Below are 111,611 nucleotides of genomic sequence, written 5' to 3' on the forward strand. Positions count from 1 at the left end.
GTCACGCTCAACGACGCCATTCCTTTCGGCGGCTTGCTCGGCATCGTGGGCGCCATTGCGGGTGCTGCCTTCGTCGCCGCCATCATCGGTTACTTCCTGTTCTTCGGCGGCATACGCGGCAGCTACTTCACCATTGTCACGCTCGCCATGGGCGTCATCTGCCAGCAGGCCGCGGTCTCGTGGAGTTCGGTCACCGGTGGCGACAGCGGCCTGATCGGCATTCCGCCGATCGAATTCGATGTTGGTGGCCGGAATGTCGACCTCAGCCAGGACCTGCCGAGCTATATCTTCGTCTCGGCTGTCGTCGCCGTGGTCGTGCTGGCGCTGTGGTCGATCAGCCGTGGCCGCTGGGGCACGGTGCTGACCGCCATTCAGGACAATGAGGTCCGGGCGGCGGCACTCGGCCATAATGCGCCGTTACGGCTGCTCGTCACCTTCATCCTTTCGGCAGCCATCGCCGGGCTTGCCGGCGCGCTCTATGTCTGCATGGCCGGGCTGGTTGCCCCCGATCTGTCCGGACTGCTTCTGTCGACGGAGGTCATTGTCTGGGTGGCGGTCGGCGGGCGCGGCACGCTGCTTGGCCCAGTGCTGGGCGCAATCTTCATCCAGCGCGCGCAGCAGACGATCAGCAGCTTCAATCCGAGCCTATGGCCGCTGCTGCTGGGCTGCGTCTTCGTCATCATCGTCTTTGTCCTGCCGGACGGCATCCTGTCGATCTATGCGCGGCTGAGGAGCCTGTTCAAAGGCAGGAGGCAGGCCTGATGAGCGACGTCCTGCTCCAGGCCGAAAATGTCGGCATCCGCTTCGGAGGGCTGCAGGCCCTCGAAGGATTGAACCTGACGGTCCGCGACAAGGAGCTCTGCTGCATCATCGGGCCGAACGGCGCCGGCAAGAGCACGTTCCTCAACGTTCTGACCGGCACGCTGCGCCCGACCAGCGGCAGCGTCCATTTCCTCGGCCGAGACATTGCCGGCCTGCCGCTGCATCGCATCGCCCGGCTCGGCATTGCCCGCAAGTTCCAGATCCCGTCCGTCTTCCCGAGCCTCTCGGTTGAGGACAACCTCAAGGTCGCACGATGGGGTGCCCCCTCCCCGGCCCGGACAATCGGTGAATTGATGGAACTGGTCGCGCTGACCAATCGTGCCGCCACATTAGCCGGCGAACTGGCGCACGGCCAGAAGCAATGGCTGGAGATCGGTATGGCGCTGGCCATCGAGCCACGGCTGCTTTTGCTCGACGAGCCAACCGCCGGCATGACGCCGCAGGAGACGCTGGCGACGGCCGAAATGCTGCTGCGGCTGAAGGGCGAGTTCTCGATTGTCGCGGTCGAGCATGACATACGCTTCGTGCGGGCGCTGAATTGCGAGACGCTCGTGCTGCACCAGGGGCGCCTGCTTCGCAGCGGTCCCTTCCGCGACATCGAGGCCGACGAGATGGTCAGCGACGTCTACCTAGGGAGGCGCTGAGCATGCTGCGGACACTTGCCGTTTCGGCCGGCTACGGCCCGCTCCCAGTGCTGAACGGCATCGACCTCGGCGTCGCGGCGGGCGAAGTGGTCGGCCTGCTCGGCCGCAACGGTGCTGGCAAGACAACGCTGCTGCGCGTCATCGCTGGCGGCCTGAAGGCGAGCGGCGGCGCGGTGGTTCTCGGCGACCAGGATCTCACCAACGCGCCGGCCTTCCGCCGCGCACGCGTGGGCATCGCCCATGTGCCGCAGGGCCGAGGCATCTTCAATCAGCTGACCGTGCGACAGAATCTGGAAGTCGGCACGCGCGCCGCCAAGGATCGTGGCGACGGCGACATTCCAGCCGATATTTTTGGCTATTTTCCCATCCTTCGCGAGCGCGAGGCGCAGATCGCCGGTACGCTCTCGGGGGGCCAGCAGCAGATGCTGGCGATAGGCCGCGCGCTGTGCGGCCTGCCGTCGGTGCTGCTGCTCGACGAGCCTTCGGAAGGCATCCAGCCGAACGTCGTGCAATCGATTGCCGAGCTGGTGCCGCGCATCGCGCGTGAGCGTAGCATCGCCATCGTTCTGGTCGAGCAGAATCTCGATCTCGTTCTCAAGGCGGCGGATCGCTGCCTGGTGATGGAGAAGGGCAGGATCGTGCATGAGGGCACGCCGGAAGCATTCGCCGACGAGACCCTACTGAAGGACCTGTTGGCCCTATAGGGGCGCCTGAAGCGCCTGGGAGCTTGTTGACTTGTAAGGCGTGCATGGGGCGCGCCTGGACTGGAAGGGAACACAACAATGATAAACAGAAGAACTGTTCTGAAATCCGGCGGCGCCGCGGCCGCCTTCGCAATGGTCGGCGCGCCTGGAATCCTGCGCGCTGCAGATACGGTCAAGGTCGGGCTATCGATCCCGATCACAGGGCTGCAGGCGATCCTGGGCGAGACGCTGCTCAATTGCTACAAGCTCGCCGCCGCCGAGCTCAACGCCGCCAATGGCATTGGCGGGCGCCAGGTCGAGCTCTTCATCGAGGACAACCAGACCACGACCAAGGGGTCCATCGACAAGGCCCGCAAGCTCCTCAACGAGGACAAGGTCGACGTGATCATGGGAACGATCATTTCGCCCGAGCGCAGCGCCACGCTTTCCGTCACCTCGAAGGCCAAGAAGCTGTTCTTCTACCCGACCAATTTCGAGGGCGGCGAATGCAATCGCTACTTCGTCGCCACCGGACCTATCCCGATGCAGCAGGTAGACCCGATGATGCCGTGGGTGGCCGAAAACCTCGGCAAGACCATCTACATCATGGCGTCCGACTATGCCTGGCCGCAGAAGATGACCGAGGCGATCACAGCGGCCTATGAAATGGCCGGCGGCAAGATCGTCGGCGCCGACTTTTATCCGTTCGGCACCACGGATTTCGGCCCGGCCTTCCAGAAGATCAAGTCGTTGAAGCCTGATGTCGTGTGGTCGATGGTGGTCGGCAACGACGCCGTCACGCAGCTCAAGCAGTATCGCAGCTTCGACATCAAACAGCCTCTGATCGCACCGCTCGACGAGGTCTTCAACAAGGACGCGCTGCCGCCTGGCGTCGCCGCCGGCACCTACGCGCCGCAGCCCTACTGGATGGCGCTCGACAACCCGGTCAACAAGAAGTTCATCGCGAACTTCCGCGAGAAATTCGGCCAGGAGAAGATGGTCAATGGCATCGGCGAGGCCGGCTATAACGGCCTGCATCTCTACGCGCTGGCGGCCGAGAAGGCCGGCTCGCTGAAGGATGACGATGTACTCAAGGCGCTGCCTACGATCGAGTTCGATGCGCCACAAGGCAAGATCCGGGTCGATGCCAGCAACAACCACACGCTCTGCCATTCCTATGTCGGCAAGGCGGCGGCGGACGGCATCGGCTACGAGATCGTCAAGGATTTCGGAACGATCGCGCCGGTAACGCCTTACTGCAAGCTGTAGGCATCAACCGATCCTGACGGCGGCTTTGCCGCTGCCGTCAGGGTGCCTTTGGCGCGGGCAAGCGCTCGCGCAATTCGTCGACAAGCACCCTGGTGTTTTCGGAATAGTCCATGGGCACGACGACGAGATGCACGCCGCCGCCGGCGAAGGCCTGTTCCAGCGCCGGCAGCAGGTCGGCAACTTCGCCAACCCTGGTCCCCTTGGCGCCATAGGCTTCGGCGTATTTGACGAAGTCGGGATTGCCAAAGGTCATGCCGAAATCCGGGAATTCGTCGACAGCCTGCTTCCAGCGGATCATGCCATAGGCATGGTCTTCCAGCAGCAGGATGACGAGGTTGAGCTTGAGCCGGACAGCAGTCTCCAGTTCCTGGCTGTTCATCATGAAGCCACCGTCGCCGCAAATGGCCATGACGCGACGCTGGGGATAGAGCAGTGCCGCCATCATCGCCGACGGCAGGCCGGCGCCCATGGTCGCCAGCGCATTGTCGAGCAGCAGCGTGTTGGCCATGCGCGTGCGGTAGTTGCGCGCGAACCAGATCTTGTACATGCCGTTGTCCAGCGCGAGGATCCCGTCCGCCGGCATCACGGCGCGCACGTCATGCACGATGCGTTGCGGCGTGAAACGGTCTTCGGTGGCGCGCGCGGCGATGTGGCTCAAAATGCCTTCGCGCAGCGGCAGCAGGGCCTGCGCGTTGGGAATCTTGCCCTCAATGCGGTCCGCCAGCAGCGCCAGCGATGGGCCGAGGTCGCCGACGATCTCGGCTTGCGGGAAATAGACCTGCTCGACATCAGCCGTCTGGTAGCCGACATGTATAACCCTCGGCCCCTTCGCCCCCATGATGAAGGGCGGCTTCTCGACCGTGTCGTGGCCAATGGTGATGATCAGATCGGCCTGTTCGATGGCCTCGTGCACGTAGTCGCGTTCCGAAAGGGCCGCCGTTCCCATGTAGAGTTCGGTACCGCCGGGCACCGTGCCCTTGCCCATCTGCGTGGTGAAATAGGGAATTTGCGTGCGCAGCACGAACTGGGCGACATCGGGAGTGACGCGCGGGCGCGACGCCGCGGCCCCGAACATCAGCAGCGGACGCTTGGCCTCGATGATCATGCGGGCGGCGCGATCGAGCGCGCCAGCGCTGGCCAGGGGCAATTCGACCGGATGCGTCGGGACCAGGGCGATCGGCTCGCATTCCGCCGCCGCTATGTCTTCCGGCAGTTCGAGATGCACGGGGCCGGGGCGCTCTTCCTGGGCGACGCGGAAGGCCTCGCGCACCAGCGACGGGATCATCCTGGGCGAGACGATCTGGCGTGACAGCTTGGTCAGCGGCTTCATCGCCGCGACAATGTCGACGATCTGGAAGCGCGCCTGCCGGGACGACAGGATGCCCTTCTGGCCGGTGATCATGATCATCGGCATCGCGCCAAGCAGCGCATAGGCAGAGCCGGTCGTCAGATTGAGGGCGCCGGGGCCAAGCGTTGTGATGCACACACCCGGCTTGCCGGTGAGCCTGCCATAGGTGGCGGCCATGAAGGCCGCCGCCTGCTCGTGGCGCGTCAGGATCAGCTGGATCGACGAGCGGCGGATGGATTCGACGATGTCGAGATTTTCTTCGCCCGGAATGCCGAAAATTCGTTCGACCCCTTCATTTTCGAGGGCCGCCACGAACAGATCCGAACCCTTGGTCATGAACCGTCTCTCCTGCGATGCGCGCATTCCATAAGCCACCTTCATATGGCACCCGAACGCCACGCCTCAAAGAGCGCAAGTCGTCAGTTGGCGATCACGCCATCATTTTCGGTAAGGCGGCCGCCAATGCGTCGACGGCCAGCCTGACCTTGAGCGACAGATGCGGCGTCCGCAGCCAGAGCGCATGACAATCGTAGGGATATCGTGGCTGGTCCGGCAACAACTCGACCAGCGTGCCGGCCTGAATGCGCTCACGAGCCAGCCAGTAAGGCAACCACGCCAGCCCCATGCCGTCGACGGCGGCATCGGCGATAGCATCGAGATCGTCGAGCCGCAGCCGGCCGTTTGGGATAAGCTCGAGCGCAGTCTGCGCCTCGCGCGGAAATAGCCACGGCTGAACGATCATGCCGGGCCGGCGGTAGACAATCGCCTGGTGATCGGCGAGGTCGTCGATCCGCCGCGGCTCGCCATGAATTTCCAGATAGGAAGGCGCGGCACAGACGACCATGTCCTGGCGTGCAACGCGACGGGCGATCACACCGGCCTTGTCGTCCAGACCGCCGGTTCGGATGGCGAGGTCAAAACCGTCCTCGGCGAGATCGGCGAAACGGTCGCTGAGCGACAGGTCGAGTTCCAGCATCGGATATTGCCCTGCCAGCTTCAGCAGCACGGGGGTGACGCAGTGGCGCCCGAAATGCGCCGGCATGGTGACGCGCAGTTTTCCGCGCGGTTCCGAGAGCTGGTCGGCGGCGAGCGCATCGGCCGCTTCGGCCTCGGCCAGTACTAGGCGGCACCGCTCATAATAGGCGCGGCCGAAATCGGTCAGGCTCTGGCGGCGCGTGGTCCGGTTGATGAGACGCATGCCAAGCCGCTCCTCGAGAAACCGGACATGCTTGCCGACCATCGGTGCGGATAGATCGAGCGCAGTGGCCGCTGCCGCGAACGAGCCGAGATCGACCGCCCTGACGAACACGGCCATGCTCTCGAGCCTATCCATATTCGAAACTCCGGATTTCTACTGCATAATCCGAACAGCCGTTTATCGCACAAAGCTTTCGCGTCATAGCTCATTAGGTGTCAGATAATTTGGAGTGAACCGAATGGCCCGTATCATTCGCTTCCACCAGCATGGTGGTCCCGAGGTCCTGCGCATCGAGGAGGTCGACCTACTCCCACCGGGCCCGGGCGAGGTTCAAATCCGCGTCAAGGCGCTCGGCCTCAACCGCGCCGAGGCGCTGCTGCGCGCGGGCAGCTATATCGAGACGCCTGGGCTCCCCTCCGGGCTCGGGCTGGAAGCGGCGGGCGTCATCGAGGCAATTGGCGAAGGCGTGACGAGGCTGGCGGCTGGGGACGCCGTCAGTGTCATCCCGCCGCAATCGATGGTTCGCTGGCCGGCTTACGGTGAGCTTGTCACCTTTCCCGCGGGGCTCATCATCAAGCATCCGGCGTCCCTCGACTGGCAAACCGCGGCGGCGGTCTGGATGCCGTACCTCACCGCCTACGGCGCCCTGATCGACATCGCTAGGCTGCGCCCCGGAGAAGGCGTCGTCATCACGGCGGCTTCGAGCAGCGTCGGGCTTGCGGCGATCCAGATCGCCAACAGCGTTCGTGCGATAGCGATCGCGGTGACGCGGACATCGGTGAAGAAGCAGGCTCTGCTCGACGCCGGCGCAGCACATGTCGTGGTCCTTGAGGAAGAGGAACTTGCGGAAAGACTGAGCCAGATCGCCGGACCGCAAGGCGTGCGCGTGGTGCTGGACGCGATCGGCGGGCCGATCTTCGAGCCGTTGACGGCGGCGATGTCGCGAGGCGGCATTCTGATCGAATATGGCGGCCTCAGCAGCGAGCCGACCCCTTTCCCCTTACCTGCGATACTGGGCAAGACGCTGACATTGCGCGGCTATCTCGTGCACGAGATCACCGGCAACCCGGAGAAGTTGGAGGCGGCCAAGGCATTCATCCTCGAAGGCCTGGCGGACGGCACGCTCAGGCCGATCATCGACAGGATCTTTCCCTTCGACCTGATCGTCGAGGCGCATCGCTATCTCGAATCGAACGAGCAGTTCGGCAAGATCGTGGTGACGGTTTAAGCAGCAAATCGCTCTCGCCGGCAACATTGCCCCTTGAAGGCTTCGCCCCGCATTCCTAACTCCCGTGTGCGGGCCGGGCCCCTCTGACTGTCGCTTTGGCGACCGTGATGTCGGACCGCTTCAACGGGCCCGTTTCCATTCCTTTCGGTTAAGCGGGCTCATTCCTTTCTGGTTAGGAGCCCCACATGACATCTTCCCTCCTTGGCATGGTTTGCCCCTCCTGCCGCGTCGCCCTCGTGATGAGCGAACGCCAGGGGATCGAGATCGACTACTGTCCGCAGTGCCGCGGCGTCTGGCTTGATCGTGGCGAACTCGACAAGATCATCGAACGGTCCGGCAGGGACACATCGCCCGCGCCGCAGCCACAGCCGGCAGCGTTCTCCCCGCCGCCCCGTGGCCGGGACCGCGATGACGACTATTCCCGCTCGCATGGCCACCGCTATCCGAAGCGGAAGAAATCATTTTTCGAAGAGCTGTTCGATTGACCATATGAGGCCGGTCTTTCCAAGGCCGGCCCTTTGCCGAAAACGCCCCAAACCACAGCGATAAAGGTCACCCGATGATTTCCCGCACAAGCCGATTCGCCACACTCTTTGCCGGCCTGTTCCTTGCATTCTCCATGGTTGCGATCGATCATGCCGAGGCGCGGCGCGGCGGCAGTTTCGGCAGTCGCGGCACGCGCACGTTCCAATCGGCCCCGCCGACCCGGACCGCGCCGGCGCCGACCGCGCCGGTCGAGCGTTCGATGACACCCAATACCGGCGTGAACAATGCTGCCCGGCAGCCGCCGGCCGGACTGCAGAGGCCCGGCTTCATGAGCGGCTTCGGTGGAACGATGATGCGCGGCCTGCTGATCGGCGGCCTGATCGGACTGCTCCTTGGCCAAGGTTTCGGCGGCCTTGCCGGCATGTTCGGATTCCTGCTCCAAGCCCTGCTCATCGGTGGCGCGATCATGCTGGCCATCAGGTTCTTCCGATCGCAATCCGCGCGTGGCCCCGCGCCCGCGCTCGCCGGCATAGGCAATACCCAGGCTTCACGGTTCGAGAACCGCGCACAACAGGAGACGGGAAGCGCTGGCTCCTTCACAATTCCGGGGTTTGGCGGCGGATCGGGCGGAGGCTACGAGACCACCCGATCCGAAGAGATCACGCTGGCCCAGGCCGACCTCGAGGCGTTCCAGCAGTTGCTGACCGAGATTCAGGAAGCATTCGGCCGCGAAGACCATGCGGCATTGCGCCGGTCGGTGACGCCCGAGATGGTGTCCTATCTGTCGGAAGAGCTGGCAGACAATGCCCAGAAAGGTCTCAGGAACGAAGTATCCGACGTCACGCTGCTGCAGGCCGACATCGCGGAAAGCTGGCGCGAGGATGACCGCGACTACGCCACGGCGGCGTTGCGCTACGAGTCCCGTGACGTGATGCGCGAACGGGCGAGCGGCAAGGTCGTCGAGGGCGATGAGGAGCAGCCGACCGAGACGACCGAGTTGTGGACGTTCACGCGCCAGAATGGCTCGAGCTGGAAACTCTCGGCCATCCAAGAGGCTTGAGCCCGGCTAGTCTGCTGGCCGGTGGTCATGCGACGATCTTGACACACATCGGCGTGCCGATCTCGATGCCGCGCCCGGTATCGGTCAGCATGCCCTTGCGGGCGTCGCGGACGAAGATCGAAATGCGGTCGGCATTCTGGTTGGCGGAGAACAGATGGCCGCCCGAAGGTGTCAGCGCCAGATTGCGCGGCGTGGCGCCTCCGCAAGGGATAAAGCCGACAAGACTTAAGCTGCCGGTCTCCTGGTCGACCGCCATGATGACGACGCTGTCGTGGCCACGGTTGCCGCCATAGACGAAACGGCCGTCCGGCGAGATCTGGATATCGGCGCAGTGATTGCTGTCGCGGGCCTCGGCCGGCACCGCCGGCTTCGTGTCGATGAACGATAGCCTGCCAGTCGCATTGTCGAGCGCCATCGACGCGACAGTCGAATCCAGCTCGTTCATGACAAAGACAAAGCGGCGCGTGGGACCGCCAAAATTTCGCTTGTCCTCGCTTGCAACGCAAACCCATATGTGAAAATAGTATTTACAAAAGAAGATTGATGGGAGGAGGACGTCGTGCACTCAGGCGCTTTGAAGCGTGCTCGAATGGCTGGATGGGCGCTTTCTCGAGCCCGCTGGACTACGCCATGAGCGATTTCGCGCCAACCGTTGGAGTTGTCTCGACGCACCCTAGGAATATGCCCGCCGATCATGCCGCCCTGCCGGTGTGGAACGCCGAGAACTGGTTCTATGAGGACTGGCCGGTCGGCCAAAAGATCCGCTCGCTGCGTCGCACCATGGCCGAGGGCGACAGCCACCTTTTCAACACGCTGGTGCTCGACATCCATCCTTACGTGCAGGACCAGATGTTTGCCGAGAGCGACGGCATTTTCGGCAAGCGGCTGATTGCCGGCGCGTTCGTCTTCTCGGCCGGCCTCGGGCTGGTCGCCACCAACTGCGTCAACGCTTTTTCCTATGGCTATGACAAGCTACGGTTCATAAAGCCTGTCTTCATCGGGGATACGATCTATTCGATCCGCTCCAACCTCGACAAGAAGCCCCGCTACAAGGAGATGGGCCTGATCCGCGCCAGCTACGAGGTGTTCAAGGGAGAAGGCGAGCTCGTTCTCTATTGCGAGCATCTGCAGACGGTGAAGTACCGCAACCCGGCCGATTTCCTCGGCAAGACGGAGAAATAGAGATGCCGGCAGCAGCCGAATTGCCGCTTGCCGGTGTCATCGTCGTCGACATGAGCCAGTTCCTGTCCGGGCCCTACTGCTCGCTTAGGCTGCTCGATCTCGGCGCCCGCGTCATCAAGATAGAGCGTCCTGACGGCGGCGACCTGTCGCGCCGGCTCTATCTCAGCGACACCGAGATCGGCGGCGATTCCACCATCTTCCATGCCATCAACCGGGCCAAGGAAAGCCTCGCCATCGATCTGAAGAACGAGGCGGACGTCAATACATTGCGCGGGCTGCTGGCCAAGGCCGATGTGCTGATCCAGAATTTCCGGCCGGGTGTCATCGAGCGCNGCGATTCCACCATCTTCCATGCCATCAACCGGGCCAAGGAAAGCCTCGCCATCGATCTGAAGAACGAGGCGGACCTCAATACATTGCGCGGGCTGCTGGCCAAGGCCGATGTGCTGATCCAGAATTTCCGGCCGGGTGTCATCGAGCGCCTTGGCCTCGACTACGAGGCCGTCCGCCAGATCAATCCGCGCCTAGTCTATGCCTCGATCAGCGGTTATGGCGAGGACGGCCCATGGGTCAAGCGGCCCGGCCAGGATCTGTTGGCGCAGGCGCGCTCCGGGGTGATGTGGCTGAACGGCGACGAAGACCAGGGGCCGGTGCCGTTCGGCCTCGCCATCGGAGACATGCTGGCGGGTGCGGCCTGCGCGCAAGGCATTCTCGCAGCACTTGTGCGGCGCGGCATCACCGGCCAGGGCAGCCATATCGAGACCAGCCTGTTGGAAGCGCTGGTCGACTTCCAGTTCGAGGTGCTGACCACGCATCTCAATGACGGGCGCCGCCTGCCCAGGCGCTCGAGCTTCCGCAGCGCGCATGCCTATCTCTCGGCGCCTTACGGAGTCTATCCGGCCAGGGACGGTTATCTCGCCATCGCCATGACGCCGATCCCCAAGTTGGCCGACCTTTTGTCGCTCGATGAACTGGCTTCCTATCGCGACAGGCCGGAATCCTGGTTCACCGCGCGCGACGATATCAAGGCGATCATCGCCCAGAGGATTGCAACGAAAACCATCGACGAATGGCTGGCCATTCTCGAGCCTGCCGACATCTGGTGCGCCAAGGTGCTGACCTGGCCGGAGATGCTGGCAAGCGGGGGCTTCCAATCGCTCGGCATGCTGCAGACGGTGACGCGCGAGGACGATGTCTCGATCCTCACCACCAGTTCACCGCTGCGGGTCGATGGCGTCAGGGCCAAGGTCGACCGGGCAGCACCGCGGATTGGCGAGCATAGCGCCGCAATCCGCGAGGAGTTCGGCCTGTGACCACGCGCTCCCTCAAGCCCACGCTCAGGGGCATGACCTGGAACCATCCGCGCGGCTTCGATCCGATGGTCGCCTGCTCGTCGGTGTGGAAGCAGAAGACGGGCATTGCCGTCGAATGGGACAAGCGCTCGCTGCAGGATTTCGAGTCCTTCCCGGTCGAGGAGTTGGCGCGCGCCTATGACCTGATCGTCATCGATCATCCGCATGTCGGCCAGATTACCGCGGAGCGCTGCCTCAAGCCGCTTGATCTCGTCGGCCGCGAGGCGGAACGCGCCGCCCTCGCCTCAGGCAGCGTCGGCCAGTCCTTTCCGAGTTACACATGGCAAGGACGGCAGTGGGCGTTTCCCATCGATGCGGCAACGCAGGTTCAGGCCTGGCGACCCGAGGCGCTCGACCAACCGCCATCGCGATGGAGCGAAGTGCTCGATCTCGCTCGGCAGGGCCACGTGCTTCTGCCGTTGCTGCCGCCGCATTGCCTGATGACTTTCTACACGCTGGCCGGTAATCTCGGGCATGCCTGCGCGACCGATCCGTCGGGCGATCTCATCGATGTCGAGACGGGCTGTGAAGTCTTCGAGATGATGCGTGAGATCGCGGCGTCGGTCGACCCGACCTGCTTCGACATGGACCCGATCGCCGTTTCGGAACTCATGGCCGAGGCTGGTTCCCGCATCGTCTGCGCGCCGCTGATCTATGGCTACGCCTCTTATGCGGCGTCGGGTTTTCGCGCCAACAGGTTGGCTTTTGCCGACATCCCGGTCGTCGGTTCCAATGGTCCGACCGGCTCGGCGCTCGGCGGCACAGGCATAGCCGTATCAGCCTTCTCCAAGGCCAAAGAGGCAGCGATCGATTTTGCCTATTGGGTCGCCAGCGGCGATGTCCAGCGTGGCATCTATGCCGCCGCCGGCGGCCAGCCGGGCCATGCGGCTGCCTGGGAAGACCAGACTATCAATGAACTGGCCGGCAACTTCTATCGGGGCACGCGCGCGACGCTGGAGAGCGCCTGGGTGCGGCCGCGCCATGACGGCTACATGGCTTTCCAGCAAGCGGCGTCCGACCGCATCAATTCCGGCCTGACCTCCGGCCATCCGGCCGGCCAGGTCGTCGCCGATCTCATCGGCCTGTTCCGGGCCAGTTCCCCCTCGCTTGGCGAGAGCTGAGCGAGGTCGCTATTTCAACCGCCATAGCCTGCGGGCATTATCCGACAACAGCCCGTCACGCTCCGAAACGCTGCAACCCGAAAGCAGCGCATGGGTCGCCGCCACCCAGGTCGAGAGACCGCCACCAAGTGTGCAGACCGGCCAGTCGCTGCCCCAGACGACACGGTCCCAGCCGAATGAATTGATGGTGTGTTCGACGTAAGGCCGCAGCGTATCAACAGTCCAATTGGCGGGGTCGGCATAGGCGACCACGCCGGAAATCTTGGCCATCACGTTCGGGCGCCGTGCGATCTCGCTCATGTGTTCGCGCCAGGGATGCTCGGCTCCGCCCTTGATGTCGGGAACGCCGCAGTGGTCGAGGACGAACTGGACGTCGGGCGCAAGGTCGGCGAGCGCGATCGCTTTCGGAATCTGGTGCGGCAGCACCACGAGATCGAAGGTCAGGCCGGTGCCACCAAGCCGCTTGATGTTGTCACGGAACAGTGCGCCTTCGGATAGCTCGTCCGGGACGACGTGAAGGACGCGGCGGAACCCTTTGACGAAGGGGTTTGTCCGTTGGCGTGCGAGATAAGCGGCAAAGTCAGCGCCTTCGGGACGGCAGGATGCTATCGCCCCAGAGAGCATGCTGCCCGCTTGCCGCGACAGGCCCTCGATACGGGCGGTTTCCGCCTCGATGTCGGCCGGGTCGACATCGACCTCCATGTGCAGCACGCGTTCGATACCGGCGCGCTTTGCCTCCGTGGCGTATTCCTCATAGGAGAAATCGCGGTTCAGTGCCGGTACGCCGGCAAGCCAGGGGTACTGAAGCGCCGAGCGATCGATGAGATGCAAATGGGTGTCGATGATCATGGCGGGCTCCTCCTGCAGCTTTTTTCGATCCTCTCACGGAGGAATTCTTCATTCAAATAAGAATTTATGCCGATGATCCGACGGCCGACCCAGCGAGGTGAGACAGCTTCTCGCAGGTTGCCAGCAGCAACTCGATGGTCCGTGTGATGTCGGGTGCCGAGGGCGCGTTGACGACGGTTATGTAGGGGATCGACAGCGCCGCTATGGCCTTGCCGTCGGACCCGCGCACCGGAGCGGAAAGGTTGAAGACACCCGCGGTCTGCATGGAAGCCATCATCTCGTAGCCGCGGTCGCGGATCTGGTCGAGACGGGCGAAGAACTCGGCCGGCTGCGCGGTCTTGTCGGTGCTGCGGACGTGCTCCGAGATCATCATCTGCCGCTCTTCCGGTGAACGGAAGGCGAGCAGGACATGGCCTGAACCGGTGTCGAACAGGCTGATGTGGGACCCGACCCGGATCGAAATCCCCCAGTAGTTCGGCGCCTCCTGCTGGCCTATCACCACGGCGGAACCGCGATCAAAAACAACGAGTTGGTTGGCCTGCTGCGAGGTCTCGGCCAGCTCCCGCATCAGCGGCGTCGCATAGGAAACCAGCCGCCGCACCGGCGCGTGCAATTGTGCCAGGCCAAACAGCTTGAGCGTCAGCGAATAGCGGTCGCCATCGAGCCGCGTGACGTAGCCGCGCCGCACCAGCCGGTCGAGCATGCGGTAGAATTCATTGGGGCTGCGGTCGAGCTTCTTGGCGATTTCCGCCTGGGTCAGGCCACCGTCCACGCCCGCTAGAAGCTCAAGGATGTCAAGCCCCTTGTCGAGCGCCGGTGCGCGATAACGCTCATCTTCACTGTCGTCCATGGCTCGTCCCTCCAGTGAATTCGTCTCTTCATATACGCAGGAACACAGCCTATGGAAATAAATTTCGCCTTGACGTACGGGTGAATGTTTTGTTTGTATATGAATGTAGCACTTCTTGTCACGTGACGAGTTGCGGGCGCACCCAGGGAGGATACCAATGAACAGACTGCTTTCCGGCGTATGCGCCGGCGCATTGATGCTTGCGTCAGGCGCAGGCACCGCCCTTGCCGGCGACCTGCCCGGCAAGTTCGACGGCGTTACCGTCGACGTGAAGCTGATCGGCGGCCAGCAATATGAAAAGCTCTACGAGCGCATTCCCGAATGGGAGAAGGCGACAGGCGCCAAGGTCAACATCCTGACCAAGAAGAACGGCTTCGACATCGACAAGGAATTGAAGTCCGACATCGCCTCGGGCAGCACCAGCTGGTGCGTCGGCTGGAATCATTCCTCCTTCGCGCCGCAATACACCGGCCTCTACACCGACCTCAGCAAGCTCCTGCCGAAGTCGGAGATCGACGCCTTCGTGCCGTCGACGATCAAGGCGGCAACCATCGACGGCAAGCTGGAAATGCTGCCGCGTGCGCAGTTCGACGTATCGGCGCTTTACTACCAGAAGAGCCTGTACGAGAACGCCGACAATAAGACCAAGTTCAAGGCCAAATACGGCTATGATCTGGTGCCGCCGGACACCTGGAAGGAAGTCACCGACCAGGCTGAGTTCTTCGCCAACCCGCCGAATTTCTACGGCACGCAGTTTGCCGGCAAGGAAGAGGCGATCAACGGCCGCTTCTACGAAATGGTCGTCGCCGAGGGCGGCGAATATCTCGACAAGGACGGCAAGCCGGTCTTCAATTCCGAAGCCGGCATCCGGGCGCTCGACTGGTTCGTCAACCTCTACAAGGCCAAGGCCGTGCCGGCCGGAACCACCAACTACCTCTGGGACGATCTCGGCCAAGGCTTTGCCTCGGGCACCGTCGCCATCAATCTGGACTGGCCGGGCTGGGCCGGCTTCTTCAACGATCCGAAATCGTCCAAGGTCGCGGGCAATGTCGGCGTCAAGGTCGCGCCGAAAGGCTCCGCCGGAGTGCGCACCGGCTGGTCGGGATTCCATGGCTTTTCGGTGACCGAGAACTGCCCGAACAAGGAGGCAGCGGCATCGCTCGTATGGTGGCTGACCAACGAGGACAGCCAGAAGCTCGAGGCCACCGCCGGGCCGCTGCCGACGCGCACCGCGGTCTGGGATTGGGACCTGCAGCAAGCCGCCAACGACCCTTACAAGAAGGAGGTTCTGTCGGCTTTCCAGGAGGAAGCCAAGCACGCCTTTGCCGTGCCGCAGACGCCTGAGTGGATCGAGATCTCGAACGCCGTCTATCCCGAGTTGCAGGCCGCGATCCTCGGCGACAAGACCTCCAAGCAGGCACTGGACGAAGCCGCCGCCAAGGCGAAGCAGATCCTGCAGGACGCCGGCAAACTGTAAGCATTGCTCACAAGATTGCCTCCCCCATCGTGAAATGAGGGAGGCGATCGCCTTTTGCCGGCGTTGCCCGTTTCATCATGTCGGGCCTCGGCCCAAAATCTGAATGCCAGATACCAGAGGAGCCCGATGAAGGGCCGCAAGCCATCCGCGCCGTTACTGCTGCTGCTTCCGGCCATCGTCGTTCTGGCGGCGGTCGTCGTGGTGCCACTGCTTCTGTCGCTCTATTCAAGCTTCACCCCGTTCCGCCTGACCAAGCCCGAGACGTTCTTCGTCTTCATCGGCCTCAGGAATTACCTGTCGATCCTGGCCAACACCGATTTCTGGTGGGCATTCGGCCGTACCGTTCTGTTGCTGACGATCGCGCTCAATCTTGAAATGCTGCTTGGCCTTGGTCTCGCCATGCTGGTTGAGAAGGCGACGCGCGGCCAGCGCATCCTGCGCACGCTGATGATGTTTCCGATGATGTTCTCGCCGATCCTCGTCGGCTTCCAGTTCAAGTTCATGTTCAACGACAATATCGGCCTGGTGAACAATGCGCTGCAGTCGCTTGGCATCACCAGCGACGCCATCCCGTGGCTGATCGAGGGCCACCTCGCCTTCATCGCCATCTCGATTGCCGAGATCTGGTCGTCGACGGCGATCTTCGCCATCCTGATCCTCGCCGGGCTGCTCGCCATGCCCAAGGAGCCGATCGAGGCGGCGCGCGTCGATGGCTGCACGCCGTGGCAGACATTCCGCTATGTGACCTGGCCGTTCGTCATGCCCTTCGCCTACATCGCCATGACCATCCGCTCGCTCGACGTGGCGCGTGCCTATGACATCGTCAAGATCATGACCGATGGCGGGCCGGCCGGCCGCACCGAGCTTTTGTGGACTCTGGTGGCCCGCACCGCCTACAGCGACGGGCGCATGGGCATGGCCAACGCCATGGCCTACTTCTCGATCCTGCTGTCGATCGCCTTCACCGTCTATTTCTTTAACAAGCTCGCGGCGGCGCGCACGCAAATCGGCGCGGAGTGGTGAAGATGGACGAGAATTCTTCCGCCCGCCTAAAGCGCAGGCTGCTTGATATCGTCTATCGCATCGGCCTGCTCCTGGCGATGCTGACCATCTGCCTGCCGGGCCTGTGGATCGTGCTATCGTCGCTGCGGCCGACGGTCGAGATCATGGTCAAGCCGCCGGTGTGGATCCCGCAGGACATTTCGTTCGACGCCTATGTCGCGATGTTCTCAGGCATCGGCAAGGGCGGCATCCCTGTCATCGAATATTTCCGCAATTCGCTGATCATCTCTGTGACTTCGACGGTTATCGCGGTCGCCATCGGCATGGCGGGCGGCTATGCCTTCGCGCGCTACCGTTTTCGCGGCAAGTCGAGCGTCTTCCTCGGCCTGATGCTGACGCGCACGGTGCCTGGCATCGCGCTGTCGCTGCCACTGTTCTTCCTCTATGTGCGGCTCGGCATAATCGACACGCATTTCGGGCTCATCCTCGCCTATGTCGCGCTCAACGTGCCGTTCACCATCTGGCTGATCGACGGCTTCTTCCGCCAGGTGCCGAAGGATCTCGCGGAGGCGGCACAAATCGACGGCTGCACGCGCTGGCAGGCCTTTTGGCAGGTCGAGTTCCCGCTCGCCGGACCAGGTATCGCATCGGCCGCGATCTTCGCCTTCCTGACTTGTTGGAACGAGTTCGCGCTGGCCTCCCAACTGACCCGCTCGGTCAGCGCCAAGACGCTGCCGGTCGGCCTGCTCGACTACACGGCCGAGTTCACCATCGACTGGCGCGGCATGTGCGCGCTCGCCGTGGTGATGATCATTCCGGCGCTCACCCTCACTTTCATCGTCCAGAAGCACCTTGTCGGCGGCCTGACCTCCGGCGCGGTGAAAGGCTGATCTCATGGCAACGGTTTCCCTCAAAGAGCTGACCAAGCGCTACGGCAATATGGAGATCGTGCATGGCATCGACCTCGATATCACCGACCGCGAATTCATCGCGCTGGTCGGCCCTTCCGGCTGCGGCAAGTCGACAACCCTGCGCATGATCGCCGGGCTGGAAGAGATCAGCGCCGGTTCGATCGAGATTGGCGGGCGCGTCGTCAACGATTTGCCGCCGCGTTCGCGCAACATCTCGATGGTGTTCCAGTCCTACGCGCTCTACCCGCATATGACCGTGCGCGAAAATCTTGGCTTCTCCTTGAAGATCGCCGGCGCCGCCAAGGACGACATGGATCGCCGCGTCGCCGAGGCCTCGGCCATCCTCGGGCTGGATGCTTTGCTCGACCGTCGGCCATCGCAACTGTCCGGCGGCCAGCGCCAACGCGTCGCCATGGGTCGTGCCATCGTGCGCGACCCCGATGTCTTCCTGTTCGACGAGCCGCTCTCCAACCTCGATGCCAAGTTGCGCACGCAGATGCGCACCGAGATCAAGAAGCTGCATGCCAAGGTGCAATCGACGGTGATCTACGTCACCCACGATCAGGTCGAGGCGATGACGCTTGCCGACCGTATCGTCATCATGCGCGACGGCCATATCGAACAGGTTGGCACCCCAGATGAAGTGTTCCGCCGGCCGGCGACGCGCTTCGTTGCCGGCTTCATCGGCTCACCGCCGATGAATTTGCACGAGGCGACGGTCGACGACGGCCAGCTGGTTTTCGCCAGCGGCGCCAAGCTGCCCCTGCCCGGTCAGTTCAAGGCCAATGTCGCTGTCGGCGACAAGGTCGCGTTCGGGCTGCGGCCAGACGACATCTATCCGACCGGCCATGGTATCAGTTCCGGCGGCGCGGCCGACGTGCATCAGATCGAACTGCCGATCACCGTCACCGAACCGCTCGGCAACGAGACGTTGGTGTTCGTCGAGTTCAACGGTAGTGACTGGGTGTCTCGCATGCTGAACCCCAGGTCGCTGAAGCCAGGCGAGCGCGTCGCCATGAGCCTCGACCTGTCGCAGGCACATCTGTTTGCCGCTGAGACCGGAAAGACATTGCGGAGCTGACCGACATGGCCAAGATCGAAAAGATAGAATTGCGCATGGTCGACCTTGTGCCCAAGGTCAAGCGCACCGACGCGATCCAGAGCTTCGTCAGCCAAGAGACGCCAATCGTCACCATCACCGATTCCGACGGCGCGGTCGGAACCGGTTACAGCTACACGATCGGCACCGGCGGCTCGTCGGTGATGCGGCTCCTGTCCGACCATCTGGCACCGCGCCTGATCAGCCGGGATCCTGATATGATCGAGGCGATCTGGCACGATCTCGAATTCGCCTCCCACGCCACCACTATCGGCGCCATCACGGCAATCGCCATCGCGGCGATCGACACTGCGCTCTGGGACCTCAGGGCGAAGAAACAGAACCTGCCGCTATGGAAGCTCGCCGGCGGCGCCAAGGACCGCTGCCCGCTCTACACGACCGAAGGCGGCTGGCTGCACATCGAGACGCAGGCGCTGGTCGACGATGCGGTGGCCGCCAAGGCCAAGGGGTTTCGCGGCTCGAAGGTGAAGATCGGCAGGCCGCATGGCTCTGAGGACCTCGCGCGGCTCTCGGCGGTGCGCAAGGCAGTGGGCGACGGCTACGAGATCATGACTGACGCCAATCAGGGTTTCTCCGTCGACGAGGCGATCCGGCGTGCGGCGAGGCTTCGAGAACTCGATCTCGCCTGGATCGAGGAGCCGCTGCCGGCCGACGACATGGACGGGCATGTCAGGCTGTCGAATTCGACGCCGACGCCGATCGCCATCGGCGAGTCGCTCTATTCCGTCAGGCACTTTCGCGAATACATGCAGAAAGGGGCCTGCTCGATCGTGCAGGTCGATGTCGGCCGCATCGGCGGCATCACGCCCTGGCTCAAGATCGCCCATGCGGCGGAGGCCTTCGACATTCCGGTCTGCCCGCATTTCCTGATGGAATTGCATGTCAGCCTGACCTGCGCTGTTCAGAACGGCAGGTATGTCGAGTACATTCCGCAACTCGACCAATTGACCGGCAAGCGCATGCGCATCGAGGATGGGCATGCGCTGGCGCCCGACGAGCCCGGTATCGGCATCGATTGGGACTGGGACGCGGTCAAGGCCATGAGCATCGCCGAATTCACCACGGCGATCACGACATAAGGAGCTGATATGCAGCGGATGGGATTTGTACTCGGGCTGAAGCCGGAGAAGGTCGAGGACTATGTTCGTCTCCATGCCGCCGTCTGGCCTGACGTGCTGACCATGATTTCGGCATGCAACATCAAGAACTATTCCATTTACCTGAAGCGGCCGGAAAACCTGCTGTTCAGCACCTTCGAATACCACGGCGCCGACTACGAGGCTGACATGGCCAAGATGGCGGCCGATCCGAGGACGCAGGAATGGTGGGCCGTCTGCATACCTTGCCAGGAGCCGCTGGCGACCCGCAAAGCGGGTGAATGGTGGGCTTCGATGGACGAGGTCTTCCACCATGACTGATGCCGGTTTCGACCCTGCCTCACTCGTCCAGGCCTGGGCCAAACCCTCACAACCCCGACCGATCGTCACTTTCGGTGCAGGGTCGATTGTCGGCGACGCGCATTTCCCGGCCTACCGAAAAGCGGGGTTTCCGATCGCCGGTCTTTACGATCCGGACCAGGCCAAGGCGCAGGCCCTGGCCGATAAATGGGAGGTGACGGCGTTCCGCTCGATGGAAGAAGCCGCTGGAGTTAAGGACGCGATCTTCGATCTGGCAACGCCACCGGGGCGGCACGCCGATATCCTGAAGGCTCTGCCCGACGATGCGGTCGCCCTGATCCAGAAGCCAATGGGCAACTATCTCGGCGAGGCAAGCGAAATCCTCGAAATCTGCCGCGCCAAGAAGCTCAAGGCGGCGGTGAATTTCCAGCTCCGTTTCGCGCCGATGATGCTGGCGCTGAAGGACGCCATCGCCAAGGGCTGGCTCGGCGAGGTCGTCGACTTCGATGCCTGGCTGGCGCTGGCGACGCCTTGGCAGTTGTGGGAATTCCTGGTCAAGGCGCCGCGTGTCGAGATCGCCATGCACTCGATCCACTATCTCGACCTGATCCGGCAGTTGCTCGGCGACCCCAAGGGCGTGCATGCCAAGACGCTCGGCCATCCCAGTCATTCCGTGGCGCAGACGCGCACCAGCGCCATTCTCGACTATGGCGACACGGTGCGGTGCGCCCTGTCGATCAACCACGACCACAAGTTCGGGCGCCGGCATCAGGCCTGCGAGTTCCGCATCTGCGGCACCGAGGGCGCCGCCTATCTCAAGCTCGGTCTCAATCTCGATTATCCCCGGGGCGAGGCGGACATTCTGGAAATCTATCCGAAAGGCGGGTCGGACTGGATCGCGGTGCCCTTGACCGGCGAGTGGTTTCCCGACGCCTTTGTCGGGCGCATGGCAAATGTCCAGCGCTTTGCATCCGGCGAAGACGCCGAACTGATCAGTTCGGTCGAGGACGCATGGAACACAATGGCGCTGGTGGAAGCCGCCTATCGTTCGAGTGCGGCGCCGGCGACGCCGATCGCGGAAAGGCCCTGATGGAACAGATCAAGTATTTCGAGGACTACGAGATCGGCTCGACGCGGCTGACCAGCGGCCGCACGATTACCGAGACCGACTTCATCGTCCATGCCGGTCACACCGGCGATTTCTTCCCGCACCACATGGACGCCGAGTTCATGAAGACAACACCGTTCGGCCAGCGCATCGCGCATGGCACGCTGGTGTTCTCGGTCGGCATCGGGCTGACGGCAACGGTCATCAATCCCGTCGCTTTTTCCTATGGCTACGACCGGCTGCGGTTTATCAACCCCGTGTTCATCGGCGACACGATCCGCACACGCACAACCATCGCGGCCAAGGAGGACGACCCCAAGCGACCGGGTTCCGGACGCGTGATCGAGCGCTGCGAAGTGATCAACCAGCGCGGCGAGGTGGTGCTGGCTGCCGACCACATCTACATCATCGAACGCCAGCCGGCCTGACGCAATGTCCGCCATGCGCCGGTAGCGCGCTTGGTGATGCGCTCCAGACCGAGCAGCAGGACCAGCATTGCCGCCACCAGGATCATGGTGAGTGCCGCCCCGGCATAGATGTCGCCGCGATCGGTCAGCGAGAAAATCGACACCGGCAGCGCCTGCTCGGCCTCTTTAAGCTTGCCACTGGACAGTGCGGGAACAGACCGCCGGAGGGCCTCGCATTCAAGCAGTTCGCGGACCGCGTAGATTTCGGCGATTTCGGCGCCGTCCATCCCAGCAACATGCGCGACCTTCGTGGGATAAATGGAAACAATGCCTTCCACCTACAATTGGCGAAGCGCGTCCCGGATGGGCATGCGGCTGAAACCAAACTGCCCGGCCGGGTCATCCTGGCGCAATGTGGTGCCGGCCGCCCTCAGCGATCCGCTGGCAATGGGCTCTCGCAGGACATTGGCGACCTGTCCGCCACAGCATGCGGTTTCTCGATCAGGCCTTCCGTGAATCCGCGCAATCGAAGCTCCTGTATCGGTGAGCCTCGGCCTAATGGAAAACCATCGAGGATATAAGTATCCCGTGTGCGAGAACGGTTTGATCTCGAGCAGAAGAGTGGGCCCCGCCCGGCATGGTCCCGGGCAGGAAATCATATTAGTCAATCGACCTTCACGGCGACCACAGCGGCGCAGTCGCCAGCCTTGACCAAGCCTGGAAAATGCCGCGCCGCCAGCATCCCCGACATTTTGGCCCGGATTTCCCGCGGCGCAACGCCGGTGCGGCCGGTGGAATGGATGCGGGCCAGCACCGCGCCTTCTTCGACAGGTTCGCCGAGATCGACCATGGTTTCGATCATGCCGTCGTCCTCGGCGAAGGAGAAGCAATCGCCCGACGGCATGTCGAGCCACTGTGTTCTGCCCGTCTCGACCGCACCATCGACAATGCCGGCATGACGCAGGACATTGAGGATGCCGCGCCGTGCGATCCGCACGGTTTGCGCCCGCGAGGTGCCGCCGCCGCCCAGTTCCGTGCTGACGAAGACCTTGCCCATTTCCTCGGCCGCCGTGTCGTACATGCCGACCGAGTCGATCTCGATCATGCGCATCGAGAATGGTGCCGAGAATGCCGCCACCGCATCGAAGGCTTTCTGTTCCAGCGCCTTGTCGGGCAAGGTGTGTGCGGCGCAGAACGGCACGAAGTCGAGCGTCCTGCCACCGGAATGGAAGTCGAAGACGATGTCGGCGCGGGGGAGCAGTTCGCGCTGGAAATAATCGGCGATCTTCTGCGTCACCGTGCCGTCGGGCCGACCGGGAAAGCTGCGGTTCATGTTGCCCTTGTCGATCGGCGAGGTGCGCGTGCCGGCTCGAAAAGCGGGATAGTTCATCGCCGGCACGATGATCACGGTGCCGCTGACCTGGCTGGGATCGAGCGTGCGGGCGAGCTCGTATAGCGCCAGCGGCCCTTCATACTCGTCGCCATGATTGCCGCCGGTCAGCAGCGCCGCCGGCCCTGTGCCGTTGCGGATGACACAGATCGGGATCATCACCGAGCCCCAGGCCGAATCGTCACGGCTGTAGGGCAAGCGCAGGAAACCATGCTGGACGCCGTCACGATCGAAATCGACGGTCGGCGCGACCGGCGACGGGCGAAGACTTGACATCGGGCTCAATCCTTCACCACCAGCTTGCGCGGCACATTGGCCAGGCACTCCACACCGGTTTCGGTGATCAGGATGGATTCAGTGATCTCCAGCCCCATCGTCTCCAGCCACAGGCCGGTCATGAAATGGAAGGTCATGCCGGGCTTGAGTTCGGTGCGATCGCCGGGGCGCAGGCTCATCGTGCGCTCGCCCCAGTCCGGCGGATAGGAAAGCCCGATCGAATAGCCGGTGCGGTTGTCCTTGACGATCCCGTATTTCTTCAACACGGCGAAGAAGGCATTGGCGATGTCCTCGCAGGCATTACCCGGCTTTGCGGCGGAAAGGCCGGCTTCCATGCCTTCCAGCGTTGCGTTCTCGGCATCGAGGAATTCCTGCGTCGGCTTGCCGAGGAAGACGGTGCGCGACAATGGGCAATGGTACCTGTTGTAGCAGCCGGCGATCTCGAAGAAAGTGCCCTCGCCCGACTTCATCGGTTTATCGTCCCAGGTCAGGTGCGGCGCGGAGGCGTCGGCGCCCGAGGGCAGCAGGGGCACGATCGCGGGGTAGTCACCGCCAATGCCGTCGACGCCGCGCGTACCGGCATCGTAGATCTCGGCGACGAGATCGTTCTTGCGCATGCCGACTTCGATCTTGTCGACGATGCGCTGGTGCATCGCCTCGACGATGCGAGCGGCCTTGCGCATNTAGTCGATCTCGGTTGGGCTCTTCACCGCGCGCTGCCAGTTGACCAGCGCGGTGGCATCGACGAAGCGGGCGTTGGGCAGATGCTTCTGCAGCGAGGCGAAGGCGGCGGCGGAGAACCAGTAATTGTCCATCTCGACACCGACGGTGAGCTTGCCCCAGCCGCGATCGGTCAGCACACTCGACAGGAAATCCATCGGGTGGCGCTCGGTCGACTGCACATAGTGGTCGGCATAGCCGACGATGTTGCCATCGGCGAGGTAGGCGGTGCGCTTGGCGCCGTTGGCGTCCTGTCCACGGCCATACCAGACCGGCTCGCCCGATGGCGGCACGATGACGGCCTGGTGGACGTAGAAGGACCAGCCGTCATAGCCGGTCAGCCAGGCCATGTTGGAGGGATCGCTGACGATCAAAAGATCGACGCCTTTTGCCTCCATGGCTTTCCGCGTCTTGGCGAGGCGTTCCGCATATTCGCTTCGCGAGAATTTCAGGTTCGGCTGCATTTTGTTGGTCCTCGTTTGTTGGGGCTGGAGCCCGTTTCAACTCCGTTGAATCTGGCTCCAGGGAATTTGTTGATTGAGCATGATCTGCGGGCAAAACCGGTTGCCATTTTCCGGATCATGCTCCCGCGGCCGGCGTCAGCTTTCAAAGATCGTTCCGGCTTTCGCGGCCAGTGCACGCTCGCGGGCGAGCGTGGCGATCGCTGTATCCTGCACGCCCGTGCCGGTCAGATCGGCGATGGTAATGTCGCCGGCCGAGCGCCGGCCGTGCCTCGCGCCGGCGATGATCTGGCCGAGCTCGGTCACCTCCACGTCTCCAGCCATCACGCCCGCCGCGATGGCATGGTGCAATTCGCCCAGGCGCCGCGTCTGTCTCGCGCTATCGGCGACATAGAGATCGGCCATGCGTAGTATCGCCGGCGCTATCTCGTTCTTGTGCTCGGCGTCCGAACCCATGGCGGTGATGTGCTGGCCGGCCGAGACAAACCCTGCCTTGATCAGCGGTTCGGTCGACGGGGTGGTCGTGACGATGATGTCGGCACCGGCAACAGCGTCGGCTGCGTCAGTCTCGGCGCGTACGTCGATGCCAAGCCTTTCGCGTAAGGCGACCGCGGTCACTTCGGCCTTGGCGCCATCGCGCGCCCAGATGCGGGCCTGCGTGATCGGCCGCACCAGCATCAGCGCTTGCAGTTGCAGCCCGGCCTGGACGCCGGCGCCGAAGATCGAGGCGACCGACGAGTCCGGCCGCGACAGATGCTTGGCCGCGACGGCTCCCGCAGCAGCGGTGCGAACATCGGTGAGATAGCCGTTGTCGAGCATCAAGGCCTCGACCAACCCTGTCTTCGACGACAGCAGCACCATCATCCCGTTGACGCTGGGCAGGCCAAGTTTGGGATTGTCGAAGAAGCCGGGGCTGATCTTGATGGCGAAGCCATCGATACCAGGCACATAGGCGGTCTTGACATCAACCTCGCCGCGATGCTGCGGGATATCGAGCCGCAGGATCGGCGGCATCGCCACCGGCAGCGTGGCGAGCGCGCGAAAAGCGTTCTCGATGCAGGCGACGGCGTCGAGATCGAGCGTCACGATTGTGCGCAGTTGAGCTTCGGTGAGGATGGTCATCCTGCTCATGCGGCGCGCTCCGAAATCGCTGGCATTTCCCCGCAGACGATTTTCCTGTGCAGTTGCATGTCGATGTTGCGGCCGGAAAGCACAACCACTACCGGCCCCTCCGCCTTGACCTTGCCGGCGAGCAGCGCCGCGATGCCTACCGCACCGGCCCCCTCGACGATCTCGCGTTCCTGTTCATAGGCGTGCCGAATGCCGGCAGCGATTTCGTCCTCGCTGAGCAGGACGACATCGTCGAGCAGGTTACGGCACATGGCGAAAGTCAGCCGGTTGTCGAGGCCGATGCCGCCGCCGAGCGAATCCGCCAGCGTCGGCAGTTNGGCACATGGCGAAAGTCAGCCGGTTGTCGAGGCCGATGCCGCCGCCGAGCGAATCCGCCAGCGTCGGCAGTTCCTCGACCAGCACGGGGCGGCCCGCATCGAGGCTGGCCTTCATTGCCGCCCCGCGCGCCATCGACACGCCGACGAGTCTTGCTCCGGGACGGATGCCCTTGACGGCGGCCGCCACACCCGAGGCCAACCCACCTCCGGACAGTTGCACCAGCACCAGAGCGGCATCCGGGACCTGCTCCATCACCTCCAGCCCGAGCGTGCCTTGACCGGCAATGATGGCCGGATGATCGAAGGGTGGCAGCATGACAAGCCCCTCCTCCGTCACCAGCCGCTCGACCTCCTGCTGGGCATCGTCCTGGCTGTTGCCGACGATACGGATTTCCGCGCCGAGGCGACGGATTTCGTCCAGCTTATTCTTGGGTACCAGTCGAGACATGCAGATCACAGCACGCATGCCCTCGAGCTTTGCCGCATGCGCAAGCGCACGGCCATGATTGCCGGTCGATGCCGCGACGACGCCGCGCGCCTTCTCCTCGGCATCAAGCGAAGCGACGGCGTTGGAAGCGCCGCGCAGCTTGAAGCTGCCGGTGGTCTGGCGGTGCTCGAGCTTGAGCTGAACCGGAACGCCCAGCCCTTCGGAGAGACTTGCAGAAAGCACGATCGAGGTGCGCTCGATCTTGCCGGCAATTCGCTCGCGCGCGGCACGGATATCGCCAAGGGTCACGGTCGCCATGGTCGTCAACCGCGCGGCAAGGGCAGCGTCATCAGACGGCCGAATTCGGGATGGGCTGTCTCATCACCGGAAAGGCGCAGACAGTTCCAGGCGGTCGCCTGGTTGCTAGTTACCACCGGGCGGCCGATCGCCTGTTCCATGCCGGTGACCGCGAGCGCGCCGCGCAGCGCCGTGCACGACACGAACAGCGCGTCGGCTTGCGGATGCGTCGCCTGACGCGCGAGATCGACGAGGGCTGCCGGGGAAATGCGCGCCATCTCGCGGTCGTCCTCGAAGCCGAGACAGGTGAAGCTTAGGACTTCGAAGCCACGTTCGGCGAAATAGGTCGCCATCGGCCTGGAGGTTTCGACGGTATAGGGCGTGAGGATGCTGATCCGGCGCACGCCGAAGGCGTTCAGCCCGCGCATGCCAGCCATCGGAGGAGTGACAACGGGTATACCGGGTTTGGCGGCCTGGATCGCCGTCTCGATCTCGGCATCGCCAATCACCACCGAGGCCGACGTGCAGGAGTAGCAGATGGCGTCGAGCGGCTCGTCTGGCAGGATCAAGGCAGCGCCCGCCGTCAGCGCCGGCTGCATCTTGCGCAGGTTCTCAGGCGTCGTCGGGTTGGCGTAGGGAATGCGCGCGACATAGACGCCGATGCGTTCGCTCGCCACCATGCGGCGAAAATCCGGCTCGGTCGTGTGGTCGGTGGCCAGGATGATCAGCCCGACACGCCGCTCCAGCGGACGCTCATCGAGCGCTGGCCGGCCGGGCACAAGCTTGATCTCGGACAAGGGCTTCATCTTTTATCTTTCGATCTTGCCGTAGCGGCGTTCCAGCCAGCGCAGCAGCACGACCGAAATCAGGCTGATGGCGAGGAAGAAGGCGCCGACCAGCGTGATCGGCTCAAGGTAGCGATAGTAGGTGTTGGCGACGCTTTTCGCCTGGTTCATCAGTTCCAGCACTGTGATCGCCGAGAGCAGCGGCGTCTCCTTGAACATGGCGATGAAGTAGTTGGCCAGCGCCGGGATCATCGGCGGAATAGCCTGCGGGATGATGATGTGGGACCAGGTCTGCCGCGCGCTGAGGTTGCACGCCTTGGCGGCCTCCCACTGACCACGCGGCACATTGTCGATGCCGGCGCGGTAGACCTCCGCGGTGTAGGTGCCGTAGTGCAGGCCAAGTCCGATGACGCCAGCGACCAGGGGCGGCAATAGAATGCCGATGTCGGGCAAGACGTAGAAGATGAAATAGAGCTGCACCAGGAGCGGTGTGCCGCGGATGAATTCGGCCACCCAACCGACGGTGCGGGACAACGCCTTGTTGGGCGAGCGGCGCGCCAGCGCGATGCCCAGACCGACGATCGCGGCCAGCACCGAGCCGAGCAGCGTCGCCAGGATGGTGATCTTCACCCCCTGGATCAGCGTCGGCAGGATCTGCCGGACAAAGTCCCAGTCCCAATCCATCAGCGGACCCAATTCATCAGGAATGCTCTGGCCATCAGACNCCCCATGAGATGAGCAGCGCCAGGATGAAATAGAGGATGAGAATGGTGGTGAACGGCACCATGGTGTTGCCGGTTTGGGCACGCACCACCTGCGCCTGGAACGTCAGGTCGGCGAGCGAGATCAGCGAGACCACCGATGTCGCCTTGAGCAGCTCGATGGCATTGTTGCCGAAGGTCGGCAGCATCACCAGAAACGCCTGCGGCAGGATGACGTGGCGCATGCCTTGCCAACGGCCGAGATTGAGCGCGATGCAGGCCTCATGCTGTTCGCGGCCGATCGACTGCACGGCGCCGCGCACCACCTCGGCTGCATAGGCGCCCACATTCAAGCCCAGCGCCAACACGCCGGCCTGCAGTGGGGTCAGTTCGAAGCCCACCAGCGGCAACACGAAATAGGCGAAGAACAGCTGCACGAAGATCGAGGTGCCGCGGAAAAACTCGATATAGGCCGTGGCCAGGGCCCGTAGCACGAAGAAGCGCGACAGGCGCCCCATGCCGGCGAGAAAGGCCATGATCAGGGCGAGCACCGACCCCATCAGCGTCAGCTCGATGGTGACAAGCGCTCCCTGCAATATCAGGCCGAAATAGCCGGACCACTGGGTCATGGATTAGAAGTTTCCCTGCATTGATCGCCAGGCGGACGAGGGGCGGAGCCAATTCTCGGCGCAGCCCCTCCTAGTGCCATGACGACAGCCCTTCGCTGTCGCTTCGGGCGTTCGTTATTCGAAAAAGCCAAGCAATTGGCTTTTCGTCCGCTGAGCGGACCACGCCTCACCCTCGTGAACGGGGAGGAGGAAAAGAGAGCCCCTATTTCGCAGCGCAGAGCTTGTCGCGCGTGGTCGACATAGCCGCCGCCGCCGAGAAGCCGTAGGGCTCGATGATCTTTGCGAACTCACCCGACTTCTTCATCTTGGCGAGTTCGACGTCGAAGGCGTCACGCAACGTCTCGTCGCCCTTCTTGAAGGCGGCGCCGTCACAATAGACCGGCGCGCCCTGCACCGGGGCGATGACTTCGAGGTTCGGATCGGCGGCCTTCTTCATCAGGTCGTTGATCGAAAGCACAGGCAGCGAATAGGCGTCGATGCGGCCGTCCTGCACCATCTTCAGGCCGCTCTGGCCGTCCGGCACGACGATGACGCGTTCGCGTGGCACGCCGGCATTGAGCGCAAGCTTCTCCTCGGTGCCGCCGCCCGGCGCGCCGATGGTGGCGGACGTGTCCTTGGCGACATCCTCGTAGCTCTTGAAGCCTTTCGGATTGCCCTTCTTCACCAGCATCGCCTCGGCGTCGCATAGAACCGGCTCGGAATAGGCAACCGCAGCGCAACGCTCCGGCTTCATGAACAGGCCGGCGGTGACGACGTCGAAGCGGCCGGCCTGCAGGCCGGGAATCATGGCGCCATATTCCGAGATCGAGGCAGCGACATCGGCGACGCCCAGTCGCTTGAATATCTCGCGCGCGACGTCGGGCGCGGCACCCGAAACCTTGCCGTCGGCGGCGACAGCCGTATAGGGCGGCTCATTGGCGATCGCCAAGCGTGCGAAGCCTTGCGACTTCAGCTGTTCGAGCTTGCTGTCGTCGGCCGAACCCGGGATCGAGGCGGCCAGAACCGCCGAAAGCGCGAGACCGGCAACGCCGGCCAGAGTGCCAAGTTTCTTCATTGTTCCCAACTCCTTGTTCTTGTCTTGATTTGCGTGATCTTAGGACGGCTCAACCGCCCATGGGGACGGCATTGCCGCCTTTGGCATGCGGTCAGACACGGTGTCCGGCCGCGATGATCTTCTTCAGGAACCCTTGCGTGCGCTCCTGCTTGGGATTGCGGAAAATCTCGTCGGGTTTGCCTTCCTCGACTATTCTGCCGCGATCGAAGAACAGCACCCGGTCGGCGAAGTCGTGGGCGAAACCCATCTCATGGGTGACCAGCAGCATGGTCATGTCGGTCTCGGCGCAGAGCCGCCACAAAACGTTGAGCACCTCCTCGACCAGTTCCGGATCGAGCGCCGACGTCACCTCGTCGAACAGCATGATCTTCGGCTGCAAAGCGAGCGCACGGGCGATCGCCACGCGCTGCTTCTGACCGCCTGACAGTTGCGCCGGCATCGCCTTCGCCTTGTCGGCCATGCCGACCATCTCGAGCAGTTCCATCGCCCGCTTCTGCGCGGCGGCGCGCGGGGTGCCCTTGGTCAGCATCGGCGCCAGGGTCACATTGTCGATGACGCTCTTGTGCGGAAACAGGTTGAACAGCTGGAAGACCATGCCGGTCTTCTGGCGCATCCGCGCCAGATGGCGCTCGTCGGCCGGCAGCAGCTGACCGTTGCGCTCCATGTGGTAGAGTTGCTCGCCGTCGATCTGGATGTGACCGCCGTCGATGCGCTCCAGCGTCATCAGGATACGCAGGATCGTCGTCTTGCCCGAGCCGGAGGGGCCGATCAGCGCCAGCTTCTCACGCGGCATGACCTGCATCGACNGCGCTCCATGTGGTAGAGTTGCTCGCCGTCGATCTGGATGTGACCGCCGTCGATGCGCTCCAGCGTCATCAGGATGCGCAGGATCGTCGTCTTGCCCGAGCCGGAGGGGCCGATCAGCGCCAGCTTCTCACGCGGCATGACCTGCATCGACAGGCCGTCCAAAACCTTGAAGCTGCCAAAGCTCTTCGAGATGCTGTCGACTTTGATGATGGGCGCGGTTGCGGACAAATGAATTTCCCCGTGCTGGAGAAGCCTGGTGCCCCTAACGATGCGGAACGCGTCAAATCATGTCAATTGAGAAAATAATATCATGACAATTATTCTGATTGCGCACATTTCCGGTCAATCACAGCCCGCTTATTAGACATGCCTTTGTCTTAGGATGCCTTGGTGTAGTTGAGCGGCATGCTCAGATTGCAAGCAGCAGATGCTCCGGATCGCCAAGCAAGAGCTTTGTGACAACGCCGAGACCTGCGCGCAGTTCCCCCTCGGTGGTCGAACCCAGCGAGATGCGCACCGCCGGATGCCAGGGCGTGTCCGAAATACGGAAGGAGGTGGCCGGTGCAATGGCCACGCCCTGCAGCCGGGCCTGGGCGACAAAGCTTTCCTCGGAACGGTCGGCCGGCAGTTGCAGCCAGATATGCAACCCGTCGCGACGGGCACGGTAGTCGACGCCGGCCAGCACCTCGCCAGCGATGTCCTGCCGCCGCCGCAACGCCGCGCGCTGCCAGCGCACCAGCTCCATCGCGGTGCCGTCGGTCACCCATTTGGTGGCGATCTCGGCCACCAGCGGTGTCGCCATCCAGTTCGAGACGAGATGCCGGTTGGCGACGGCGGCAACGTAGCGATCGGGCGCGGCGAGATAGCCGATGCGCAGGCCGGGCACGGTGATCTTGGTGAAGGAGGTGACGTAAAGCGTCCGTTCCGGCGCGAAAGCGGCGACCGGCGGCGGCCGATCCTCGACCAACGGACCCAGCACGTCGTTCTCGATGATGGCGATGTCGTGCTTGCGCGCCACCGCCGCGATCTGCTCGCGGCGCGCCGCATCCATGAGCGTTGCCGTGGGATTGATTACCGAAGGCTGCACGAAGACGGCGCGGATGTCGGACAGCCGGCAGGCTTCGTCCAGAGCCTCCGGGATCAGGCCATTGCCGTCGATCGGCAGGCCTTGAAGGTTGAAACCGAGATAGCGCGCCAGCGGCACCAGCGTGTGATGGCCGATCGCCTCGGTGGCAACGGTGGAGCCGGGCGGCGCCACGCTCATCAGCGCCACCGTCATGCCGGCGGTGGCGCCATTGGTGAGGCTGATGTTCTGCGCGGAGGCGTCCAGCCCGCACAGCTTCAGCCATTCGACAGCCACGGCACGGTGGCGCGGGAACACCATGTTTGGCCGGAACGACAGTGCCGAACTCGACGGTAGGTTTTCGGCGAGCCAGCCCAGCGCCTGCTTCATCCGTTCCAGGTGCATCGGCTCGCAGACCGGCTTCAGGATCGACAGGTCGATGACTTCGCCCAGGCGCTCCGGCAGATAAGGCGGCTCCGGTTCGCGGCGCTGCGTCTGCACAAAGCTGCCGCGGCCGATCTCGCCCGAAATCAAGCCGCGCCGGATCAGTTCCTCATAGGCACGGCTTACCGTCTGCACTGAAAGCTTGAGGTCGTCGGCCAAGCGGCGATGGGTTGGCAGCCGCGCGCCGTTGGCGAGGCGGCCGTCGTGGATAGCGCGCGCGAACTGGTCGGCCAACGATTGATAGGCCGGCCGCCGGATGAGCGCGGGATCGGGTTGCCACAATGTCATGATTTATTAGAGATCGAAATCAGTGCAATTGACAATCGAAATAATGGGTAATCATGGTAGTCTGTACGAAAAAGTGGATACCGATGACTGCCGCGAAACTCGACGCGATCGACCTCAAAATCCTCGACGCGATTCAGCGTGATGGACGCATCACCAAGTTGGCGTTGGCCGAGCAGGTCGGGCTGTCGCCAACGCCGTGCTGGATGCGGCTGCGCAAGCTGGAAAAGGCCGGCATTGTCTCGGGCTATCATGCCCGGATCGCCATGCGCGTTGTGGCGCCAGTCGCCACCGTGCTGATGGAGGTGACGCTGGCCAGTCACCGCCAGGCCGATTTCGACCGCTTCGAGCGCGTCGTCCGCGATGTTCCCGAAATCGTCGCGTGCTGGTCGGTGGGCGGCGGCGTCGACTATGTGCTGAAGGTGATGGCGCGCGACATCGACGCCTATCAGCGGCTGGTCGACGGCTTGCTCGATCGCGAGATCGGCATCGACCGCTACTTCACCTACATCGTCATCAAGACGGTGAAGGATGATATCGCGCTGCCGATAGCGGACCTGCTGCCGGCGTCGACGTAGGCCGGAGAGATCGACTGCCCCCTCGTCGCAATAGAGAGACTCTCTCTACGGCCAAGCGTCCAAACAGCCTCTCTGTCTGCCGGTAATAGGTAGTCTCCCCGCATCAAACCGAACCGGGAGGCTTCGACCATGTCCGCGCATTTCGCCCGCTCGCATCGCCACGAAGCGCTCGACCGGCTGGCCGACCGCCGGCTGCTGCGCGAGCTTGCCTATGTCGACGGCCATTGGACGGCAAGCGAGGCAGCCGAGAGTTTCGAGGTCACCGATCCGGCGACCGGCACTACCGTGGCCTTCGTCGCAGCGCTCGATGCCGGCCAGACGGCAAAAGCCATCGACGCCGCGACGCGCGCCTTTCCGGGCTGGCGGGCGCTGCTGCCGCAGGAGCGCTCGAAAATCCTGCGAAAATGGTTCGAGCTGATCATCGCAGCGAAAAACGACCTCGCTCTGCTGATGACGCTCGAGCAGGGCAAGCCGCTCAAGGAGTCGCTCGGCGAAATCGACTATGCCGCCTCTTTCGTGGAGTGGTATGCCGAGGAAGCAAAACGCCTGAACGCTGAGAACGTCACCAGCCATCTGCCGAACGCGGAAATGATGGTGCGGCGCGAACCAATCGGCGTCGTCGGCGTGGTCACGCCGTGGAATTTTCCTTCGGCGATGCTGACCCGCAAGGCAGCCGCCGCGCTTGCCGCCGGCTGCACCATCGTTGCGCATCCGTCTTCTGAGACGCCACTTTCGGCGCTGGCGCTGGCCGAACTCGGCGAACGCGCCGGACTGCCGGCAGGCGTTTTCAACATCGTCACCGGCAAGGCCGCGACGATCGTTGGACGCATTTGCGAAGATGCGCGCGTGCGCGCCCTGAGTTTTACCGGCTCCACCGAGATCGGCCGGCTGATCGCCGCCCAAAGTGCGCCGACGATGAAGCGGCTGGTGATGGAGCTTGGTGGTCACGCGCCGCTGATCGTCTTTGCCGATGCAGATCTCGACAAAGCGGTGACCATCGCGATCGACGCCAAATTCGCCACATCAGGCCAGGACTGCCTTGCGGCCAACCGCATTTATGTCCAGCGTCCGCTCTATGACCGCTTCTGCGCCGCTTTCGCCAAGCGCATCGAGGCGCTGCGGGCCGGCAATGGCCTCGATGACGTCGACATCGGGCCGCTGATGCATGAGCGCGCCGTCAAGAAGGTCGAGGAACAGGTCGCCGACGCCGTGGCCCTCGGCGCGCGTTGCCTCGCCGGCGGCAAGCGCCATCAGGCCGGACCGCTCTTCTACCAGCCGACGCTGCTGGCCGATGTCGCCGAGGACGCGCTGATCATGCGCGAAGAGACCTTTGGTCCGGTCGCCGCCGTCACGCCTTTCGACAGCGAGGACGAAGTCATCGCACGCGCCAATGCGACCGAATATGGCCTGGTCGCCTATCTGGTGACCGAGAACGGCGCGCGCCAGCAGCGCATGGGCCGAGCGCTCGACTACGGGATGGTCGCCATCAACCGTGTGAAGATCACCGGCGCGCCGATCCCGTTCGGTGGCGTCAAGCAGTCCGGCATCGGCCGCGAAGGTTCGCGCCACGGGCTGGAAGCTTTCACCGACCTCAAATACCTCTGCCTCGACGTGGCGTAGGCTCGCACCCGGATCTCTTTCAAGGAGTTAAAAAATGCTCGACCAATCCAACGAACTCGCCGCATGGGATCGCGACCATTTCTTTCATCCCTCAACGCATATGGGCACCCACGCACGCGGAGAATCGCCGACGCGGATCATGGCCGGCGGTGAAGGCGTCACCGTCTGGGACAACAATGGCAGGAAGAGCATCGATGCGTTCGCCGGCCTCTATTGCGTCAATGTCGGCTATGGCCGCCAGAAGATATCAGATGCCATCGCGACCCAGGCGAAGAACCTCGCCTATTACCACGCCTATGTCGGGCACGGCACCGAGGCCTCGATCACGCTCGCCAAGATGATCATCGACCGCGCGCCGAAGGGCATGTCGAGGGTCTATTTCGGCCTCTCCGGTTCGGATGCCAACGAAACCAACATCAAGCTGATCTGGTACTATAACAATGTGCTGGGGCGGCCGGAGAAGAAGAAGATCATCTCGCGCTGGCGCGGCTATCACGGCTCGGGTGTGATGACGGGCTCGCTGACCGGGCTGGACCTGTTTCACAATGCCTTCGACCTGCCGCGCGCACCGATCCTGCACACCGAGGCGCCCTACTATTTCCGCCGCGCCGACCGCTCGATGAGCGAGGAGCAGTTCTCGCGGCATTGCGCCGACAAGCTCGAGGAGATGATCCTCGCCGAAGGACCTGAAACCGTGGCCGCCTTCATCGGCGAGCCGATTCTCGGCACCGGCGGCATCGTGCCGCCCCCCGCAGGCTACTGGGAAAAGATCCAGGCGGTGCTGAAGAAGTACGACGTGCTCCTGGTCGCCGACGAGGTGGTGACCGGCTTCGGCCGACTGGGCACCATGTTCGGCTCCGACCATTATGGCATCAAGCCCGACCTGATCACCATCGCCAAGGGCCTGACCTCGGCCTATGCGCCGCTGTCGGGCGTCATCGTCGCCGACAAGATGTGGCAGGTGCTGGTGCAAGGCTCCGACAAGCTCGGCTCGCTCGGCCATGGCTGGACCTATTCGGCGCATCCGATCTGCGTTGCCGCCGGCGTCGCCAATCTTGAACTGATCGATGAGATGGACCTGGTGCGGAATGCCGGCGAGACCGGCGCTTATTTCCGTGCCGAACTGGCCAAGGCCGTTGGAGGTCACAAACATGTCGGCGAGGTGCGTGGCGACGGCATGCTGGCGGCGGTGGAATTCGTCAAAGACCGCGACGACCGCGTCTTCTTCGATGCTTCGCTGAAGATCGGACCGCAAATTGCCACGGCCCTTGCCGCGAGCGGCGTCATCGGCCGCGCCATGCCGCAGGGCGACATCCTCGGCTTTGCGCCGCCGCTGTGCCTGACCCGCGACGAAGCCGACATCGTGGTGGCCAAGACCGCCGATGCCGTGAACAGCGTATTTGCCAATCTCTGAGACCGACCCATGAATGCCATGACCAAAACCCTCCCCGCCACCATGGCCGCCGTGCTGCTCACCGGGCACGGCGGACCGGAAAAGCTCGTCTACCGAACCGACGTGAAAGTGCCTGCGCCCGCGCCAGGTGAAGTGCTGGTGAAAGTCACCGCTTGCGGCATGAATAATACCGATGTCTGGGTGCGCCAGGGCGCCTATGGCACGGAAGAGGACGCGGCCGCCGTTTCGACATGGCGCCGCCAGGGCAACACGCTGACCTTCCCGCGCATCCAGGGCACCGACACTGTCGGCACCATCGTTGCCGTCGGCGAAGGCGTTTCGCCCGATCGAATCGGCGAACGGGTGATGGTCGATTTCTCCATCTACAACCGCGACGACGATTCACTGGCCGACATCGACTATATGGGCCATGGCCGCGACGGTGGTTATGCCGAGTATCAGACCGTGCCGGCCGACAACGCCCATGTTGTCGACACCATTTTGAGCGACGTCGAACTCGCCACCTTCTGCTGCGCCTATCTCACCGGCGAACAGATGCTGGAGCGGGCCAACCTCAAGGCGGGCGAGCGCGTGCTGGTCACCGGCGCGTCGGGCGGCGTCGGCTCCGGCATCGTGCAACTGGCGCGGGCGCGCGGAGCCATTCCTTTTGCTGTCGTGGGCAAAGGCAAGGAAAAGGCGGTGCGCGACATCGGCGCAGAGGCGGTCATCACCCGTGGTGTCGCTGACCTGCCGCAAGCCGTGACCGAGGCGACCGGCGGCCAGCCGATCGATGTGGTCGCCGACCTCGTTGGCGGCGCCATCTTCAACGATCTGCTGCGCATCCTGAGGCCCGAGGGCCGCTACACCACGGCCGGCGCGATCGCAGGTCCGGTCGTCCAGCTCGATCTCAGGACCATGTATCTGAAACAGTTGCAGTTGCACGGCTCGAGCCAGGGCACGCGCGCCGATTTCCGCCGTATCGTTCGCTACATCGAAGAGGGCAAGATCCGGCCGCTTGTCGGCGGCGTCTACAAACTCTCCGATTTCCACCGCGCGCAAGCCGATTTCATCGCCAAGGATTTCGTCGGCAAGCTGGTGGTGGTGCCCGACGCCCTCGCGAGGTGACCTGTCGAAACCTGCATTTCACCTGAAGCTCCCCTCGCCGCTGCTGTCACAACCGCAATGGCTTGCGGACCAGCCGGTAAGCCGCCACAAACGGTGACGCCCGCCGCGCCGTCGGCCCGGGCAGACGGTCACGGGATACAGGCGAGACATGACAGCCCGAATGATACTCCTCGACGCCAAGCCGCTTGGCGTCGAGGATGTCGCCGAGATCGCGCGGCGCAATGCGCGGCTGATGTTGGGCGAGCAGGCGATACGCCGGATCCGGACGAGCCGCGCGCTCATCGAGCAGCTGACGCAACTCGGCAAGCCGATGTACGGCGTCACCACAGGCCTTGGCGCCTGTGTCGACACCCCGCTCGCGCAGGCCGATCTGATCGCCTTCCAGCACAGCGTGCCGCTCAGCCACAGCATGGGCGTCGGCCCGGCCCTTCCGACCGAGGCGGTCCGCGCGCTGATGGCCGCGCGCATTTCGGGCATGGCCGCCGGCGGCACCGGTACTTCCGAACGCGTGGTGATAGGCCTTGTGGCGGCACTCAACGCCGGCGTTCATCCGGTGATCCCGACCTGGGGATCGATCGGAGCTGCGGACCTCGCCCATCTCGGCCACATGGCGCGAGCGCTGCGCGGCGACGGCGAGACGGAGTTCCAGGGCAGGATCATGCCGTCGGCCGAGGCGCTCGCGCTGGCCGGGCTCGAACCGCTCGACCTGCGCGAGAAGGACGGCCATGCCATCATCGTCGCCAACAGCCTGTCGACCGGCACGGCGTGCCTCTGCCTGGAGGATGTCGCCCACCTCATCGACTGGTCGCTGGCCGCGGTGGCGCTCAACCACGAAGCGTTCCGCTCGTCGCTCACCGCCATCGATGAAGCTGCGCTGTCGGCGCGACCAGCGTTCGGCCAGCGGGAGATCGGGGCACGGCTGCGGGCGGAACTCGCAGGAAGCGGGCTGTGGAAGGAGAACGCCGCGCGGCGGCTTCAGGATCCGCTCAGCTATCGCTGCGTGCCGCAGGCATGGGGCGGCCTGTTGCATGCGTTCGAACAGGCAAAGCTGGCAACGGAGATCGAACTGACCCATTCCGGCGACAACCCGGTGATCCTACCGGAGGACGGACGCGTCGTCTCGAACGGCAATTTCGACCTCACCGCGATGACGCTAGCCTGGGAGCAACTCGGCCAGGCGCTTGCGCATTGCGCCGTGGGCACGGCCAATCGCTGCATGAAGCTGATGTCGCCGACCGTGGCGGAACTGCCGCGCTTCCTGTCGGCCAGGGGCGGCAGCCGCCAGGGCTACGCCGAATTACAGAAACCGCTTGCCGCGCTGGAAGCCGAGATCCGGCATCTGGCCAATCCGATTTCGCTCAGCCCGCTTGCCGTATCGGATGGGATCGAGGATCAGTCGTCGATGGCACCACGGGTGGTGGCCAAGACAGCCGAGATTGTCGAACGCCTGCGCTATCTCGTGGCGATGGAGCTGATCTTCGCGGCGACGGGCGTGGAGTTGCGCGGCGTCGTCGCCAGCATGGGCGAAGGACCACGGCGCACCTATGCCGCCGTGCGTGCGCTCGTCAGCCCGCTCGACGACGACCGCGAGATGAGCGCGGACATGACGCGGGTCGCCCGGATGGTGGCGGGTCCCCGAGACTGAGTTCCGGCTTATCGCTGGAAAGGTCCTCTGAGGTTGAGGTTCTCGGCCAGAAGACAGAAGCGGTCGATCAACCGGACAAGGTCTTCGCCCTGCTCGGCGACAACGGCGCCTCGCTCGGCAGGCGAGGTATCGGAGAGAGCCTTCCACAACCGGCCTTGGCGATCGCAGAGATCCGCCAGCTCGGAACATTGGCTAGCGGTCAGTTTCACGAGCTGGCCGGAGGTCACCGGTCCAATGCCTGGAGGCGTGGTTGCTCCAAGGGAAAGATAGGCCGGCGGCACGCTGCCTTTTGCGTTCGTCACCGACTTTCGGCTGATGACATCGAAGATCTGGTCGACGGCCTGCTTGGCGCCGGCGACGCGCGAGGGATGATCCGTATCGGCTGCCGCATGCGGGAGGAGCTCAAGCCTGGCGCCATGCTTCTCGACGAGGCCGAGATAGGGCAGCATCGGCCCGGAAAGGCGTCCGGTCGCGGCATCCTTGAACAGGTCGGCATCGATGGCGGCATGACGCACCCTGCCCGAGGACAAGGCTTCGCCGAGGGCCGCAACGTCGACAAGCTCGCCGCGATCGTAGTTGATCAGCACCGCGCCTCTGTTCATGCGCGACAGGACATCCGCGCCGATGAGCCCGGCATTGGCGTAGCGGCCGGTCTGTGCATCCTGCTTACCCAGGCCGACATGAACACTCAACACATCGGCACCATCAGCCGCATCGACGAGGTCCGCCACATAGACAAAGCCTTCGGCCTCAATCCAGTCCCGATGCCGGGGCCGTGCGTGGATCACCACGCGCATACCGAAGGCCCGGGCCAGTTTGGCGACCTCGCGGCCGATATTGCCGTAGCCGACGATCGCGATCGTCTTGCCTTCGAGCTTTTCGGTCGGGAAATCGCGCAGCTCCCTGCCGGTGTCGAAGGCGCCGTGCGCCACCCGGTTGTGAAGCAAGTCCACCGGGAGATCCGGCAGCACTTTCAGGATCGCCTTCATCACCATCTGCGCCGTGGCGCGGCTGTTGATGCCGGGCGTATTCATCAGCACGGCCGTACCGCCCTCGCCGCTGCCGCCGCCCCAGGAATGCGAGCCCATATTGCCGGTGCCGGCGCCGATGCGCACGCCGGCGAGCGGAAAGACGGTTTCGGCGGGCAGGAAGGTCGCGGCGGCGATGACGGCATCATAGCGTCCATCGCCGGCGACTTCGATCAGCTCTTCGCGGGTACTGAGGTCCGGCTGATAGAAGAAATGCACGCGGCCACGCTCAAGCCCTGCTTTGTCGCCAAGCACAGCCGCATGAAAGCGGCCGCCCTTGGCTTCGATATGCGCACGCACCTCCGAAGGGTCGGGCTTTCCGTCGGCATCGAAACGCAGCCCGATCAGATCGCAGACCAGCACGGCGTAGGCGCGTTGGGGATCGACCGGTTCAACGGCGCGGGTGTCGGTATTTGCGATCACGTCGGTTTCCCTCATGCGAGAACGGAGTCCTGCTGGTCCGGCAGGCTTTGAACAATCAGAACCTATCCGCCCGGAACGGCGCGAGATCGATCACCGGCGGCAGACCAGCGGCGAGTTGCGACACGATCTCGCCGTTCAGGTACAGTGCGATGCCGCCATTGGCCCTTGAACGGGCAGGTCGGACGCGCGTAAAATCGCGCTATCTGATTGAGTCTGCTACATTCGTTCGGGCTAATGCCCGGATCGGTCTGGGTATTTCCTTGCACACGGATGCGACCAGCGCGGCCAGGCGCGGCAAATCATTTGCCCATGTGGCGGAAGCCTCCTGGGGCAAGGGCCTCAGCACCTTGCTGCGCATCGTGCGCATGACGCTGCGCCATCCCTGGCAGGTTGCCATCACCCTCATCTCGACCTTTATCGCGGCGACGCTGCAGCTCTTCATTCCGCGTCTCCTGGGGCGCGCCATAGACCAGGCGCAAGGAGTGATGGCGGCCGGTGCCGGCACCGCGGCCGAGCAGGCGCTGTGGAATACGGCGCTGACGCTGTTGGTCGTCAGCATCCTGCGCGGCCTCTTCACCATGGCGCAGAATTACTATGGCGAGGCCGTCGGCCACCGGACAGGCTATGAGCTGCGGCTCGCTTTCTACGAGAAGATCCAGCGGCTGAGCTTTTCCTTCCACGACAAGGTCCATACCGGCGATCTCATCACCCTCGGGCTGCTCGACCTCGACGGCGTGCGCATGTTCTTTTCGACCGGTATCCTGCGCGTGGTGCTGCTTGGCGTGCTGATCGGTGTCGGCGCCTATCTGTTGATCAGCACCGATCTCGTGCTCGGGTTGTTGAGCCTCAGCTTCGTGCCGTTTGTTGCCTGGCGCTCATCGGTGACGCAGCTCCGACTGCGCAGCACCTGGCTGACGCTGCAGGAGCGGCTGTCGGTGCTGAGCCGAGTGATGGACGAGAATCTCGGCGGCATCCGTGTCGTGCGCGCCTTCGCGGCTCAAAGGCATGAACTGGCAAAATTCGACCGTGCCAAACGGGACGCACTGGACCTCGCCAATGAGCGCGTCGAGATCCGCGTCTCGAACACCAGCGCCATGAATTTTTCCTTCCTTGCCGCCATGGGCCTGGTGCTCTGGTTCGGCGGCCAGAAGGTGATCGCGGGTCAGATCAGCGTCGGCACGCTGGCCCAGTTCCTCACCTTCATGACGATATTGCAGATGCCGGTGCGCCAGCTCGGCCTGATGGTCAACTCCTTCGCGCGCGCCTCGACCTGCGGCACGCGGCTGTTCGAACTGCTCGACGCGGAGCTCGACATCGAGGATGCGCCCGACGCAAGGGAGCTCGTCATCACCGAGGGCGTGCTGCGCTTCGACAATGTCGGTTTCCGCTATGAGGGCGCGGGCGAGCGTCCGACGCTTTCCGGCGTTTCCTTCGAAGCCAGGCCCGGCGAAACCGTCGGCATCGTCGGGCCGCCAGGCAGCGGCAAATCGACCATCGCGCATCTGATCCCGCGCTTCTACGACGTGACCTCGGGCGCAATCACCATCGACGGACAAGACATCCGCAAGGTCACGCTGCAATCGCTGCGCAAGGCGGTCGGCGTCGTGCAGCAGGATGCGTTCCTGTTTACCACCTCGATCGAGAACAACATCGCCTACGGCAATCCCTGGGCGCGCGAGACCCGCATCGGCCAGGCCGCCGAATATGCCCAGCTGCACAATTACATCATCGGGCTTCCGGCCGGCTACACCACGGTCGTAGGCGAACGCGGCGCCTCGCTTTCCGGCGGCCAGCGGCAGCGCCTGACCATCGCGCGCAGCCTGATGCTAAGACCATCGGTGCTGGTCTTCGACGATTCCACGGCCGCGGTCGACGCCGGCACCGAGCAGCGGATCCGGGTGGCGATGAAGCGCTTCGCCAGGGATCGCGTGACGCTCATCATTTCGCATCGGCTGAGTTCGCTGATGCATGCCGACCAGATCCTGTTCGTCGAGGGCGGCCGGATCGCGGAACGCGGCACGCATGAGCAATTGCTGGCGCTCGACGGTCGTTACCGCGCGCTTTACGACCTGCAGTTGCGGCCGGACGACGATCGGCTCGAGGGAGCCGCCTGATGTCGACACAGGACGACGAGAAGGAAGACACAAGCCGACGCCCGACCAAGGCCGTCGTCGGCTCGCACCGCGATGAGGAAGAGGTCTTCGGCAAGGCCTACGATCCGCGCATCGTCAGGCGCATCTGGAGCTTCGTCAGACCATATGGGGGCCGGATCTTCATCTCGGTCGCGGCGGTGCTGGTGTTCACGCTGACGCAGTTGGCGATTCCGCTGGTCATCCGCTACGCCATCGATCACGGCATGGCGCCAGGCAGGCTCGACCGTTCAGTGATGATCACCGCGATCGCCGTTTTTGCCGCGATCATCCTCATCAACTATGCCGCCAGCCATGTCCAGGAGAGCGTCGTCGGCAAGGTGGCGGAGAACGTGCTGTCCGACCTGCGCCGCGCCATGTTCAGCCACCTGCAGCGGGTCTCTCTGGGCTTCATGGACAAGACCGAGGTCGGCCGGCTGATGTCGCGCCTGCAGGGCGACGTCAATTCGATGCAGGAATTCCTCGAGACGTCCGTGATGTCGGTTGGCGACATCGTGCTTCTTTTCGGCATCGTCACCGTCCTGTTGTGGCTCGACTTCCGGCTCGGGCTGCTGACGCTGTCGACCATGCCGGCGCTGTTCATCGTGCGCCTGTTCTGGCTGCCGCGCGCCAAGGTCGCCTTCATGGCCGCGCACGAGACCAACTCCATCGCCAACGGGGCGCTGGCCGAAGGCATCCACGGCGTGCGTACGGTGCAGAGCCTGGAGCGCCAGCACGTCAATTTCGATCTCTATGACGAGAAGGTGCTGGCCAATCTCAACGCCCATCTGCGGTCGGCGCGATACGCGCAGGTGATGGTGCCGATCGTAGACACACTGACCGGCATCGCCATGGCGACCGTGATCGTCGTCGGCGGGTCGATGGTGCTGTCGCACAGTCTCGACATCGGCGTGATGGTGGCGTTCCTGTTCTACATCCAGCGCTTCTTCGACCCGATCCGCTCGCTCACCATGCAATACAGCGTCATGCAGCGCGCCATGGCGTCGGGCCAGCGCATCTCAGAAGTGCTCGACGTGCCCGTGGATGTCAGCGACAAGGAAGATGCGGTGGCGCTGTCGCGCGACATGGACGGTTCGGTCGAGTTCCGGAATGTCACCTTCGGCTACCGGCCTAACCAGCCGGTGCTGAAGAACATCTCCTTCCGCGTCAGTCCAGGCGAGACGGTCGCGCTTGTCGGACCGACCGGATCAGGCAAGTCGAGTTCGATGGCGCTGGTGCACCGCTTCTACGATGTCTGGTCGGGTGAGGTCCTGGTCGGCGGCCATGACGTGCGCGACCTGACGCAGGATTCGCTCGGCGATCAGGTAGCCATGGTGCTGCAGGAGCCGTTCCTGTTCTCCGGCACGGTGCTTGAGAACATCCGCTATCACAAGACCGGCGCCAGCCGCGAAGAGGTGGTGCGCGCCGCACAGGCCGTCGGCGCGCATGACTTCATCGAGCAACTGCCTGACGGCTACGACACCGAACTCGAGCAGCGCGGCGGCAATCTCTCGCTCGGCCAGCGCCAACTGATCAGCTTCGCGCGGGCGCTGGTGGCCGACGCCAAGATCCTGGTGCTCGACGAAGCCACCGCCAGCATCGATTCCTACACCGAGATGCTGATCCAGAAGGCATTGATCAAGCTGCTCGAAGGGCGCACCGGGTTGGTCATCGCGCACCGGCTGGCGACCATACGGGGCGCCGACCGCATCATCGTGCTGCAGAATGGCGAGATCGTCGAAAGCGGCAACCATGAACAGTTGATGACGAGAAAAGGTCTTTACGCCCGCCTCTACAACATGAACTACGCTTCCTTCGACGACGTTTCCGAGGAAGAAATGGGAACGGACGCTTCGGTCGGCAAAGCGACGTGACCGGTGCCGGCAGGGTGCGAGCCGACGGATTGCCTGATGCCTCCGACAAAACCTATTTGCGAGATCCCATGACGTTGCCGCCAACGAGTTCCGGCGTCAGGACGTGGCTTTGCCCGCAATGAGGCCCAGCAGCATCGCGGCGATCGACACGCCGAGCGACACGCTGAGCTGTTGCAGCACGCCGCCAAGGCTGGTGGCGTGGATGAGCTTGTCGCGAGCGCTTGCGGGACCATCCAGTGGACGCTCGGCCCACGGCCCGTGATCCCTGTCCGCCGCGGGGCCGACGAAGGTTGCTGGCATCACGCCATTTCGGGACGTCTCGACGCCTCGCGGATCGCCTTGTGCACGCCGCGTTGCAAATCCATGAAGGCGGGGGTCTCCATGACCTCTTCCCGGCGCGGGCGTTCGATGTCGACGTTGAAGGTCTGCATGATGCGTCCCGGGCCGATCCCCATGACGACGATGCGGTCCGATAGGTAAACGGCCTCCTCCACGTCATGCGTGACGAACAGCACCGTGAGCCGGTGCTCCTCCCAGATCTGGGTCAGCAGTTCCTGCATCTGGTGTCGGGTCAAAGCATCGAGCGCGCCGAAGGGCTCGTCCATCAGCAGCATTTTGGGGCGATAGGAGAGCGCGCGCGCGATGGCGACGCGCTGCTTCATGCCGCCCGACAGTTCGGACGGGAAGCGATCGGCGCTTTGCGTGAGCTTGACGAGGTCGAGATGCTCGAGCGCGATCTCGCGGCAGGCGGCGCGATCATAGCCGGCGGCCTTCAGGGCAAACTCGATATTCTGCCGCGCCGTCAGCCAGGGGAGCAACGTATAGGACTGGAAGACAACACCACGGTCGAGGCCCGGCTGCAGGATCGGCGCGCCATCGATGCTGAGATCGCCGGCGTCGAAATCCTGTAGTCCCGCGACGATCGACAGCAGCGTGCTCTTGCCGCAGCCCGACGTGCCGACGAGGGAGACGAACTCGTTGTCGGCGAGGTCGAGATTGATGTCCCGCAGCACTTGCGTGCGCCGCTCTCCGGTGCCGAAGCTCTTGTCGAGACCGGCGATGCGCAATTTGGGAACAGTCACCGGCGGTTCCTCATTGCGGGTGGCCTTCCTGTCGGAACAGCACCTTCTCCAGGGCCTTCATGGCTTGGTCGGTGATGAGGCCGAGCACGCCAAGCAGCAGGATGTAACCGATGATGGTGTTTGTCTGGAAATAGCGCTGCGACACGGTAATGCGATAGCCAAGGCCGGATGTCGCCGCGACGAGTTCGGCCAGCACCAGCCAGGTCCATGCCCAGCCGAGGCTGATGCGCAGCGTGTCCCAGATGCCCGGCAGGGCGCTGGGAACGACGATGCGCGTCAGGATCTTGCGGTCCGGCAGGCCGAGCGTGCGCCCAAGGCCGATGAAGTCGGTGGGAACCCGTTTCACATTGTCCATGATCATCAGCACCTGCTGGAAAAAAGTGCCGATGAAGATGATCAGGAATTTCTGGGTATCGCCGGTACCGGCCCACAGGATGGAGAGCGGCACGAAGGCGACAACCGGCATGTAGCGGATGAAATCGACCAGCGGCTCGATGGCCGCCTCCCAGGAGCGGAAACTGCCGATCAGCACGCCGATCGGTATGGACAGTGCCGAGGCGAGGAGGAAGCCGATGGAAATGCGGTACATCGAGGCCCTGAGGTCGAGCCACAAGGTGCCGTCGGCGGCGAGCTTGGCGATCTGGGTCGCAACGCTGCCCGGCGACGGCAGGAAGATGGGTTTCACCCATCCCAGCCCGGTCGCCGCCCACCAGGCGAGGCCAAGGCCGACAAAGACGGCCACCGCTATCGCCAGGAAACGCGACCGGGCGATGGGCACGCCGATCCCGGAGGACCGGCGTCGCCTTGCCTGTTTTGCGGCGGGCGCTCGTGCCGGGCGGGCCAAGCCGGTTTTCGCGGGAGGCTCTCCGGACATCCGCGTTACCACCGCGATCCGGATCTCGTCACCGCGCCGCCTTGACGAAGGACGGATCGATCATCTGCTCCGGCGTCACATCGGCCTGCAGAAGCTTGGCGTTCTTGGCGGCCGCTTCGACATCGGCGAATGTCTTGGTGGTAAACTCTCCGGTGAGCGCCGTCTTGTTTTCGGCGAGCGAATAGTAGCGCACCCCGTCGAAAGCGGTGTTGAGGTCCTTGACGTCGGAACCGACCGCCTTGGCGATGATGGCGCGGCCGCCGGGGGTGTCGGCGTTATAGTCCTTGAGCGCGGCGTCCCAGCTCTTGATCATGGCCAGCACCTGGCCGGGTCGCGATTTAATCACCTCATCGCGCACCACCAGCACGTCGCTGATCAGGCCGGGATCCTCGCCGGCGGTGAACAGCAGCTTGACGTCCTTGTTCTGCGCCATGGCGACAGTTAGGTACGGCTCGTAGGTGACCGCGACCGGCACCTGGCCCGCGATCAGGGCGCCGCCGGCGTCGGCGGCCGGCATCGGAACCGGCTGGATATCGGCGACCGACATGCCGTTCCTGGCGAGCGCGTATTTGAGCAGGATGTCGCTCGTCGTGCCTTCCTCGAAAGCGACCTGCTTGCCCTTGAGATCGGCGATGGAGGTGACATCCTTGCCCGCGACGATGGCGTCGGCGGTCATGGAGACATCGAGCAGCAGCACGATCTTCACCGGCAGACCGGCCGCAACCATGCCCATCGCCGTGTGGGTGGCGATGTTGGCGGCGTCGAGCTGGCCGCTTGCGAGCGCCGCGTTGATATCCTTGTCCTCGGCAAAATTGACGATCTGGACGTCCGACAGACCGTTTGTCTTGAACAGTCCCTTGGCCTCGGCGACGTGCCACTGGCCATATCCAAGCCACGGCTCGATGCCTATCTTGAACGATCCAGCTTCAGCTGTCGTCGGGATGGCAGCATCGGCTGCGTGGGCCGCCGGGGCGGTGGCGAGCCCGATCGCGGCGGCCATCACGAGCGCGCGAAATTGTCCTGCTAGGTTAAGCGTCATCTTTCGTTCCCCTTGATGATCAGACCGCTTTTTACCCAGGCATCCGGTCTGGTGAGACTGCGGGGTTCTGCTCTTGCGGCACTGTGCCTCGGCGTCTTGCCCGCCACTTCATGGTTGAAGCGCTAACATATTTCAGCGGCAGCGGCAGCGGATGTCAAGGCTGAAATACATACATGCATATACAAGTTGGAGGGACTCAAATTTCAGGTTGATCCAGCTCGGCGGCTTGCATTGGCTCGTCGCCTTCAGCTCGCTTTGGAAGGCGAGTAGCGGCTGCCGAGCGAGTAGCGGCTGCCGGCATAGGTCAGCTTGCTGATCGTGGCCACGACTGCCCCCGTCCATGTCCTGCGATGCAGGAGAAGGCAGCAACTGCCGACATCGATGCCGAGATGCTGTGCCGTCTCCTTGTCAGCCGGGATCGCGGAGATGATATGCTCGACCTCGGTCACCGGCGTCTTCTGCATCAGGTAGTCATAGGTCGCGGTCTTGGTGAAGTCCTGCTTGTCGTAGTCGGGGATCAGGTCCGGATTGACGAAACGCTCTTCCAGTTGCACCGGCAAGTCGTTCTCGAAATTGACAACGACGGAGTGATAGATCGAAACCCGCTTCGCAAACTCGAACGACAGTGCCAGTTCCTTGGTCGGCATCATCGCTTCGAGAACGAGAACTTCGGAACGATGGCTGTTGCCGCGCTCGACGATCTCCGCCGCGATATTGTTGATCTCGATCAGCGTCGACTGCGGCCGGGGCGGCGCGATGAATGTTCCCACACCTTGCAGCCGGATCAGGAATCCCGCCGAGGTCAGCTCCCGCAGGGCCCGGTGAACCGTCATCCGCGACACGCCCAGTGAGGCCACCAGCTCATTCTCGGACGGCAGCTTGCGGTCCTTGCCCCACCGGCCCGTCCCGATGTTGGTCAGGATGTAGTCCTTCACCTTCTCGTAGAGGGGGCTTGCCGTGTCGGGCAAATCGATCATTTCAAAAACCCTTTCCGGCAGGTTGCCGCATGCGGATGATTGTTTTCAAGCCATCGCTGCTTCCCGCCAACAGCCGCTCATAGGCGGCTGGAATGTCGTCCAGACCGATCTCGCAATCGACAAGGGCCAGCAGCGGTTCACTCAGTTCACCCAGCATCCGCACAGCGTCGGGCAATTCGTCCGCGAAAGCATGGCAGCCGAGCAACGCGATCTCGCGTTCGACAAGAACATTGGGGTCGATGTCGAGGCGGCCATGGAAGATGCCGACCATCGCTATCGCGCCACCAGGATCGAGAACGCCGAGTAGCTGGCCGAACGCCGCGACGCTGCCGGTCGCCTCGACGGCCGCCAGCAGCGGGACGCTGGCGGTAGCGGCTGCAACGGCATCGCGGTCGAGACCGACAATCGTGGCGCCCGTCACCCGCGCCACGCGGGCGCAGCGCGCCTGGTTGCGGTCGGCGACAAGCACCGTGCCGGCGAAGGTTCGCGAAAGCAACAGCGCGGCAAGACCGCCGATCGGCCCGCAGCCGACGACCAGAACCGAACCTGCCGTCTTCGGCAGACGCCGCACCGCGTGCAGCGCGACGGCAAGCGGCTCGGCCATCGCCGCGACACGCTCGTCAAGGCTGGCGTCGATTACATGCAGCAGACGTGCGGGCAATACCGCCTGTTCGGCAAAACCCCCGTCGCAGATTTCACCAACGAAGCCCAGCGTGACGCAGAGTTGCCGCTTGCCGGCACGGCATTGCGCGCAGTCTCCGCACCAGAAACGGGAATCGGCGACGACCCTGTCGCCGACGGCGATGGTATCGACCCCCTCGCCCAGGGCGATCACCGTGCCGGTCAACTCATGGCCGGCCGTCGAGGGCGACCGGCTTATCCATTGACCGGTGCGGAAATTGTGCAGGTCCGAACCGCAGATGCCGGCGGCATCGACCCTGAGCTTTACCCAGCCNATGCCTGGCGCGGCGATGTCCTCGACGCGCAGATCGCCCTGTCCATAAAGTCGTGCCGCCTTCATCGCGATCGTCTCCGCTCAACCGGCGAGATAGCGGTCGCGGATCTCCGAGACCGCGTTTTCGTGCGAGCTGAACCCCTCGTAGCGGGCGAGCCGGCGAGCATGCTGCGCCAGTTCCGGATAGGCGGCCGAGGTGACATAGCCGACCGAGGAGCGCTTGACGAAATCCGTCACCGAAAGCGGCCCATAGGTTCGCGCCCAGCGGCTGGTCGGCAGCACCGCATTCGGCCCCAGGACGAAGTTGGCAAGAGTGACCGGCGTATGCGGGCCCATGAGGATTTCGGCCGCCTCGGTGATGGGGCCGAGATGCGCGAACGGCTCCTTCGACAGGATTTCCAGATGTTCGGGCGCGTAGTCGTTGATGAAGCGATAGCTTTCCTGCAGCGACGCCGTCAGCACGATGCCGCCGCGCTTTCCGGTCAGCACCGCCCGCGAGAATTCCACACGCTGTTCGGTCATCCGCGACCAGTGGTCGGGAAGTGCAGCAAGTGCTGCCTCGGCGACCTTGCGGCTGTGCGTCACCAGATAGGCTGAAGAATCCGGCCCGTGCTCGGCTTCGATCAGCAGATCGAGCGCGGCAAGGCCTCCGTCGACACTGTCGTCGGCAAAGATGATGGCTTCCGACGGTCCGGCAGGCAGGCCCGTATTGATGATCGAGGACAGCACGCTCTTGGCCGCCACCACCCAGGGGCTGCCCGGGCCGACGATCTTGAGTGCCGGCTTCACCGTCTCGGTGCCGTAGGCGACGGCGGCAACGGCTTGAGCGCCGCCGCACTTGTAGACGGTCCCGACGCCGGCAAGGCGAGCGGCGACCAGCGTGGCCGCGTCCACCGACCCATCCGGGGTTGGCGGCGTCACGATCGCGATCCGCGGCACGCCGGCAATCACAGCCGGAACCGACGTCATCATCGTCACCGACGGAAAGGCGCCCTTGCCGCGCGGCACGTAGAGCGCGACCGATGCGATCGGCGTGTACCTGTCGCCGGCATAGGCGCCTGGCCGGATCTCCTTGAGCCACATGGTTTCCGGCTTCTGCTCCTCATGAAAATGCCTGATATTCTCGATGCCGAACCTGATGCTCTCCACGACATCCTTCTCGACCTTGTCGAAGGCCGCGTCGAACTCCGCTTCCGACACTTTCAGTCCGCCTTCCGCCACATTGGCCTTGTCGAACTCCCTGGCGAAGCGGATCAGGGCGGCGTCACCCTCTTCCCTGACGGCCTGGATGATCGGGCGGACCTTTTCGACGAAGGCCGACAGATCGCCCTCGGCGCGTTTCAGCAGACCGGCCCGTTGCGCAGTATCTAGGGATGACAGATCGTGGAAGCTGATGTCGGACATGGGGTGCTCCTTCTGTTCAGAGCAATGCGCCGGCCGGTCACATTGCGGAAGACTTTGTTCCCGAACTGGGCGAGCCGCCTCAGATCGATGCGAGGAAACCGCCATCCACCGGAATGGACTGGCCGGTAATGTAGGCTGACGCGTCCGAAGCAAGGAACACGGCGACGCCGTGCAAGTCGCGCAGATCGCCGAAACGATGCTGCGGGATCTTGCCGAGCATGGATTGCCGCCACGCCTCGTTGGCGTAGAACACCTCTGTCATCGCTGTCCTGAAATAACCTGGGGCGATGGCGTTGACCCTGATGCCAAGCTGCGCCCATTCCGCTGCCAGCGCCCGGGTCATGCCGAGCAGGCCCGACTTGGACGAGCCGTATGGCACCGCCGTCGGAATGCCGACTTCTGAAGTCAACGAGCAGAGATTGATGATGGCGCCGGGCCGCCCGGCGTCCCGCATCTGCCGTGCCGCCGCCTGAGCGCAGAAGAACGCGCCTTTGAGATTGGTGTCGACGATCCGGTCCCACAGCGGCTCGTCAACGTCGAGCGAGGGCCGGACCTCTTCCAGTCCGGCATTGTTGACGAGAATGTCGAGGCCGCCAAGCAGGCGATCTGCCTCGGCAGCAGCCGTTCGGCACTGGCCGACATCGGTTACGTCAAGCGCAATGGCGTGCGCAACCCCGCCGGCCGCGCGGATGGCCGCCGTCGTCCCATCAAGCGAGTCCAGGCTACGGGCCGTGACCGCGACGTCGGCGCCGGCCGCGCTCAGCGCCTCGGCGATGCTGCGGCCAATGCCACGGCTGGCGCCGGTGATAAGCGCCTTCCTGCCGGAGAGGTCGAAAAGAGAAGCGTTGCGCATGTGATCCTCCTTGGCCGCTCCTTGGCGCAGAGACTATCAGATCGATTTACATGTACAAGCATGTACAAACAACTTGATTGCGATAGCAGGACGTCATCCGTCGCACGCGCGATCACATAATTGGCTCCTCACGACATGCCACGGGCGGCAGGCCTGTCGTAAATGTCGTGACCTCCCGAAAACATGCAGGATTGCTGGCGTATCCAACACGAGAGTCTGGGTCTGCCGCGCGTGCAGGATATCGGCCATTGAGAGCTATCGTGCCCTCAAGCCGGCCGCCTTGTCGTGAAAGCCTCCGTCCATGAACGAAAGCAGCCCGCCCCTGAGCCTCTATCGCGATACGGCTGGCAGCATCGGCAATTACCCCTCCCTTGCCGGCGCGCGGCGGGCGAGGGTCGCCATCGTCGGTGCTGGCTTCACCGGCCTGTCGACCGCCCTGCATCTGGCGGAAGCCGGCGACGACGTCTGCGTGCTCGATGCCTATCAGCCGGGATGGGGAGCGTCGGGCCGGAATGGCGGCCAGGTCAATCCGGGCCTCAAATACGATCCCGACACGATTGAAGCGATGTTCGGCCCCGAGCTCGGGGCGCGGATGATCGACTTCTCCTACGGTGCTCCGGATTTCACCTTCAACCTAATCAAGCGCCTGTCGATCGATTGCGAGGTCCGGCAGAACGGCACCATACGCGCGGCCATCTGGCCGAAGCCGGAAGCCGCGGTGCGGGCCACGGCCAACCAATGCGAGCGGCGGGGGATGCCGGTCGGCTTGCTTGACGCAAAGGCGATGGCGGCGCGAACCGGCACGGACAGATACATGTTCGGCATGTTCGATGCTCGGGGCGGCGACCTCCATCCCTTGAAATACGCGCTTGGCCTGGCGGCCGCCACGCGGAAGGCCGGCGCGCGGATATTTGGCGGCAGCGAGGTTCTCTCGCTCAGCAGGCAGGCCGGGCGCTGGGTCCTCGAGACCGCAAACGGATCCGTCAGCGCCGAGAAGGTCCTTGTCGCGACAAACGGCTATACGGGAAACTTGTGGCCGGGCCTAGAGCAGTCGCTGGTTCCGGTGTTCAGCGCCATCGCGGCGACCGAACCGCTGTCGCCCACGGTCGCGGACGCAATTCTTCCCGAAAGACCGGTCGTCTACGAGGCCGGCAACATCACCGTCTACTACCGCATCAACGCCCAGAACCGGCTCCTCATGGGCGGACGGGGACCGATGAGGCCCATCGGCGATGCTTCCGCCATCCGCTATCTCACCGATTATGCGCTACGGCTCTGGCCGGCGCTTGCTGGAACGGGGTGGACACATGGCTGGAACGGCCGGGTTGCGATCACTAAAGACCATCTTCTGCACGTTCACGAGCCGGAAGACGGCGTGCTGATCTGCCTTGGCTACAATGGCCGCGGTGTTGCCATGGCCTCGGCGATGGGCAATGCGCTGGCAAACCGCCTGCGCGGCGACGAGACCACTCCCTTCCCGATGCCGATATCGGGACTGAAGCCAATCCGGCTCCACCGCTTCTGGCCGCTTGGCGTCAGGGCGGCGATCATTTCGGGCCGGGTGAAGGACCGGTTCGGCCTCTGACGGAAGAGCACGCCGCTATGCTCCGGTCTTAGCAGCGGATAATCTTCGGGCGTGGTCGTCCGTGCATGCGGAGCATCAGCGTCCACTGATTGCGACCGGGCGGCCAGGCGGTGCAATGGAAGTCACCCTGCGGCGCACAGGCGCGTTCGACGGCCGGGCTTCAGACAAGCGCCTCAGCGCGCGCCAGCGGTCGGAGCGGGATATGTTCCGAGCACGCTACTCGGCGGCTATCCTGGCGTGCTGCCGGCCAAACAGCGCTACACCGACATCGTCCACGGCGAGGCCAATGCGGGCCCGGATCGCTTCGGATGCCAGCACGCCATCAGCGAAATCCTTCTCCGAGGCGTATACGGCCGTCGGCAGCGCAAAGGCTTCGAAAAAGCCGAACAGCGGCCGCAGCTGATGCTCGACGATCAATGCATGGCGATCGCCGCCGCCGGTCGCCGCCAGCAGCACCGGCTTGCCCCTGAGGGCAGCCGGATCGACGAGATCGAAGAAATGCTTGAACAGACCGGTATAGCTGCCCTTGTAGGTAGGCGAGCCGACCACCAGGACGTCGGCGGCCAGGATCCGCTCGAGGATGGCGCGAGCCTGTACGTCCAAGTCGCGCGTGGCTTTGGCATTGCCAAGGCTGGGACCGAGATCGACGATGTCGTGGGTACTGGCGGCGAGGCCGTATCGTCCGGCGATCTCCGTCACGATATGGTCCACGAAGCCACGGGTCTTGGAGGGCCGCGTGAAGTTGCCGGAGAAGCCGACAATGGCCGGATTGGTCATGATGGATGCCCTGTGATCTTTTCGAACCAGTTGGCCAATGTCCATAGTTTTTATAGACATTGCTGCCGAACAAAAGGAATTCACGGTCGCCGTGTGCCGAAATCGGGAAAGATTTTTTCTCCCGCGGAGCCGCCTTTGAAAAAGCCGCGAGGTTGGCAGCGCGCAAACGTCGTTTGCGATCGCCCGTCTGCATGCCGGATGATGACGTCACCCGATCCAATGTACTTGGCAACTGTCGCACGCGAAGGGCGATGCGACCGTTGCCGAAAAGGGGTGACCATTACCGTTTGTTCGGAACCTGATCGCCCGGCCGCTGTTTTCCGTTCAGTCAAACATGGAGGACGCCATGGCACGCGACAGAACCGAATATGAAACCGGCGCACGGAAGTATCCCGCTAGGACCGGCCCGGATCCGAACGATGATTTCTCGTCTGACGCAGCGGGCAACAAGCCGCCGGCAGGTGGAATGGGGCTTACGCGACCGGCGGATCAGACAAATGAACAGACACATCAGTCAGAAGGACAGAACCCGCCTCGCAGGGTGACGCCCAGCCCCGCGACGGAGAAGACATCCGGCGCGGGTCCGGCGATCTCCGAGCACTCGAAGGACGCGAAGGCTCCAAGGTCGGGCCGCCAACCCGGCGCCTACGTCAAGGACTGACACGGACGGGCGGCGATACCTTCTGACAAGCCTCTGCGTCGCGCAGACCTGCCGGTCTGCCGCGCGTTGAACTTTCTTCAGCCGAGGAGACGATCATGCAGACGAAGTCACAAACGGCCGGTGAAGCCGCCAAGCAGCGCCATATCCAGCGCGGCATCGATGCCAAGGACAAATCGAAGCGCAACGGAAAGACGGAGCACGCCATGCAGGCAGGCGCGCGGACCTATCCCGAGCCGCCCTTCCCCGAGCAACATCAGGCGAAACCCGGGCATGAAGCGGCGATCGAGCCCGCTCCGCTCTACGATGCACCCTACTATGTCGGATCAAAGAAACTCGAAGGGAAGGTGGCTCTCATCACTGGTGGCGACTCGGGCATCGGACGCGCGGTGGCGGTGTTGTTCGCCCGCGAAGGCGCCGACATCGCGGTCGTCTACCTGGCCGAGGACAGAGACGCCGAAGACACAAAATCCGCTGTTGAAAAAGAAGGCCGGCGCTGCATCCTGTTGAAGGCCGACGTCAGTGAACGCCAGGACTGCCACGATGCCGTGGCGACCACGGTCGAAGCATTCGGCCGCATCGACGTGCTGGTCAACAACGCCGCCTTCCAGATCCATTCCAGCGACTTCAGCGACCTGACCGAAGAACATTTCGACACGACGCTGAAGACCAATCTCTACGGCTATTTCCATATGGCGCAGGAAGCCGTGCCGCATATGAAGCCGGGCTCGGCGATCGTCAACACGGGTTCGGTAACCGGCATAGAAGGCTCGAAGCAGCTGGTCGACTATTCGATGACCAAGGGCGGCATCCATGCCTTCACGCGAGCGCTTTCGGGCAACCTCATCGCCAAGGGCATCAGGGTGAACGCGGTCGCGCCTGGCCCGGTGTGGACGCCGCTCAATCCGTCCGACAAGGAAGCCGACGACGTCTCGAAATTTGGCGCCGACACGCCGATGAAACGGCCGGCCCAACCGGAGGAACTGGCTCCAGCCTATGTGTTCCTCGCCTCCCCGCACTGCTCAAGTTACATCACCGGCGAGATCCTGCCGATCGTCGGCGGCTACTGAGGTCATCGCAATGTATTTCATTGCCTTGGCGACCGACTATGATGGGACCCTCGCACATGACGGGACGGTCTCCAACAAGACGCTCGCCGCGCTGGAGCGGTTCAAGAAAAGTGGCCGCAAACTGCTTCTGGTCACCGGCCGCGAGTTGCCCGACCTTAAGCGCGTGTTTCCCGATGTCGGCCTGTTCGACAAGGTCGTCGCCGAAAACGGCGCCCTGATCTACACACCGGCCAGCGAGGAAGAGCGGGCGATCTCACCATCGCCGGAGCCCGAATTCGTCGCCAGGCTGAAAAAGCAGGGGGTGAAGCCGCTTTCGGTGGGACGGTCAATCGTCGCCACCTGGGAACCGCATCAGGCGACCGTGCTCGAGGTCATCAAGCAGATGGGGCTCGAACTCGAGATCATCTTCAACAAGGGCGCGGTAATGATCCTGCCGAGCGGCGTCAACAAGGCCACCGGGCTGGCGGCAGCACTCGAGGACCTTCGCCTGTCGCCGCACAATGTTGTGGGTATCGGCGACGCCGAGAACGATCACGCCTTCCTGAAAGCCTGCGGCTGCAGCGTTGCGGTAGACAATGCCATTCCCGCGGTCAAAAGCACCGCGGACCTGGTCACGCGCGGTGCACGCGGCAAAGGCGTCGAGGAATTGATCGTCAAGCTGATCAAAAGCGACCACGGGATCGTGCCGAAACGTCACGACGGGATTGTCCTGGGATCGTCCGGTGGCGACGACATCTATCTGTCGCCGACCGAAAGCGTGCTCATCGCCGGCAGTTCGGGCATCGGCAAATCCACTTTGGCCACCGCGCTGACAGAACGCTTCGTCGACAGCCGATTTCAGTTTTGCGTCTTCGACCCGGAGGGTGACTATGACGGCCTCGAGGGCGCCGTTCGGCTGGGGGATGCATCGAGCGCGCCGACAAAGGCACAGGTGCTCGACCTGATCGCCAAGGCCGACAGCAATGTCGTCGTCAACGGGCTGGCGCTGCGTGTCAACGAACGGCCTGACTTCTTTGCCGACCTGCTGCCTGGCCTTGGCAGTTTCCGTCGCCGCACCGCAAGGCCGCATTGGCTGGTCATCGACGAAGCGCACCATCTTCTTCCGAAGCGGCGCGACGACACCCGCGCCGTGCTCTCCCTGGAATTGCCGGGCACGATCCTGATCACCGTCCATCCCGAGGCGATTTCGACCGACGCCCTGCGTCTGATGACGGCCGTCATCGCCCTTGGCCCGAAGGCTAAGGACGTGGTGAAGACCTTCTGCCATGAGACCGGCATCGAGCCGCCGAAGGACATTCCCACGCCCAAGGGCGATCGGGTTCTGTTCTGGCGGCCGGGGGCGCGCAAAAAAATCACGACGGTCAAGGTCATAGAACCTCGCCAGTCTCTCAAGCGCCACAGCCGCAAATACGCCGAGGGTCGACTCGATGAGACCGGCAGCTTCTATTTCCGCGGTCCCGACGATGCGATGAACCTCAGGGCCCATAATCTGATGATCTTTGCTCAGATGGCCGAAGGCATAGACGACAAGACCTGGGAGTTCCATTTGCGCGCGGGCGACTATTCGAAATGGTTCCGCCACCAGATCAGGGACAAGGACCTCGCCCGCGAAACCGCCGAGGCGGAAAAGGACAGCAAGCTGTCGGCGGACGAGAGCCGCAAACGGGTGCTCGATGCCGTTCGGCGGCGCTACACGGCACCCGCGACTGCGCCCGAGGCGTAACAGCCCGACAGGAGGCGGTCATGAGCGATGACCGGCATGGCAAAGACGATAAAGACGGACGCGGCGAAAATGGACTGTCGTCCCAGCGCGCCAAGGCGAGATCATCCTGCGAACCCGCACGCGCCGGATCATCTTCGTGGCAGGACTGGTCGGCATCCTGACCCTGGCGGCGGTGGTCAGGTTCGCGATCGGTTGAACCTACCTGGCTGCAACAGCCGCCGCGATAGGGCGTATCGGGCAAGGCTGACCGCGCTTGGAACCCGGGCGCCGGCTTGGCGTTCAACCTCCATCGAGAAGGAGAAACGATCATGCCCCGAGGCGAGAAATCCAAATACACCGACAAGCAGGAACGCAAGGCCGATCATATTGCCGAAGGCTACGAGAAGCGTGGCGTCTCCGACAAGGAAGCCGAGCGACGCGCATGGGCGACGGTCAACAAGGACGATGGTGGCGGCAAGAAGGAAGGCGGCTCCGGGCGTGGCAAGCACACGGGGCACCCAGCGGCGCACAAGGGCGGCAAAAGCGGCGGAAAGGCGTCCGCTTCCCGATCGGCCGCCAGCCGGTCCGAATCGGCAAAGAAGGCGGCGGCGACCCGCAAGAGGAACGCCGAACACCACGCCCACTGACCGACCGCGAGGATTGGAACGCCGGCATGAAATCGCGACTCGTCAACGAGGCCAATGGCCAACGGACATTTGTCGTGGTGCTCGACCCCGGCGAGGAAGCGTTCGCGGCGCTGACCAGCTTCGCGGTCGAGCAGAAGATCGGTAGCGCCTCCCTGACGGCGATCGGCGCGTTCCAACGGGCCACCGTCGGTTGGTTCGACCTGGAGGCGAAGACCTATCGAAAAATCCCGGTCGACGAACAATGCGAGGTCCTGAGCGCGATCGGTGATGTCGCGACGGGCGATGATGGCAAGCCAAGCCTTCATGTCCACGCGGTGCTTGGTTTGAGCGACGGCGCGACCAAAGGCGGCCACCTGCTCGAAGGCACCGTTCGGCCGACATTGGAAATCACCGTGGTGGAAGCGCCGGGTCACCTGCGCCGCCGCAAGCGAGCTGAATTCGGTGTGGCTTTGATCGATCTCGGTGCCTGAAGCTCCTGCGGCTGGCGGGCTTCGCCGCTGGCGCCGTGCCCCAGAAAGTAAAGGCAATGACGGACAGGTTTGCCCTACCCCTGGACACGCCCCCCATGGAGGCCAAGGCAGCCGACATCCTGCCGGATGGGGAAGGCCTTTGGCAATACGAGCCCAAATGGGACGGGTTTCGCTGCCTCGCCTTCAAAGGCGACACGGATGTCTACTTGCGCGCCAAATCCGGCAAACCTCTCGGCCGTTACTTCCCGGAGCTCGTCGCCATGCTGCGGCAGGTCGAGGCCCGCAATTTCGTCGTCGATGGCGAGATCGTCATCGAGCTCGAAGGCCAGCTTTCTTTCGACGCGCTACAGATGCGGCTTCACCCAGCCGAAAGCCGCATCCGCAAGCTGAGCGCGCAAACGCCTGCCCGGCTGATCCTGTTCGACATGCCGGTCGCGCCAGGCGACACGATCCTGCTCGGCGAGTCGTTGACGCAACGACGCCTGGCAGTCGAGGGCTTCGTTCAGGACTGCGCCAAGCCTGGGTTGCGGCTCTCGCCCCGCACGACCGATCCGGCGACCGCCAGACGCTGGCTTGAGGAAGCCGGCCATGGTTCCACCGACGGCGTGGTCGCCAAATTGCTGGCCGACCCCTACCGGCCGGGGGAACGCGCGATGGTCAAGGTCAAACGGCTGCGTACGGCCGACTGCGTGGTTGGAGGATTCCGCTATCTGACCGGCGGCAAGGAGGTCGGCTCGCTCCTGCTCGGCCTTTATGATGAGAGCGGCAAACTCGACCATGTCGGTTTTACCTCGACCATTGGCAGGGATGACCGGGCTGGCGTCACCCGAAAGCTGGAAAAGCTGCGTGGCGGGCCCGGCTTCACCGGCAAGGCGCCGGGTGGGCCTAGCCGCTGGAGCACGCAGCGCAGCGGCGAATGGGAGCCCCTGCGGCCGGAACTGGTGGTGGAGGTCCGCTTCGACCATGTCACCGGCGACAGGTTCCGGCATGGCACCAAACTGTTGCGCTGGCGGCCGGACAAGGCGCCGCGTCAATGCACCATGCAACAGATCCAGTGACGGAGTTCGCGCCGCGGACACGCTTGCGCGTCATTGCGAGATGGCTGGAACAACCGTCCTCACAGCAAGTTGTGCTCCAGCTACACCGCTGGTGGGCTTCACGACAATTGGAGATAAAATCATGGCGACTGCGAAGAAAGCGGCAACGAAAGGCCTTGAAGCCCTGTTCCTCGACGGGCTGAAGGACATCTACTACGCCGAGAAGAAAATCCTGAAGGCACTGCCGAAAATGGCAAAAGGCGCCGAATCCGAAGATGTTTCGGCAGCATTCGAGAAACACCTGCAGGAGACCGAGGGCCAGGTCGACCGCCTCGAACAAATCTTCGAACTCCTCGACAAGCCGGCCCGGGGCAAAACCTGTCCGGCCATCGACGGCATCATCGAGGAGGGTTCGGAAATCCTCCAGGAATATAAGGGCGACCCGGCGCTGGATGCTGGGCTGGTCGGGGCGGCGCAGGCCGTCGAACACTACGAGATCGCGCGCTACGGGACGCTGATCGCCTGGGCCGAACAGCTCGGCAAGAGCGACGTGGTCAAACTCCTTAACGAGACCCTCGAGGAGGAGACGGCGACCGACGAGGCACTTTCCAGCCTTGGCGAGGGCGGTGTCAACGAACGTGCCCTGGAACAGGCCGCCTAGCTGGCGAGCTGTTGCCCCGGGCGCTTCAGGCGATCCGGGGCAAACTCCCCGGATTTCGGAGAACGACGATGGACCCCCGCAAAAGTGAGCAACCCACAGTTCAGAACGAAGACCCGACGGAGACTGAAGGTCCCACGGTAGAGCAGCAGGATTGGGACGCGCTCGCAGGCGCGAGAATCCTTCCGGATGACGTCGAGGTGGAAGACGAGGCCGACGGCGAATTGCCCGAGGAAGATGACGACAACCCCTACCAGGAAAGCGACGAGGCATTGCCCGACGATGTCGAGGAAGCGGTGCTGTCACGCGATCCTTCAAGGGAAGGCGGCCGCTTCGACGAGGAGTGACCAAACAGAGGGCGGATTCCGCTCAGCCGACCGCATGCATCGGGGGCTCTTCGTTCTCGTCAGGATTGGGCAACGGCGCCTCATCGGGCAATCCTTCCGGCTCCGGTTCGCCCATCGGCTTGGGCTTCCAATTGGGAGCCGGCATGGGTACGTCGCGGTTAGGGTCGGGTTCTCTCGGATCGGGCATCAAATCTGTCTCTCTTTCGGCTTAAGCATGCGGCGTCGACTCTGGCGCAGCACTATCACTCCGGAGCCCGTCCCCAGCGCTCGCGACGGGCACGCAGCCACACAGGTTTGCCACCAGCTCTCACATGTTCATGGGTTCCGCCACGCGTCGTGCCGACGCTGTCGCCGCCTTGTTGGCGCTGATTGTCACCGGCTTCCTGCCGCTGACGTCGGTTCTTATCGTCCATGTTCTTATGGCTTTGCTGGCCTGCTTTCACGTGTTGTTCGTGGCTACCGCCTTGATTGGGCATCTTCATCTCCATTGAGTCGTGCGAGACGACCACCCGCCTACGGGACGAAAGACGCTGGCGGCCCGGACGTTCCCTCACGTAATAATTCGTGAATCAGACCGCCCATGGGTAAGCCCGATCAGGCGATAAGCTGCTCGATCCTGATGGGAAGATCGCGGATTCGTTTGCCAGTCGCATGGTATACCGCGCTCGCAACGGCGGCCGCCGTGCCGACATTGCCCAGTTCTCCGAGGCCCTTCACGCCTGCCGGATTGACCTCTCGGTCAATCTCCGGAACCAGGATCACTTGGAGATCCTTGATGTCGGCGTTGACCGGCACGAGGTAGTCCTGCAGATCTCGATTGACGTATCGCGCATAGCGGCTGTCTACCTCGGTCGCCTCATGCAGCGCCTGGCCGATGCCCCAGATCATTCCGCCCATCAGTTGGCTGCGCGCCGTGCGCGTGTTCATGATGCGGCCGGCGGCAAAGGCCCCGACAATGCGCGGCACGCGGATTTCCCTGGTAAGGCGATTGATGCGAACTTCGACGAATTCCGCGCCGAATGCATATTTCACCGAATCCTCGTCCTGCTCGCCGCCGTGAAACTCCGGCTGGCCGGCATAGAGCTTCTTGAGCGCTTCGGGGCTCGCCCCCTTGGGCGCATACTCGGCATACTCCTCGATCGCCCCCACCCGCAGGGTTTTCAAGACGTCCTCGACCTTTGCCGAAGCGCCGCCCTTGGCAATGATTTTGCCATCGAGGATATCCAGTTCCTCATTGTGGGCGCCGGCAAGCGGACCACCTTCGCCGATCGCCGCGGCAAACAGCTTCGTCCTGATCGCGTCGCAGGCCTTGAGTACCGCCGAACAGACGCTTGCGGTGGAGATAGACCCTCCCGACACGGGCGCCGGAGGCAAGGTGCTGTCGCCCATCTCGACGCTGACCCTGTCCATGGCGACACCGAGGCGCTCTGCTGCCATCTGGCCGGCGACCGTGCGCACCCCGGTGCCGATTTCATGCGAGCCGCTCTGGACACGTACATCGCCGTCGACGGTCAGCCACACGCGCGCAGCGCAGGGAGCCGATGAGGTCGGATAGATCGCCGTCGCGCAACCCATGCCGATCAACCAGTCGCCGTCGTGCATCGATCCGACCTTGGCGTCCCGCTTCGCCCAGCCGAATGCGTCCGCCGCCTGGTCGTAGCATTGCATCAGCGAGCGGCTCGAGAACGGCTTTCTCCCGATCGGTTCGGCTTTTGGCTCGTTCACCCTTCGGAACTCCACCGGGTCCATGGCCAGCGCCACCGCCATCTCGTCCATGGCATTCTCCAGCGCATAGACGTAAGGCGTTTCGGGAGGCGAACGCATGTAGCCGGGCGTGTTGCGGTCCGCCTGGACCAGCGACACCTGCGTAAGCACCGCGCCGTAATCATACATACGGCCGGTCGCCGACGTTCCCCCGACCACATAGGGATCGGGTCGCGATGTCACCTCCCAGCCCTCATGCGCGAAAGCTGTTATGCGGCCGTCCTTGTCGGCGCCCATTCGGATCCGGTGTCTGGTCTCGGCGCGATAGGTCTGGGTACCAAACGCCTGCATGCGGCTGACCACGCAACGCACCGGCCGGCCGAGACGCCTTGCAGCGACCGCGACGATCGCCGTGCGGGCCGTCATCGGCCCCTTCGAGCCGAATGCGCCGCCGATGTATGGGCTGACGATGCGCACCTTTGCCGGATCGATCTTCAACTGCCTGGCAAGTTCGGCCTTCCAGCCGGTGACGTTCTGGGAAGGCTCATGGATGGTGAGTTGATCGCCCTGCCACATTGCCGTCGTCGAAAACAGTTCGATCGGGTTGTGGTGCTGCGTCGGTGTCGAATAGCGTGCATCGATCCTGACCGGAGCAGCGGCATAGGCGGCGTCGAAATCGCCAGACTTGACGTCTTCCTTGAACATCGGGCTTTTGCCCGCGGCGGCAACGGTCGTTGCTCCAGGGCTGTCGAAGCCCGCACTCGGTTTCTCCTCGGCGTAGTCGGCGCGGATCAGCAGCGCAGCTTCCTCCGCCGCCTCGAAGGTCTCGGCGACCACCAAGGCAATGATCTGCCCGTCGTGGAAGACCTTCCGGTCATGCAGGGGCGCGATCGAGGCGGCGGCGGTGTTGCCGAATTTCGGCTTGTCCACCGCGTCCATGTCGCCATAGGTCACGATGTCGAGCACGCCCGGCACCGCTCGGGCATTGTCCAGGTGAAGTGCCGTCACCCTGCCCCTGGCGATACTGCTGGTGGCCAGCGCGCCATAGGCGACGTTGGCCGCCGGGAGGTCCGCCGGATAAGTCGCCTGACCGGTCACCTTCAGCCGCCCGTCGATGCGCGGCAGCGGGGCACCCATGTTCTCCTTGGGCTGCGGAGCGGCTGCGTTCATGATCACACCTTCATGTCACGGGTTTCGAGGAGCACCCGCACCAGCGTCCTTTTGCCAAGCTCGATCTTGAACGCGTTGTGGTCGCGCGGCCTGGCATCGGCGAAAGCCGTCTCCGCGGCCGCCCGCGCCGTTGCCTCATCCAGTATCTTGCCGTGCAGGACCGCTTCCGCTTCCCTCGCCCGCCACGGCACCGTGGCGACGCCGCCAAGTGCTATGCGTGCCTCGCGAACGTTGTTGCCGTTCATCACATCGGCCAGGAACACGCGGATCTCGAATTCGAGTGCGGCCGGCCCGAAATTGGTGAACAGCACGAAGGGTTCCGGGTTCTTCAGCACCAGCGCATGGCCGCGCGCAATCTCAAGCNATCTCGTCAGCAGCGAGACCGGTCTCGACATGAGGGGTATCGCCGGGCAAGCGATGCAGGTCGGCGAACCGGATTTCGCGCGCGCCACGCGAACCCTCGACATGGAGGTTGGCGTCAAGGGCAATCAGTGCCTGGGCGAAATCACCATGATAGGTGGCGATGCAGGCGTCACTGACGCCCAGCACCGCGTGTTGCCTATTGAAACCGTCCATTGCCGCGCAGCCCGAACCCGGCTGGCGCTTGTTGCAGGCCCATGAGATCTCCCTGAAATACTCGCACCGCGTCCGTTGCAGCACGTTGCCGGCAAGGCTGGCCATGTTGCGGAGTTGACCGCTGGCTGCCAGCCTGAGGCTGTCGGCAATGACCGGATAATAAAGCCTGACGTCTTTATCGTCAGCCGCCTCGCCCATCCGCACCAGCGCCCCGAAACGAACCCCTTCGGCGGTGACGCGGATTTGCCGAAGCGCCGGCTCGGAGAGACGATTGAGATCGAGGAGGCGGCTCGGTTGGGCAACGTCGAGCTTCATGTAGTCGGCTAGATTGGTGCCGCCAGCGATGAATTGCATGTCTGACTGGGTCGGCGGCCGATCCGGCGCGGCAAAATTCGAAGCGAGGGCGACAGCCGCCGGGATGTTGGCCGGTTGCTCGAGAACGAAAGGACGCATGTCAGGCTCTCCCGGTTTCGTCGCGAGCCTGCACGATCGCCGCCACGATGTTGGGGTATGCAGCGCACCGGCAGATGTTGCCGCTCATATATTCCCGGATATCGGCCTCGGAACCGGCGTGGCCTTCGTTGACGCAGCCTATGGCCGACAGAACCTGGCCCGGCGTGCAATAGCCGCACTGGAAGGCGTCATGGTCGATAAAGGCCTGCTGCATCGGATGCAGGGCGCCGTCGCGCGAGGCGAGCCCCTCCACGGTCGTCACATCCTTGCCCTGCATCATCACCGCGAAGCTCAGGCAGGAGAGGACCCGTTTTCCGTCGACGAGCACGGTGCATGCGCCGCATTGCCCATGGTCGCAGCCTTTTTTCGTCCCGGTCAGCCCAACGTGGTCACGCAAGGCGTCGAGCAGGCTGGTCCTAGTGTCGAGCGAAAGCTCGTAAGCCTGCCTGTTGATACGAAGCGAGGTGACGACCGGCTCCCGGAGCTTGGAACGGGGCGCGGCCACTTCATCCGCCTTGGCCTTAGGAGGCAGGAGCGGTGCGACCGCAGCGGCCGAAACCGTGCCCGTCATGAAACGTCTCCGGCTGAGGCCAATTGGCTTTGAGACGAGGGTTTCGGACATGGCTCCGCTCCTGACTGGTTTCGCCGCTAACCTTTTACTCCGGGCATTGTTCCGAATGCAGCGCGACAAAACCCTGCCTGATCGCGAAAGGGTGATTTGCTCCCGCGGGTCGGTGAGGCACGGCTAAAACCGATCGAAGCGGCCGCAACGAGGCTTCTAGAGAGTGGATCGATGTGGGGAAGGCTCGGACTCGCACCGCTGCCGCTGATCCCGACGGCGGCGACTTGCCGGCATGGCGACAAGCAAGAAGAACGAAGGTCGAGGCGGCATCCTACTCCATGACATGTGGAGTGTGCCGCTTGTCCTCCTTGGGATCGACGTCAATACGTGCCTTTTTCGGATCGAAGGCGCCATGACGCGCGATCGCCAGGGCCGCGGTGTCCGGCGTCTCATATGCCCACATGAAGTCATCGGCCGAGCCGCCGACAGCATGAACGCGCCAATAGCTCGCTGTTCCCTTCAACGGGCATTCGCTGGTGGTGTTGGTCTTCTCGAAGAGGTCGAAATAGATATCCTCGAACGGGATATAGAATACCGGCTCATGGCCCTCCTCCCGAAGAATTTTCGCACGGTCGCTTGCGGCGACTATCGCGTCGGAGAAACGGACCGTCACCGTGCCGAGGAATGGTTCTATGCTCATGCCGCCGATAGGGCGCCTGGAAATCGCTTCTGAACCTTGCATCTGAATTCTCCTTGGCCAGCGTCTTGATGGTTGGATGACATTTGTCTTCCAAGCGTGAAGTCGAAATGCGCAGCAGTGGATTGAGGTTCCGGTCCCTCCGTAAATCCTGGCTTGTGCAGTCATCAGCCTAGCCGCGCCGGGGAAATGACCGGAGCCTCATCGTTCAGGCCAGCCACGCAAGTAGCAGCGGCGTATCGCAATAGGAAATCGGGTTCATTTGGTCGCCGGGGCAGTTGGCTGATCGCCACCGGTCGTCGACTGCGGTCTGGCGTCCTGGTCGACCGGCGGGTTCTTGGTGACGGTGTCGGTGTTGGCCTTCGTCGGCTCGGTGCTGTTGTCACATGCGGTGAGCGCAAGACCCGTTGCCAGGACCAGAAAGGACAGGAACCTCGTCATCGCCATCTCCTCGGGCTGACACTCGACAAACGAGGTTCCGCGATTCTGGTTGCCACCGTGGCCACGCCTTCCAAGGGGGAGCCGTTCCCTTCATCGATCGTTTCCGCGATGTATTCAGTAAGATCGCCCACCTCATCCTGGATGTCCTGCGCCGCGATCCCCTCGTCTTGCGCATCCGCCACGCACTGACTTGCGAGTTCCTCCGCGACATCGATGCCGGACATAGGGATAGACTTGTCAACGACATGTTCTTCGATCCAATCCCCAATGAAGTGGGCTGTTCGATTGACGATCAGGTCGGCGTCCTCGGACAACGCCGCTTCGCGCCTGAGCTTATCCCTGGTTGTCGTTCTCATCGGACACACCCGTTCACTTGACCAATTTCAAACGCCGCTCGGCCGCAAAAGATGCAGGTAAGGAGGAAAATCATGATCGGCCGCACGGCGGGAACGGGTGTCTTTGTCCCGCGTTGTCAGCCACGCTTTGGACGTCCTCGAACCCGGTAATGGCTTTGAAACCACAAAGAGGTTCTCCGCCGAACGACAAGCAGCCCTCGCTGATCGATGAGGAAGCAGCCAGCCGCGCGGCCTCGACAACCAAGGACGGCAATGCCCCAGCAGGGCGGGAGCCAGGAAGCCGGGGGCGCGACGCCACATGGCCATCTCAAATCACTGGGCTGGGGTGGAAGGACATCTTCTGGCGACTTTGGGAAGAGTTCAACAAGGACCGGGTTCTGCTGGTGGCTGCCGGCGCGACCTTCTATCTCCTGCTCGCCTTGTTTCCCGCCCTGGCGGCCTTCATCTCGATCTATGGCTTCGTCGCGGACCCGGTCACGGTCGCCGACGATGTCGCTTACCTCCAGGGATTGTTACCGCAGGGTGGGCTCGATCTCATCCGCGATCAGCTGCAGGCCTTGGCCCGCCAGAAAGCAGGCGCTCTCGGCACAGGCTTTTTCATTGGGCTGACAATCGCCCTCTGGAGCGCCAACAGCGGCATGAAGGCACTCTTCGACGCGATGAACATCGCCTACGAAGAGCGTGAGAAACGCTCGTTCCTTGTCCTCAATCTGATGTCGATCCTGTTCACGGCCGGAGCCCTGCTCATCGGCATCGTGCTGCTGCTTACGGTGGGTGTTGTTCCGGCGCTGTTGCGCTTTTTCTACCTTGATGCCTGGACAGAAACCGTGGTTGCGGTATCCCGATGGCCCATCCTGGTGGTGTCGATCCTGACCGGCATTTCCTTGCTCTACCGTTTCGGGCCAAGTCGGGAACATGCGAAATGGCGATGGTTGAGCTGGGGAGCGCTTGCGGCAACCGCGGCATGGATCATCGCGTCGTGGCTGTTCTCGTTCTACCTCCAGCATTTTGCCAACTATAACGCGACATACGGCTCGCTCGGTGCCGTGGTCGGCCTGATGATGTGGACATGGATTTCAGTCATCATCCTGATCGCCGGCGCCGCCATCAACGCGGAAATGGAACATCAGACAGCCTGTGACTCGACCACAGGCCCTGCGGTTCCCATGGGTGAGCGCGGCGCGGTCGTCGCCGACACTTTGGGCAAGACTGCGGACTGACGGAACTTTCAGGTAGATTGCGCCATCGCCACCCGCACGAGCGCCAAGGCTCTCCCGCTCAGTCGAGCCTCAAATATTGGCCCGTTGTGTCGGCGTGGGAACGGCCCAGATCCGTGGGCGTTGCAAGGCCATGATCTACACTATTCGCGCGGGCTCTCCAGCCGATGACTCGACCTTGATCCGCCACTATAGAGCACTGTGGGAAAGCCATGGTGTCGATGCGGCCAATATCAAAGGCGACGCCGAGGCGGTGACCGCGGATTTCATAAAATCGGGCCGCCAAAACAACGAACTGGCGACCTTCCTTGCCGAAGCCGATGGAATTTCCCTCGGCTCGCTGGCTTGCCAGATCCAATATCTTCCCTACCCCGATGTCGCATCGTCCAGCCAAGATACCTGATCATGGCGGTGGTGGCGATCGGCCTGTGGCAATAGCGGGGCGTCTGGACCCCCTGGATGACGGGAACCGATCGCCGGTCAGCGCCGCGATCCAAGCGGAACGGATCGTCTCCTTGCCGGTTGTGGAGGAAAGGAGATTTCCAATGTCTGACGGTATCATGTGGCTAATCGTTGTCGCCGGCGGGCCAGCGCTGCTGATCATACTGATCGCCTATGTCCTGGTAACCCGCCGTAACCGTGGTCCGGTTGAACGCAGGGAAAGCGACCGCGCTACCGACCAGCTCTACCGCGAGGACGATCGGCGATAGCTTGCGCATTGGGCGGTGTAGGAGGTCGTCGCGGACATGCAACGACCTCCCGCTGGTCTCACCGCATCAAGCACCGCCTCAAGAATGCAAAGAGCCTGTTCCCGCTGATCGTTGCACGGACCCGAGCCGCGGCCCATCGTGCTTTCATGGTGGCACCGACGTGGCAATCACAGACAATGTCGTGGAGTTGCCAGTCGCTCAATTCGAAGAAGCGCTTTGCCTCGCCATATGTGTCGTCCCCCAGACCCGATGCACGCAAGATCGGGTCTTCGAAGGCAACCGCGAGTGCCGATCCTTCCCCACGTGCGATGGCGCGTGCTTCGGGACGCAAATGTTCCGTGCCGGTTAGCGCACCGAGGCATCGTTCGGGATTTTGCTCGAGAAGTTCAGCCCAACGCGCGATGCGTTCATTACGTGTCATTACCGAAAACGGCGCCAGCGGCTCAATCCTGGCGACGGTTTGGAGCTGGTCGAGTGTCTGATGTTTCATGGTCGGCTCCTGTCTGAGAGGGAGAAGCACCCACGCCTTCTGAAGAATTATCGCCCGGCGGAGCTTCGACAAGACGGAGGTTTGACGAATTCGCCACTGGCGACGAACTCCAAAATGATATCGCCGGCAAACAACCGTGGTCAGCTCGCACTACTGCGCCGCCACTTCCTGGCGGAGCCTTCAAACTGAATGCTCGCACGATGCCGTGGCGTCAGAGTTCCAGCAAGGCATAGGGGCGACCGTTCGGTTTGGCCACGTGCATGGCGACGTTGTAGACCTTGGCGCCCCCAGGCGTGTGGCCTTCGTAGGAGCCGCGATGCGCGTGACCGTGCACGACCGCGCTGACCTTGAACCGATCGATCGTCTCGGCAAGGCGTGAAGAGCCAAGAAACGGAAATATCTCCAGCGGTTCACCCTCGACGGTTTCAGCGATCGGCGCGTAGTGGAGGACCACGAGCGTCCGCTTCGCCCGTACCTGGCGCATCGCGTTTTCGAGGCGCATCGCCTCGTTGACACTTTCCGAGACCATCGCCTTGATCGTGGGTTCGCCGAAGGAGCCGAGCATGCGCGATCCGAAGCCGCCAACGAACCCTTTCACGCCGACGAAGCCGACCTCCTCGATTTCGACCGCATGGCCGTCGAGAAGGTGAACATGCGCCTGGCGCAGGATGTTTGCGACGTCGTCCACCGCGCCGGATTCGTAGTCGTGATTGCCGAGCACCGCCACTACCGGGATCGAGCAGTTACGCAGGTCCTCGGCGAGCATCTCCGCCTCACGAGGCTTGCCGAGATTGGTGAGATCTCCCGTCAGGACGAGAATCTCGGCTTCCCTGGATATCTCGCCGAAGAGATCGCGATACGAGGTTCGGGGATCTTCCCTGACATGCAGATCCCCCATGGCGGCAACTTTAAGTGTCCGTGCGCTATCCTTCGGCGCGACGTTCTCCAGGCGGTCAGGCATCACGAAAATCCCCCACACCTCCGACGCCGGCGAAGCCCCATTCCTTGACATCAATCTCGTAGTCGGATTGCGACAGCAGCCGCCCGCGGCAGATCTTCATCCTGGGGGACGGCAATTGCCGTTGCTTTGCGAGGCGGTCGAGCAGTTCATCGAGGAGCCATGCCGGGATGTGATCGCGCTCGCTTGGGTAAATCCATCTGAAGTTGATGAGCTGCATCAGCAGGACCTCCCAATGAACCTCCAGATAGGAAAGCAGCCGGTGCCAATCTATCTGGTCGTGTGCCTTGAGGATCGTGTGGGCGATATCGGCGCCGTCGTGCCGGCCCCTGTCTTGAATGAAGCATTTGGACCAGATGAGTTCGGTCGGTCCGATGATCCGCACACGGCTGCCCAGCAACTCGATCTGTCGGGCATGTTCCAGCCATCGATCGCCGACAGGCATCATGCCGTTGGCCGATCCGAAGATGACGTCGAAGAAATGCCTGCCCTTGAACACCTTGCCAAGCCACCGGTCGTCCTCGATTTCGACGGCATATCCAAGCTCCTTGAAATGGGCGAGGATCCGCGCGTAGTCACCGGCCTTGCAGAAGATATCGAGATCCTTGGTCTGGCGAGTGACGCCGGTATAGGCGCTTACCGCATAGGTTCCAGCAACCAGAAAGGGAATGTCCGTGGCGGTGAGTTCGCGGATCGCTTCCATGTAGAAAACTTCCGCCCCGGCGTGCTTAAGGGTCGGCGCCGCCTTTGCATTGATCAACGGGAGCGAAACCAGAACGTTTTCGCGTGATCGATCCGTGGTCATCAATGATTGCTCCTAGCCCGCCAACCGACAAGTCGGCCGCTGGGACAACAACGTCGACCCCTCCATGGTTCCTCCTTGCGGGCGGGGTGTCCGGTTGGTCACGGAGCGATCCGTTCTGAGCGGCTGAGATTCCGCAGGGAATATGGCCTCAAATGCGATCGAACCCAACCCGATACCCTCGAGATGGGTTCGATGGTGCTTAAACGCCGCAAAGCGCCCCGGCATAGCGCGGCAAGATCGATTTCCGCGATCTCGTCGCTGCGTGCCAGTCAGAGGAACGTGAGCGCTTTCAGGGTCGATTGATTGCGCGTCCGCCGTCGCGATCGATCTCGCCCGGCACGTATTCGCCAGCATTGGCATCGAAGCCGGTCCAGCCATCGGCCTCGTACGATCTGCGGCGTTCGGCCAGGTCCACCGATCGGGATTGCCCCAAAATCTCCTCGGCATTCGGCACAAGTTGGTCCTCAACCCTAGCCGTCACCAAGGTACCGCCGCGGCGTACACCTTCCGCATAGACGTGTGCATCGCGCTCGGGCACACCCGACTCCGTCAGACCGCCGATGATGCCGCCGGCCGCTCCACCAGCCACGGCACCGGCAACCGCGCCGGCGGCGGTGGCGGCGAGCCATCCGGCCGCGACCACCGGGCCAACACCCGGAATGGCCATGACGCCCAGTCCCGTGAGCAAGCCCCCGGCGCCGCCGATCACGGCTCCGATTCCGGCACCGCTGCCAGCGTCTTCAGCGGCCTCCGAACGATTTGTGTCGTACCAGTCATCCGAGTTGTTGGCGACGATGCTGATATTGGAATGTGGGACTCCCGTCGCCTCAAGCTCGCCGACCGCATCGGCCGCGTCGTCATAATTGTCGAACAGTCCAGTTACCGTCTTCATGTGATTTCTCCTGATCCACGCTCACTTGCTTGCGGCAACGATGTTGCCCTGGTAGTCGAGCCCGACGTTTAGGTTTTCGCCTCCCTTGGCCGCTTGGCCACGCCAGATGCCCTGATCGTCCTTGGTCAGCTTCGATACGTTCGAATATCCCGCATTCTCGATCCGGCTCTTGGCCTGGGATTCGGTGAAGCTGTTTGCGCCGGGGACAAGAGCGGCGGCGTTGGCAGTGTTGTCGGTCTTCACCGCCGGCGTTGTCGCTCCCGTAATGGAATCTTGCCCGGCGGCGATCTTTTCGATCGCCTGCTGGTGCATCTTCAGCGTGCCGACCGTTTGCTGGGCAAAAGTCTTGAGCGCGGCGTTGTCACCCCCGCTTGCATAATCCTCGAACAGCTTGACGGCTTCGTCATGCGCCTTGCGCTGCGCGTCGACATAGGCCGGATCAATCGGCCCCTGCCCGTTCTTGAGCTTATCCAGATCGCCCTGATGCTGAGCATCGAGCGCTGAGGGCACCTTCAGTTTTTGTTCACCGGCGACCGCTTGCAGCTTGGTGTTGGCGGCGCCGTGGTCCCGGATCATCATCTGGGCAAAATCCTTGACGCGCTGGTCCTGGGCCTTGCCCAAGGCAATCTGACTCGAGTCCACTTCAAACTTGCCGCCGACGGCAGCCCTGTCGACAAAATCCTGGGCGCTGTCGGCCGCGAAGGCAGGCATTGCGAGAACCGTGGAAGCAACCGCGAGGGATGCGAGAAGGTGTCGTGTTTTCATTGGCTTTGTCCTTGTCAGTGAGCGAATTTGCGCTGCGTCCTAACAAGCCAAGATGCGCTTTGTTCCGCTCTCCAAGCCCCATGCACCAGACCCCGGCAGAGCCAGAAAACCATGGTGGAGACGAGTGGCTCAGGCGTCGTTTATTCCAAATTCCAACGCCAGGTGCACTGGAACAAATCGACCGTCGCGGCGTTAGAGGCCGTCCGCGGAAGGGCTTCGTGGAGCAACAGGGGAAGGTCTTGGAGGGGCGGGTGCGCACAGGCCATTTCAGAAAGCCGATCGTCATTCAACCTGGCCGCATAGACCGCGACAGGGTTGTGGTCTCTGTGTCCGATGCCGCCGAAGTGCTGCTGCGGGACTGGCCGAAGCCGACCTCGGAAAGGCGTCTTGCGGCCATCAAGGCCTGCCTTGCGGTCATGCGTGGCGAAAAGCCTCCAAGGGTTGCACGGCAGGCGTTCATCGTCGCGGCCAAGGACGCCAGGATTCTGCTCGGCGATCAAATTTAGCCCTTGGGCCCATGTGCACCGCAGCCGCTGATTTGGTAGAGCCTGGTTCGAACGAGAGGTCAGTGCCAAGATGTCAATTCCTACACCGGTCTCTGCCAGAGGCGAGATCCAGTCGGGAGAGACGCAGGACAAAACGCCGGGCTTCGATCCTGCCGTTGCTCCGATGGAGACCGATGCCGAGGCGGCGGACACACAAAATCCGCCCCCAACAGAGCCGCCACGTTCCCGCCGGCCGAAATTCGAAAATGAAGCGAGCTTCGCCAACGCGATGCGGCCGGTCGAAGGCGAGCCGGAACCGCGGCCTCGCAGCAACTGGCCGCTGTTGGTCGTTGCAGCCGTCGTTTTGGTAGCGGCCGCGGTTTTTCTGGCGGCGAGCATGCTACGGTGACGGTGACAAGGTCTGCGAGGAAGCGCGGCGACGGCCTATTCGGGAAGATCGGGTGCGCTCTTCATACCGGGAAGTTCGGTCATCGGGCACAGCAGGCGCGGCCGCGCAGGATTAGAGATGTCGAGCTTGTCCCAGGGGATGCGGTATAGGCCACCGCGACGGCGGAGCCCAAAAAGATCGAGCACGGCCACGCCTATGGCCGAGGCCGAAAGACGCTCGAAAGCAGCGTAGACGCCGACATGGAATTCGGTAACGACGAAATCGTCGCCATCCGGTTCGGCGCGGATTTCCTCGATATAGCCGATGCTCTTGCCCCGCTGCGAAAGCACGCGTCGCCCAGCCAGATGNGGTTCGGCGCGGATTTCCTCGATATAGCCGATGCTCTTGCCCCGCTGCGAAAGCACGCGTCGCCCAGCCAGATGTTCGAGATTGACGATGGTCATCATCAAGCTCCCGGAATGCGTCCGATGACATGATCGCGCAACCAGTCCTGCCAGGCGAAGATCGTCGTCCGACGCACATCGATATCGAACTCGATGTCGACGCCGATATCCTTCACCTTGTGCCAGGCGATCCGATGCGGCTCGCCATGGCGCTTACCACCCAGCTTTGCCGCGAGTTGCGCCATCCATCGTCCCGGCCATGTGCCAAGGCGACGCGCCAAAGTGATGGAGCCGAGTTCGATCGCGACGATCCTTGGGGGCTTGCCCTGGCGCAATTCGGCCACCAACCCGTCGACCTTGCCGATTTTGACCTGGCGGCGGTCGACCACCTGCTTGTCCAGGAGATCACGCAGCAACTCCATCAGGTGCCTCCGAATATCTGCAGCGGGATCGTCACCACGGCCAGCACAAAGCCGAGCGCGATGATGAAGATGACCGCGGCATTCGAGAGAATGCCGTTGCGATGCTCGCCGACGTAGCGTTCGTCGTTCAACAGAAACAGGAATGGAACCACCGTCAACGGCAGGCTGGCTGCCGTCAGCGCCATGGAAAATATGGTGAGCCTCAACGGATCGACACCAAGCATGATCGGGAGGGCCGCAAGCAACAGGGATACCGTATACACGGCGCTGAAGCCTGGATCGTCGCGCGGCTTGCGGTCCTCGCCCCAGGTCCAGCCGAAACCTTGCGCCACGAGGTAAGCCTGTTGCAGCGCGACTTCGAGTGCAGCGCCAAAGCAGGCAATGGCGAGAGAGGCTACGAACAGGATGAAACCCCAGAAGCCGAATACCGGGATCAGCATCAACGGCATTTGGTGATAGTCGTCGACCTGGTTGATGCCGTGCGTCGCCAGCACGAGAGCGGCCACGATCAACACGCCGATCGAAATGGTGCCGCCGAAGGTCATCCCCAGTCCCGCTATGGCCCGATTGGCGCCGAGATAGCTCTTGTCCCACTGGTCCTCGATAGCCCCCGAGGAATAGAACATGAACAGGTAGGGCGATATCGAGGCGCCGAGAATGCTGACCGCCATGAACCAGTAATTGGCGGTATCGTGGGCTGGCAGCGAAGGCACCGCGCCAGCCGCGACCGCCGTCCAATCGGGTTTCAGCATCACGGCCGCGACCACGAAACACAACGTCACCAGGCCCAGCATCGACACGCCTTTCTCGATGAAACCGAACGTGCCTTTCCAGAGCAGCAGCCATGCCAGAAAAGCCACCGGCAGAGCCCACCACTGGAAGCCTATGCCCGAGGCAAGTTCGAGTGCGATGGCAACGCCGCCGATCTCGGCGGAGAGCACCATGAGACTGAGCAGCAAGGTGGCAAGCAACGGCCACACAAAGACGTTGAAACCAAATCTCTCGCGAATGCCGTCGCAGATCGTGTGATGGCTCACCGCGGCGAACCGGCCGGCCATTTCCACCAGAAAGATGATGCAGATGGTGCCGAGGACCACGGCCCAGATCAACTGGAAACCGAAGGTTGCGCCCGCTTGGGCCGCCGTCGCCATCGATCCGACTTCGAGGAAGCCGCCAACGCTGGTAACCACGCCGAGCGATATTTCCACGAGCTTCTTCATGGCTTCGGCGCGAAATATCTGGCATAGGCGGTGGCAAGCGTGCGCGAGCCCTGCCGCAGATCCTGCCTTGCGTTTTGGACCTCCGCTCGACTGTCCGCCTGCAATCCCGCCTCGGCGCGAGCCACCGCGGCCGACAGATCCTTGACCGCTGCCGCCAAAGCAGATTGCTCGGCGGATTCGGCCGTCCCGGCCGATCGGATTTGTGCCTCGGCGTCGGCCAGGGTCTTGCCGGTCGACCGCAGCGTGCCGGATGTGTATGCGAACGGCGCCGCCCCATCCATCCAGGCATCGAGCACCATCGATACGGTCTGTGCCGCGGAGGCCACCGTTTGTGATTGCTGCTTGATCTGGTCGGAAGACGAGCATCCCGCCAAGACGCCCGTGAGCAACAGCACGCACAAACAACTCAGCCTGGGATAAGGGCCACTAAAGGTCAAAGCCGGCGTTTTATGCGCCACGAGACTGGTCTCCCCGAGCCGATGGAAGTCGCGGTCGGCGTGAATTGATCTAGAGCGCCCGGTTTGCCCGTCAATCAAACGCCACCGCTCGGACAGGCGCCGACCGCGGGACATGAGGACCAGCGACAGTGGCCCGCAGGCCACGACAGAACCAATTCAAGCGGAACAAAGCATCGATTGTGGGATTGGAACAGGGGGGAAAGTGGCGACCCGTCCTGATCGTCGACGTGATGGGCTGCTGGCACAGAGGATTCCGCAATGCCTCGTCTGATAGTCTGGATAGCCATCGTGGCAGTCGTCGTCATTGCGGCTTGGTTGTGGTTCGGCAGCCATAGACCGAGCAATGATGGCGGCAGCCAGCCCGCGCCCCACGCGATCGACCAGAACGGCTAGTTCAATCCTGCTCTGTTGGGTCTGTAGGGTTCTCGATCCTGTATTCGTGGACCAGGCCAAGAACCTGTTTTCTCACTGTCTCGCGCGCTTCGGGCTGAATGAAAACCATCAGCTGGTCGACGGTTTCAACGACGGGCCGCGGCAGGTCCGCAACTGCGTCGGTGAGCTCGCTGCCATGTTCATACATGTTGTCCGTCAGCTTCTTGTCCAGATCGGAAAGTATACCCATCACCAAGCTCCATAGCTTTTGCTCTCCATCCTGATAAAGGTCAGTCCAGCGGAGATGTTCCGAGAAGCACGCAAGCTCCTGTCGTCGGTTCGATATGCGAAGCGCGAGCCAGAGCCAGTGGGAAAAACCAGCGGCCAACCAGACCGAGAGCAGAAGAAGCGTCAGACACAACACGGTGGATGACAGACAACGCCCTCGGCTGTGATATGAAAGACGGCGGGACTGTTGACCAAGTTGCGGCTGTTGGCGAGCGGTGAATCACTGCTGCGCGGGCATCTCGGTATTTTCCTTGGGGTCTTTCTTGACTCCCGCGGCCGGTGAGGTGTCGGCCGGAGCGTTGCCGCCCTGGTTCTGTTCAGGCGCTCGTTTCAGGGGCGAGGTGCGCCACCCCATATCGACGTAGAGAAAGCCGATCAGGAAACCGACAATTATGACCCCGGCTATCACCAGCGAGAGTAGTGCGTTGCGTCGTTCCATCCTGCGGCTCCCTTAGCCTGCCGAACAGCCAATGACGAAAATAGTTCCACAGCCAGGTGGCACCGAGGCCGGGCACCGGCCGTCGCCCCAGCAGCGTGGCAACTTAAGGGATCGAGCGCGGCCGGGTCGCGCCAGCGCCGCGCGCTTCGCGGGCTCCGGAAGGTCAAGGAGGCGCGAGGTTTGAAATTCGCATTCGCAAGAGCGTCATGAAATCTGCCGNCGCGGGCTCCGGAAGGTCAAGAAGCGCGAGGTTTGAAATTCGCATTCGCAAGAGCGTCATGAAATCTGCCGTTGCCGATCTGTCGAAACCAGACGCGGCGTCGCTTTGCTGTCGGCTCATGCGCGACTTACGACTCTCGCCGGCGTTACAACCCGACAAGCAACAACGCTGCCCCTAACCACCAGACGGCTTCGGTAATGCCGGTTGCCTCGGCTGCGTGCCTTGCTGGTCCCCGCCGGTACTGGACTGCGGTGTCGGATTGGTATCCGTGGTTGGATTCTTGTCGACCGGCTGGCTGTTCATCGTATCCGTCTTGGATTTGACCGGGTCGGCATTGTTGTTGCACGCCGCCAAAACGAGCAACGCCGACGCCGACCAAATCAACCACATCGCTTTCATACTGACTTTTCCTGGATGAGTTCGGGTGAAGCAGCCTGCAAGGATCCTATCCGGTCGAACCGGATGGAAAGCCCTTGTTTGACGGCACTTTTAGCCAGCAAATGATCCAGCTCGCTATCGTCGATGGGGCTGCGAACCACCTGACGAATGGCCTTGCACGCCAGCTCGGTCGAGACGAAATCATATCTCCTGCTTCTGGCGGATACATATTGTTCGACCAGCATCTTCACGCGCCTGAGCGCGATTTCATCGGCATATCGCATTTCGTTTCTCCTGCGGCCGAACTGCCGAGTGTGTGGGTTGTTCCCAGATGAACTCAAGACATGACCGCCAAGCTGGTGAGAAAGCCCGCGCCTCCCGGCAGGGGAGCGCGCGGGCTGATCAGGCTGAGGGGAACCCGATCGCGCGGCGTCAAACTAGGGGAGCGACGACGCCGCACGACACCGAACATGGATCGACCTCAGTTGTTCCACTTCGCCGTCCCCGAGTCGTTCGCGCCTGAACGCGCCAAGGGAGTCGACTGGCATGGTCCTCCGGCAGCCAGCATTTCGATCTGGTCCACGCGGAACAATCAGGGACCCCGCTGGTTCGGCCAGAACGGTTTTCGGAGGACATGATGACCAATGCAAAGCTGGCCGTGGTGACGGGCGCATCGAGCGGCATCGGCAAGGAACTTGCCAAACTATGCGCCAAGGACGGCTATAACCTGATCATAGCCGCCGACGAGCCCGCGGTCCAACAGGCGGCCGAGGCTCTGGCTTCGCATAATGTGACTGTTGAAGCCATCGAGGCAGATCTGGCATCCGTCGAGGGCGTCGATCAACTCATCATGCAGATCGGCGATCGCGACATCGACCTTCTGTTCCTGAACGCCGGACGCGGACTCGGCGACGGCTTTCTCGACCAGGATTGGCAGAAAGTTCGCCGGGTCATCGACACCAACATTACCGGCACGGTCTACCTCGCGCATGAACTCGGCGCCAGGATGGCACGCCGCGGCCGTGGCCGAATTCTGTTCACCGGGTCGATTGCCGGCTTCATGCCCGGCACTTTCCAGGCGGTCTACAACGGCACCAAGGCGTTCATCGATTCCTTCTCGATCGCACTGCGCCATGAGATGCAGGACACCGGCGTCACAGTCACGGTGCTGATGCCCGGGGCGACGCAGACGCGGTTCTTCGAACGCGCAGAAATGATGGATACAAAGGTCGGCACCGATGAGAAGGACAATCCGGCCGACGTCGCCAAAACCGGCTATGAGGCGATGATGGCGGGAGAGGAACAAGTGATCAGCGGCTGGACGAACAAGTTGCAGGTCGCCGCCGCGCATATCACCCCGGCAGGCACGCTGGCCGAACAGCACCGCAAAATGGCCGAGCCGGGTTCGGCGTCCAGAGACTGATCTCTTCCTGTCCGCGAACGCAGGCCCTTTATGAGTATCGCAAGATAATCGTCGGTGGCAGCCCACTTCGGCTGAACGATGAATTTGCCGACACCTCAAAATAGTCAACGCAGGAGCAACACGATGAAAGCCCTCACATGGCACGGCAAAGGCGATATACGCTGCGATCAGGTGCAGGATCCGTCCATCGAGGATGACCGTGACGTCATCATCAAGGTCACCTGCTGCGCCATTTGCGGCTCGGACCTGCATCTGATGGACGGCTACATGCCGACCATGGAATCGGGCGACGTGCTTGGACACGAGACCATGGGAGAGGTCGTGGAGGTCGGCCGTGGCCATTCCAAGTTCAAGAAGGGCGACCGCATCGTGGTGCCGTTCAACATTTCGTGCGGCGAGTGCTGGTTTTGCCAGAAGGGGCTGTTCTCGCTTTGCGATCGGTCCAATCCCAATGCCAAGCAAGCGGCGGAGGTGATGGGACAATCGCCGGCCGGCCTGTTCGGCTATTCGCATCTGGTCGGCGGCTATTGGGGCGGCCAGGCCGAATATCTGCGCGTTCCATTCGCCGATGTCGGCCCGATCAAGGTGCCGGAAGGCATGGATGACGAGCAGGTGCTGTTTCTTTCCGACATCTTTCCGACCGGCTACATGGCAGCGGAGAACGCCGGCATCGAGCCCGGCGACACGGTCGCGATCTGGGGCTGCGGTCCGGTCGGCCAGTTCGCCATCCAGAGCGCATGGATGCTCGGCGCCGGTCGCGTAATCGCGATCGACAAGGTTNTGGCCATGGCTCGCGAGCATGGCAAGGCCGAGACACTCGATTTCAGCAATTCAAATATCTACGACGCCCTGATGGCGATGACCGATGGCCGCGGGCCGGATCGCTGTATCGATTGCGTGGGCACCGAAGCCGACGCCGGCGCCAGTGCCGACTCCATGCTCGACAAGGTCAAGGCGGCTGCCTTCCTCGGCACCGACAGGCCACATGTGCTGCGCGAAGCAATCTACTGTTGCCGCAAGGGCGGCACCATTTCGATCCCCGGCGTGTATATCGGCCTCGTCGATCATATCCCCTTTGGCGCCGCGATGAACAAAGGCCTGACGTTCCGTATGGGCCAGACCCATACGCAACGGTATCTCGAACCGCTTTTGGCCAAGGTCCAGACCGGCGAGATCGACCCGTCCTTCGTGATCACGCACAGGGCCGGCCTCGAAGCCGGGCCTGATCTCTACAAGACGTTTCGCGACAAGCAGGACGGCTGCATCAAGGTGGTCATGCGGCCGCATGGGTGAGCCGTTCATCGGCACGAGAACCGTTTCGTCTTCGCTCGTGCCCTCCCGTTGACGGCGTCGGTGCCGTCGCGGTCGCGGAACTTTCAATCTTGCCGATGATTGAGATCGTTTCGTGCAAGGAAAGGAACCATCATGGCCAAGGAAGATTCTGCCTCGAAACCCGCCGTCCGGTCACCGAACGCCGAGGGCCTGCCGCACCCAAGGAGGGATGCCAGCGACACGGATGCCGGTGCAAAACCGCTGACGCCAAGGACCTCGGGCGCGTCGCGTCCGTCGAGCGTTCCATTGGACAATCCGGTCGCCAACCGAAATGCCGGTCGGCCGCGCCAGGCGAGCACCACGCCCCGGCCCACCGACAAGCCGCTGGATTGATCGCGACGGGCTGGCTCTTTAGATCATGACGACTTCTTGGCGCGAAGCGACGCCAGGTCGGCCACGGCAGTGAGGATAGCTGCTTCGCTTGCGGGTTTTGCCACGAATTTGCAGTTTCGGAACCGGGCGGGAAGATCGCCCCGCCCATATCCCGTTACGAACGCGAAAGGAGTGCCGCGAGCCAGCAATATCTCCGCGATCGGCAGGCTCGTTTCGGCGTTAAGTTGAACGTCCAGCAATGCCATGTCGACCTTGTCGGCCTCGACCAGCCGAAGTGCGGCGGCAACGGACGAAACAGGCCCGACCACAGGATAGCCCGCTGCACGCAAGTCAGACGCGACGTCCTCCGCGATCAGCCACTCGTCCTCCACCACCAGAACGCGAGGTCTGTCGCTCACGGCGCGTCCTTGTGGTTTGCCGAAAAAGCGATCTGGACATCGAGGCCCTCCTTGCGGAAGGAGGTGTCGACCTGGCCGCCGAGCCTGTAGCCGATTTCCCCCTTCAACAGGTTCAGGCCGAAGCCGTTGTTCAACGGCTCCTTGACCGGAGGGCCGTCCTTTTCGCGCCAGCCAAGCGTGAAATTATCGCCATCCATCGCCCATCTGACGCCGATCCTGCCTTGAGGCTTGGACAGGGCGCCATACTTGGCCGCATTGGTTGCCAATTCATGGATGGCCATGCTGAGGGAAAGCCCCTGCTGCGGGCCGAGTCTTACGTCGTCGCCATCGAGTTCGATCCGTTCGATGCCGAACGGCTCGAGTTCCTGGTGGAGCAGTTCCTTGACCGAAGCTTCTTTCCACCTCTCGCGGGTCAGCAGTCCGTAGGCCCGGGACATGGCATGCAGCCGGCCGATCAAGGCCTCCGCGAACTCTTCCTTTGTATCCGAACTGTCCCGCGTCCGGTTGGCGATGCTGGCGATCACCGCCAGCATGTTCTTGACGCGATGGTTGAGCTCCGAGATGAGCACCTGCTGATGCTCTTCCGCCCGCGCCAGGGTGGTAACGTCGACAAGTGTCACCACGACGCCCTGTATCCTGTTGCCCTTGTCCCGATAGGGATTGATTCGGACCATGTGAAACAGACCCCTGGAATCGCGCGCAAGATGGTGGTTCAGGATCTCGCCTGTCTCGAAAACCTTGTCGATGTGCTGCTTCAACTCAGGATAGTCGAGTTGGCTCGAGAGATCCGTCAACGGCCGGCCGACGTCGGAGGGGCGCAGACTGAAGAAGGATGAGGCCGCCGGCGTGAAGGTCCGCACCACAAGACTGCGATCGAGAAAAATGGTCGCGATGTCGGTGCTTTCGAACAGATTGCGCAGATCGCTGTTGGCGTGATCGAGCTCTTCTATCTTGCTGGTCAACTCCGCGTTGATCGTGTTGAGTTCTTCGTTGAGCGACTGCATCTCTTCCTTGGACGCTTCAAGCTCCTCGTTGGTGGATTGCGCCTCTTCGTTGACGGAGACGAGTTCCTCGTTCGACGATTTCACCTCTTCGAGGGCCGTCTCGTATTCCTCTATGGTGGATTGAAGACGCTCTCTTGTGTCTCGCAGTTCCCGCTCGAGATCGGCGGTGCTGTCGCTGTCACGGCTGCCATCGTCCTCATCGGACCGGGCCATGGTCGGGCCAGACGGCTCGAAGAGGACAAGGTAAAGCGGCTCACCATTGCCCCTCTCAGCGAGCGGTTCGATCGTCAGCCTGATCGGTTGGACGCGTTCGTCGTCTTCCTCGACGGCGAGGTTGTCCCGCACAACAGTGCGGCGTGTCGTCGTCGCCTCCCTCAATGCGGCGCGCAGGTCCAACCGAAGCCCGCGGCGCGCCATTGTCAGCAACTGCCGGCTGGGGATGCCTTGCGGCGCTTCGAGGTATCTGCCGGTCCTCGCCGAATAGTAGACGACGTCGCCTTCGGCGTTGACGAGGACATGCGGCGGCGCGAACCGCTCCAGCACCTGCGCCTCGACAGCTTGGCGCAGCGGATATCCGATCGTGCCCTTCTTCAAGCCAGCGGTTTCGGCGGGAAAGACGCCGGAAGGGACATCCCCAATAAGGGCCGGCAGCCTAATATGTGGCGAGGCATGCTCCCGTGCCTGGAAGAGGCGATGTTTCTTGTCGACGGTGGCAAACAGATTTTCGTGCTGCCCGACGCTTTCGGACGTGCCGAGGAAAAGATAGCCACCCGGCTTCAGCGAATAGTGGAAGACAGGAAGAACGCGGCTTTGAATGGCCGGGCCGAAATAGATCAGCAGGTTGCGGCACGAAACCAGATCCATGCGCGAAAAGGGCGGATCGCGGATGACGCTATGCGGCGAGAAGATGCACAGTTCCCGGATCTCGTTGCTGATGACGTAGCTCTCGCCATCGCCGTTGAAAAACCGCTGTTTGCGCTCCGGGGAAAGACCCTGCATCAAGGCTTCGGGATAGCGTGCCGCGCGCGCCACCGCCAGGGCCGGCTCGTCTATGTCGGTGGCGAATATCTGGACGCGCGGAACGGCAGAAAGCGTTTCCATGTGTTCACGCAGCAGGATGCCGATGGAGAACACCTCCTCGCCGGTGGCGCAGCCGGGAACCCAGACCCTAACCGTGTCGGTGGCGGTCTTGCCCTCGAACAGCCTCGGGATGATCTTTTGTTCCAGCAATTCGAAGGCATCGGGATCGCGAAAGAAGTTAGTGACATTGATCAGCAGATCGCGAAACAGGTTCATCACCTCGCGAGGGTCCTTCTTCAGCCAGTCGATATAGGCGCTGATGGACTGAATCTGGGCGATCTGCATGCGCCGCTTGATCCGGCGTAGGAACGTCTTGGTTTTATAGCCTGAAAAGTCGTGGCCGGAGTGGCTGCGTAGAATGCCGTATATCTGTTCGCGGACTTTATCTATGTCGGCCGTATGGTCGTCTTCTTCGTTCGTCAGCCCGTCCAGCGTGTCGAAGCCGCGGGCGTAAGCCTCGAGCTTCGCCCCAATCTCCTCGGCGGGCACGGCAACATCGATGAGCCCGCTGGCAATAGCGCTCTGCGGCATGTCGGGATTGCGCGGACCGTAGCCGTCCGGCGCTTGCGCCACGGTGAGCCCGCCCCGCTCCTTGATGGCCTTCGCACCCAAGGTTCCATCGGAATCACCTCCCGACAGTACGACGCCGACCGCGTATTCTCCCTGGTCTTCGGCGAGTGCGCTGAAGAAGATGTCGATGGGTTTGCGCTCCTGGGTAAGCCCATTGGGCCGCCGCAGGTGCAGCACGCCATTCTCGATGACCAGAGTGACGTTTTCCGGCATCACATAGACATGGTCGGGTTCAACAGCCACGCCGTCCTCGACCACCACGACAGGCATCTCGGTGTAGCGGTCGATGACCTCGTGCAGCAGGCTGTTGCGCTTGGGACTGAGATGCGTGATGATCACGAACGCCATGCCGGGCCGATCGGTGATGCCCTTGAAAAACCCTTCCATTGCGGGAATGCCACCCGCGGACGCTCCAATGCCGACGATGGGGAACTTGATTGATCGGGTTGTCACGGCATGTCCCCCCTTTCGCCCGACCGACATGAAGTCTCTCAAGGTCGGATCGGACAGGACACAACCATATAGCGCGCAGGGAGGATGGAACAAGTCAGCATGCATGACGTTGAACCCGATATCCATGGTGGTTCAATGACAAAACGCTCTGCTGGCCTGAAACTCCTGGCGCCAATGGTGCCGGGGGCGCCTGAATTAATCGAAGGTCTCGATGGGCCCGTCCCGGATCGCATGCTGGCGCTTGCGAAACGATTGCAGGCGGCGCTGGATGACAGGAAAGCGGAAGTGGCTTCTTTGCATCCTAAACTCCGTTCGAAGAAAGGATGACGACGTGCGCGATCTGCGGGGGTTGCATATTCTGATTGTTGAAGACGAATGGTCGATGGCGGGAGATCTTGCGAGGTTTTTCAGCAACATGGGTGCTATCATCCTCGGGCCCGCGGCTACCGTCGAGCAGGCGTCTGAACATACCGATCAAGCCGAAGCTGCGATCCTGGACGTCAATCTTAACGGCCGACGCGTGTTTCCGATCGCCGACAAGTTGATGCGCCGCGGTATCCCGTTCGTATTCTTCAGCGGCGACAACGACATCGCCATCCCCGAGCATCTCCGTTACGCCAGCAATTTGCGGAAATCCTCGGGCAGCAAGGCTGTGTTCAATGCCCTTTTTCCGCCGCAGGGGTCCGAACAAGCGGACATCTCCGTGCCCTCCCCGCCAGACGACGTTTTCACTCTTTTGCCCAAACTGCGCCTCGCGGCGCGTCTTCTGCTGGGGGACGTCAACGCATCGGACCGGCTGGTCGAGAGGACACTCGAGCAAGCGATCCGGGACGTGGACCACCGGCAGCTTGGCCAGTCCACCGAAAACTGGCTCAACGACGTCATGCGAGAAGTGGCAAAAGCCCACGGCGCAAAGCTGATGCATTGAATTCTCCTGGGCCGAAGCCAAGGCGCTTCCCTGGGGGATTGCTGGATCGCTTTTCTGGCTCAGGGCCCGAAGCAATGGGGCCGTCGATTGTTCCAGCGAATTTCGAGATTTTCTAGGGCCCGCGGCACCGGTCGTAGGCCAGCCTTTCTCAACTCTTGCGATCACGCTCGACGAATTTGTTGAAACGGCTGGATTTTCCGTCGCTGGTCTTGGCCTGATAGAGGAAGGCCAGATCATTCTCGTCGAATATCCGGAAGAACTCGTCCCAATCGATAGGGTCGAATGCTTCCTCGGGCTCGCCAAAGTCGATCCGCAAGATGCCGCCCTCCCCCTTGGTGCGGACCACCGCCGGACGACCTTGTCGCTCCTCGGCCCATTTGCGAATTTCGTCGTGATTGGTGGTCGTCTGGGACTGCGACATTGAAATCTCCCTTGATCATCGGCTTCGCCTTTCGGCGTCACGGCGGCTGTCGAGCGCCCTAACAGCATACCGGCGGCAATGTTCCCGCATTGCGGCCCGATGGCGTTGCGCTTGCTTTCAGACGAAGCCCGCGAAGGGAACTTTGTTGAAGCACAGGGAACAAACCTTTTGCCGAAAAGTTCGGGGCGCCGAGGTCACTTGTCCGAGGAGTCGTCGTGAAACGCATATTGGTTACAGGAGGCTGCGGCTTCATCGGCCGCCACGTCACACAAGAACTCATCGCTCAGGATTATTCAGTTCGTATTCTCGACGCCCTGCTGGAGCAGGTGCATGCAGGCGAAGCAGTCGCGCTTCCCGCCGGTGCCGAACTGATCAAGGGCGACATTCGCGACCGCGAGGCCGTTGCCGAGGCGCTGGAAGGCGTCGACGCTGTCATTCATCTGGCGTCGGAAGTCGGCGTCGGACAATCAATGTACGAGATCGCCCGCTATGTCGGCACCAACGATTTGGGCACGGCGACACTGCTTGAAGCGCTGATCAAGCATCCGGTCGAAAGGATTGTCGTCGCCTCCTCGATGAGCGTCTATGGCGAGGGCCTCTATGCCACGCCCGAGGGCCAGCGCATCGACAACGCAAGGCGCAAGACGAGCGACATCAAAAGCGGACAGTGGAATCCGCTGTCGCCGGAAGGCGAACCCCTTTCGCCGCTGCCTACGGATGAAGAAAAACCGGTCGACCTCGCCTCGATCTACGCGCTGACGAAATACGCCCAGGAACGCGCCGTGCTGATCTTCGGCGAAGCCTACGGCATCGATGCGGTCGCGTTGCGCCTGTTCAATGTCTTCGGTGCCGGCCAGGCGCTATCAAATCCCTATACCGGCGTGCTGGCCAATTTCGCTTCACGTCTCGCCAATGGCCAACGGCCGATGATCTTCGAGGATGGCGAACAGAAGCGCGATTTCGTTCATGTGCATGACGTCGCCCGCGCCTTTCGCCTTGCGCTGCAGCAACGTCAGGCAAAGGGCCACGTCATCAACATCGGCAGCGGCCGCGCCTATGCGATCAGCGAAGTCGCGCGATTGCTGGCCGAAGCCATGGGAACCCCGAACCGTTCGCCCGACCTGCTCGGCAAGGCGCGCTCCGGTGACATTCGCAACTGCTTTGCCGATATCTCCAAGGCACGTGAGTTGCTCGGTTTCGAACCCGGCCTGCGATTGGAGAACTCTCTCGGGGATTTCGTTTCCTGGGTGCGCAACACGGCCGCCGTCGACCGCGGCGCCGAAATGAAGCGCGAACTCGAAGAGCGCGGGTTGGTGTCATGAGCCCGGGCGCACGCAACCGACGCGAAGCGCCGGTCGCCATCATCGGCGGCAGCGGCTTCATTGGATCAAACCTTGCCGACAGCCTGTTGTCGGATGGCGAGCCGGTGCTGGTGGTCGACAATCTCAGCCGTCCCGGCGTCGAACAGAACCTGGAATGGCTTGCCCAGAAACACGGTGGCCGCCTAACAGTCGAGACCACCGATGTGCGGGACGCCAATGCCCTGGCGCCGGTTCTGATGAGATCCAAGGCGATTTTTCATCTGGCCGCGCAGACGGCCGTTACCACGAGCCTGGTCCGGCCGGACGAGGATTTCGACATCAACCTTCGCGGCACGTTCAACGTGCTGGAAGCGGCGCGGCTGAGCGGCGAGCGCATCCCGGTGATTTTCGCCAGCACCAACAAGGTTTACGGCAGCCTCCCCGACATCGCGGTTCGCGCGGACGACGACCGCTACATACCTTGCGATAGCGCGATCCAGGCCGGCGGGATCAATGAGGCCCGCGGTCTGGATTTCTGCACACCCTATGGCTGCTCCAAGGGCGCGGCGGACCAGTATGTGCTCGACTACGCCAAATCCTACGGCATGCTCACGGCGGTGCTGCGGATGAGCTGCATCTACGGACCGCGCCAGTTTGGAACCGAGGACCAGGGTTGGGTAGCGCACTTTCTGCTCAGCGCCCTGACGGGACGGGAAATCACCATCTATGGCGATGGCAGGCAGGTGCGCGACATCCTGCACGTTTCCGATGCTGTCGCCGCCTACAGGGCCGTGCTGGACCGGATCGAGATCACCAAGGGCCAGGCATTCAATCTTGGCGGCGGACCAGAAAATGCGCTCAGCCTGCGTATGCTGTTGAGCGAGATCGGCAGCCTGACCGGCCGCGAACTCTCGGTCCGCCACGATGGGGAACGGACTGGCGACCAGCCCTTCTTCGTCGCCGATACCCGCAAGATCGAGACCGCGCTTGGATGGAAGGCCCGGGTTGCGTGGCGCGAGGGCATTCGCGATCTCGCCGACTGGCTGCAGCGCCACCGGCTCGAGCCCCGCCCCGAAGCCGTGAGGTACGTCGCATGAGAATAGCCCTGGTCAACCCGTCCTGGACATATGACGACAGCATCTATTTCGGCTGCCGCCAACCGCATCTGCCGCTGGAACTCGGCTATTCGAAAGCCCTGCTCGAAGCGGCCGGCCATGAGGTGCTGATGCTGGATGGGCAATTGCAGAAGCTCGATAATTCCGGGCTCTGCGAACGCGTGGTTGATTTCGCACCGGCAATGACGGTCGTCAGCACCGCGCCGACCTATCTGTTCTGGCGCTGCGCACCGCCCGAATTGCGGGTGCCGGCCGACTTCCTCAATCGTCTGGCCGGGCGTGGCGGACGCACGGTCGCGGTCGGCCCACATGGTTCGGCGACGCCGGCGCCGACCTTGCGCAAGCTGGGCGTCGACATTGTCGTGCGCGGCGAATGCGAGGAAGTCGTCGCGGAACTTGCACGACGCGACGATTGGAGCGCGGTACCCTCGACCGCCTATCTGCGGGACGCCAAGCTGGTGTCCAACGGCGGCGTCCATGCCAGTTCTTTTGTCGATCACCCGCCGCTGGAATGGCCATCCTACTGGATTGCGGCCCATTCACACCACCATCACCGGTTCGATAACCAACAGCTTGGATTCGGCGCCGAGGTCGAGGCGTCGCGCGGCTGTCCCTACAATTGCAGCTTCTGCGCCAAGATCGATTTCCGCGATGCCTATCGCCGCCGCAACCACGAAGCGGTGGTAACTGAAATCGATCGGCTGATCGCCCAAGGTGTCGGCTACATCTACTTCATCGACGAAATCTTCCTTCCGCAAAAAGCGTTGCTGGAGGCGTTGGTCGGCCGCGATGTGAAATTCGGCGTCCAGACCCGCATCGATCTGTGGAAACCCGAGCTGCTGGAACTGCTGGGCGCGGCAGGCTGCGTGTCCATCGAAGCCGGCCTCGAAAGCCTGACGGTGGAAGGGCGGGCCATGCTGGCGAAGCGTTGCCGGCTGGGCACCGAGGAGCTTGCCGCGCTACTGGTCAAGGCCAGACGCCACGTTCCCTTCGTCCAGGCCAATCTGATCGGCGTCGTCGAGGACGATCCTGCCCTTGTCGATCACTGGCGCGCCCACCTGATCGACAATGGCGTGTGGGCCAATGAACCCGTACCGCTTTATCCATATCCGAGTTCGCCCAGCTATCGCGAGCTTTGGGGCGAACCCGACGACCTTGCCTGGGAGCGCGCCCATGACCATTACCTCGCATCGTTCCAGAAGTTCAGCGACATCCAGGAAAAGCGCCCGCGCCCGCTGGCGGAACTGGAGGCGGCATGTTGCGGACACTGACGCCACGCAAGCGCCGCATCCTGATGACCGTCGACGCCATGGGCGGAGTATGGCGCTATGCGCTTGATCTCGGCCGGGAACTGGTCAATGGCGGCGACAGCGTTGTGTTCGCCGGTCTGGGGCCGCAACCATCCAAGCAACAGGCCGAAGAGGCACGGTCTTTCGCGACGCTCACCTGGCTGAATACGCCTCTGGACTGGATGACCCGCAGCGCCGGCGACCTCGACGGTCTGCCGCTGGAATTGCGTGCGCCCATACGCGACTACGCCATAGACCTTGTCCATCTCAACGGACCGACGCAGGCCGTGGGGTTGGACGCGCCTTGCCCAGTTATAGCGGTCTCGCATTCATGCGTGACGACATGGTTCCATTCCGTCAAGGGCCAGGCGTTGGATGGCGCATGGAGCTGGCAGAAAGAGCGCAACAGGCGCGGCTTCGACAGGGCCGACGCAGTCATCGCCCCAAGCCGCAGCCATGCCGAGATGCTCGAGACCTGCTATGGCCCGATCGCACGCGTTCACGTCGTCGGAAATGCCGCACACCCGGTCCCGACAGCAGAAGCCCGCCAGCCGCTCGTCTTCGCCGCCGCCCGCTGGTGGGACGAGGGNGGAAAGAATGTGGCGGTGGTCGACCAGGCCGCCTCGTTGACGCAATGGCCTCTCTTTACAGCCGGTTCGCTTCACGGCCCGAACGGCGAGCGCGCCATCGTCAAGCATGCCGTTCCTCTCGGAGCACTGCCGCATGACGAGGTGCGCTCCTTGATGGCCCGCGCCGGTATTTTCGTGTCTCCGTCGCTCTACGAACCGTTCGGCCTGGCGGCGCTGGAAGCGGCCATGTCGGCGACGCCCCTGGTGCTCTCGGACATCCCGACCTATCGCGAGTTATGGGATGGGGCCGCGATGTTCTTTGACGGGCGCGACCCGCATGATCTCGCTGCCTGCATCAATCGTCTTTCCAGCGATGCCGGGCATAGGCGAGAGCTCGGCCACGCCGCCCTCCGCCGAAGCCGCGGGTACACGCTGGCGAGGCAGGCAGCGGCCATGCGCGATGTCTACGAAAAGGCGGCGCTGGCCGTTGCGGAGCGCTGATCATGCGCTTCTTGTTCTACACCCACTCGCTCGTCTCCGACTGGAACCACGGCAATGCCCATTTCCTTCGAGGCGTCATGCGCGAACTGGTGGCGCGCCGGCATCAGGCCATCGCTCTGGAGCCGGCGGACGGCTGGAGCCGATCGAACCTGCTGGCCGAGAAGGGATCCTTCGCGATCGAACGTTTTCGCAAGGATTTCCCCGAACTGATGCCGGTGACCTATGATGCCGGGTTCGACCATGAAGCCTGGATCGCCGAGGCCGACGTGGTGATCGTCCACGAATGGACCGACCCGAAGCTTGTCGCTCGCATCGGCCGTGCCCGGGCCGATGGCGGCGAATTCACCTTGCTGTTTCACGACACCCATCACCGCGCCGTGTCGGCCACCGAGGCAATCTCGGCGCTCCGCCTGGAACATTATGATGGCGTTCTCGCGTTTGGCGAAGCGCTGCGGGAGAGCTATCTGCGCGCCGGCTGGGGCAAGCGTGTCTTCACCTGGCATGAAGCGGCGGACGATCGCCTATTCAAGCCGCACCCGGAAATCCACGCGACGTCCGACCTGGTCTGGATCGGAAACTGGGGCGACGACGAGCGGACGGCCGAGATCCAGGAGTTCCTGATCGAACCAGTGCGCGATCTCGGTCTTCGGGCCACTGTTCACGGTGTCCGCTATCCCGAGCCGGCACTTGCCGATCTGGCCGCCGCCGGTCTGCGTTACGAAGGGTGGATCGCCAATGCCGACGTGCCGAAGGCGTTCGCCGCGCATCGTGTCACCGTGCACATCCCGCGGCGTCCTTATCGTGAAGGCTTGCCTGGAATTCCGACAATCCGCATGTTCGAGGCACTTGCCTGCGGCATCCCGCTGATTTCAGCGCCTTGGTCCGATGTCGAGCAGCTTTTCAGGCCCGGCGTCGACTTCCTGTTTGCCGAGGATGGATCGCAAATGCGGCAACACCTCCAGGCGGTTTTGGCCGATCCGGATTTTGCGGCCTCCCTGGTGACCTCGGGTCTTGAGACCATCCGCTCACGGCACACCTGCCGCCACCGCGTCGACGAGTTGGTCGACGTGCTCAGGCAATGCACGACCCTGCACACCGCCGAGCTGACCTCCGCAAAGGAAGCCGCAGCATGAAGATCGCATTCTATGGATCGAGCCTTTTGTCGTCCTACTGGAACGGCGCCGCGACCTATTACCGAGGTTTGCTGAAGGCGCTTTCGCAACTGGGCTACGAAATCACCTTCTATGAGCCTGACGTATATGACCGGCAAAAGAACCGCGACATCGAGGCGCCTGACTGGTGCTCGGTCGTCGTCTACGAGGCAACCCACCATGCCCTGATGCAGGTGGCGGCGCGTGCCGCCGAGGCCGATATCGTCGTCAAGGCGAGTGGCGTCGGCTTCGAGGACGAGGCGCTGCTGCGCGCCGTGCTCGACCACGCCCGCAGCGACGCGCTCATCGTATTCTGGGACGTCGACGCGCCGGCGACGCTCGCCCAGCTGCGCGACGAGCCGGACCACCCGCTGCATCGTGCGCTGCAAGAAATCGACCTTGTGTTGACCTATGGCGGTGGCGATCCCGTGGTCTGGGCCTACCGTGCCATGGGCGCGAATGAGTGCGTGCCCATCTACAATGCGCTCGATCCCGAAACGCACCACCCGGTCGCCAGCAATGCGCGTTTTGCCTGCGATCTGGCGTTCCTCGGAAACAGGCTGCCGGACCGTGAAGCGCGTGTGGGATCGTTCTTCCTCGATCCGGCAAGCCAGCTGCCGCAACAACGGTTTCTGCTCGGCGGATCTGGGTGGGGCGACAAGCCGCTCCCCGCCAATGTCGGCTGGCTCGGCCATGTCGGCACCCGCGATCACAACGCCTTCAATGTCACGCCAAAGGCGGTGCTGAACATCAGCCGCGACAGCATGGCCGCGAACGGTTTTTCACCCGCCACGCGTGTCTTCGAGGCGGCTGGCGCCGGCGCTTGCCTGATCACCGATGCTTGGCTCGGCGTCGAGCTGTTCCTGAAACCCGACGAGGAGATCCTTGTGGCGCGCGACGGCGGCGATGTCGCCGAAATCATGGAGGCGCTGACCCCCGCCCGGGCAAAGGCGATCGGCCAGGCCGCACTTCGGCGCGTTCTCGCCGATCATACCTACGCATTGCGGGCGGCCGTGGCTGATGCGGTCTTCAAACGGCATTTGACGCAGGGGACCGTGGAGGCGGCCGAATGACCAGGCAGTTGGACATCGTCTTTCTCGGCCTGTCGCTTTCCTCGTCCTGGGGAAACGGCCATGCCACCACTTTTCGAGGTCTGCTGAAAGGTCTCCACCAACTCGGCCATCGCGTGACTTTTCTGGAGCGCGATGTGCCGTGGTACGCCAATCACCGCGATTTGCGCGATCCGGATTTCTGCGCCTTGCGCTACTACGAAACCGTGCACGAACTGCAAAGCGACTACGCACGGTGTCTGCAACAGGCCGATGTCGTGGTGATCGGCTCCTTCGTGCCGGAAGGGCGCGCGGTGATCGACACCGTCGCTTCTCTTAGCAAAGGACAACTCTGCTTTTACGACATCGACACTCCGGTGACCCTGGCGAAGCTGTCGGCGGACGATTGCGACTATCTGAGCTGGCGCCAGATCCCCTACTTCGACATCTATTTCTCTTTTGCCGGCGGGCCGATGCTTGCCGAACTGACACAGACCTTCGGCGCACGCCGCGCCGAGCCGCTCTACTGTTCGGTCGACCCGGAACGACATCACCGCACCGCCGATCCGATCGGCTGGGACCTCGGTTATCTCGGCACCTACAGCGCCGACCGGCAAGCCACGCTCAATGCGCTTCTGCTGGAGCCTGCACGGCGCATGCCGGATCGGCGTTTCGTCGTGGCCGGCTCGCAATATCCGTCCGATATCGACTGGCCCGACAACGTCGAGCGCATCGAACACTTGCCGCCGGCCGATCATGCCGCATTCTACAGCCGTCAACGCTACACGCTGAACGTCACACGCAGTTCCATGATCGCCGCGGGATGGTCGCCCAGCGTGCGGCTTTTCGAAGCCGCTGCTTGCGGCACGCCGATCATCAGCGACCGCTGGCCAGGCCTCGACAGCTTCTTCCCCGCATCGACGATCCACACAGCCAAGAAGGCGGACGAGATCGTCGCGATCCTGTCCCGGGAATCGACTCGTACACGTCTCGCCATGGCCGACCGGGCACGCGAACTCGTTCTTGCCTCCCACACCGGTGTGGCCAGGGCTCGCGAATTCCTCACGGCGCTTACGCAAAAGGGGGCGGTGGTCCTCGATCTCGATATCGGAAGTGCAGCATGACTGGCAGACAGGAGAAAATCGCGATGCGACAAACAAAAAAAGCGCAAAGGGCAAAGACGGTGCTCGTCGCCGGTGGCGCGGGCTTCCTCGGTTCGCATCTTTGCGAAGCATTGTTACGCGATGGCTGGCGTGTGATCTGCGCCGACAATTTTCTTACCGGTCGCATGGAGAACATCAACGCGATCATGGACCAGCCGGGTTTCCGGTTGATCGAGCAGGATATCTGCCGTCCATTGGACCTTGGCGAGCCGGTGGATCGCATTTTCAACCTGGCATGCGCCGCCTCACCGCCGCGTTACCAGGCCGATCCGATCCACACCACGCGAACCTGTGTCATCGGAACGCTGAACCTGCTCGAACTCGCGGCCCGCAACGACGCGCGATTGCTGCAGGCCTCCACGAGTGAAGTGTATGGCGATCCGGAGCAACATCCGCAGAGGGAGGATTATGTCGGCCATGTGAACTGCACCGGCCCACGCGCCTGCTACGACGAGGGTAAGCGCACGGCCGAGACACTTTGCTTCGATTATCTGCGAGCCGGCAAGGCCGATGTTCGTGTCGCGCGTATCTTCAACACCTACGGGCCGAGAATGGATCCGGCGGACGGCCGCATCGTCTCGAACCTGATCATGCAGGCGCTCGAGAAGCGCCCGTTGACGATTTTCGGCGACGGCATGCAGACGCGATCTTTCTGCTACGTCTCCGATCTGATCGACGGGTTGATGGGTCTTATGGATATCAATCCCAATCCGGGCAAGCCGGTCAATTTGGGCAATCCCGGCGAATTCACCATTGTGCGACTGGCGGCAATGATCAAGGCTATGACCGGCACCAAATCGGATATGACGTTCCTGCCGCTGCCGCAGGATGATCCTCGACGCCGGCAGCCCGACATCTCGCGCGCGAAAGCGCTGCTCGGCTGGACGCCAAGAGTGCCTCTCAACGAGGGGCTCGCCCGAACGATCAGCTATTTCGTCGCGCTTGAAGGCGGCTCGATCGGCGATCAAATGGCAGAACGCTCCACAAGAGCGAGACCCACGTCAGGTGGGCTGCAGAACCTCCCTGCCTGATGCCGGACCACAGCCACATCTTCGCACGGATTCGCGCGGAACATCGGCGCAAGCTTGTGGTTTGACGAGAAGACCAGATATGGAGGACCTCCTCATGCACCCCAAGCGATCTCGGACCGATATCGACAAGATGGCGGAACGAGAGACGGCCGCGTATTTGCGGCGAGCCTCTATCACCTATCTGGAATGCTGTGTCAGCCTGATGATGACGCATCTGCAGCGGGAGGAGGTGGCTAGTATTCTCGAGCAGGAAGCAGACATGTTGCGAAGGCTGGACTGACGGCGGCTATCCCCCCCTGGCCTTGCCCAGGAACCGTGTCAGTCCTGCCGCATATCGGTTTGCCGTCTCCTCGAGCCTTGCTTTTTCCCGGCCATTCTCGGATTGAGCGGCCATGCTCCACAGCCCGAGCTGAAACGCCAAATAGCAAGGTTTGAAATAATCGATGAGCCCGGTCTCGATGCGGCTACCCATGCCGCCGATCAACGTCGCCGCCTCGGCTTCGGACAAGTCATATTCTACGCAGGCGCCTGCAATATCCCATTCTATCGGTTGGCAGCCGATCAGATCGTGTCCTCGGCAATGGTCGACAGCATCCGTCTTGATCAGCGTGCCATCGGAACCGACCAGAAACTCCCAGGGATGCAGCCTGCCGTCGATCTCGGCCCGTTCCAACACCTCTGTGGGCGTGTGCTTCGAGAACCAGGTCCGCAGTCTCGCCGCCCGGCTTTCGCCCAAAGCTTCGGAAGCATTGTGAACGGCCATTTCCGCGAGGGCGAGCAATGATGCACCGGCTTCGCGGGTTCGCAGATTGGTCGCGCGCCAGACTAGATAGCGTGTGAACGCCGTGATAAGTCCCTGCCTGGACAGCGGTAGCTGGTCCATCGTCGTGCCATCGGCCCACCGTTCGACCAGAAAACCGTGGCAGAACCCGATGACGTGCGGCCCGAATCCGGCTTGATGCAACATCTTGGCGGCTTGCGTCTTGCGCAGCCCGGTTTCGCCGAGGCCGACAAATTTGACAAGCCAGCGATCTTGACCCGCGGAGGCCAGGAACTTTCGCCGTTCGGTGCCACGTGTGCTCGGTGGCCAGCGCTTTTCGTCGGTATAGTGAAGGGGTCGCCACGCGCCGCCGGATATTTCGGTCAAGCGCAATTTCGGACTGCCGACCGCCTCGGCTACCCAATCGCGCAGTGTTGGACTTTGCGAGCTTTCGGGAAAGGTGCGTTCGAACGTCATCGCCACATGCTTGCGGCAGCGCACCCATGTCTCCCGAACCTCCGGCGACGCTTCGGCGCCCGGATCGCCCGAATGGCTGGGGAACAGGTGAATGCGGTCCGTACCGATGCCCTGTCTTCTCAGCCACGCGACGACGGCATGGACCGAACTTCCCGACAGGCCAGGACCTTCGTCGACGACGGCGAAGCGAGCCGACGGCTCGTTCCTCCAGGCCGCGACCAAACGCGGATCGGCATTGAGGCACCGATCGAAAGGATGCCCGATCGGGCGCACGCTAATGGGCGCCGGCGCACCGATCGCGGCCGCCACCACGGCCGCGAGCCCCAGGCCGATGCTGCGGATGCCGATCACGCATGTGTTCGCATCGAGACCTGATATCCGCGCCGCGCCGAGATAACTCTCTGGATAAAGCGCATAGTGCGCGTAGCCCTCGGCCGAACCGGTCAAAACCTCTGCCTTGCAATCGAGCCCGGCCAGCATTTGGAGAAGTCGCGGGTCGATGCCACCATCCACGGCGAACCCGTTTCGCCACGACCTCGCCACCTCTGCCGCAAGCCCGACCAGTAGCCTGGCGCCTTGCCGTTGCGAAGGCGAATTGGTGTCGACACCCCGGGCCTTGAAGTCGGCATCGGCGAGCCCCTGGACCAGTTCCGACACGCTGACGAACAGCCCGACCAATGCGGCATGGCGCCGGATGCCGCAAGGCAAGCGATCGAGGCCTTGCGCCATTTCGATCGCCGCCTCCTGAAGCTGTCGTGCGTTCTTGGGGCGCTTGTGGTCGCCGTAGACGATCATTAGTCGATTTCCCATGCTTGCCGTGCGGCAACGCGGCGCGTGCAGCTTCGATCCATGCTGCTTCGCGCAATTTTTGACCAAGCCAAGGAACATTCCGGCACGGTGGCGGTTCGGCGCAAGGAACTTACCTTTGAACAGCATAGGGCGGCAGTTTCGTGGGATCGAAAAAAGTTCGTGTTGGTATCGTTGGAGTGGGCAATTGCGCATCCTCCCTGGTGCAGGGCCTTTCCTATTATCGTCATGCTAAAAGCAACGAACCGATCCCGGGGCTGATGCATGCCGATCTCGGTGGCTATCACGTCGACGACATCGAAATTGTCTGTGCGTTCGATGTCGCAAGAAGCAAGGTCGGCCGTGACGTCGCGGATGCGATCTACGCTCCCCCCAACAACACGTTCCGCTTTGCCGACGCGCCAACGACCGGCGTTCGCGTCGAACGCGGGCCGACGCTTGACGGGATCGGCAAATATCTGCGCGACGAAATCGAAGAAGCGTCCGAACCGGTTGCCAATGTCAGCGAGATCCTGCGCGACAGCGGAGCCGATGTGCTGGTCTCCTACCTGCCGGTGGGTTCGGAGGAGGCGACGCACTTCTATGCTGAATGCGCGCTCGAGGCCGGCTGTGCCTTCGTCAATTGCATACCGGTTTTCATCGCCTCGCGTCCGGAATGGCGCCGGCGCTTCGAGCAACGCGGGCTGCCGCTGGTCGGCGACGACATCAAGAGCCAGGTCGGCGCCACCATCGTGNTGAATGCGCGCTCGAGGCCGGCTGTGCCTTCGTCAATTGCATACCGGTTTTCATCGCCTCGCGTCCGGAATGGCGACGGCGCTTCGAGCAACGCGGGCTGCCGCTGGTCGGCGACGACATCAAGAGCCAGGTCGGCGCCACCATCGTGCACCGGTTGCTGGCCAATCTCTTTCGCGAGCGCGGCGTGCGCATCGATCGCACCTATCAGCTGAATTTCGGCGGCAACACCGATTTTCTCAACATGCTCGAACGCGAGCGGCTGGAATCGAAGAAAATCTCCAAGACGCAATCGGTAACCAGCCAGCTGGATGTTCCCCTGGAACCGGGCAACATCCATGTCGGACCCAGCGATCATGTGCCTTGGCTCACCGATCGCAAATGGGCCTACATCCGCGTCGAAGGGACAACCTTCGGCGGCGTGCCGCTGAATGCCGAGCTCAAGCTGGAGGTGTGGGATTCGCCCAATTCAGCCGGCGTGGTGATCGATGCGGTGCGCTGCGCCAAGCTTGCGCTCGATCGCGGCATTGCCGGGGCGCTGACGGGTCCTTGCAGCTATTTCATGAAATCGCCTCCCGAACAGTTCACCGACGCCGAAGCGCGCCAGCGCACGCTCGCTTTCATCGCCGGCAAGGACGAGCCATTGCTGGATGCCGCGGAATGACGACGACCTTCTTCTTGATCCGCCATGCGGCGCACGACAATGTCGGCTCCTACCTCGCGGGGCGCATGGCCGGCGTATGTCTCGGCGAGGCCGGCAAGGCTCAAGCCGAGCAGCTTGGCGGCCGCATGGCCCGTGAGACCATTGCAGCCATTCTATGCAGCCCGCGCGAGCGCACGCAGGAGACGGCGGTGCCAATCGCTCTCGCTTGCGGTGTCGGCGAAATCGCGATCTGCGCCGAACTCGATGAGATCGACTTCGGCGACTGGTCGGGGAAGACTTTCGACGAATTGAACGGCGATGCCAGTTGGCGCGCGTGGAACGATCAGCGGCAGGAGGCCAGGACTCCGAGCGGCGAAACCATGCTGGATGTCCAGCAGCGCATCGTCTCGCTGATGAACGGCGTCCGCGAGCTGCATCAGAACCAATGTGTCGCCCTGATCAGCCACGCCGATGTGATCAGGGCCGCCGTCTGCAAGGTGCTTGGCTTGCCGGTGGGCGACTGCTTTCGCTTCGACATCGATCCCGCCTCGATCACGACGATCGTATCGGGCGACTGGGGCTCGAAGCTTCTGCGATTGAACGAAGCTGCCTGACGAGGAAATTCCCGATGCGGATGGTCATTTTCGGTCTCACCGTCACGTCTTCATGGGGAAACGGCCATGCCACGTTGTGGCGTGGGCTGATCCGCGCCCTCGCCCGGCTGGGCTGGTCGATCACCTTTTTCGAACGCGACACTCCTTATTATGCCGGGACCCGCGATCTGGATCAGCTCGACGGAGGCAACGTCGTCATCTATCCGGACTGGGAGGACATCCGCCGCGTCGCGGAACGGGCGATGAAGCAAGCGGATGTCGTGGTCGTCACCTCTTACTGTCCCGACGCCGTCGAGGCTTCGCGCCTCGCGCAGCAGGCAAGCCGCGGACTGCGTGTCTTTTACGATCTCGATACTCCAGTCACGCTTGCCCGCGTCGAACAAGGTGAGCGTCCGCCCTATTTCGGACCTGAAGGCCTTGCCGACTACGACCTCGTCCTGAGCTACACCGGCGGCCCGGCAATCGAGGCGCTGAAGACGGTGCTGGGGGCGCGCCGCGTGATGCCGCTCTACGGGCATGTCGATCCGGACCAGCACCGGCCGGCAGAGAAGCGGGCCGAATTCGCCGGTGATCTGTCCTATCTCGGGACCTACGCGGCGGATCGCCAGGCCGGCGTCGAAACGCTTCTGGTCCGCCCGGCCGCGCGCCTGCCCGACCAGCGCTTCATCATCGGCGGCGCACAATATCCGCAGGAATTCCCATGGAGCGACAACATCTTCTTTGTCAGACATCTGCCGCCCGCCGACCATCCGGCGTTCTTCTCCTCGTCGCGACTGACACTGAACGTCACCCGCGAAGCGATGGCGCAAAAGGGCTGGTGCCCGTCGGGACGGCTCTTCGAAGCGGCCGCGTGCGGAGCTGCCATCATCACCGACGCATGGCCAGGGCTTGTGGAATTCTTCGAACCCGGCCGCGAAGTGCTGTTGGCGCGCGACACGGATGATGTTGTCGCGGCACTGCAATTGCCGGAGTTCGAACTCGACGGCATTCGAAGGCGAGCCCGCGAGCGGGTCTTGGGAGAGCACACTTCCGCCAAGCGCGCAGCGGAACTGGACAAAATCCTGGCCGATGCCTTGCGAAACCCAGTCGGCGAACCGATGAAGGAAGCAGTCTGATGTTGGGCATCGTGCCCGCTGCCGGACGCGGCAGCCGCATTCAACCGCTCGGCTTCTCGAAGGAGTTGCTGCCGGTCGGCAGCCGGATCGACGGACAGACCGAACGCCCCTGCGCCGTGAGCGAGTATCTGGTACGACGCATGGTCCAGGCAGGCGTCGACAAGATTTGCTTCATCATCGGATCGGGCAAATCCGACATCCTCGAATATTATGCCGCCGGCTACGGTGAGGCGGCAGCGCTCTTCGTGGTGCAGCCCCAACCCGTTGGTCTCTGCGACGCGATTTTCCGGGCAGCGCCCCTCGTCGCGCCCGACGAGGTCGTCCTCGTCGGGCTTCCAGATACGATCTGGTTTCCCGAGGACGGTTTCTGTCACTTGCCTGACGATCAGCTTTCATTTCTGCTCTTCCCGGTGGATAGCCCGGAATTCTTCGACGCCGTCGTTACCGATGATGACGAGCGGGTGATCGAAGTCCAGGTCAAGCGGCAGGACGCCGCCACGAACTGGGTGTGGGGCGCGTTCAAGATGCCCGGCCATATCCTGCATCGGCTTGCGGCACTCTGGCGCGAGCGGGATGGTCGTGACGAATATATCGGCACGTTGATCAACGCCTACCTTGCGGGCGGAGGTGTGGCCTATGGTGTCAAGGCAGGGTCCGCTTATGTCGATGTCGGTACCTTCAATGGTTATCGCACAGCTCTGCGGTTGCTTGAAAGCGGTGTCCCGTCAGCTCATCACCAGCCCGCAACGATCATGCCCGGCGCGCATTCGCATGTGCCTGTCGTTCCGGGCGAAGGAGCCTGACCATGTTGCATTCCCATGCCGAAATTCGCCGGCGCATCGACGCGCTCGGCCCGTGGTTCCACAACATGGACCTGGCCGGCGTCGAAACCGCGCCCGACCACTTTCTCGGCAACTACCCGCTGATCAAATGGCGCAAATTCGCCGATGCCATACCCGCTGATCTGACCGGCAAGACCGTGCTGGATATTGGCTGCAATGCCGGCTTCTACTCGATCGAGATGAAACGACGAGGCGCCGCCCGTGTCCTCGGGATCGATTTCGACGAGGCCTATCTGGCGCAGGCCCGCTTTGCCGCCGAGATCGCGGACTGTGATATCGAATTCCAGAAGCTGTCGGTCTACGACGTCGGTGCCCTGCGCGAGACATTCGATGTCGTGCTCTTCATGGGAGTGCTTTACCATCTGCGCCACCCCTTGCTCGCGCTCGACCTAATCCGTGAGCACGTCGCCGGCGACCTGATGATCTTTCAGTCCATGCAGCGCGGCAGCAAGGACCTGCCCGAGTTGGAAGAGAACTATCATTTCTGGACGCATGAGTTGTTCGACCAGCCTCAATTTCCCAAGCTGCATTTCATCGAACACCGCTATGCCGACGATCCGACCAACTGGTGGATACCGAACCGGGCCTGCACCGAAGCGATGCTGCGCAGCGCCGGTTTCGAAATCGTTCTGCATCCCGAGCAGGAGGTCTATTTCTGCCGCGCTGCCGGCGATCCGGCCGGCGGCGGCGCGATATATCCGTCGAAAGGAAAGCTCCATGATTGAAGCCGCGATGATCTGGAACGAGCCCAACAACAAATCGCATTGGGACCCCGAGCTCGACCCCGATTGGAGCCGCTTTGCCAGGATGGCAGTCCTGTCGGCGGACGCGATCGCGTCCGAGAACCCGGCTCTGACAAAAGTGCTTGGCGGCATCTCGCCGATAGACCCCGGCTTTATCACGCGCATGAAGGAATTCGGCGTGCTGGACCATGTCGACGCCGTCGCGGTTCACGGCTTTCCCCTCGACTGGAACCTGTGGCAAATTCAGGAATGGCCGCAGAAGATCGGTGAGATCGCGACCGTCACCGACCTCCCTATCTGGGTCAGCGAAGTCGGCGTATCGACCTTCGGAGCCGAGGAAATACAGGTCTGGGGGCTCAAGCGCACCGCCGAATTGCTGCTCGGCAACGCACCGCGGATCCAGTGGTACAGCCTCTATGACCTTCCGCGTGAATGGGAAGCAACGACGCGGCATCGCGAAGCGGAGGGATCCTCCTATTACCGTCATTTCCACATGGGGCTGCTGCGCCAGGACGGTACGCCGAAGCCGTCGCTGGAAGAATTCCTGCGCTACACACCCGCAATGGGCCTAGTGCAGTGGTTTCATTTCGAGGACCCGCGGCTGGACGATGCCGTCGCCTGGATGAAGCGGCTCGGCGTGACCAATATGCGCACGGGGCTTTCCTGGGCCGACAGTTTCAGGCCGAATGCGTTGGACTGGTTCGACCGACAGATGGAAGCACTCGCCGCTTTCGACGTCACGGTCACCTTCTGCTTCACGCCCGAGCATCGCGGAATGATGCCTCACCACACCAGCCCCCCGCTGGTACCCGAGGAATTCGCCGAGTTCTGCGCAACGATGATCCGCCGCTACGCGCCCGGCATGACGTCCGCCTCGCTCCCGACGCAGCGGGCCTCGGCTGCGTGAGGCTCTCATGCGACCCGATCCGCGATCGTTGGATATCCTGACCGAAGTCGAGGCCGCCTGCTCCGCCGCCAATTCGCTGCCTCCGGCAGAACGGCCGGGCCGGCCATGACGCTCACCGTCCTCAATGTCGCCTATCCCCTCGCGCCTGTCGGACCGGATGCGGTCGGGGGTGCCGAACAGGTCCTGACGATGCTCGATCGTGCACTGGTTGGCGCGGGTCATCGGTCCATCGTCGTCGGCTGCCGGGGCTCCAGTGCGAGCGGCACGCTTCTGGAAACACCGGCGGAAGGCGGCGTGCTCGACGAGGCGGCAAAGAGCCGCGCGCAGCAGGCTCATCGAACCGCGATCGCCGCTGCCCGCGCCAGGTGGCCAATCGATGTGGTCCATCTGCATGGCATCGACTTCGATGCCTATCTGCCCGACGATGGCCCGACCTTAGTGACCCTTCACCTGCCGCTGGACTGGTATCCGGCCGGGGTACTGCGCCCGACGCGCGACGACCTGTGGCTTCATGCAGTCTCGGCCGCTCAGCAGAAAACCGCGCCACCCGGCGCCAGACTGGCGCCGCCAATTCCGAATGGAGTAGACATAGAGGCGCTCAGCCTGCTGCAGCCTAAGCGCGACTTCGCACTGGTTCTGAGCCGTATCTGCCCAGAAAAGGGCATCCACCTGGCGCTGGACGCGGCCAAGCAAGCAGGTGTGCCGCTGGTTGTTGGCGGCAAGGTCTATCCCTATGAAACGCACACGCGGTACTTTCGCGACGAGGTCCAAGCTCGCCTCGATGGCCGCCGCCGCTTTCTTGGTCCGCTCGGTTTCACCGCCAAGCGGCGCTTTCTCAACGCAGCACGCTGTCTGGTCATACCGAGCCTCGCCGCCGAGACCAGCTCCCTTGTCGCCATGGAGGCGCTGGCCTGCGGCACACCGGTGATCGCCTTTCCGAATGGTGCGCTTCCGGACGTGATCGAGCACGGCAAGACCGGTTTTCTCGTCAATACGGTCGACGAGATGGCACAAGCCATCGTTGCGGCGTCAAGCCTGGACGCCGGGACATGCCGGGCCGAGGCGCGACGGCGGTTCTCGCTGGAGGGAATGATCTCCTCTTACATGGATGCCTATCAAGCGCTGGCAGGACTTGGCACCGATGCCGGGCGCCTCGCCGTCACGCCGTGAGCAAGCCTGTGTTGCGCGGCGAGATCATCGATGATCCGGCGCAATTCGATACGCTTGCGCCGGATTGGTGGGGATTGTGGGAGCAGAGTTCCTCGGCGACGCCGTTTCAATCTCCCGCGTGGCTGGTGCCATGGTGGCGCACATTCGGGCCCGGCGACCTGGCGACGGTCGCGGTCTGGCGCGGAGGCGACCTGATAGGTCTGGCGCCCCTTTATCTAGAGCACGGAACCGCCGGCTCGAAACTTCTTCCGGTCGGCATTTCGCTCAGCGACTATCTGGATATCCTGTGTGTTCCCGGCATCGAGAACCAGGTCGCAGCCATTGTTGCCGAAAAGATCCTCTCGGTCGGCTGGTCGCAGTGGATCCTGTCGGATTTACCGGAGGGCAGCGCCGCTCTTGCGATTGCGCATCCCGATCTGAAGGCGGGGCGGCCAGCCACTCATGGTGCTTGCCCCGTGCTGGCCATCGCCGGAGACGATACCCTTGCAGGCTGCGTACCCTCCCGACGCCGGCGCCAGTTGCGACGGGCGCAACAGGCCGCATCCAGACGCGGCCGGATCGCGTTGTCGTCGGCACGAGGCGATCCTCAAACCTTCCTCGATCAGTTGATCCGCCTGCACGACGCGCGCTGGGCCGGACACGGAGGTGGCGTGTTGGCCGACGCCGCTGTAGAGGAATTCCACAGGCGCTCATTTCCCTTGCTCGACGCTCGCGGCCTGGTCCGATGCTGGCTTTTGGCAATCGATGGCAGGACGGTCGGGGCCTATTACGGCTTCCACCATCGGGGTCGTGCCTATGCCTATCTCGGGGGCTTCGACCCCGCCTATGCCGAAGAGAGCCCAGGGGCGATCCTGATCGGCCACGCGATCGCGGAATCGATCCGCGAAGGTGCGTGCGAGTTCGATTTCCTGCGCGGCCAGGAAGCCTACAAATATGGCTGGGGCGCCATCGACAGGTGGACGATGCGCCGGGCCTGGACGCGGAGTTGATACCATGCCTGCGACCAGGCCAAAATCCGCTCCGCGCCGCACAACGATCAGATCGGCTGTTGAAGACTGCATGGCGGATGGTGTCTGCGCCGAAGCAGTCGTCGCCAGGCTGGCGCTTCACCTGCAGACGGGGATCAGGGCGGCGGAACTGGCAAAGATCGTGCTGGAAACCATCCCGGCGAATGCGCGAGACGCGGAACGGCTGCAAGAGATAGCCGGGTTGCTTCGCCGCAAGCCAGATGTCTTTGCCACATTGCGAGCGACGGGAGCTGCCGTTCGGCACACACGCGACGAGGGGGAGACCGGTGCCGCCGTCGTCACGCGGCTGGCCTCGAGCTTCGATGCGGCGGCAGCGATTTCGGAGACAGCAAGTGTCCAGCTCGCATCCCTAGGGGATGAGGAAAGGCTCTCAGCCACGACCGACGAAGTCGTCGCCTGGCTCAAGCAGCAGGACTTCTCCGGAACCCACCGGGATATTCTGGACATTGGTTGTGGCATCGGCCGTTTCGAGCATGCGCTTTCCAACTCCTTCAACCGCATGATCGGCATCGACATATCCTCGCGGATGATCTCCATCGCCTCCGAGCGGTGCGCCGCGCTGGGCAATGTCGAGTTGCGACAAACCTCCGGTCTCGATTTGAGCGAATTCGACGACGGCAGTTTCGATTGCGTGCTCGCGGTTGACAGCTTTCCTTATCTGGTTCTGGCCGGCATGGCTGAGGGGCATTTCGATGAGATCGCACGCGTTCTGAAACGGCCTGGCTGGCTCGCCTTGCTGAACTATTCCTATCGCGGATCGCTTTCGTGGGACCGCGCCGACATCGGCCGCCTGGCGGAAGCTCACCAAATGCGGGTCGTCATCAACGGCGAGAAGCCGTTTCGGTCATGGGATGGCGAGGTTTTCCTACTTGCTCGAGGCGGCGGAACATTACTGCGCGCCGCCAGTTCGGACGTCGAACCAGAGGCGCCGAAGAGCGGCACCGACCCGAAGGAGGAAAGCATGGCACCCGGCGGCAAGAAACATCGGCCGCGGGAAGCAGCATGGCGATGACCGCGGGCTGGACGGTGATCGCATCAAGTCCGATTAATATCAGGATCACGCCACCGACCAGGCGCCGAAGGACTGAACGCGGTCGCTCCACTTCCTTGGCCTGCAGCACGGAGGGCCAAGGAAATAAACCTGTGCAAGGATTGCCGGCAACCCTGCCGGCGGCGGACATCGCCTTGTAATGTCCGGCATTTGTCACCACACTAAAGTCAGGGACTGCTGGTTATCAAGAGAATATGGATGTCTCATTCGAGCGACGATACCGCGGACCCGCAATTCGGTCTGGCCATGGATCAGGAGATCACTTCTCTCCTGGACGCCATAGAGCAGGAAAAAATCCCGGATCGTCTGACCAGGCTGGCCATGGAGTTGCAAAACGCGCTGGTTGAGAAACGTCGACGTGACGTGCAGAACTGACTATCTGCGGCTGTCACCCTCTATATCGAGTTGACCATCCGATAGATGATTTCGTCTCTCAATCAGTGTCTGCAACGAAGTCTCCCCAAGCAATTCGAGAATATTGGCGCGGGCACGGTTCAGCCGACTTTTTACCGTCCCCACCGCGCAGCCGCATATCTCGGCCGTTTCTTCATAACTCACTCCCAGAACGCCAATCAGCATCAGGACCTCGCGTTGGTGTTCCGGTAGCCTTTGAATGGCGGCGTGGACTTCCTTGCTCTGAACGCTCCATTCCTGGGTGGCTTCCGAAATTGGTCGGGACGACGCGCAGTCGAGCAGGCCTGGCGCTTCCCGGGCAGCGATCTTGACCCGGGTGTAGTAGGTGTTGCGCATGATGGTGAAGAGCCACGACTTCATGCGTGTGCCGGGTTCGAACTTGTCGATGTTGGCGAGACCCTTGGTCAGTGTCTCCTGTACCAGATCGTCGGCATCGTCGGGGACGCGGCAGAAGGTTCGCGCGAAAGCCCGCATGGCGGGTATGAGCTCAACGATGGAAACTTCATTGGTTTCTTGGTCGGCCAAAATGTAGCCTCCGGATGACAATGGTCCAGCTCCCAGAAGAAGAGTGTATGAACGCAGCCCCTGCTAAATGCATGGAAGTTTGGTTCGTTCCTCGCGCTGAAGACAACTCTTCAGAAATTCGGCGCAGCGCGACATCTCACCCAATCGGTCTGTGCCGTCGCCGAGATAGGGATGCCGCCTTGCCGATGCACGCGAGGCGCACCGGTTCTTCACGGGAACAAAGCCGCGCACCGGCAGTTTGACGTCCTGAGTACTTCCACCCCCTCCGGCATCAAACGAGGTATGTCATGGCCAAATCCGCCCGTCGTTCCGCTCGCCAATCGGCAAGTGGACAGGAACCGGATAGCGCGCGCGGAAACGGCGGGGAATTGCACCAGATCGCCGGGGGTGAGACGCCCACTCTGACCACGGCGCTGGGAACACCCGTCTCCGACGATCAAAACACATTGCGGATCGGCGAACGCGGACCAGCGCTGATCGAGGACTCTCATTTTCGGGAGAAGATTTTCCACTTCGACCACGAACGCATTCCCGAAAGGGTCGTTCATGCTCGCGGCTACGGCGCGCATGGTTACTTCGAAACCTACGAGTCTCTGGCCAAATACACACGTGCCGATATTTTCCAGAGGGCCGGCGAAAAGACACCGGCCTTCGTGCGCTTCTCGACGGTTGCCGGCAACAGAGGCTCGTTCGATCTCGCCCGCGACGTCCGCGGCTTCGCGGTCAAGCTATACACCAGGGAAGGCAATTGGGATCTGGTCGGCAACAATATCCCGGTCTTCTTCATCCAGGACGCGATTAAGTTTCCCGATCTGATCCATGCCGCCAAACAAGAGCCGGACCGGGCCTTTCCTCAAGCCCAGACCGCTCACGATAATTTCTGGGACTTCATCAGCCTGATGCCGGAATCGATGCACATGGTGATGTGGATCATGTCGGATCGCGCGATCCCGCGCTCCTTCCGCTTCATGCAGGGCTTTGGCGTGCACACGTTCCGCTTGGTCAACGCGAAAGACGAGTCCACCTTCGTCAAATTCATCTGGAAGCCAAAGCTCGGCATGCAATCGGTGGTCTGGAATGAGGCGGTCAAGATCAATGGCGCCGATCCAGACTTTCACCGTCGCGATCTATGGGACGCCATCCAGTCCGGCAATTTCCCGGAATGGGAGTTGACGGTGCAATTGTTCGATCAGGCGTTTGCCGACAGCTTCGACTTCGACATTCTGGACGCAACCAAAATTATTCCTGAAGAGGTGCTCGAACCGATCCCGGTCGGGCGGCTGGTGCTTGACCGGATGCCGGATAATTTCTTCGCGGAGACCGAGCAGGTTGCCTTCATGACGCAGAATGTGCCGCCCGGAATTGACTTCTCCAACGATCCGCTTCTGCAGGGCCGCAACTTCTCCTATCTCGATACCCAGTTGAAACGGCTGGGCAGCCCGAACTTTACCCATCTCCCGATCAATGCGCCGAAATGCCCGTTCGCCCATTTCCAACAGGACGGACACATGGCTATGCGCAATCCGGTCGGTCGCGCCAACTATGAACCGAATTCATGGGGGCTGGGACCGCGCGAGGATCCGCAACGCGGCTTTCGTTCCTTCGCCGATGCCGAGGAAGGGCAGAAGGTGCGTCTGCGCGCGGAAAGCTTCGCCGATCACTACAGCCAGGCCCGGCAATTCTTCAACAGCCAGACACCGCCGGAGCAGCGCCACATCGCCATGGCGCTGACCTTCGAATTGAGCAAGGTCCAGGCACCGGCGATCCGCGAACGCATGGTTTCGCATCTGCTCAACATTGACGAAACCCTGGCGACCACCGTCGCCGACAAGCTCGGCATTCGGAATATGCCCGACCCCGCGGAGGCAGCCGTTCCGACGCGCGACGACCTGCCGCCTTCGCCGGCGCTCAGCATCATCGAGAACGGGCCTGACAGTTTCAAGGGCCGCAAAGTCGGCGTCTTGCTTAGCAATGGAACCGACACCGGGCTGTTCGAAGAGCTCCGTTCCGCCATCGAAACGGAAGGCGCGGTGATGGAGGTGATCGCGCCCAAGGTGGGCGGCGTCGACGCGGCTGACGGCAGCCACATCGAGGCTAGGCACATGATCGACGGCGGCCCGTCCGTGTTGTTCGACGCCGTGGTACTGCTTCTCTCCGAGGAGGGTGCCGAGATGCTGCTCGACGAGGCGGCCGCGAGGGACTTCGTGTCAGATGCGTTCGCCCATTGCAAATTCATCGGCTTCACAGCGGCAGCCCAACCTCTCCTGGCAAAGGCGGGCGTAGCTCCCGATGCCGATGAGGGGCTGATCGAGCTTGATACCGCAGGTTCCGTGAAGACGTTTATAGAGGCGTGCCGCAAACTGCGGCTGTGGGCACGGGAGACCGCCGTCAAGCTTTGATGCGCAGAGCTATGCGTTGTCACACCGGCGCATGGCTGCAAGGCCCGGTATGCAGCCATGCCCGGGCCCTATGGTTGGCGGGCCTCTCTGGCGGCCTGTTCTCGCTGCCGTTTCAGGACCTCGTCGGTCCCGACCAGCTTCTTTGCTCCGCCTGGAATTGCCGTGGACACCACCGCGGGCGGGTCGCTTGCCGGAAAAGAATCCTCCAACCCTGCCTGCAGTTGATCCTCGAGCGTCTGCGGTTCTTCGGAGCGGCCGGGCGTCCTGCGTGTATCTATCTTCTCCAGCGACTGTTTCTTCTTTGGCGACTCATTGGCTTCCCGGATCAAGGCATAAAGCTGCTCGATCGCGAATTCCTTGATCGTTTCGAAATCGGACCGATCGTCCTGCGTCGCCTCTATCTGGTCGACCATGGCCTTCTCGAACCGCCCAAGGCTTTCACCGCCGCAGGCGTGAGAAAGGCGCAGCAATGCCTCGTGCAGCATCATCGGGGTGAAGTAAGCCGACGCTTCAAGCCTGAGTTGTCGCAGACGATCCGGAGTGGCAGCCTGGAATTTTGACATGGACGGTGTCCTTTCTCTCACGAGCGTGTCAACGACAGTTGATCGCCGATGTTCCACCACGCCTGAACATACTTGATGTCCAGCGACCTACCGGAACCAGCTTGCCGCCCTCTGGAGCAGTCCATTATCTGCGTGACAGGTCATGAGAAGCCGGTTCTCCTGCAAAGGGGCCCGACGACGCTTCCAACATGTCACGATTTCTTGTGATGAAGGAACCAACTCGGGATTGACCGGTTCGGACCTCATCCACCGGAGCAATCCTGACATGGCAAATGCAGCAGAAATTCTCGTCGATACACTCATCGCCTGGAACGTCGAGGTGGTGTTCGGCTTGCCGGGAGACGGCATAAACGGCGTCATGGAGGCACTGCGCACCCGGCAGGACAAGATAGCCTTCGTGCAGGTCCGGCACGAAGAGTCGGCCGCCTTCATGGCATGCGCCTATGCCAAATGGACGGGAAAGCTAGGCGTCTGCCTAGCCACATCCGGGCCGGGCGGAACGCATCTTCTGACCGGCCTTTATGACGCCAAGCTCGATCAGGCTCCGGTGCTCGCGATCACAGGCATGCAGTTCCACGACCTGATCGAGACGTTCACTCAGCAGGATGTCGATCTGACGCGCGTGTTCAACGATGTCTCCGTCTATAATGCCCAAGTCGCCGATGCCGCGCATATGGAAAACGTTGCCAGCCTCGCCTGCCGAACCGCGCTGGCGCGCAAAGGCGTCGCCCATCTATCAATTGCCAGCGACATCCAGGAGCAAGAGGCCGAGCCCGCCAAGCGCAGCAAGCGCAATCGTCCGGCGCACACGCCGCAGCAAATGTTTTCCGGCCACAGCATGCCGCTGGACGCCGAACTCGACAAAGCTGCCGCCATTCTGAACGAAGCCACGCGGGTGACGATCCTGGCCGGGCGCGGCGCGCTCGGCGCGGCCGCGGAACTTGAACATACCGCGCATCTGCTGCAGGCGCCTGTCGCGAAGGCCTTATTGGGCAAGGCGGTCCTTCCAGACAACCATCCTCACACGACCGGCGGGATCGGCATCCTGGGAACCCTGGCTTCGCAGGAGGCGATGGAAACCTGCGACGCGGTGCTGATCGTCGGCTCCAGCTTCCCCTACATCGAATATTATCCGAAGCCCGGGCACGCCCGTGGTGTCCAGATCGACTGCGACGCGCAGCGGATTGGCCTGCGCTTTCCGGTCGAGGCCGGTCTTGTCGGAGACGCCGCCGAGACATTGCGCTCGCTCAATCAACGTCTGACGCAGAAGCCTTCCGGTGAATTCCTGCAGCGCTCCCATGAAACGATGAGAAGATGGCGCGAGATGATGAGACAGTCGGAGGACGCGCGGGCGCAACCGTTGAAGCCGCAAACCATTGCCCGTGCGTTCGGACAAAGACTGGCCGACGACACGGTGTTGGCCACCGACTCCGGTCAGAACACGGAGCTTGCCGCCCGCCATGTCGATCTGCGGAGCGGCCAGGCGTTTGGCGTGTCCGGAGCGCTGGCATCCATGGCCAGCGGCCTTGCCTACGCCATCGCCGCCGGCATAGCATTTCCCGGTCGACCGATCGCAGCTATCGTGGGCGATGGTGGTTTTGCCATGCAACTCGGCGAATTCTCGACGGCTGTGCGCTACAAAATTCCGCTGAAGACGCTAGTCATCAAGAACAACATGCTCAATCAGATCGCCTGGGAGCAGATGATGTTTCTGGGTAACCCGCAATTCGGTTGCGAACTGCAGCCGATCGATTTTGCCATGGCGGCGGAAGCGATGGGCGCGAGCGGTTTTCGCATCGAGCGGCCCGATCAGATCGAAACCGTTCTCGACGAGGCCTTCGCGGCCGAAGGTCCGGTTGTGATCGAAGCACTGGTCGATGCCTATGAGCCACTGATGCCGCCCAAGATGCCGTCGGACTACGCCAAGAACTTCCGCCAGGCCTTGCCACAGACGCCGGGGCACGAACGCATCGAAGAAAATATCGCCCGGGAGCCGGCGAAGTCGATGATGGAGGGCTAGAGCAATTCCAGTGAAAGTGCGAAGCAGTCTTGCGTTCAACTTGCAGCCCCGCTGATGTGAATCCGGCCGGCCTGATCTATGGCCGAGCCGCACTGCTCCTGGCCGCGTTCTGGATCAGAACAAGCGGGCGGCGGCGGGCTTCGCACCTGCCCATCGGCTAGGCCCCGCTCCCGTGGGTGTGCTGAAGAATGGCCGTCCCACATCTTCCAGTTCGCCTTTCTCGGGTGCAGCAGTGTTGCCAAGCATCCTTTTGCAACCAACCGCGTTGTGGCCTTGGCAACGATGGTGGATCTTTCATGGCAGGTTGCGCGCGTCCGTTTACCCGCCTTCGTAAGCGGAAACGACCGCTGATGCCGCTCCCCTTCCCACGGCCGAAACAGTTGGCCGGGACGGCGCCCATGCTGGTCCTGGGCGGATGCAGCGACTGGCAGTCCACGCTCCATCCGCAGGGTGCGAATGCCCGAAGGATATTCGACCTGATCTGGTCCTTCAGTGCCGTTGCGGCGGGCACATGGCTGCTTGTCATGCTGGCCTTGGCGGCAGCGCTTCTGCGTCGCCGACTGGTCGAG

At 62.7% G+C, this 111,611-nt stretch carries 116 protein-coding genes and 7 pseudogenes (2 of these 123 cut by a window edge); 69 read left to right on the forward strand and 54 right to left on the reverse strand.

Annotation, left to right across the window (positions count from 1 at the left end):
- The 4 genes from X742_RS160850 to X742_RS160835 all read left to right on the forward strand — a co-directional run.
- Positions 1-762, forward strand: the 3' portion of a protein-coding gene (locus X742_RS160850; RefSeq protein WP_023771179.1) for a branched-chain amino acid ABC transporter permease. Its footprint begins 222 nt before the window's first position; 762 of the gene's 984 nt are visible here — the last part of the coding sequence; its start codon lies beyond the left edge, outside the window; it ends in the stop codon at positions 760-762.
- Positions 762-1,466, forward strand: a complete 705-nt coding sequence (locus tag X742_RS160845) for an ATP-binding cassette domain-containing protein (protein ID WP_023771180.1) — start codon at positions 762-764, stop codon at positions 1,464-1,466. Before X742_RS160850 ends, X742_RS160845 begins: the two co-directional genes overlap by 1 nt.
- Before the next feature lie 2 nt (positions 1,467-1,468).
- Positions 1,469-2,170: an ABC transporter ATP-binding protein gene (locus X742_RS160840; protein ID WP_023771181.1), complete on the forward strand. Its 702-nt coding sequence runs from the start codon at positions 1,469-1,471 to the stop codon at positions 2,168-2,170.
- 78 nt (positions 2,171-2,248) lie between these two features.
- Positions 2,249-3,418, forward strand: a complete 1,170-nt coding sequence (locus tag X742_RS160835; protein WP_023771182.1) for a substrate-binding protein — start codon at positions 2,249-2,251, stop codon at positions 3,416-3,418.
- Between the two features lie 37 nt (positions 3,419-3,455).
- On the opposite strand, the gene X742_RS160830 is transcribed toward X742_RS160835, so the two are convergent.
- Together X742_RS160830 and X742_RS160825 are read right to left on the reverse strand one after the other, a co-directional pair.
- On the reverse strand, positions 3,456-5,102 hold the full coding sequence (locus X742_RS160830) for an acetolactate synthase large subunit (protein ID WP_023771183.1): 1,647 nt from the start codon (positions 5,100-5,102) through the stop codon (positions 3,456-3,458).
- A gap of 94 nt (positions 5,103-5,196) precedes the next feature.
- Entirely contained in the window at positions 5,197-6,099 is a 903-nt protein-coding gene (locus X742_RS160825; RefSeq protein ID WP_023771184.1) for a LysR family transcriptional regulator, read from the reverse strand.
- A gap of 103 nt (positions 6,100-6,202) precedes the next feature.
- Here X742_RS160825 and X742_RS160820 point away from each other — a divergent pair, with 103 nt between their 5' ends.
- The 3 genes from X742_RS160820 to X742_RS160810 all read left to right on the forward strand — a co-directional run bounded on the left by X742_RS160820 (position 6,203) and on the right by X742_RS160810 (position 8,738).
- Positions 6,203-7,192, forward strand: a complete 990-nt coding sequence (locus tag X742_RS160820; protein ID WP_023771185.1) for a zinc-dependent alcohol dehydrogenase family protein — start codon at positions 6,203-6,205, stop codon at positions 7,190-7,192.
- A gap of 185 nt (positions 7,193-7,377) precedes the next feature.
- A complete protein-coding gene (locus tag X742_RS160815) occupies positions 7,378-7,677 on the forward strand; it encodes a zf-TFIIB domain-containing protein (protein ID WP_023771186.1) in 300 nt (99 codons plus the stop codon).
- Positions 7,678-7,751: 74 nt separating this feature from the next.
- The gene (locus X742_RS160810) at positions 7,752-8,738 is read left to right on the forward strand and encodes a Tim44 domain-containing protein (RefSeq protein ID WP_023771187.1); all 987 of its coding nucleotides are present in this window, start codon (positions 7,752-7,754) and stop codon (positions 8,736-8,738) included.
- 25 nt (positions 8,739-8,763) lie between these two features.
- Here X742_RS160810 and X742_RS160805 read toward each other — a convergent pair whose 3' ends face one another.
- Positions 8,764-9,303 (reverse strand): beta-propeller fold lactonase family protein, encoded by a 540-nt coding sequence (locus X742_RS160805; RefSeq protein ID WP_280800186.1) that lies wholly within the window; start codon positions 9,301-9,303, stop codon positions 8,764-8,766.
- Positions 9,304-9,368: 65 nt separating this feature from the next.
- Here X742_RS160805 and X742_RS160800 point away from each other — a divergent pair, with 65 nt between their 5' ends.
- From X742_RS160800 to X742_RS160795, 4 genes and pseudogenes are all read left to right on the forward strand, one after another.
- The gene (locus X742_RS160800; RefSeq protein WP_023771189.1) at positions 9,369-9,920 is read left to right on the forward strand and encodes a MaoC family dehydratase; all 552 of its coding nucleotides are present in this window, start codon (positions 9,369-9,371) and stop codon (positions 9,918-9,920) included.
- Between the two features lie 2 nt (positions 9,921-9,922).
- A pseudogene (locus X742_RS1000000176705) lies at positions 9,923-10,252 on the forward strand (CoA transferase); the annotation flags it as partial.
- 3 nt (positions 10,253-10,255) lie between these two features.
- Positions 10,256-11,233 (forward strand): annotated as a pseudogene (locus X742_RS0136365) (CaiB/BaiF CoA-transferase family protein); the annotation flags it as partial.
- A 32-nt stretch (positions 11,234-11,265) separates the two neighbouring features.
- A complete protein-coding gene (locus X742_RS160795; RefSeq protein WP_031247755.1) occupies positions 11,266-12,393 on the forward strand; it encodes an extracellular solute-binding protein in 1,128 nt (375 codons plus the stop codon).
- A gap of 9 nt (positions 12,394-12,402) precedes the next feature.
- Here the strand turns inward: X742_RS160795 and X742_RS160790 are convergent, their stop codons facing one another.
- Positions 12,403-13,242, reverse strand: coding sequence for an amidohydrolase (locus tag X742_RS160790; protein ID WP_023771192.1), 840 nt, complete (start codon positions 13,240-13,242; stop codon positions 12,403-12,405).
- A 64-nt stretch (positions 13,243-13,306) separates the two neighbouring features.
- Positions 13,307-14,092, reverse strand: coding sequence for an IclR family transcriptional regulator (locus X742_RS160785; RefSeq protein ID WP_023771193.1), 786 nt, complete (start codon positions 14,090-14,092; stop codon positions 13,307-13,309).
- A 157-nt stretch (positions 14,093-14,249) separates the two neighbouring features.
- On the opposite strand from X742_RS160785, the gene X742_RS160780 reads away from it, so the two are divergent.
- The 8 genes from X742_RS160780 to X742_RS160745 all read left to right on the forward strand — a co-directional run bounded on the left by X742_RS160780 (position 14,250) and on the right by X742_RS160745 (position 21,535).
- The gene (locus X742_RS160780; protein WP_023771194.1) at positions 14,250-15,569 is read left to right on the forward strand and encodes a sugar ABC transporter substrate-binding protein; all 1,320 of its coding nucleotides are present in this window, start codon (positions 14,250-14,252) and stop codon (positions 15,567-15,569) included.
- A 126-nt stretch (positions 15,570-15,695) separates the two neighbouring features.
- The gene (locus X742_RS160775; RefSeq protein ID WP_023771195.1) at positions 15,696-16,592 is read left to right on the forward strand and encodes a sugar ABC transporter permease; all 897 of its coding nucleotides are present in this window, start codon (positions 15,696-15,698) and stop codon (positions 16,590-16,592) included.
- A 2-nt stretch (positions 16,593-16,594) separates the two neighbouring features.
- On the forward strand, positions 16,595-17,461 hold the full coding sequence (locus X742_RS160770; RefSeq protein ID WP_023771196.1) for a carbohydrate ABC transporter permease: 867 nt from the start codon (positions 16,595-16,597) through the stop codon (positions 17,459-17,461).
- Positions 17,462-17,465: 4 nt separating this feature from the next.
- Complete coding sequence (ugpC, locus tag X742_RS160765) at positions 17,466-18,563, forward strand: sn-glycerol-3-phosphate ABC transporter ATP-binding protein UgpC (RefSeq protein WP_023771197.1); 1,098 nt, start codon at positions 17,466-17,468, stop codon at positions 18,561-18,563.
- A gap of 5 nt (positions 18,564-18,568) precedes the next feature.
- Positions 18,569-19,681, forward strand: a complete 1,113-nt coding sequence (locus tag X742_RS160760; protein WP_023771198.1) for a mandelate racemase/muconate lactonizing enzyme family protein — start codon at positions 18,569-18,571, stop codon at positions 19,679-19,681.
- Positions 19,682-19,690: 9 nt separating this feature from the next.
- Positions 19,691-20,020, forward strand: coding sequence for an L-rhamnose mutarotase (locus X742_RS160755; RefSeq protein ID WP_023771199.1), 330 nt, complete (start codon positions 19,691-19,693; stop codon positions 20,018-20,020).
- Positions 20,013-21,089, forward strand: coding sequence for a Gfo/Idh/MocA family oxidoreductase (locus tag X742_RS160750; RefSeq protein WP_023771200.1), 1,077 nt, complete (start codon positions 20,013-20,015; stop codon positions 21,087-21,089). The genes X742_RS160755 and X742_RS160750 overlap by 8 nt, the downstream gene beginning before the upstream one ends.
- Positions 21,086-21,535: a MaoC/PaaZ C-terminal domain-containing protein gene (locus X742_RS160745; RefSeq protein ID WP_031247756.1), complete on the forward strand. Its 450-nt coding sequence runs from the start codon at positions 21,086-21,088 to the stop codon at positions 21,533-21,535. The genes X742_RS160750 and X742_RS160745 overlap by 4 nt, the downstream gene beginning before the upstream one ends.
- On the opposite strand, the gene X742_RS1000000175545 is transcribed toward X742_RS160745, so the two are convergent.
- The 12 genes and pseudogenes from X742_RS1000000175545 to X742_RS160705 all read right to left on the reverse strand — a co-directional run bounded on the left by X742_RS1000000175545 (position 21,508) and on the right by X742_RS160705 (position 32,304).
- Positions 21,508-21,801 (reverse strand): hypothetical protein, encoded by a 294-nt coding sequence (locus X742_RS1000000175545; protein ID WP_245275503.1) that lies wholly within the window; start codon positions 21,799-21,801, stop codon positions 21,508-21,510. The genes X742_RS160745 and X742_RS1000000175545 overlap by 28 nt on opposite strands.
- Before the next feature lie 377 nt (positions 21,802-22,178).
- Complete coding sequence (gene doeB / locus X742_RS160740; protein WP_023771203.1) at positions 22,179-23,180, reverse strand: N(2)-acetyl-L-2,4-diaminobutanoate deacetylase DoeB; 1,002 nt, start codon at positions 23,178-23,180, stop codon at positions 22,179-22,181.
- Between the two features lie 5 nt (positions 23,181-23,185).
- On the reverse strand, positions 23,186-24,364 hold the full coding sequence (gene doeA, locus X742_RS160735) for an ectoine hydrolase DoeA (protein WP_023771204.1): 1,179 nt from the start codon (positions 24,362-24,364) through the stop codon (positions 23,186-23,188).
- A gap of 135 nt (positions 24,365-24,499) precedes the next feature.
- On the reverse strand, positions 24,500-25,492 hold the full coding sequence (gene eutC / locus X742_RS160730; RefSeq protein ID WP_023771205.1) for an ectoine utilization protein EutC: 993 nt from the start codon (positions 25,490-25,492) through the stop codon (positions 24,500-24,502).
- Positions 25,489-26,554, reverse strand: a pseudogene (gene eutB / locus X742_RS01000000169865) (hydroxyectoine utilization dehydratase EutB). Before eutB ends, eutC begins: the two are co-directional and overlap by 4 nt.
- Before the next feature lie 5 nt (positions 26,555-26,559).
- A complete protein-coding gene (eutA, locus tag X742_RS160725) occupies positions 26,560-27,339 on the reverse strand; it encodes an ectoine utilization protein EutA (protein ID WP_023771206.1) in 780 nt (259 codons plus the stop codon).
- A gap of 3 nt (positions 27,340-27,342) precedes the next feature.
- Positions 27,343-28,002 carry an ectoine/hydroxyectoine ABC transporter permease subunit EhuD gene (ehuD, locus tag X742_RS160720; protein ID WP_015319077.1) on the reverse strand — a complete coding sequence of 220 codons (660 nt, stop codon included), beginning with the start codon at positions 28,000-28,002 and terminating at the stop codon, positions 27,343-27,345.
- A gap of 34 nt (positions 28,003-28,036) precedes the next feature.
- Positions 28,037-28,648 carry an ectoine/hydroxyectoine ABC transporter permease subunit EhuC gene (ehuC, locus tag X742_RS160715; protein ID WP_023771207.1) on the reverse strand — a complete coding sequence of 204 codons (612 nt, stop codon included), beginning with the start codon at positions 28,646-28,648 and terminating at the stop codon, positions 28,037-28,039.
- Between the two features lie 202 nt (positions 28,649-28,850).
- Positions 28,851-29,702 (reverse strand): ectoine/hydroxyectoine ABC transporter substrate-binding protein EhuB, encoded by an 852-nt coding sequence (ehuB, locus tag X742_RS160710; RefSeq protein ID WP_023771208.1) that lies wholly within the window; start codon positions 29,700-29,702, stop codon positions 28,851-28,853.
- A gap of 91 nt (positions 29,703-29,793) precedes the next feature.
- Positions 29,794-30,504 carry an ectoine/hydroxyectoine ABC transporter ATP-binding protein EhuA gene (gene ehuA, locus X742_RS0136380; RefSeq protein ID WP_031247757.1) on the reverse strand — a complete coding sequence of 237 codons (711 nt, stop codon included), beginning with the start codon at positions 30,502-30,504 and terminating at the stop codon, positions 29,794-29,796.
- A gap of 11 nt (positions 30,505-30,515) precedes the next feature.
- A pseudogene (locus X742_RS0136385) lies at positions 30,516-30,737 on the reverse strand (ATP-binding cassette domain-containing protein); the annotation flags it as partial.
- 181 nt (positions 30,738-30,918) lie between these two features.
- Positions 30,919-32,304, reverse strand: coding sequence for a PLP-dependent aminotransferase family protein (locus X742_RS160705; RefSeq protein ID WP_023771209.1), 1,386 nt, complete (start codon positions 32,302-32,304; stop codon positions 30,919-30,921).
- 83 nt (positions 32,305-32,387) lie between these two features.
- On the opposite strand from X742_RS160705, the gene X742_RS160700 reads away from it, so the two are divergent.
- The 5 genes from X742_RS160700 (at position 32,388) to hutH (ending at position 38,662) form a co-directional block, all read left to right on the forward strand.
- Complete coding sequence (locus tag X742_RS160700; protein ID WP_023771210.1) at positions 32,388-32,879, forward strand: Lrp/AsnC family transcriptional regulator; 492 nt, start codon at positions 32,388-32,390, stop codon at positions 32,877-32,879.
- Between the two features lie 129 nt (positions 32,880-33,008).
- Positions 33,009-34,499, forward strand: coding sequence for an NAD-dependent succinate-semialdehyde dehydrogenase (locus X742_RS160695; RefSeq protein ID WP_023771211.1), 1,491 nt, complete (start codon positions 33,009-33,011; stop codon positions 34,497-34,499).
- Between the two features lie 34 nt (positions 34,500-34,533).
- On the forward strand, positions 34,534-35,913 hold the full coding sequence (locus X742_RS160690; protein WP_023771212.1) for an aspartate aminotransferase family protein: 1,380 nt from the start codon (positions 34,534-34,536) through the stop codon (positions 35,911-35,913).
- Between the two features lie 9 nt (positions 35,914-35,922).
- Entirely contained in the window at positions 35,923-37,017 is a 1,095-nt protein-coding gene (locus X742_RS160685) for an alcohol dehydrogenase family protein (protein ID WP_023771213.1), read from the forward strand.
- A 148-nt stretch (positions 37,018-37,165) separates the two neighbouring features.
- Positions 37,166-38,662 (forward strand): histidine ammonia-lyase, encoded by a 1,497-nt coding sequence (gene hutH / locus X742_RS160680; RefSeq protein WP_023771214.1) that lies wholly within the window; start codon positions 37,166-37,168, stop codon positions 38,660-38,662.
- A gap of 8 nt (positions 38,663-38,670) precedes the next feature.
- On the opposite strand, the gene X742_RS160675 is transcribed toward hutH, so the two are convergent.
- A complete protein-coding gene (locus tag X742_RS160675; protein ID WP_023771215.1) occupies positions 38,671-40,113 on the reverse strand; it encodes a 2-hydroxyacid dehydrogenase in 1,443 nt (480 codons plus the stop codon).
- A gap of 260 nt (positions 40,114-40,373) precedes the next feature.
- Between X742_RS160675 and X742_RS160670 the strand changes: the two genes are divergently transcribed.
- Together X742_RS160670 and X742_RS160665 are read left to right on the forward strand one after the other, a co-directional pair.
- Positions 40,374-42,227, forward strand: coding sequence for an ABC transporter ATP-binding protein (locus tag X742_RS160670; protein WP_023771216.1), 1,854 nt, complete (start codon positions 40,374-40,376; stop codon positions 42,225-42,227).
- Positions 42,227-44,116 carry an ABC transporter ATP-binding protein gene (locus tag X742_RS160665; protein ID WP_032924758.1) on the forward strand — a complete coding sequence of 630 codons (1,890 nt, stop codon included), beginning with the start codon at positions 42,227-42,229 and terminating at the stop codon, positions 44,114-44,116. Before X742_RS160670 ends, X742_RS160665 begins: the two co-directional genes overlap by 1 nt.
- Positions 44,117-44,212: 96 nt before the next feature.
- Here X742_RS160665 and X742_RS1000000173880 read toward each other — a convergent pair whose 3' ends face one another.
- From X742_RS1000000173880 to X742_RS160625, 8 genes are all read right to left on the reverse strand, one after another.
- A complete protein-coding gene (locus tag X742_RS1000000173880; RefSeq protein WP_023771218.1) occupies positions 44,213-44,416 on the reverse strand; it encodes a hypothetical protein in 204 nt (67 codons plus the stop codon).
- Positions 44,416-45,198 (reverse strand): ABC transporter ATP-binding protein, encoded by a 783-nt coding sequence (locus tag X742_RS160655; protein ID WP_015319092.1) that lies wholly within the window; start codon positions 45,196-45,198, stop codon positions 44,416-44,418. Before X742_RS160655 ends, X742_RS1000000173880 begins: the two co-directional genes overlap by 1 nt.
- A 10-nt stretch (positions 45,199-45,208) precedes the next feature.
- Complete coding sequence (locus X742_RS160650; protein WP_198019188.1) at positions 45,209-45,976, reverse strand: ABC transporter permease; 768 nt, start codon at positions 45,974-45,976, stop codon at positions 45,209-45,211.
- A gap of 124 nt (positions 45,977-46,100) precedes the next feature.
- Positions 46,101-47,111, reverse strand: a complete 1,011-nt coding sequence (locus X742_RS160645; RefSeq protein ID WP_023771220.1) for an ABC transporter substrate-binding protein — start codon at positions 47,109-47,111, stop codon at positions 46,101-46,103.
- A gap of 245 nt (positions 47,112-47,356) precedes the next feature.
- The gene (gene hutC / locus X742_RS160640; RefSeq protein ID WP_023771221.1) at positions 47,357-48,088 is read right to left on the reverse strand and encodes a histidine utilization repressor; all 732 of its coding nucleotides are present in this window, start codon (positions 48,086-48,088) and stop codon (positions 47,357-47,359) included.
- Between the two features lies 1 nt (position 48,089).
- On the reverse strand, positions 48,090-49,109 hold the full coding sequence (locus tag X742_RS160635) for an alcohol dehydrogenase catalytic domain-containing protein (RefSeq protein ID WP_023771222.1): 1,020 nt from the start codon (positions 49,107-49,109) through the stop codon (positions 48,090-48,092).
- 15 nt (positions 49,110-49,124) lie between these two features.
- Positions 49,125-50,447, reverse strand: coding sequence for a histidinol dehydrogenase (gene hisD / locus X742_RS160630; RefSeq protein ID WP_023771223.1), 1,323 nt, complete (start codon positions 50,445-50,447; stop codon positions 49,125-49,127).
- Positions 50,448-50,526: 79 nt separating this feature from the next.
- Positions 50,527-51,300: a glucose 1-dehydrogenase gene (locus X742_RS160625; RefSeq protein ID WP_023771224.1), complete on the reverse strand. Its 774-nt coding sequence runs from the start codon at positions 51,298-51,300 to the stop codon at positions 50,527-50,529.
- Between the two features lie 301 nt (positions 51,301-51,601).
- Between X742_RS160625 and X742_RS160620 the strand changes: the two genes are divergently transcribed.
- Positions 51,602-52,885 (forward strand): FAD-binding oxidoreductase, encoded by a 1,284-nt coding sequence (locus X742_RS160620; protein WP_023771225.1) that lies wholly within the window; start codon positions 51,602-51,604, stop codon positions 52,883-52,885.
- Between the two features lie 216 nt (positions 52,886-53,101).
- On the opposite strand, the gene msuE is transcribed toward X742_RS160620, so the two are convergent.
- Entirely contained in the window at positions 53,102-53,662 is a 561-nt protein-coding gene (gene msuE / locus X742_RS160615) for an FMN reductase (RefSeq protein WP_023771226.1), read from the reverse strand.
- A 756-nt stretch (positions 53,663-54,418) separates the two neighbouring features.
- Here msuE and X742_RS160605 point away from each other — a divergent pair.
- The 7 genes from X742_RS160605 (at position 54,419) to X742_RS160575 (ending at position 60,251) form a co-directional block, all read left to right on the forward strand.
- On the forward strand, positions 54,419-55,390 hold the full coding sequence (locus X742_RS160605; RefSeq protein WP_023771228.1) for an SDR family oxidoreductase: 972 nt from the start codon (positions 54,419-54,421) through the stop codon (positions 55,388-55,390).
- 10 nt (positions 55,391-55,400) lie between these two features.
- Positions 55,401-57,113, forward strand: a complete 1,713-nt coding sequence (locus tag X742_RS160600; protein WP_023771229.1) for an HAD-IIB family hydrolase — start codon at positions 55,401-55,403, stop codon at positions 57,111-57,113.
- Between the two features lie 308 nt (positions 57,114-57,421).
- On the forward strand, positions 57,422-57,739 hold the full coding sequence (locus tag X742_RS160595; RefSeq protein WP_023771230.1) for a hypothetical protein: 318 nt from the start codon (positions 57,422-57,424) through the stop codon (positions 57,737-57,739).
- Positions 57,740-57,765: 26 nt separating this feature from the next.
- A complete protein-coding gene (locus X742_RS160590) occupies positions 57,766-58,209 on the forward strand; it encodes a PPC domain-containing DNA-binding protein (RefSeq protein WP_023771231.1) in 444 nt (147 codons plus the stop codon).
- 56 nt (positions 58,210-58,265) lie between these two features.
- Entirely contained in the window at positions 58,266-59,267 is a 1,002-nt protein-coding gene (locus tag X742_RS160585; RefSeq protein WP_023771232.1) for an ATP-dependent DNA ligase, read from the forward strand.
- 121 nt (positions 59,268-59,388) lie between these two features.
- Entirely contained in the window at positions 59,389-59,907 is a 519-nt protein-coding gene (locus X742_RS160580) for a ferritin-like domain-containing protein (RefSeq protein ID WP_015319108.1), read from the forward strand.
- A gap of 68 nt (positions 59,908-59,975) precedes the next feature.
- Positions 59,976-60,251: a hypothetical protein gene (locus tag X742_RS160575; protein WP_023771233.1), complete on the forward strand. Its 276-nt coding sequence runs from the start codon at positions 59,976-59,978 to the stop codon at positions 60,249-60,251.
- A gap of 22 nt (positions 60,252-60,273) precedes the next feature.
- Here X742_RS160575 and X742_RS1000000172200 read toward each other — a convergent pair whose 3' ends face one another.
- The gene (locus X742_RS1000000172200; protein WP_023771234.1) at positions 60,274-60,438 is read right to left on the reverse strand and encodes a hypothetical protein; all 165 of its coding nucleotides are present in this window, start codon (positions 60,436-60,438) and stop codon (positions 60,274-60,276) included.
- 124 nt (positions 60,439-60,562) lie between these two features.
- Here X742_RS1000000172200 and X742_RS1000000176710 point away from each other — a divergent pair, with 124 nt between their 5' ends.
- Positions 60,563-60,742: a hypothetical protein gene (locus X742_RS1000000176710; protein WP_023771235.1), complete on the forward strand. Its 180-nt coding sequence runs from the start codon at positions 60,563-60,565 to the stop codon at positions 60,740-60,742.
- A 103-nt stretch (positions 60,743-60,845) separates the two neighbouring features.
- On the opposite strand, the gene X742_RS160565 is transcribed toward X742_RS1000000176710, so the two are convergent.
- The 7 genes and pseudogenes from X742_RS160565 to X742_RS160545 all read right to left on the reverse strand — a co-directional run bounded on the left by X742_RS160565 (position 60,846) and on the right by X742_RS160545 (position 66,210).
- Positions 60,846-63,125, reverse strand: coding sequence for a xanthine dehydrogenase family protein molybdopterin-binding subunit (locus tag X742_RS160565; RefSeq protein ID WP_023771236.1), 2,280 nt, complete (start codon positions 63,123-63,125; stop codon positions 60,846-60,848).
- A 2-nt stretch (positions 63,126-63,127) separates the two neighbouring features.
- Positions 63,128-63,487, reverse strand: a pseudogene (locus X742_RS1000000172210) (mechanosensitive ion channel family protein); the annotation flags it as partial.
- Complete coding sequence (locus tag X742_RS0136395; RefSeq protein WP_245275505.1) at positions 63,483-64,154, reverse strand: FAD binding domain-containing protein; 672 nt, start codon at positions 64,152-64,154, stop codon at positions 63,483-63,485. The pseudogene X742_RS1000000172210 and the gene X742_RS0136395, both read right to left, overlap by 5 nt.
- Before the next feature lies 1 nt (position 64,155).
- The gene (locus X742_RS160560) at positions 64,156-64,776 is read right to left on the reverse strand and encodes a (2Fe-2S)-binding protein (RefSeq protein WP_023771237.1); all 621 of its coding nucleotides are present in this window, start codon (positions 64,774-64,776) and stop codon (positions 64,156-64,158) included.
- 271 nt (positions 64,777-65,047) lie between these two features.
- Entirely contained in the window at positions 65,048-65,458 is a 411-nt protein-coding gene (locus X742_RS160555) for a DUF427 domain-containing protein (RefSeq protein WP_023771238.1), read from the reverse strand.
- A 213-nt stretch (positions 65,459-65,671) separates the two neighbouring features.
- Positions 65,672-65,854, reverse strand: coding sequence for an immunogenic protein (bcsp31-1) (locus X742_RS160550; protein WP_023771239.1), 183 nt, complete (start codon positions 65,852-65,854; stop codon positions 65,672-65,674).
- Complete coding sequence (locus tag X742_RS160545; protein ID WP_023771240.1) at positions 65,851-66,210, reverse strand: DUF768 domain-containing protein; 360 nt, start codon at positions 66,208-66,210, stop codon at positions 65,851-65,853. Before X742_RS160545 ends, X742_RS160550 begins: the two co-directional genes overlap by 4 nt.
- Before the next feature lie 149 nt (positions 66,211-66,359).
- Between X742_RS160545 and X742_RS160540 the strand changes: the two genes are divergently transcribed.
- The 3 genes from X742_RS160540 to X742_RS1000000174745 all read left to right on the forward strand — a co-directional run bounded on the left by X742_RS160540 (position 66,360) and on the right by X742_RS1000000174745 (position 68,137).
- Positions 66,360-67,430 carry a YihY/virulence factor BrkB family protein gene (locus tag X742_RS160540; protein WP_023771241.1) on the forward strand — a complete coding sequence of 357 codons (1,071 nt, stop codon included), beginning with the start codon at positions 66,360-66,362 and terminating at the stop codon, positions 67,428-67,430.
- 94 nt (positions 67,431-67,524) lie between these two features.
- On the forward strand, positions 67,525-67,830 hold the full coding sequence (locus X742_RS160535; protein WP_156939357.1) for a hypothetical protein: 306 nt from the start codon (positions 67,525-67,527) through the stop codon (positions 67,828-67,830).
- 142 nt (positions 67,831-67,972) lie between these two features.
- A complete protein-coding gene (locus tag X742_RS1000000174745) occupies positions 67,973-68,137 on the forward strand; it encodes a hypothetical protein (protein WP_023771243.1) in 165 nt (54 codons plus the stop codon).
- Between the two features lie 58 nt (positions 68,138-68,195).
- Here the strand turns inward: X742_RS1000000174745 and X742_RS160530 are convergent, their stop codons facing one another.
- The 5 genes from X742_RS160530 to X742_RS160510 form a co-directional block, all read right to left on the reverse strand.
- Positions 68,196-68,627, reverse strand: a complete 432-nt coding sequence (locus tag X742_RS160530) for a hypothetical protein (RefSeq protein WP_023771244.1) — start codon at positions 68,625-68,627, stop codon at positions 68,196-68,198.
- Between the two features lie 211 nt (positions 68,628-68,838).
- Positions 68,839-69,588: a metallophosphoesterase gene (locus X742_RS160525; protein ID WP_023771245.1), complete on the reverse strand. Its 750-nt coding sequence runs from the start codon at positions 69,586-69,588 to the stop codon at positions 68,839-68,841.
- The gene (locus tag X742_RS160520; RefSeq protein ID WP_023771246.1) at positions 69,581-70,390 is read right to left on the reverse strand and encodes a nucleotidyltransferase family protein; all 810 of its coding nucleotides are present in this window, start codon (positions 70,388-70,390) and stop codon (positions 69,581-69,583) included. Before X742_RS160520 ends, X742_RS160525 begins: the two co-directional genes overlap by 8 nt.
- A gap of 289 nt (positions 70,391-70,679) precedes the next feature.
- The gene (locus X742_RS160515; protein WP_023771247.1) at positions 70,680-71,282 is read right to left on the reverse strand and encodes a general stress protein; all 603 of its coding nucleotides are present in this window, start codon (positions 71,280-71,282) and stop codon (positions 70,680-70,682) included.
- A 21-nt stretch (positions 71,283-71,303) separates the two neighbouring features.
- A complete protein-coding gene (locus tag X742_RS160510) occupies positions 71,304-72,047 on the reverse strand; it encodes a DUF4142 domain-containing protein (RefSeq protein ID WP_023771248.1) in 744 nt (247 codons plus the stop codon).
- 251 nt (positions 72,048-72,298) lie between these two features.
- Here X742_RS160510 and X742_RS160505 point away from each other — a divergent pair, with 251 nt between their 5' ends.
- Positions 72,299-72,553 carry a DUF982 domain-containing protein gene (locus tag X742_RS160505; protein ID WP_023771249.1) on the forward strand — a complete coding sequence of 85 codons (255 nt, stop codon included), beginning with the start codon at positions 72,299-72,301 and terminating at the stop codon, positions 72,551-72,553.
- Between the two features lie 70 nt (positions 72,554-72,623).
- Positions 72,624-72,941: a hypothetical protein gene (locus X742_RS1000000175560; protein ID WP_023771250.1), complete on the forward strand. Its 318-nt coding sequence runs from the start codon at positions 72,624-72,626 to the stop codon at positions 72,939-72,941.
- A gap of 35 nt (positions 72,942-72,976) precedes the next feature.
- Here X742_RS1000000175560 and X742_RS160495 read toward each other — a convergent pair whose 3' ends face one another.
- From X742_RS160495 to X742_RS160480, 4 genes are read right to left on the reverse strand one after another with little or no spacing between them, the layout of a single operon-like run.
- Positions 72,977-73,384, reverse strand: coding sequence for a hypothetical protein (locus X742_RS160495; RefSeq protein ID WP_245275506.1), 408 nt, complete (start codon positions 73,382-73,384; stop codon positions 72,977-72,979).
- A gap of 2 nt (positions 73,385-73,386) precedes the next feature.
- The gene (locus X742_RS160490) at positions 73,387-73,746 is read right to left on the reverse strand and encodes a hypothetical protein (protein ID WP_015319130.1); all 360 of its coding nucleotides are present in this window, start codon (positions 73,744-73,746) and stop codon (positions 73,387-73,389) included.
- Positions 73,746-74,966 carry a divalent metal cation transporter gene (locus X742_RS160485; RefSeq protein ID WP_023771252.1) on the reverse strand — a complete coding sequence of 407 codons (1,221 nt, stop codon included), beginning with the start codon at positions 74,964-74,966 and terminating at the stop codon, positions 73,746-73,748. The genes X742_RS160490 and X742_RS160485 overlap by 1 nt, the downstream gene beginning before the upstream one ends.
- Entirely contained in the window at positions 74,963-75,265 is a 303-nt protein-coding gene (locus X742_RS160480; protein WP_245275507.1) for a hypothetical protein, read from the reverse strand. The genes X742_RS160485 and X742_RS160480 overlap by 4 nt, the downstream gene beginning before the upstream one ends.
- Positions 75,266-75,682: 417 nt before the next feature.
- Between X742_RS160480 and X742_RS1000000176475 the strand changes: the two genes are divergently transcribed.
- Positions 75,683-75,817: a hypothetical protein gene (locus tag X742_RS1000000176475; protein ID WP_023771254.1), complete on the forward strand. Its 135-nt coding sequence runs from the start codon at positions 75,683-75,685 to the stop codon at positions 75,815-75,817.
- Between the two features lies 1 nt (position 75,818).
- On the opposite strand, the gene X742_RS160475 is transcribed toward X742_RS1000000176475, so the two are convergent.
- The 4 genes from X742_RS160475 to X742_RS160460 form a co-directional block, all read right to left on the reverse strand.
- On the reverse strand, positions 75,819-76,046 hold the full coding sequence (locus X742_RS160475; protein WP_023771255.1) for a hypothetical protein: 228 nt from the start codon (positions 76,044-76,046) through the stop codon (positions 75,819-75,821).
- Positions 76,047-76,304: 258 nt separating this feature from the next.
- The gene (locus X742_RS160470) at positions 76,305-76,523 is read right to left on the reverse strand and encodes a hypothetical protein (protein ID WP_023771256.1); all 219 of its coding nucleotides are present in this window, start codon (positions 76,521-76,523) and stop codon (positions 76,305-76,307) included.
- Positions 76,524-76,917: 394 nt separating this feature from the next.
- Positions 76,918-77,142 carry a hypothetical protein gene (locus tag X742_RS160465; RefSeq protein ID WP_023771257.1) on the reverse strand — a complete coding sequence of 75 codons (225 nt, stop codon included), beginning with the start codon at positions 77,140-77,142 and terminating at the stop codon, positions 76,918-76,920.
- Positions 77,139-77,405, reverse strand: coding sequence for a hypothetical protein (locus X742_RS160460; protein ID WP_023771258.1), 267 nt, complete (start codon positions 77,403-77,405; stop codon positions 77,139-77,141). The genes X742_RS160465 and X742_RS160460 overlap by 4 nt, the downstream gene beginning before the upstream one ends.
- Positions 77,406-77,758: 353 nt before the next feature.
- Between X742_RS160460 and X742_RS160455 the strand changes: the two genes are divergently transcribed.
- The 3 genes from X742_RS160455 (at position 77,759) to X742_RS1000000175240 (ending at position 80,209) form a co-directional block, all read left to right on the forward strand.
- Entirely contained in the window at positions 77,759-78,544 is a 786-nt protein-coding gene (locus X742_RS160455) for an SDR family NAD(P)-dependent oxidoreductase (protein ID WP_031247761.1), read from the forward strand.
- Between the two features lie 123 nt (positions 78,545-78,667).
- Positions 78,668-79,837 carry a zinc-dependent alcohol dehydrogenase gene (locus X742_RS160450; protein WP_023771260.1) on the forward strand — a complete coding sequence of 390 codons (1,170 nt, stop codon included), beginning with the start codon at positions 78,668-78,670 and terminating at the stop codon, positions 79,835-79,837.
- 132 nt (positions 79,838-79,969) lie between these two features.
- The gene (locus tag X742_RS1000000175240; protein WP_023771261.1) at positions 79,970-80,209 is read left to right on the forward strand and encodes a hypothetical protein; all 240 of its coding nucleotides are present in this window, start codon (positions 79,970-79,972) and stop codon (positions 80,207-80,209) included.
- Positions 80,210-80,232: 23 nt separating this feature from the next.
- On the opposite strand, the gene X742_RS160440 is transcribed toward X742_RS1000000175240, so the two are convergent.
- Positions 80,233-80,607, reverse strand: coding sequence for a response regulator (locus X742_RS160440; protein WP_023771262.1), 375 nt, complete (start codon positions 80,605-80,607; stop codon positions 80,233-80,235).
- Positions 80,604-83,744, reverse strand: coding sequence for a CheR family methyltransferase (locus X742_RS160435; RefSeq protein WP_051407608.1), 3,141 nt, complete (start codon positions 83,742-83,744; stop codon positions 80,604-80,606). The genes X742_RS160440 and X742_RS160435 overlap by 4 nt, the downstream gene beginning before the upstream one ends.
- Before the next feature lie 69 nt (positions 83,745-83,813).
- Between X742_RS160435 and X742_RS1000000173885 the strand changes: the two genes are divergently transcribed.
- Positions 83,814-84,041 carry a hypothetical protein gene (locus X742_RS1000000173885; RefSeq protein WP_156939358.1) on the forward strand — a complete coding sequence of 76 codons (228 nt, stop codon included), beginning with the start codon at positions 83,814-83,816 and terminating at the stop codon, positions 84,039-84,041.
- Between the two features lie 4 nt (positions 84,042-84,045).
- The gene (locus X742_RS160430) at positions 84,046-84,642 is read left to right on the forward strand and encodes a response regulator (RefSeq protein ID WP_023771265.1); all 597 of its coding nucleotides are present in this window, start codon (positions 84,046-84,048) and stop codon (positions 84,640-84,642) included.
- Positions 84,643-84,790: 148 nt separating this feature from the next.
- Here X742_RS160430 and X742_RS160425 read toward each other — a convergent pair whose 3' ends face one another.
- Entirely contained in the window at positions 84,791-85,063 is a 273-nt protein-coding gene (locus X742_RS160425) for a hypothetical protein (protein ID WP_023771266.1), read from the reverse strand.
- 215 nt (positions 85,064-85,278) lie between these two features.
- Here X742_RS160425 and X742_RS160420 point away from each other — a divergent pair, with 215 nt between their 5' ends.
- The 9 genes from X742_RS160420 to X742_RS160380 all read left to right on the forward strand — a co-directional run bounded on the left by X742_RS160420 (position 85,279) and on the right by X742_RS160380 (position 94,512).
- Entirely contained in the window at positions 85,279-86,385 is a 1,107-nt protein-coding gene (locus X742_RS160420; protein WP_023771267.1) for an NAD-dependent epimerase/dehydratase family protein, read from the forward strand.
- Complete coding sequence (locus X742_RS160415; RefSeq protein ID WP_023771268.1) at positions 86,382-87,461, forward strand: NAD-dependent epimerase/dehydratase family protein; 1,080 nt, start codon at positions 86,382-86,384, stop codon at positions 87,459-87,461. The genes X742_RS160420 and X742_RS160415 overlap by 4 nt, the downstream gene beginning before the upstream one ends.
- A complete protein-coding gene (locus tag X742_RS160410) occupies positions 87,458-88,750 on the forward strand; it encodes a TIGR04295 family B12-binding domain-containing radical SAM protein (RefSeq protein WP_023771269.1) in 1,293 nt (430 codons plus the stop codon). Before X742_RS160415 ends, X742_RS160410 begins: the two co-directional genes overlap by 4 nt.
- Positions 88,735-89,838, forward strand: a complete 1,104-nt coding sequence (locus X742_RS160405; protein WP_023771270.1) for a glycosyltransferase family 4 protein — start codon at positions 88,735-88,737, stop codon at positions 89,836-89,838. The genes X742_RS160410 and X742_RS160405 overlap by 16 nt, the downstream gene beginning before the upstream one ends.
- Positions 89,839-89,840: 2 nt before the next feature.
- Positions 89,841-90,971: a glycosyltransferase gene (locus X742_RS160400; protein ID WP_023771271.1), complete on the forward strand. Its 1,131-nt coding sequence runs from the start codon at positions 89,841-89,843 to the stop codon at positions 90,969-90,971.
- Positions 90,968-92,062, forward strand: a complete 1,095-nt coding sequence (locus tag X742_RS160395; protein ID WP_023771272.1) for a glycosyltransferase — start codon at positions 90,968-90,970, stop codon at positions 92,060-92,062. The genes X742_RS160400 and X742_RS160395 overlap by 4 nt, the downstream gene beginning before the upstream one ends.
- Positions 92,059-93,162 carry a glycosyltransferase gene (locus X742_RS160390; protein ID WP_023771273.1) on the forward strand — a complete coding sequence of 368 codons (1,104 nt, stop codon included), beginning with the start codon at positions 92,059-92,061 and terminating at the stop codon, positions 93,160-93,162. The genes X742_RS160395 and X742_RS160390 overlap by 4 nt, the downstream gene beginning before the upstream one ends.
- A gap of 23 nt (positions 93,163-93,185) precedes the next feature.
- The gene (locus X742_RS160385; RefSeq protein ID WP_023771274.1) at positions 93,186-94,232 is read left to right on the forward strand and encodes a UDP-glucuronic acid decarboxylase family protein; all 1,047 of its coding nucleotides are present in this window, start codon (positions 93,186-93,188) and stop codon (positions 94,230-94,232) included.
- 79 nt (positions 94,233-94,311) lie between these two features.
- Positions 94,312-94,512, forward strand: coding sequence for a hypothetical protein (locus X742_RS160380; RefSeq protein WP_015319152.1), 201 nt, complete (start codon positions 94,312-94,314; stop codon positions 94,510-94,512).
- Between the two features lie 6 nt (positions 94,513-94,518).
- Here the strand turns inward: X742_RS160380 and X742_RS160375 are convergent, their stop codons facing one another.
- Positions 94,519-96,264: a hypothetical protein gene (locus tag X742_RS160375; RefSeq protein ID WP_023771276.1), complete on the reverse strand. Its 1,746-nt coding sequence runs from the start codon at positions 96,262-96,264 to the stop codon at positions 94,519-94,521.
- A 155-nt stretch (positions 96,265-96,419) separates the two neighbouring features.
- Between X742_RS160375 and X742_RS1000000175565 the strand changes: the two are divergent.
- The 11 genes and pseudogenes from X742_RS1000000175565 to X742_RS1000000172220 form a co-directional block, all read left to right on the forward strand.
- Positions 96,420-97,010, forward strand: a pseudogene (locus X742_RS1000000175565) (inositol-3-phosphate synthase); the annotation flags it as partial.
- A 2-nt stretch (positions 97,011-97,012) separates the two neighbouring features.
- Positions 97,013-97,672, forward strand: a pseudogene (locus X742_RS0136405) (inositol-3-phosphate synthase); the annotation flags it as partial.
- Positions 97,669-98,265, forward strand: coding sequence for a histidine phosphatase family protein (locus tag X742_RS160370; protein ID WP_023771277.1), 597 nt, complete (start codon positions 97,669-97,671; stop codon positions 98,263-98,265). The pseudogene X742_RS0136405 and the gene X742_RS160370, both read left to right, overlap by 4 nt.
- Before the next feature lie 14 nt (positions 98,266-98,279).
- Positions 98,280-99,380, forward strand: a complete 1,101-nt coding sequence (locus X742_RS160365) for a glycosyltransferase (RefSeq protein ID WP_023771278.1) — start codon at positions 98,280-98,282, stop codon at positions 99,378-99,380.
- The gene (locus X742_RS160360; RefSeq protein ID WP_023771279.1) at positions 99,380-100,183 is read left to right on the forward strand and encodes a sugar phosphate nucleotidyltransferase; all 804 of its coding nucleotides are present in this window, start codon (positions 99,380-99,382) and stop codon (positions 100,181-100,183) included. The genes X742_RS160365 and X742_RS160360 overlap by 1 nt, the downstream gene beginning before the upstream one ends.
- A 2-nt stretch (positions 100,184-100,185) precedes the next feature.
- Positions 100,186-100,947 (forward strand): TIGR04290 family methyltransferase, encoded by a 762-nt coding sequence (locus X742_RS160355; protein ID WP_023771280.1) that lies wholly within the window; start codon positions 100,186-100,188, stop codon positions 100,945-100,947.
- Positions 100,940-101,872, forward strand: coding sequence for a beta-xylosidase (locus tag X742_RS160350; protein ID WP_023771281.1), 933 nt, complete (start codon positions 100,940-100,942; stop codon positions 101,870-101,872). The genes X742_RS160355 and X742_RS160350 overlap by 8 nt, the downstream gene beginning before the upstream one ends.
- A 294-nt stretch (positions 101,873-102,166) precedes the next feature.
- Positions 102,167-103,042 carry a glycosyltransferase gene (locus X742_RS160345; protein WP_245275508.1) on the forward strand — a complete coding sequence of 292 codons (876 nt, stop codon included), beginning with the start codon at positions 102,167-102,169 and terminating at the stop codon, positions 103,040-103,042.
- Positions 103,039-104,031: a GNAT family N-acetyltransferase gene (locus tag X742_RS160340; protein WP_023771283.1), complete on the forward strand. Its 993-nt coding sequence runs from the start codon at positions 103,039-103,041 to the stop codon at positions 104,029-104,031. The genes X742_RS160345 and X742_RS160340 overlap by 4 nt, the downstream gene beginning before the upstream one ends.
- 70 nt (positions 104,032-104,101) lie before the next feature.
- Positions 104,102-105,082, forward strand: a complete 981-nt coding sequence (locus tag X742_RS160335; RefSeq protein ID WP_245275509.1) for a class I SAM-dependent methyltransferase — start codon at positions 104,102-104,104, stop codon at positions 105,080-105,082.
- Between the two features lie 237 nt (positions 105,083-105,319).
- Entirely contained in the window at positions 105,320-105,496 is a 177-nt protein-coding gene (locus tag X742_RS1000000172220) for a hypothetical protein (protein ID WP_015319163.1), read from the forward strand.
- Here the strand turns inward: X742_RS1000000172220 and X742_RS160330 are convergent, their stop codons facing one another.
- Positions 105,497-106,060: a sigma-70 family RNA polymerase sigma factor gene (locus X742_RS160330; protein WP_023771285.1), complete on the reverse strand. Its 564-nt coding sequence runs from the start codon at positions 106,058-106,060 to the stop codon at positions 105,497-105,499.
- 287 nt (positions 106,061-106,347) lie between these two features.
- Here X742_RS160330 and X742_RS160325 point away from each other — a divergent pair, with 287 nt between their 5' ends.
- Positions 106,348-108,459 (forward strand): catalase, encoded by a 2,112-nt coding sequence (locus tag X742_RS160325; protein ID WP_023771286.1) that lies wholly within the window; start codon positions 106,348-106,350, stop codon positions 108,457-108,459.
- A 68-nt stretch (positions 108,460-108,527) separates the two neighbouring features.
- Here X742_RS160325 and X742_RS160320 read toward each other — a convergent pair whose 3' ends face one another.
- The gene (locus X742_RS160320; RefSeq protein ID WP_245275510.1) at positions 108,528-109,079 is read right to left on the reverse strand and encodes a hypothetical protein; all 552 of its coding nucleotides are present in this window, start codon (positions 109,077-109,079) and stop codon (positions 108,528-108,530) included.
- Between the two features lie 208 nt (positions 109,080-109,287).
- Here X742_RS160320 and X742_RS160315 point away from each other — a divergent pair, with 208 nt between their 5' ends.
- Positions 109,288-111,042, forward strand: coding sequence for a thiamine pyrophosphate-dependent enzyme (locus X742_RS160315; protein WP_023771288.1), 1,755 nt, complete (start codon positions 109,288-109,290; stop codon positions 111,040-111,042).
- A 398-nt stretch (positions 111,043-111,440) separates the two neighbouring features.
- A protein-coding gene (coxB, locus tag X742_RS160310; protein ID WP_031240540.1) for a cytochrome c oxidase subunit II crosses the window boundary here: on the forward strand, positions 111,441-111,611 show its 5' portion. It continues 810 nt past the right edge of the window; the window shows 171 of its 981 coding nt (coding positions 1-171); it begins with the start codon at positions 111,441-111,443; the stop codon falls past the right edge of the window.

Origin of the sequence: Mesorhizobium sp. LNHC229A00 (genome assembly GCF_000502415.1) — a bacterium.
GTDB lineage: Bacteria > Pseudomonadota > Alphaproteobacteria > Rhizobiales > Rhizobiaceae > Mesorhizobium.

What these genes read in the sequence shown, in the direction of transcription:
- X742_RS160375 (WP_023771276.1), bottom strand. Translation starts at nt 96,264, where the DNA reads ATGATCGTCTACGGCGACCACAAGCGCCCCAAGAACGCACGACAGCTT.
- X742_RS160820 (WP_023771185.1), top strand. Translation starts at nt 6,203, where the DNA reads ATGGCCCGTATCATTCGCTTCCACCAGCATGGTGGTCCCGAGGTCCTG.
- X742_RS160410 (WP_023771269.1), top strand. Translation starts at nt 87,458, where the DNA reads ATGAGAATAGCCCTGGTCAACCCGTCCTGGACATATGACGACAGCATC.
- X742_RS160350 (WP_023771281.1), top strand. Translation starts at nt 100,940, where the DNA reads ATGATTGAAGCCGCGATGATCTGGAACGAGCCCAACAACAAATCGCAT.
- X742_RS160550 (WP_023771239.1), bottom strand. Translation starts at nt 65,854, where the DNA reads ATGACGAGGTTCCTGTCCTTTCTGGTCCTGGCAACGGGTCTTGCGCTC.
- ehuB (WP_023771208.1), bottom strand. Translation starts at nt 29,702, where the DNA reads ATGAAGAAACTTGGCACTCTGGCCGGCGTTGCCGGTCTCGCGCTTTCG.
- X742_RS1000000172200 (WP_023771234.1), bottom strand. Translation starts at nt 60,438, where the DNA reads ATGCCCGATCCGAGAGAACCCGACCCTAACCGCGACGTACCCATGCCG.
- X742_RS160800 (WP_023771189.1), top strand. Translation starts at nt 9,369, where the DNA reads ATGAGCGATTTCGCGCCAACCGTTGGAGTTGTCTCGACGCACCCTAGG.
- X742_RS160645 (WP_023771220.1), bottom strand. Translation starts at nt 47,111, where the DNA reads ATGACGCTTAACCTAGCAGGACAATTTCGCGCGCTCGTGATGGCCGCC.
- X742_RS160380 (WP_015319152.1), top strand. Translation starts at nt 94,312, where the DNA reads ATGGAGGACCTCCTCATGCACCCCAAGCGATCTCGGACCGATATCGAC.
- X742_RS160780 (WP_023771194.1), top strand. Translation starts at nt 14,250, where the DNA reads ATGAACAGACTGCTTTCCGGCGTATGCGCCGGCGCATTGATGCTTGCG.
- X742_RS160510 (WP_023771248.1), bottom strand. Translation starts at nt 72,047, where the DNA reads ATGAAAACACGACACCTTCTCGCATCCCTCGCGGTTGCTTCCACGGTT.
- X742_RS160560 (WP_023771237.1), bottom strand. Translation starts at nt 64,776, where the DNA reads ATGTCCGAAACCCTCGTCTCAAAGCCAATTGGCCTCAGCCGGAGACGT.
- X742_RS160530 (WP_023771244.1), bottom strand. Translation starts at nt 68,627, where the DNA reads ATGAAACATCAGACACTCGACCAGCTCCAAACCGTCGCCAGGATTGAG.
- X742_RS1000000175560 (WP_023771250.1), top strand. Translation starts at nt 72,624, where the DNA reads ATGTCAATTCCTACACCGGTCTCTGCCAGAGGCGAGATCCAGTCGGGA.
- X742_RS160770 (WP_023771196.1), top strand. Translation starts at nt 16,595, where the DNA reads ATGGACGAGAATTCTTCCGCCCGCCTAAAGCGCAGGCTGCTTGATATC.
- X742_RS160830 (WP_023771183.1), bottom strand. Translation starts at nt 5,102, where the DNA reads ATGACCAAGGGTTCGGATCTGTTCGTGGCGGCCCTCGAAAATGAAGGG.
- hisD (WP_023771223.1), bottom strand. Translation starts at nt 50,447, where the DNA reads ATGTCCGACATCAGCTTCCACGATCTGTCATCCCTAGATACTGCGCAA.
- X742_RS160775 (WP_023771195.1), top strand. Translation starts at nt 15,696, where the DNA reads ATGAAGGGCCGCAAGCCATCCGCGCCGTTACTGCTGCTGCTTCCGGCC.
- X742_RS160605 (WP_023771228.1), top strand. Translation starts at nt 54,419, where the DNA reads ATGCAGACGAAGTCACAAACGGCCGGTGAAGCCGCCAAGCAGCGCCAT.
- X742_RS160455 (WP_031247761.1), top strand. Translation starts at nt 77,759, where the DNA reads ATGACCAATGCAAAGCTGGCCGTGGTGACGGGCGCATCGAGCGGCATC.
- X742_RS160390 (WP_023771273.1), top strand. Translation starts at nt 92,059, where the DNA reads ATGACCAGGCAGTTGGACATCGTCTTTCTCGGCCTGTCGCTTTCCTCG.
- X742_RS160490 (WP_015319130.1), bottom strand. Translation starts at nt 73,746, where the DNA reads ATGGAGTTGCTGCGTGATCTCCTGGACAAGCAGGTGGTCGACCGCCGC.
- X742_RS160480 (WP_245275507.1), bottom strand. Translation starts at nt 75,265, where the DNA reads ATGGTGCTCGATGCCTGGATGGATGGGGCGGCGCCGTTCGCATACACA.
- X742_RS160475 (WP_023771255.1), bottom strand. Translation starts at nt 76,046, where the DNA reads ATGGGTATACTTTCCGATCTGGACAAGAAGCTGACGGACAACATGTAT.
- X742_RS160750 (WP_023771200.1), top strand. Translation starts at nt 20,013, where the DNA reads ATGACTGATGCCGGTTTCGACCCTGCCTCACTCGTCCAGGCCTGGGCC.
- X742_RS1000000176475 (WP_023771254.1), top strand. Translation starts at nt 75,683, where the DNA reads ATGCCTCGTCTGATAGTCTGGATAGCCATCGTGGCAGTCGTCGTCATT.
- X742_RS1000000175545 (WP_245275503.1), bottom strand. Translation starts at nt 21,801, where the DNA reads ATGGACGGCGCCGAAATCGCCGAAATCTACGCGGTCCGCGAACTGCTT.
- X742_RS160470 (WP_023771256.1), bottom strand. Translation starts at nt 76,523, where the DNA reads ATGGAACGACGCAACGCACTACTCTCGCTGGTGATAGCCGGGGTCATA.
- ehuD (WP_015319077.1), bottom strand. Translation starts at nt 28,002, where the DNA reads ATGGATTGGGACTGGGACTTTGTCCGGCAGATCCTGCCGACGCTGATC.
- eutC (WP_023771205.1), bottom strand. Translation starts at nt 25,492, where the DNA reads ATGAGCAGGATGACCATCCTCACCGAAGCTCAACTGCGCACAATCGTG.
- X742_RS160815 (WP_023771186.1), top strand. Translation starts at nt 7,378, where the DNA reads ATGACATCTTCCCTCCTTGGCATGGTTTGCCCCTCCTGCCGCGTCGCC.
- doeB (WP_023771203.1), bottom strand. Translation starts at nt 23,180, where the DNA reads ATGTCAAGTCTTCGCCCGTCGCCGGTCGCGCCGACCGTCGATTTCGAT.
- X742_RS160825 (WP_023771184.1), bottom strand. Translation starts at nt 6,099, where the DNA reads ATGGATAGGCTCGAGAGCATGGCCGTGTTCGTCAGGGCGGTCGATCTC.
- X742_RS160365 (WP_023771278.1), top strand. Translation starts at nt 98,280, where the DNA reads ATGCGGATGGTCATTTTCGGTCTCACCGTCACGTCTTCATGGGGAAAC.
- ugpC (WP_023771197.1), top strand. Translation starts at nt 17,466, where the DNA reads ATGGCAACGGTTTCCCTCAAAGAGCTGACCAAGCGCTACGGCAATATG.
- X742_RS160845 (WP_023771180.1), top strand. Translation starts at nt 762, where the DNA reads ATGAGCGACGTCCTGCTCCAGGCCGAAAATGTCGGCATCCGCTTCGGA.
- X742_RS160415 (WP_023771268.1), top strand. Translation starts at nt 86,382, where the DNA reads ATGAGCCCGGGCGCACGCAACCGACGCGAAGCGCCGGTCGCCATCATC.
- X742_RS160395 (WP_023771272.1), top strand. Translation starts at nt 90,968, where the DNA reads ATGAAGATCGCATTCTATGGATCGAGCCTTTTGTCGTCCTACTGGAAC.
- X742_RS160695 (WP_023771211.1), top strand. Translation starts at nt 33,009, where the DNA reads ATGTCCGCGCATTTCGCCCGCTCGCATCGCCACGAAGCGCTCGACCGG.
- msuE (WP_023771226.1), bottom strand. Translation starts at nt 53,662, where the DNA reads ATGACCAATCCGGCCATTGTCGGCTTCTCCGGCAACTTCACGCGGCCC.
- X742_RS160625 (WP_023771224.1), bottom strand. Translation starts at nt 51,300, where the DNA reads ATGCGCAACGCTTCTCTTTTCGACCTCTCCGGCAGGAAGGCGCTTATC.
- X742_RS160555 (WP_023771238.1), bottom strand. Translation starts at nt 65,458, where the DNA reads ATGCAAGGTTCAGAAGCGATTTCCAGGCGCCCTATCGGCGGCATGAGC.
- X742_RS160580 (WP_015319108.1), top strand. Translation starts at nt 59,389, where the DNA reads ATGGCGACTGCGAAGAAAGCGGCAACGAAAGGCCTTGAAGCCCTGTTC.
- X742_RS160590 (WP_023771231.1), top strand. Translation starts at nt 57,766, where the DNA reads ATGAAATCGCGACTCGTCAACGAGGCCAATGGCCAACGGACATTTGTC.
- X742_RS160835 (WP_023771182.1), top strand. Translation starts at nt 2,249, where the DNA reads ATGATAAACAGAAGAACTGTTCTGAAATCCGGCGGCGCCGCGGCCGCC.
- X742_RS160585 (WP_023771232.1), top strand. Translation starts at nt 58,266, where the DNA reads ATGACGGACAGGTTTGCCCTACCCCTGGACACGCCCCCCATGGAGGCC.
- hutC (WP_023771221.1), bottom strand. Translation starts at nt 48,088, where the DNA reads ATGATCGATTTGCCCGACACGGCAAGCCCCCTCTACGAGAAGGTGAAG.
- X742_RS160785 (WP_023771193.1), bottom strand. Translation starts at nt 14,092, where the DNA reads ATGGACGACAGTGAAGATGAGCGTTATCGCGCACCGGCGCTCGACAAG.
- X742_RS160355 (WP_023771280.1), top strand. Translation starts at nt 100,186, where the DNA reads ATGTTGCATTCCCATGCCGAAATTCGCCGGCGCATCGACGCGCTCGGC.
- X742_RS1000000174745 (WP_023771243.1), top strand. Translation starts at nt 67,973, where the DNA reads ATGTCTGACGGTATCATGTGGCTAATCGTTGTCGCCGGCGGGCCAGCG.
- X742_RS160620 (WP_023771225.1), top strand. Translation starts at nt 51,602, where the DNA reads ATGAACGAAAGCAGCCCGCCCCTGAGCCTCTATCGCGATACGGCTGGC.
- X742_RS160360 (WP_023771279.1), top strand. Translation starts at nt 99,380, where the DNA reads ATGTTGGGCATCGTGCCCGCTGCCGGACGCGGCAGCCGCATTCAACCG.
- X742_RS160685 (WP_023771213.1), top strand. Translation starts at nt 35,923, where the DNA reads ATGAATGCCATGACCAAAACCCTCCCCGCCACCATGGCCGCCGTGCTG.
- X742_RS160540 (WP_023771241.1), top strand. Translation starts at nt 66,360, where the DNA reads ATGGCTTTGAAACCACAAAGAGGTTCTCCGCCGAACGACAAGCAGCCC.
- hutH (WP_023771214.1), top strand. Translation starts at nt 37,166, where the DNA reads ATGACAGCCCGAATGATACTCCTCGACGCCAAGCCGCTTGGCGTCGAG.
- X742_RS160840 (WP_023771181.1), top strand. Translation starts at nt 1,469, where the DNA reads ATGCTGCGGACACTTGCCGTTTCGGCCGGCTACGGCCCGCTCCCAGTG.
- X742_RS160545 (WP_023771240.1), bottom strand. Translation starts at nt 66,210, where the DNA reads ATGAGAACGACAACCAGGGATAAGCTCAGGCGCGAAGCGGCGTTGTCC.
- X742_RS160755 (WP_023771199.1), top strand. Translation starts at nt 19,691, where the DNA reads ATGCAGCGGATGGGATTTGTACTCGGGCTGAAGCCGGAGAAGGTCGAG.
- X742_RS160575 (WP_023771233.1), top strand. Translation starts at nt 59,976, where the DNA reads ATGGACCCCCGCAAAAGTGAGCAACCCACAGTTCAGAACGAAGACCCG.
- X742_RS160525 (WP_023771245.1), bottom strand. Translation starts at nt 69,588, where the DNA reads ATGCCTGACCGCCTGGAGAACGTCGCGCCGAAGGATAGCGCACGGACA.
- X742_RS160460 (WP_023771258.1), bottom strand. Translation starts at nt 77,405, where the DNA reads ATGCGATATGCCGATGAAATCGCGCTCAGGCGCGTGAAGATGCTGGTC.
- X742_RS160335 (WP_245275509.1), top strand. Translation starts at nt 104,102, where the DNA reads ATGGCGGATGGTGTCTGCGCCGAAGCAGTCGTCGCCAGGCTGGCGCTT.
- X742_RS160795 (WP_031247755.1), top strand. Translation starts at nt 11,266, where the DNA reads ATGACCTGGAACCATCCGCGCGGCTTCGATCCGATGGTCGCCTGCTCG.
- X742_RS160485 (WP_023771252.1), bottom strand. Translation starts at nt 74,966, where the DNA reads ATGAAGAAGCTCGTGGAAATATCGCTCGGCGTGGTTACCAGCGTTGGC.
- X742_RS160515 (WP_023771247.1), bottom strand. Translation starts at nt 71,282, where the DNA reads ATGAAGACGGTAACTGGACTGTTCGACAATTATGACGACGCGGCCGAT.
- X742_RS160565 (WP_023771236.1), bottom strand. Translation starts at nt 63,125, where the DNA reads ATGAACGCAGCCGCTCCGCAGCCCAAGGAGAACATGGGTGCCCCGCTG.
- X742_RS160465 (WP_023771257.1), bottom strand. Translation starts at nt 77,142, where the DNA reads ATGAAAGCGATGTGGTTGATTTGGTCGGCGTCGGCGTTGCTCGTTTTG.
- eutA (WP_023771206.1), bottom strand. Translation starts at nt 27,339, where the DNA reads ATGAAGCCCTTGTCCGAGATCAAGCTTGTGCCCGGCCGGCCAGCGCTC.
- X742_RS1000000175240 (WP_023771261.1), top strand. Translation starts at nt 79,970, where the DNA reads ATGGCCAAGGAAGATTCTGCCTCGAAACCCGCCGTCCGGTCACCGAAC.
- X742_RS160520 (WP_023771246.1), bottom strand. Translation starts at nt 70,390, where the DNA reads ATGACCACGGATCGATCACGCGAAAACGTTCTGGTTTCGCTCCCGTTG.
- X742_RS160435 (WP_051407608.1), bottom strand. Translation starts at nt 83,744, where the DNA reads ATGTCGGTCGGGCGAAAGGGGGGACATGCCGTGACAACCCGATCAATC.
- X742_RS160705 (WP_023771209.1), bottom strand. Translation starts at nt 32,304, where the DNA reads ATGACATTGTGGCAACCCGATCCCGCGCTCATCCGGCGGCCGGCCTAT.
- X742_RS1000000173885 (WP_156939358.1), top strand. Translation starts at nt 83,814, where the DNA reads ATGCATGACGTTGAACCCGATATCCATGGTGGTTCAATGACAAAACGC.
- X742_RS160690 (WP_023771212.1), top strand. Translation starts at nt 34,534, where the DNA reads ATGCTCGACCAATCCAACGAACTCGCCGCATGGGATCGCGACCATTTC.
- X742_RS160600 (WP_023771229.1), top strand. Translation starts at nt 55,401, where the DNA reads ATGTATTTCATTGCCTTGGCGACCGACTATGATGGGACCCTCGCACAT.
- X742_RS160315 (WP_023771288.1), top strand. Translation starts at nt 109,288, where the DNA reads ATGGCAAATGCAGCAGAAATTCTCGTCGATACACTCATCGCCTGGAAC.
- X742_RS160595 (WP_023771230.1), top strand. Translation starts at nt 57,422, where the DNA reads ATGCCCCGAGGCGAGAAATCCAAATACACCGACAAGCAGGAACGCAAG.
- X742_RS160665 (WP_032924758.1), top strand. Translation starts at nt 42,227, where the DNA reads ATGTCGACACAGGACGACGAGAAGGAAGACACAAGCCGACGCCCGACC.
- X742_RS160325 (WP_023771286.1), top strand. Translation starts at nt 106,348, where the DNA reads ATGGCCAAATCCGCCCGTCGTTCCGCTCGCCAATCGGCAAGTGGACAG.
- X742_RS160400 (WP_023771271.1), top strand. Translation starts at nt 89,841, where the DNA reads ATGCGCTTCTTGTTCTACACCCACTCGCTCGTCTCCGACTGGAACCAC.
- X742_RS160385 (WP_023771274.1), top strand. Translation starts at nt 93,186, where the DNA reads ATGCGACAAACAAAAAAAGCGCAAAGGGCAAAGACGGTGCTCGTCGCC.
- X742_RS160790 (WP_023771192.1), bottom strand. Translation starts at nt 13,242, where the DNA reads ATGATCATCGACACCCATTTGCATCTCATCGATCGCTCGGCGCTTCAG.
- X742_RS160370 (WP_023771277.1), top strand. Translation starts at nt 97,669, where the DNA reads ATGACGACGACCTTCTTCTTGATCCGCCATGCGGCGCACGACAATGTC.
- X742_RS1000000176710 (WP_023771235.1), top strand. Translation starts at nt 60,563, where the DNA reads ATGTTCATGGGTTCCGCCACGCGTCGTGCCGACGCTGTCGCCGCCTTG.
- X742_RS160425 (WP_023771266.1), bottom strand. Translation starts at nt 85,063, where the DNA reads ATGTCGCAGTCCCAGACGACCACCAATCACGACGAAATTCGCAAATGG.
- X742_RS160760 (WP_023771198.1), top strand. Translation starts at nt 18,569, where the DNA reads ATGGCCAAGATCGAAAAGATAGAATTGCGCATGGTCGACCTTGTGCCC.
- X742_RS1000000173880 (WP_023771218.1), bottom strand. Translation starts at nt 44,416, where the DNA reads ATGCCAGCAACCTTCGTCGGCCCCGCGGCGGACAGGGATCACGGGCCG.
- X742_RS160810 (WP_023771187.1), top strand. Translation starts at nt 7,752, where the DNA reads ATGATTTCCCGCACAAGCCGATTCGCCACACTCTTTGCCGGCCTGTTC.
- X742_RS160700 (WP_023771210.1), top strand. Translation starts at nt 32,388, where the DNA reads ATGACTGCCGCGAAACTCGACGCGATCGACCTCAAAATCCTCGACGCG.
- X742_RS1000000172220 (WP_015319163.1), top strand. Translation starts at nt 105,320, where the DNA reads ATGTCTCATTCGAGCGACGATACCGCGGACCCGCAATTCGGTCTGGCC.
- ehuA (WP_031247757.1), bottom strand. Translation starts at nt 30,504, where the DNA reads ATGCAGGTCATGCCGCGTGAGAAGCTGGCGCTGATCGGCCCCTCCGGC.